Origin of the sequence: Marinifilum sp. D737 (assembly GCF_026672275.1) — a bacterium.
In the GTDB taxonomy this organism is placed as follows: domain Bacteria; phylum Bacteroidota; class Bacteroidia; order Bacteroidales; family Marinifilaceae; genus Marinifilum.
Genome location: NZ_JANQCD010000007.1, coordinates 1 through 115,343, shown reverse-complemented (window position 1 = coordinate 115,343; position 115,343 = coordinate 1). Strand labels below are relative to the sequence as shown.

The following is a 115,343-nucleotide window of genomic DNA, read 5'->3' as shown; positions in this document are numbered from 1 at the left end:
AGGTCGAGATCGAATTCACTTAAAGCAGAAAGTCAGCAATTATTTTGATGATTATCTGAAATAAAAGAACTAATTTTCGCCGGCTTCGAATTAAGGAGCCGGCTTTTTATTTTATAGAATTTTAGCGTGAGAATACAAACTGATTACAGAAACATTTGGAAGATTGCCTATCCCATTATTTTGGGGTCTGTGGCGCAGAACATCATTGCCTTAACCGATACTGCTTTTTTGGGACACCTAAGTGAAGTAGCATTAGGAGCTGCAGCCATTGCCACAATCTTTTATTTTGCTGTGGTGATGCTTGGTTGGGGATTCGGATTAGGAACCCAAATTGTAATTGCGCGTCGATTTGGTGAAGGCAATTATGAAAGAGTTGGAAAAACCTTTGATCATGCCTTGTATTTTCTATTGATTCTGGCTCTACTTTTATTAGGTTTTATGCAGATTCAAGCTCCTCCAATTCTGAAGGGGATCGTTCAATCGGATGCTATTTTTCAAGCAAGTACCGATTACATTTCTGTACGCGCATGGGGAATTTTATTCGCCTGTGTGAACCTGTTGTTTAGAGCATTTTATATAGGAATTGCCAAAACCAAAGTAATCAGCTGGAGTACCGCTTTTATGGCAATCGTGAATATCTTTCTTGATTATGCTTTAATATTTGGCGAGTTCGGTTTTCCAGAAATGGGTATTAAAGGAGCAGCCTTGGCATCGGTAATTGCAGAAGCTTGTGTATTAGTGTTTTTCCTGATTTATACTTTTAGAAAAACTCCAATAAGAAAATACCAGCTGTTTGCTTTTCCAAAGGTGGATAGGGAACTGTATTCTCGATTGTTAAAAGTATCTTTTCCAATGATGATACAAAATTTCCTGGCACTTTCATGCTGGTTTGTGTTCTTCTTATTGGTTGAGAAAATGGGAGAGAGGGAGCTAGCCATCTCCAATATTATCCGTAGTATTTATGTGTTGATAATGGTTCCGGTTTGGGCATTCGCTTCTGCGGCAAATACTTTGGTTAGTCAAGTGTTAGGCGAGGGAGAACCTAAAGAGGTAATGCCGGTTATTTTTAGAACCGTAAAATTGTCGTTTTTAGCTGTTTTGGCTTTGGTTGGCATTAGTTTAATTAGTCCGGAATTGGTGATATCCATTTATACAGAAGAACCTGGTTTGATTATACAAACCAAACCTGTATTGTATGTGATTTTTGGTGCCGCTTTATTATTTCCCATTGCCATCACATTGTTCCAGGGCGTTTCAGGAACAGGCAATACTTTTCATGCCATGCTTATCGAAATTGTGGTGCTCGCATGTTACCTGGGAGGAGTTTATTTGCTGATTGAAGTCTTTCAATTATCCATTTCAGGAGTTTGGGTGTCGGAGTATTTTTATGCTGGCTTTTTGGCTTTCGGATCGTGGTTGTATTTGAGATTTGCCAACTGGAAAGAGAGTAAGATTTAGGTTTTAAACATCTATTCATAGGGAACAACATCAGGCTGACCAACTTTAAAATCATTAAATCGAGGACGTTCTTCGCCTGATAAACGAAAGGCCGCAGACTGAAAATCGCTTGGAGCTTTTGGATAAAATGCCAAACGTAACTGTATGGTTTTGAATACAAGGTTTTCATTGTGTAATCGCACACCAAAACCTAATCCATAGTAATAATCACCTTTAAAAATGTGTTTCTGATTACTGCCTATAATTCCGACATCGCCAAAAGTATAAAAAGCAAATTTAAAACCGCCAAGCATGTATGGCGTAAAGGCTACGGTCTCTAAATTTAAATTTAACTTTTGCTTTCCTGTAACCTCTTCGCTTTTAAATCCACGAATGCCATGTTTGTTATTGATCGTGATAAATTCTTCAGGAAATCTTCGGATACCCAAAGTGTATTTTAAATCTCCAAAATTACGGAATCTTAATGCTCCTAATTTTCGAATTCGGCTAAAGAATTTCGATTGGACGATTAAGGTGCCCTGTTCAAAACGTTTTGAATTGAAAAATCCACCAATGGCTAAGCGATTAAAAAGATAACTTCTTGTTTTACGAACATAGCTTGCTTTCTGAAAATCAAAACCCAGATACATTCGGTGTGAGTACTCTCGATCTTCGTAACCAAAATTCATTTGAGCCAAAAATCCATAAGGAATATCCTCGGTTCTACCAAAATTATAGATCAGGTTACTTTTGTAATATTGCGTTTGACTGATACTGATCCCGCCAAGGTACAAGGTGTTATTGTGGAAAAATTGATTTAGTTCCGGACCAGTTTCCGGTCTTTCAAAAAACTTTCTACTAGATATCCTTCCGGTAAAAAACATCTTTCGCCTGGCAAATAAATTTTTAGAGTCCAGCTTTACAGAAGTTCCATACCATAGATTCCCATAATTAAAATCCAAAGGTATTTCGTTCCGAATCGGATCGTCCTTCATGATTTTATCTGATCGCATTGTTTTCGATAAGCTAAACCCACCTGCCCTCTTGGTGTTATAGGTATCAAAATTTCTTTCAAAATCAATTCCTATTACTGATTTTTCATATGTGTTTTCGTAAATTAAACTGGCGTCAATAAAGCTTTTTTTGATATTGCGAACCTTGTATCTCCCTGAATAACCAAACTTTTGATCTTCATCTCTATCGTAATGAAATTTGTTGCTGAACTCATGGCCAATGCCGTATAGGTTTCGGCTGTAAATTTCGAACTCAGTAGATAAGTTTGAACCAAGATCCACATCAATCCCCCAGGAAAATTGATCTTTTACCCACAGTTGTAAATCAACAAACTTATTTGAGCCTTTTACAGGTATAACCCTAAAAAATGCATCTTTAATATAGTTTAGTTGTCTAATCAACCTTTCATTGTCAGCAAGTGTATAAGCATCCAGTTTATCTCCTTCGTTTAGATGTAACATTTTTCTTAAATGTCCACGTCTACTGGTATGATGTAGGTCGTTCCCAGCTCTTTCAATCCAGCTGTTGGCAACTTTAGTGGTATCGTGCAGGCTAGAACCGAAAGGCTCAAGAACTCTTACCTCAATATTTCTGATTGTTTTCCCCTGGTAAATAACAAAGGCGGTTTCACTACGTTCTGTTTTTATGGTATCGGTAGGCGAAATTTTATCGGGAGCTACAAAAAATAATTTGTAAAGCTCTTTGGTAAATTTGCGTTTATAAGCTCCACGTTGTATGGCATGGTAGAATTTGCTTCCACTTTTATGAGAATCCTTTTTTCGTTCGCTTACTGTATCCATTAAAAATACGATAGTATCGCGCGAAATAATTATTGTACTATCGGGTAAATCTATTTTTTTAGTGGGGTTTAAAAGGCTGTCTTTTGGAATGTTCTGCTGTGCATTTGCAGAATAAAAATAGCTCAATAGGATGACTATTAATAAACAATATGTAGCTGAACTTCGAATAGTATTTTATTTTTATGGTTATACACTATTCTCAAAGATAAATAAATTGAGATTCTATCGAAGGATCTATCAAGAATTATACCTCAAAAGAAATTAATCCTTGTTTATTTATGAATGCCTGATAGCTTATTGCAAATCGTATTCGTTTTTTCTTCGGGCCAAGTCCATTTTCCATCTTTTCTGAGTTCAGCAGATAGAATTTTTCCTTTAAATATTTCCAGAGTTTGAGTTGCAGCACCAAAACCAAATCGTTTCATACTCAATTTATGATTTAGTTTGGAGTATGGAATCCTTTCTTTTCCTCTGACGAAAATGAAATAGTAATACTGTATAAGTAACTCTTGTTTTTGGTCATCGAAAGATATGGAAGTAACAATTCTATTACGTTTGAGCAATAACAAGAGTGAGTACATTACAATTATAGCAGTGAAGTATACAAATTTAAATCCTACAAAAAATAAAAGTATAGCCACTAGTAGAACCAAAAGTGACAATTCTTTTCTAATTCGATCCCAAAGGGTATATGATTCTTTAGATAATTCAAAGGTTTCCATGCTCAATTTTTTTTTGCATAGTTAGCAAAATCGTATGCATTTATCAACATTTAAAATTTAAAAATAAGTTGATCTACTAAGTTTTTAGTAAATAATTTTGCCTACTAAAAATTTAGTACTAAGTTTGTAGTAGATTAATCTAAAAGTAAATGTTAAGATGAAGGAGTTGACCAAAGCTGAAGAGCAAGTGATGCAAATATTGTGGGAATTAAATGAAGCCAATGTTAGGGAAGTGGTTTCTAACTTTCCTGATCCAAAGCCAGCATATACAACTGTTGCAACAGTAATGAATGCATTGGAGAAGAAGGGCTTTGCAGATAAAATTCCTGCAGGAAAGTCACATTTGTTTGCAGTTAAAATTTCGAAAGAAGATTATTCCGGTTTTAAAGCAGGTACTTTGGTGAAAAACTATTTTAATGGCTCATTTTCTCGAATGGCATCCTTTTTTGCAAAGGATAATAAGCTAAGCATTCAGGAGTTGGAAGAAATGATAAAGATTGCGAAAGAACAAATTGAGAAGGAGAAATAGATATGATTGAATTCTTCCATTATTTAATGCAGTCCTCGGGAATTTTGGCAGCTTTTTATGTCTTGTATTTCCTGTTTTTAAGAAACGAAAGGTTCTTTATTGAAATCAGATGGTTTTTAATGATGAGTATTGTTTTGGCAGTTTTTTTACCTCTTGTAAAAATTCCATATACAGTACTCGTTGAAACATCACAGGCAAATGTCTCTACAGACCTATCAGTTGGAGAATGGATAGCAGGAACTTTACCAGATGCAATATCAGAAAAGAGAAGTTTATTTAGTATTCCTCAGTTTTTATTGGGAATCTATTTAAGTGTTTCCTTGGTGTTGTTGATAAGAAGCGGCATAAAGGTTTGGCAGATATGGAGTATGATTGTAGGGAAGGAGTTTGTAGAGAAGGATAAGTGTAAAGTAATACTCCTTGATGAGAAAATACCTGCCTTTAGCTTTTTTGGATATGTTGTGATCAACAGAGGTGAGTTCGAAAATGAAGCATTAAGAAACATATTTATACACGAAAAAGTTCATGCACTTCAAAAGCACTGGATCGATCTGCTTTTGGTGGAAATATTAAGCATCGTTTTTTGGTTTAATCCATTTGTATGGCTTTTTCAAATCGCAATAAAACAAACGCATGAATTATTGGCTGATGACGGGGTAATAGCGCGCGGTTTCGGTATCGGACAATATCAGGCAATTTTAATTAACCAATTAATGGGAGCCGAAGTGGTTGGATTGGCCAACAACTTTAATCACTCCATAAACAAAAAAAGAATGATTATGATGTCAAAAGAAAAAGGTCCAAAAATAAGGCGCTATAAATTACTGTTCATGATTCCGGTTGTAGCTGCTGTATTGGTTTTTAATATGAAAGCTATTAAAGTACATGCTCAAGAGGTTGAAATCGTGGAAATTCAAAATAGCGAAAAGGTCAAAATATCAGGTTTAATTTTGGCAGAAAACAACAAACCTACTGCAGGTGCTGCGATACTGGTTGAGGATAGCACAGTGGGAACTGTGAGTGATTCTGAGGGTAAGTTTGAACTAGAGGTAGCCAAAGATGCCAATATTAGAATCTCTTTTATTGGTTTTCAGACCAGAAAAATGGCTGTTGAAGATTTTATTTTAAATGGCAATAAAGAGAACAATTACTTTTTAAAGATAAAAATGAAGTCTCAAAAAGGAGCAACATTACCTTCAGAAGGGAATGATTGGAGTTCTGCAGAAAAAGCAAAAAAGAATAATTTTGATGAGAATGAGATTTTTGTGGTGGTTGAAGATATGCCTCAGTTCCCAGGAGGAAATAAAGCCAAACTAGATCATATTGCCAAAGCCATTAAATATCCTAAAGAAGCCATTGATAAAGGAATAAAGGGTGTTGTTTTTGTAAGATTTATTGTATCAAAGAGTGGAAGTATAAAAGATGTAAAAGTAATACGAGGTGTTCATCCTCTTTTGGATAAAGAAGCATTACGAGTAATAGAAGAAATGCCAAATTGGATTCCAGGGAAACAAAATGGCAAAAATGTGAATGTATCTTATACTTTGCCAATTAGATTTGGAACAAAAGACAAAGTTGATATTGAGAAAGTGTCAGTTACCAAGAAGGATAATGTTGTCTTCATCAATGGCAAGAAAGCTTACAATATGGTTGATGACATGCCTAAGTTCCCGGGAGGTCATTTAGAGATTCAAAAGTTTCTTGCAAGAAATACCGTTTATCCTAAAGAAGCTCAAGAAAAAGGGGAACAAGGAAGAGTGTATGTTTCTTTTCTTGTAGATAAAGAAGGAATGATAAGTGATCCTAAAATTGTAAGAGGTGTTGCTTCTTCGCTTGATAAAGAGGCAATTCGAGTTGTGAATTCAATGCCTCAGTGGGAGCCGGGAAAAAAAGATGGCAAGCCTGTTAATGTTATTTATACAGTTCCAATCAACTTTAAATTAGGAAAGAGCAATGATGCTTCAATTCAAATAGAAAAAGTGAAGAGTGAATAGCATATCAAACTTAAGTTTGAATCTTTAATTCAGCATTGAATGCCTTTGTAAAATCAAAGGCATTTTTTATTTCGCATTGTATCTAAAGCAGTCGGTGGTGTGATCATTAACCATGCCTGTTGCCTGCATAAAAGCATAACAAATGGTTGGCCCCACAAAATTGAAACCTCGTTTTTTTAAATCCTTACTCATGGCAGTAGCTTCATCGGTAAGAGCAGGTACTTCAGACAGGTTTTTCCATGCATTCTTAATGGTTTTTCCATCTGTAAAGCTCCAAATGTACTTGTCGAAACTGCCAAACTCAGCTTGAACTTTAAGAAAAGCCTTGGCATTTTTAATGGCCGAGTTTATTTTCAATTTATTCCGGATGATGCCTTCATTTAGAAGCAGTTCTTCTACCTTTTTTTGATCGTATTTGGCCACAATATTCGGATCGAAATTATCAAAAGCCTTGCGGTAGTTTTCTCTTTTTCGAAGTACAGTAATCCAACTTAAACCCGCCTGAGCACCTTCCAAAATCAAAAACTCGAATAACATCTGATCATCATGGAGTGGTACACCCCATTCATTGTCGTGGTAGTCGCAATATAGCGGATCGTTGCCTGCCCACTCGCATCTTACTTTTCCCATTTCTGTTGTTTTTAAGAATCTTTCTAAAGATAGAAAGAGATTTTAAGGATCAAATTAAGCATAAGGGAAAAATTGACAAGCCTTCGGGAATAATTAACAATGAACGAAGCGTAAAGTTTTGGCATATTTGTACACAGACTTACAGGGTTAGTAATATTTAAGATTGAAATGATGAAAGCAATAGAAAATGCAAAGGAATTAGAGAATTTACTCAAAAAGGATCATGCTATATTATTAGATTTTTATGCCGATACTTGTCCTCCATGCCAGGCACTAATGCCAATTGTAGATAAGTTAGCAGGAGATTACGAAGGAAGGGTTGAGTTTCACAAGGTAGATGTGCATAAGTTTCCCGATTTAAGAACCAAGTATCAAATTGGTAGTATTCCTGCATTACTTTTTGTAAAGAATTCCAAAATTCTGGATAAATCGGTTGGCGTAGTGCCCGAATCAGCATTGGTAGATAAGTTGGAGAGCTTAATAAAGGCATAATATAAATGCAATTGGAATGATATAAAAAGTGCTGTTAACACTATGCAAATCGTGTATAACAGCACTTTTTTAGAATAATATCGAAATTGTTTTTTGTTTAGAACTCTAGTGACATTGCAAAATCAACAGCTACTTTTTTACCACGTTGAGAACCAGGTTTCCAATCCTTCATTTTGGAAGCAATAATTTGTGCAGCTTCGGCAGCCACTTTATTTGATTTTTTTAAAATCTGAATATTGCTCACGTTTCCCTTAGGAGTTACAGTAAAGCCAACAGTAGCATTACCTTCTAACTTTTTACCTTCGAAGAAAAAGCTCTCCTTGATATTCGCAGATTGTTTTTTTACATGTTGTGCCAATCCGTAAAATCCTTGTGGATATTGCGGCATTTCCTCTACAATATAGAATACGGGTTCATCCGATTTTTTCATTTCTAGAGCTGGTGGTGGCGGTGGAGGAGGAAGTATTTCTCCTGCTTTTTTCAACTCTTTGGCATTAATTTCAATCACTTCTCGTTTCATAATGAAATTCACCTCCATTGGCTTATTGGTTTCTGGAAGGATTGCCCTGGTAGCATCTGTTTGGTATCCAACAAAAGAAGCTACAAATGCAACTTTAGATCCTGCAGGTATTTCAATTTCATACTTTCCTTGTCTGTCTGTAACCGTGCCTAAAGTACTGCCTTTTAATATCACAGAAGTTCCCGGCATAGGATTTCCATTCACATCTTTTACGGTACCAGAGACTTTAATTGCTTTTTGTTTTGCTTTCGAGCTAACAGCTTTCAGAATAAAATCATGTTTCCAATTGGCTCCATTTGCTGGTTTTAAATTAATGGTATTACTTACCATTTCATAAGCCGGATGCATCGCAATCAATCCAAATTCACCTCCCTTAGGTAATTCCAACTTATAGTTACCTTCCTGGTCAGTAATTGTTCCGGTTTTAGAGCCTTTTAAGATAATGGATACACCTTGAATTGCATTCCCTTTGTTATCTTTAACATTACCTTTTAGTATCACATGAGAATTTGTTGTGTTAGCAAGCATCTCTTCTTCTTGTACTTTGTACTCAGGCTGAGCAAATGAGTACATCAATAATGCCAATACAGGCAGAAGCCAAATCATTCGGTACAATTTTCGCTTCGAACATTTTTCTTTCGTCATCATTTTAAATCGGGTTGGGCCGAGGGCAAAATTCAAGTGATTGGCCAGGCCAATTACTTTTGTGCCCATTAGCTGGTTAATTAATAAAGCCTGATACCTGACAGGTGATTGGCCCCGGGATAATACACCTTTGTCGGCCAGGTATTCATGGTTTTGTTTAATTGCACGTTCAAACAGCCAAATAAATGGGTTGAACCAAAAAAACACTGTTAACAGCTCTATAATGAACAAATCGATCCAATGACGCTCTTGAATGTGCACCTTTTCATGAGTTAAAATGTCATTTATCTCGTTTTGTTTAAAATATTCGGGATGAATTAAAATCCTGTTAAAGAATGAGAAAGGCATTTTATAAGCCGTATTCTCATGCAACAGGTAATCGTCGATCTTTTTTGGATTGGTTTGCAAAATAATTTGCACGGGTTTCCACGATTGAATCAGCAATCGAAGAAGAACCAAGGCAAAACCTATACTGTATACTGCCAATAGAATTCCCCAAATACTGATTGAGGAATCTTCAGGCTGCTGAACGAAGGTGTTTGCAACATCACGTTGAAACTGATCTGCAAATTCAGAACTTTTTACTGCAGCAGGAGCTTGCATTAACACTTCATACTTAAGGGGAAATGCAGCACAGATTATGGCCAGAACTACACTTGCCAGCAGAAAATATCGATTGGCCTTAAAGTGGGTTAAATTGCGTAACAACAACCAGTACAGAACATACATGATGCCTATGCTGACCGATGCTTTTATCAGAAAGTCAAAATAAACATTCATACTATTCGTTTTTGTTGTTGTCTTGTTTCATTTCCTCTTCGGCTTGTTTCATGATATTTTCCAAGTCGGAGATGTCCAAGTCGTTTTCGCGGGCAAAAAAGCTTGCCATTTTCGGAAACGAACCATTAAAGTAATTTCGTAAGAGCGACGAGAATTGTACTTTGGTATAATCAGTTTTACTTACCATGGGGGTAAACAATTTTGTGTTTCCCACTTTGCGGTGTTTTACAAATCCTTTCTTTTCCAACACACTTAATACGGTTGCCACAGTGGTATATGCAGGTTTCGAATCTTTAAAATTTTCGATTACTTCTTTCACAGTTCCATCGTGTAACTGCCATAAAATCTGCATGATTTGCTCTTCTGCTTTGGTAAGTGATTTGATATCCATATACAATTTCGATTATAATTCTACTACAAATATAGTAGAACGATTTTTAAATCCTACTATATTTGTAGTAAAAGTTCTATTTTAATAGTAATAAAAAGTCAAACACTTTAATAGTCGAACAGTCAAAACGTCCAATTAGCTACTTTCTTTTCCTGTGTAACTTGGCTTTAGCCAGTGATTTGAAAGGTGGAAAAGTAGAATGGTGGAAAAGTAGAAAAGTAGAATGGTAGAAAAGTAGAAAGGTTTAATGGTGTATAGGGGGATTAGAGAATTTTGCTCTGTAGGAGCAATGTCTTTGTAATCCAGGGTGAATGAGTGAAACGAATTCCACTCCAGGTAATGATTAGTTTAATTGTCGCGACTTTGTACTTTATTATATTTTTGACTTCCTCGCGACGGGTAAAGTCCAACAGTTGAATAGTCGAAGTATGTGTGTTGAATGGAAGGGGGAGAGGCGATTCAAATCAAAACAATTATTCATTACACATTGTTAATTGTTAATTGTTAATTGAGAAAGGGACACCAATTGGTATCCCTTTCATCAATATCTATAATCGTAAATCTTATTTTTTCTTTTCAAGCACCTCTACCAGGTTGATATCGAAAATTAAGGTTTCGTTCGGACCAATTTTTTGTTTTCCTCTTTCTCCGTAAGCCAGGTTGGAAGGTACGAATAATTTCCATTCCGATCCTTCAGGCATTAGCTGTAATGCTTCGGTCCAACCTTTAATTACACGATTTACACCAAAAGCAGTAGTGTCGCCACGCTCTTTCGAGCTATCGAAAACAGTACCATCAATAAAAGTTCCGTGGTAAACACATTTAACACGATCGGTTAATTGGGCAACTTTACCAGTACCTTTTTTAATAATTTCGTATTGCAATCCGCTTTCGGTTTCGATTACTCCTTCGCGAGTTTTATTTTCTTCTAAAAACTTTTTCCCTTTGGCCAGGTTGGCTAATCCTTCCTCTTTTTTAAGAGAGTCTTTTTTTGCCTTTTGCTTTTCAAAAATCTTTCTTAAATAGATATCGGCACTCGTCTTTGTGAAATACGATTTACCATAAGCCAACTCGTTCAGAAATCCTTTGTAAAAGACATCTTCTTTAAAGTCTTCGAACTGATTTTTTCTGAACTCTACATATCTTTCCGACAGTTTTGTTTTGGCAACAGCTTTGGCAAACGCTACCATAGCGGCAGTATCCATTTGGAAAGGCACGCGCTCGAAACTTTGCTTGTAGTTATTCGCTTCGATATAACCCAATGCATAGCTTATACTATCTACACTGTTCTTAAACTTTAATTTACCCGATCGAGGTACTTTATTACATGCACTAAAAATTACAATAACAGCTAAAAAAGCAAGAATAATACTACTTCTTTTCATGTGTTTAAATTTTATTTAGGGATTAAAACTTGAATTTTTATGCCTGTTATTTGCTAAGTGAATTCATTTAAATGCTCACTTTATTACAGGCGTAGCGAATTTACAATTTTGAGCGAATATTTAAAAATTCATTTACAAAGCTCTTTATTGATCTTTCTTATTTTAAGGTTTTTTATTATTATCTGGTTAATTTAAGTGCTTAGTTAGGAGTACTTTATCGTTAAGTGAAAATTGTGTAAATTGAAATCACCTTCCAGGCTTTAAACGCTTAAATTGCATTTCTCAAGGATAATGTATAATCAAAGACTAAACTCTTTTAACTTCTCATATTACATTCTGGAAATACTTGGGTGTCTGAGTAGGAAGATACCTTTTTGAGTAGCTCAAATCCTCATCTTGGTTAACTCAAATGAGAAAAGCGATTACTTAGATATTAAAATATGGTTTAAACAAAGCATAAACCATAACTCATTAAGCAAGAATATTAACATGACAATAATTGTATTGGAATAAGATACTCCTTATTTATAATAATTCTAGTAAAAGTTTCATAAAATGATGAAGGAAGGATGAATGGGAATTGTTAAATTTAGTGCTTGGGTGTTTAACAAATAAAATTGGGAAGGATGAGAAAGCTATTACTTTTTATAATTCTGACACTAAATTATACAATTGGATTTAGTCAAAACCAGAATGAAAGAGTGTTATATATTGTTGATTCAATTCCTGTAATCGAAGAACCTGCGGAAGGTTTTGGTACATTATCGGAAAATGAAATAGATCGAATTGATGTTGTGAAAAACAGGGAGGTAATCAACTCAACTGGCCATATTGAATTTGATGCATTGATCTATGTGTTTACGAAGGAGTATGTTAACAGACCTGACAGTATAAAGACAATTCCTACGACCAAACAAATGATTCGGAAAAATGGACAATGGTATTTGAAGAATAGTACTTCAGCTTACACAGGGAAATTCATTGACTATTATTTGATAGGAAAAATTCAAGGTGAGGGAGTAATGTTGAATGGTAAGTTAGAAGGAAAAAGGTTGCGTTACCATCCGAATGGTAATGTATCAGACATTAACGAATATGAGAATGGCATTTCAAATGGAATGGAAGAAAGGTTTTATGAGGATGGTACATTAATGCAAAAAGGAAGACTTATTAATGGAAAGGAAATTGGCGTTTGGGAAATGTATCATCCTAATGGGAAGCTAAAGCAACGAACTACTTTCAATGAAAATGGTAAAATGGATGGAGAATCAATTTCTTACTATTCAACCGGAGAGTTGAGAGGTAAAATTACCTATAAGAATGGCATTTACCAGAAAGACAAGGATACCAATAAGACTTACGATTTATACAATCAAGCCCAGGTATTTTATAAACAAGGCAATTTTAAATCAGCAATTAAGAAATACTCAAAATGCCTTGAAATTAAACCCAATTGGGTAGATGGATATTTTGCAAGAGCCACAGCCAAGTTAAACAATATGGAGTTTGAAGAGGCAATAGCAGACTTTGACAAAACCCTTGATATAGAACCATATTTTGTAAAAGCATATGCAAACAAAGCTTTCGCAAGAATTCGCAAATATGAACTTGGTAATGGTAGAACTTTATCTCAAAATAAAAATATTCAAGTTGTTGCATCTAAAACAACTGTTATTCCCGAATCGGAATTAAAGAAAATATGTGAAGACTTAAGCAAGGCTATTTCATTAGGGGATAATAATTGGATGGTTTTGGAGGCAGTTAAAAAGTATTGTGCGAAATAATAACTGACCAAATTGATTGCTATTATAAGAAAAGCGACAATAATGAAAATAAGGCTTTATATCATATTAACATTTTTACCATTGCTATCCATTGGACAAGAATACCCAATAGTTGATACCTTAAATTATGGAAGTAATGTTAGCCATGTTAAGTATTACATTCAAAATGAAGGGGAAGATGAAGTTTTAATAAAAACATACTGGTTTAATGAGTTGGGAAAACATACAACTACATATACAGGCTATGGTGGATTCAAAATTTACAAACAGTCTAAAATTACCTATAACTATAGTATCAATGGGAATTTAGACAATATAAAACATCAAGATTACATTAGTCCTCAAAATGATAGTATCGGCAATTTTATTACTACAGAAATAAAAAAAGTTATCAGTAATGGCTCCTATAAAAAGGGAAACAATGTGATTGAAAATATATTGGCAAAATATGAGTCAAGTTATATAAGCGTAGTACCAGAGGATATTAATTGGCATTCCAGTGAAAATTTACATCCAGCTATGATTTTTAAACGAAATCAATTAGGTCAGGATTCATTGATTTTACTGTTTGATACCATAAGCAAGAATGAAATGTGTTTGGATGAAATTGTTTCATTCATTTATGATGATGAGAATAGACTTGTCAAAAAAAAGTGGATAAATATGCCCATAAGGTATGGGTTTGAATTTCAAGTATTCAAACCAAGTAGTGTAAACTTTGAAGATTCAACTTTAAACCTTAATAATATCTATCAAGAAAAGATTTATAAATATTTAGAGGATACCATTGAAATAAAGTACTTTGAAGAGAAACATTTGACAGGTACTGAAATAAAGGTGTTAAATGATAAGAACCTAGTGCAATCAGAACTGGTAATAAATGCTAGACAGGACACTTTATCACATTATCAATACAAATGGAATTCAATGAACAAATTGGAAAGTAGTAAGCGAATAAAGCATACTGGTTATGATGGATTTGGTTGGGCTTTGGATTTGACTTATGGCAATATAAAGAAGTACAAGTATGATGATAAAAACAGACTTGTAAGAATTGAAATATTTCAAGATGATAAGCTTGTTTGCACCGAGCGCTATGAAATCATTGAACGAAAATAAGAGAGGAAAATGTTGATGAAACCAGAATACCACCTAACTAAATATAAAATCCATATGAAATATTCAATTCTATACATTCTTCTTGTTGCTGTATTAGTTTCTTGTGATTCAAAAAACAGGACTGTAATTGAATTTGAGGAATTACGAGGATTGGAAGAAAAGGCAGGTGTATATTTTAAAGGATATGAAGTAGGAGAAGTTCAAAAAATAGAATTGAGCAAGTCGAACAATTTACAGGTTACCATTGGTACAGGTATAAACTTTGATATACCGCATAATGCACAGTTTATCTTATATTCCACTGACATTTTGGGAACAAAAGCAATTGGAATTATTGAAAATGATAGTATCAATAAGTTTAATTTGAACGAAATACAAAGGGGTATTATCGAAAATAAAGATTTGGAAGATAAGTTCACTGAGATTGCAAATGAAATATTGGATGTTACAAAAGGCAATGTGAAAAACAAGGACTCATTGCTAAATAAATTAGATAGTCTTGAGTCGAATATTTCAATTGTAATAGATAGCATTGAAATAATGGATAATGAGCTTTCATCAGAACTAAAGGGAGATTGGATATCTACAATATTTACAGATTCGATTTTTGATAAAAGAGAAATAGCTATATGGAAGCATGCTTTTTATGGAGATTTGTTCATATCAATTAATGATAGTGATACCCTTTTAGCTGGGGGAAATATGGATTTTGGAGAAATTCTTTTTTACTCTGAAGATGAGAATACATTTGTTACTGTATCGGATTGGGGTGAAACTAAATACACTTACTCAAAAGGGATAGGTGTTATTTATATTGGAGATCGTCCGAGTTCAAGTGTTTTCAAAAGAGATGCTGATAGTACACAAATGAGTATTATCAAAGATGAGAATGCGTTAATGAGCTATGTGATAAAGAGACTTTTTACTGGCGATTATTTACCTCAAAAAACAATTTCAAAAATAAATTATATATCCTTAGGACTTGAAACCTACACACCATTTTCTTTTGATGCAATTGGCATAGAAAATGAAAAAGGAGAAACTGAATACTTTGGTTGGAAGTTTATTGATGATACACTAGAACTTTATAAAACTACTTCTTTATACGATGACGATTCGGGTTTTACGAGTTATCAGCTTGGTAAACTTCATCGAAAATTCATTAAGAAAGAGAATCTAAAATGCAATGTAAAAATTGTTCTCAAAATGAATGAATCTATTGATTCTGCTTCTGATGAATTAGTACTTAGCTTTTTTAAGACTTTCGGAGAGGAATGCAAAAATAATGTGGAGTATAGCGAATTTAGTAATGAGACTTTATTCAAACTGATACAAAATCAAACTGTATTATTCTGCAAGGTGCTAGAAAAATATAGAAATGAAATTGAATTAAATGAGATTCTAAAAGAGCTGGAAAACCCTTTGCATGAACTGATTGACCTAAATAAAATAAAAGAAGGAATTATGAAGAGCGAGCTCAATAAGGAATTAAAAGCAAAACTTCTAGATGCGATAGACAAAGCGATTGAGAAAATGAATTAAAGATTATTTACACTGGTATAGTGCTGATATAGCCACAAGGCACAGGCTTACGACAGTTAAGGTAATCGCAAAGAAAGAATAAAACACATAACTACTGATTAATGAGAAACCTATTACTACTAATTGCCCTATTAACCACTTGCAATGTTTTTGCGCAGAATAAACAAGCAACACTTTATCTTAGAAATGGTGAAGTGTTGAAAGGTTTGGCCAGAATGAAGGCAGATCAAACCGTAAAGTTCAGAAAGGATAAGGAAAGCGAACCAGTGATTTATAATTTTCGAACTCTGAAGGGCTTGAAAATAAACACCACTCTGTCCAAAAGGGAGGATGTAATTTTACTTGGGAGTTTTACCACTTACAACAAGGATTTTTACACTTTTCATTACAAAATGATTAAAAAGAAAAGGTATACGACAAAACCCAAGTTGTTGCGATTACTTGTTGATGGCAAAATGGCATTGTATAGCGAAGTTTCTGCAGGAGCACCGCGGATGAGTTCATCAGGAATGCCTATGGGGGGAACTGCAGGTCCACCAGTTGAACGATTTTACATCTGTAATGAGAACCAAGACTTTGTTACTTACTTTTTGAGTGATGGCGGAGGAATTGGAAAAAGCTTTAAGAAGGCAGCTTTGGCCGTATTTAAAGATTATCCGAAAATAGCTGATCGGATTAAAGACAAAACCTACAAGAGACGCGATATTGTTGAGATGTTTGAGGATTTTAATCGAATTTATGGAAGCAGGAAATAAAAGTGCTTATAACCTCTTAATTGCTGCAAGTCTGTAACTTGTGCTTATAACGAGATGGATAGAACAAAAATTATAGAAAATTTAATTGTTGCCCTTGTATTAATTCTAATGTTAATGAAATTGGGAGTGGGAATTTACGAACAGGTAGATTATGTGCGAGCTTTTTATTCGGTAAATTATTTAATTGAACACCCAATGATCATTTTGAGATCAAATTTACTTTTCGATCCCATTATTTGCATGCTTGCCATAACAGGTGTATTCATACGCAAACCTATTGGTTTTGTGTTGATGCTAATACTGCCATCATTGATATTGTTTTACAGAACAATCCCGCTTTTATCTCCCAATTCTCAGTTTAGTTTTTGGGTATTAGTACTGCCTGTAATACTATTTGTGTTGATAAATTTGGGTGTAATGCAAAAAAGATATCATATAGCATCCACAACCAAACAGGTGAAACTGAATGGAATTGCTTTGGTTATTGGATTCTCCCTTACATTGTTGATGTTCTATTTTAAAGGGAATTTAATGTGGATGATTGAGAATATTTTAAATTAAAAACAGAACAAATAATTAAATGAAAAAACTTTTAACTCTACTAATTGTGTTGAGCATGGCTATAGGGGTGTCTGCTCAGAAATCGGAAAGAATATGGAAACTTTACAGAGATGGTAAAAAGCTAAAAGCATTGGAGTTGGCTTTAGCTTTGCAGGAAAAATTCCCTAATGATGGTGACTTAAATTTAACCTTGGGAGAATTGTATATTAGTAAGAAGGAGTATGCAAAAGCAGCTCCATTTTTACAAAAAGCAATTCATAAAAATAATTCCAAATGGGTGAGAGCATGGGGGATATACAATATTGGATATTGCATGATGGTAGATGGAGAAATGGAAAAGGCAAAATCTTGCTGGGAACAGTGTTTGAAAGTTAAGTCGATGAATCGCTTGAATGAAAAAGCTAAAATGGCTCTTGATATTTTTCAAATGGATGATTACTTCTCTGATTGGGAAATCATAGAAAGCAAACATATCCGTTTTCATTTTCAGGATAAAAGTAAGTTGAATTACAAGTGGTTTATGGAGAGTCGTGAGAATGCCTTTATTGAATTGAATCAGTTTTTTGTAGCCATGCCTTACAAGAAAATAGACTTTTTTGTATGGGCAAAGCCTGATGATGCTCAGAAAAAATACAACAGATCATTAGGCTGGGCCCACGGAAAAGCTTGTGTAATCAATTCAAGATCCAACCAAACCAAGGGGCATGAATTGTGCCATGTCTTGTGTCAGCAGGCTTTTAGAACAAGAATAAAAAGGACATTAATTAACGAAGGAGTGGCTGTGTATTTTGATTTAAATAAAACTGATAAAATAAAAGTGGCACAGCAAAGCTTAAAAGGCAAGAAGGTTAATATTGAAGAATTGTGGGAAGATCCTGAAAAATACCCCAAGTCTTACAATTATGAAATAGGTGGTGCGTTGATCGATTTCTTACTGCAAAAAGGAAGTGAGAAGCAATTGAAAGCTTTGCTGAAAAACCAGAGTATTGAATCGGCACAGAAAATTTATCCAAACCTGAAAAGCTTATTGGCTGAGTTTGAAGAATTGCTTGCGAAAGAGGTGAAAAGTTAAAATAACCCATGAATAAAGCCCATAAAAAATGTTAAAAAACCAAGTGAAATTATCTAAAGAGTTCAAATCCCAAACTACCAAAGCAATTCTTTCAATTGCCTTTTTTACAATCACCTATCTCATATTATTGGTGCTTGCTTTGGGCATTACCGCTTTGTGTGTGTTTGGGGGTGTAATGTTAATCATTACAATACCAAAGTTTATCACACTGGCATTAGGTGTAGGATTGGCTAGTTTAGGTTTTTTGATTCTGATTTTTCTTTTAAAATTCATGTTTAAGTCGCATAAGGTTGACATGACTCATTTGAAAGAAATCAAGAAAAGTGATGAACCGGAATTATTTAAATTGATTGAGGAAATAGTTTCAGAGGTAGATACAAAATTTCCCAAAAGAGTATTTTTATCTGCAGATGTAAATGCATCAGTGTTTTATAATTCAAGTTTTTGGAGCATGTTTTTACCAGTCCGAAAGAATTTACAAATTGGGATGGGTTTAATGAATACTGTGACAAGGCAAGAATTAAAGGCAATTCTTTCACACGAATTTGGTCATTTTTCTCAGAGAACCATGAAGGTTGGGAGCTATGTTTACAATGTGAACCAGGTTATTTTTAATATGTTGTTCGATAATGAATCGTATGATCGATTAATTGAAACCTGGGCCAATGTAAGTGGTTATTTTTCCGTTTTTGTAGTAATAGCAGCCACAATAAATCGAGGGATTCAATGGGTGCTTCGAAAGTTATACAATGTGGTTAATAAAAGTTATATGGGCCTTTCGAGGGAAATGGAGTTTCATGCCGATGAAATTGCTGCAAATATTACGGGTTATGAACCGTTAAAAAGTTCTTTGTTGCGCTTTTCTCTTGCCGATCATTCGTTAAATGTGGTAATGAATTTCTATCAACAAAAATATGATGATAATTTAAGGAGTCCGAATATTTTTAAGGAACAGTTTTTTGTAATGAATTTTATTGCAAAAGATGATAATATTAAGATTATTGAGGAGTTTCCGGAGATTGAAGTAGAAGATTTAAATAAATTTAATAAATCGAAATTGGTAATAAAGGACCAGTGGGCTTCTCATCCTAGTGTAGAAGACAGAGTTGAATGCTTAAGGCTTACCAAGCTTAGTATAAAAGATTCTGATAGAACTCCTGCTGTTGATATTTTACGAGATTACGAAAATACACAAAGAGCAATAACAGAAAAGATATTCTCGGAGATTCAATTTAAAGATACTCCTACTGCTTTATCGCTTTCCGATTTTAGTGATGCATTCGTAGAAGGTTTTTCTAAAAATACTTTTGCAGAGATATACAATGGATACTATGACTCTAAAAATCCTGAATGTTTTGATGTAGAGTGTATTGAAGAGGAAGAGGCTGTTTTGTTCGAGGCGCTGTTTAATGCTGAAAAACGAGATTTAATTTACAGATTTTATGCCCTTGAAAATGATATAGAAGTGATTAAGCAAATCATAAATAAAACCATTCCTAATAAATCATTCGATTATGATGGCATAAAGTATACTCGTAAAAAAGGGAAGGAATTAGTTGAAAAGTTAGAGCAGGAAAAACAAAATTTGCACAAACAAATAAAAGCAAACGATATTGAAATTTATAAATACTTCTTCAATTTGGAGAAATCCTTAGATCTTCCAACTGCAATTAAAAATCTTTATATCAATTATTTTAAGTTTGATAAAGAACACAATAGGAAGTATGATGTATATGCCAGAATAACAGAAGCGGTTCAATTTATGAATGTTGTAACCCCTTTCGATCAGATAAGAGAGAATTTTAGAAGAATGTACAGGTTAGAGCTTGATTTTAAGGCTGAAATCCAAGATTTACTTAATGATCCATTATATAAGGAAGAAATAAACTCAGAAATGAGGGAAAATTTCGAAAGGTATATTTCAAAGGATTGGCAGTATTTTAGAGAAGAGAGTTATATCGATGACAATTTGGATATGCTCTTTAATGCAATTCATGCTTATGTATATTTGATTACCAGGGGATATTTTTTAACAAAGAAAGAACTACTCGATCACCAGGCAAATTTATTGCAAGTAAGTAGGGTTATGCTATAAGAAATCTATTGAAAAATCGAATTGGTTTTTGAATTAACAAAAGCTCTTTTTTATAGTGTAGATTTTCCTAATTGAAATAGAGATCCAAATAGCGCGATTTTGTAATTCGTGCCTTAACAATGTAAAAGAGCTTTGTGTTACCATACTACAAGTCAGAATAAAATGAAAAAACATATACTTATAATAGGATTCATACTAATTGCATCATCTTGCTTTGCACAAAGCAATACGGATTGTGAAGAAATATTACAAAAAGAGATCACAATAAACCATTTTCAGGAACATATTGATGAGTTTATGAAGGATTTTCAAATGCTTGTTTATTGTGAGTTTGATAGCATAGATTATCAGATTTTTATGGGACCTCAGGGCAATATGCCAATGATTGCCAAATCTATTTTAGATTATGGACCTAAACCCAATGAAAATGATGAGAAATTCACATTTGCTGATTTAAAAGAGGTTTTGATAAAACTAAAACAGGATGCAATGTATCCCAAAATTAGGAGAATTGTTGAGGCAAGAAACTTAATAGTTCAGCGTAATGCGTTTTTGAAGAATTGGAGTCAGGATAAGAAGTTATTGGTTGACATGGGATTTACAGAAAATCAGATGAAAGATATTTATGCAATTGTTAAGGATAATGAATCAAAACCTTATCCGGAAATATTTTTGATCTATTCGGATTTTTTATCTGATCAACAAGTAAGTAACGAGGGTACAGAGGTAATAAATGATTCAAATCTGGAAAATGAAAATCCTGAAATGATTGAGTGGGTAAAAGGATTATATGCCTACCAGGATTATCAATTGGGATTAAAAAAGTCAAAAGAGTTTGATAAACCTGGTTTGCTATATTTTAATGCTTATGGTTGTATTAATTCTCGAATGATGGATGGTGAGATATTGCTTAATAAGGATATTCAAGAATATATCAATCAGAATCTGGTTTTTGTAAGTTTAATTGTTGATGAAAGAACAAAGCTAGAGAAGAGTGAGTGTTACTATTCAGAAGCCTTAAAGAAGAAAGTAATATACACTGGGCAAATAAATGCTGAATTACAGATTGAAAAGTTTAATGCAAACAGTCAACCTTTGTTCATTTTGCTAGATGTAAATGGGGAAGAAATCGCTAGAACTGGTTATGTGAAAGATATTGAAAAGTTTAAAGTATTTATAAAAAAGACTAAGAAATAAGATCTCAAGAGTATTTCTGCTTTTACACTCATCGCATACAACTATGGTACATCCCCAGGTAAAATATGTATTGGAGATTTATAAGCACAATGCTTTTTATTCTATTGAATAGTGTTTTGTATCTGGCCATTGATGAGTATACAAAAGGGAAAGAACGAAAAGTTGAAACTTATTCGATTGGTATAAAAGAATTAGAAGGTTTAAATTAGTAGAATCAACAAAACCTATTAGCATGATATTAAAAGAATATACCACAAAAAATCCTTTTGCACCTGTAATGATCCTTATTGGTATACTTTACCTAACGATTGCCTGTACCGATGAAAAGCCGGAAGATGATTCTTTAGCTAAGGCTTACAAATCGCTGCAGGGAGAATGGCAGTGGATAAAAACCGAAAGTCCACGCACGCGTAGCGAATTTACGCCCGAATCAGAAGGATACCAGGAAAAGATTGTGTTCAAAACCAAGGATACGGTGGAGTATTATAGGGATGAGGTTTTGAGTCACCAGTATCCATATCAACTAAAGTACAGAATCGATAACTCGATGGATGCCAATAGTGATTCTACATTGGTTTTGGTCATCAATAATGGAACAGAGTCTTACTTTTCTACCGAAAATGATACCTTAATCATCAACCAATCTTATGTGGATGGACCTGTTACTTATTATGAACGAAAAAAATAAATATGGCTTTTAAAAAAAAGCAAGTAAAACCTATAGATACTATGCAAAAAAGTAATATTCCAGTAATCACAGAACAAAGTGTTCATGCAAGCAAGGAACAAGTTTGGAAAGCCATAACCAACCCAAATGAAATGCGAAAATGGTTCTTCTCTGAAATGCCGGATCATAAGGCGGAGGTTGGCTTTACTACCCAGTTTAATGTGGATGCTGGTGAAAGAGAGTTCATGCATTTGTGGAAAATTACAGAAGTTGTTCCATTCGAGAAGCTGGTTTGCCAATGGGAATATGAAGGGTACAAGGGTGTGGCCATGGTAAGTTACGAACTGTTCGAAGAAAATGAAGGTTGCAAAATAAGAGTAAGTGCAAGTGGAATTGAAACCTTCCCAGATGATATCCCCGAATTCAGAAGAGAAAGTTGTGAAGGTGGCTGGAAATATTTTATCAACCAGAGGTTAAAGGAGTATTTGGAGGAGTAATGAAGGTATTGATACAAAATCTTGGTAGATTAATATTATTTGTTCTTCTAACCATTATAACGCAAATAGGAGGAGTTGTCTACTTAATTAGCATCGTTTTAAGCAGCAGAATTAAGTTTGTCTTTTGGGGTAAAAGACTGGTTGTCTTTATAGTCTTATATGCTACTGCTTGTTTTCTGATCGTTCCTTTTGTTGCTCCATGGTTTGGAAGGGAAAAGATTGGAAATAACAATAATCTACAAGAAGCAACTTTTGCAACAGTTTTATTGAATCGTAACTATGTTACTCCCGAAACCCATGAGTTTTTGCAAAATATTTCCCGCAACCTGGCTGAAAAGAAACCAGAAGTAATAGCTCGGTACTTGGATGCTTGTTTTCCTTTCTATGATGGTTTCCCTTTGTTGCCACATTTGAGTCATAATGATGGTTGTAAAATTGATTTTAGTTTGGTGTATGAAGATTCCAATGGACAAATCGTAAATAAAAGCAAATCACTAAGTGGATATGGAGTATTTGAGAATGCTCGAAATAATGAGTTGGATCAGTGTGAAGATTGTTTGCAAAAAGGATATTTTCAGTATGATTATCCAAAATATTTGACCTTTGGAAAGATTAATGAAGGTTTAAAGTTTTCTAAAAGTGGAACCAAGGCTTTAATTGATGCAATTTTAAGTCAAAGAAAACTTACTAAAATGTTTTTTGAGCCGCATTTGAAACAAAGGCTCAAATTAAAGGATAAAAGAGTTAGGTTTCATGGCTGCAGATCGGTAAGACATGACGATCATATTCATGTTCAGATAAATTAAAAAATCCGGGTCCCCACCCGGATTTCAAATCTAACCACTAAATTTAACCTAAATCTAATCTATGAAAAAAACTTTTAGGGCTTTTTACAATACAAATATATGATCGCTTGCAGCGAACTGGATTAAGCTGATGTTAAGGAATTGTAATCTTATCGTTTGATACCATTATAGCAAAGAAAAATCCCGAACGGGCGTCCGGGATTCTCTCTAACCACTAATTACTAACCTAAATCTTTAATCTATGAAAATACTATCTTTTGTAGTACAATACAAAGGTATGGCAAGATTCGGTTAAGACCTGAGAATAAGTGTTAAAAAACCTTAAAGGAGTTTGATCTTCAGAGATATAGTAATCAATAAGGGAGTTGAAAGTCTTTATTTTTGCGGCCTTCAAGAAAATATTAAATAAAAAATTTTTTTCATTGAAAATTAGAGTTTTAAATGATTGCTTAGGACAAAGCTAAATTTCTCTTTAAAACAGGAGTTTCCATAGCTCATTTTATTTATCTAAATTAGGCCTTGTCAAAACCAAATCAATTCCAAACCTAGACTATGAATGAATCGTTACTGAAAGCCTTAATGAGACTTTTTGCCATTATTGTGGATGAGCAAAAGTTGGGATTCGAAACAGCAGCACGAGATGTTGTTGAAGTATGGCTTCAGAAACAGTTTAGTAAGGAGTGGACCGAGAAATATCTACAGGATTTTGAGCGATACTTAAGAGACTCACATTGTGATGAAACGGGTGAGCTTTGCTCTGTAAACAAGCATCCACAGGTAAAGGATGTTTGTGAAAAATTAGTAGAGGAAGTAGAGCAGGAACAGAAGGTTTGGATCATGCTTCAATTGCTTGAGTTTATTGATGAAACGGAATACACGGGCCATGACGAATTGGACTTGGTAAAAACCGTTTCAAAAACCTTTAATATTCCCAAAAAAGAATTTGAATTGGGGCGTCAATTTCTGATTGGGGATGAATTTTCTATACCGTATAACGAACATCTTCTTTTAATTGATAATAATGAGGAGTGGTCGCATGAGGTGGTGAAACATATCCAGAGTGAGAAGCTTCGAGGAAGGATTTTTGTTCTGCATTTGGAAAGTACCAATACCTTCCTGATGAAATATTTTGGAGAGTATAACCTTTTCTTGAACGGACACAATATTAAAGTTGATAGGGCTTACATTCTATCCTATGGCTCGGTTATTCGAAGTCATAGAATTGATCCGATTTACTACTCTCAGATTTCTTCCATTTTTATCGAGAAGAAAAATCTATCCGATCTTCAGTTTATTGCAAAAAATATAGAATTCAAGTTTCCGGGTTCCAATAATGGGATTCATCCGGTTAGTCTGGAAATGAATTCAGGACAATTGGTAGGCGTGATGGGCGGTAGTGGCACAGGAAAATCAACTTTGCTAAATGTATTAAATGGGAACTTATCCCTGCGTCAGGGAAATATCTATATCAATGGTTATGATCTTCATTTGGATAAAGATAAACTCGAAGGGGTTATTGGATATGTTCCTCAGGATGACTTATTGGTTGAGGAGCTAACGGTTTACGAGAACTTGTATTTTAATGCCAAGCTTTGTTTCGATGGCACTTCGGATGAGAAAATAGAGGAAATTATTGACAAAACCATTGAGGATTTTGATTTGGTTGAAGCCCGGGATTTAAAGGTTGGTGATCCGATTAATAAGGTTCTAAGTGGAGGACAAAGAAAGCGATTAAATATCGCATTGGAGTTAATGCGTGAACCTTCGGTGCTTTTTGTTGATGAACCTACTTCAGGTTTATCGAGCATGGATTCCGAGAAAGTAATGCTTCTTCTGAAACGTCAGGTTTTAAAAGGCAAATTGGTGATTTGTAACATTCATCAACCTTCGTCCGATATTTTTAAGCTTTTGGATAAGCTAATCATGATGGACCAGGGAGGAAAGGTAATTTACTTTGGAAACCCTATCGATGCCGTTGTTTACTTTAAAACTCAATCGCATTACGTAAAAGCAGATGAAAGTGAGTGCTTGACCTGTGGTAACGTAAACTCTGAACAGATTTTGCGGATTGTTGAAGCCAGGATGATGAATGAATATGGCAAGCAAATTCGAAAGCGTAAAAGAAATTCTGATGATTGGTATGAGCTCTATAAAGAGAATATTGAGAAGAAAAACAGCGTACATAAGCCAGGTAGAAAAAAACTGATTCCCAAGAACTTTTTTAACATTCCAAAGCGTTGGGAACAATTGAAAATTTATCTTTCAAGAGATTTTAAGGCCAAACTGAGTAACAGGCAGTACATGCTGATTACTTTGTTGGAGGCACCTCTTTTAGCTATTATTTTGGGATACTTTACCAAGTACATTAGTGGTTCTGAATCTCATCATTTGGACTATGTATTTGCCAAGAATGAAAATATTCCCTCTTTTATTTTTATGGCAGTGGTTGTTGCCTTGTTCCTCGGTTTGATTATTTCTGCAGAAGAAATCCTTCACGACCGAAGAATGATGAAGCGTGAGAAGTTTTTGAATTTGAGTCGATTGAGTTATCTAAACTCCAAGGTCATCATCTTGTTGATTATTTCGGCCATACAGAGCTTTCTTTTTGTTATTCTCGCTACCTATATTTTGGAAATTAAAGGCTTAACCTGGGAGTATTGGTTAATTTTGTATACAGCTTCGGCATGTGCCAATTTAATCGGTTTAAACCTGTCAGCAGGATTAAATTCAGTAGTGGCTGTTTATGTATCCATACCTTTTATTTTGGTTCCACAATTGTTGTTCTCAGGTGTTATTGTAAGCTTTAATAAACTGCATCCTGCCATTACAACGCAAAAGTATGTTCCAATTGTTGGCGATTTAATGACTTCTCGTTGGGCTTACGAGGCTTTGGTAGTTGAGCAATTTAAAAATAATCAATTTGAGAAGCAGTTTTTTCCATACGAGAAGGCGATGAGTGAATCGTCGTTTCGTTCATCTTTTCTGATTCCTGCCATGCAGCAAAGTTATAAGACATGGTTAAAGGAAAACAACGATAAACACTATCGGGTATTTAAAAACGAACTGATAAAACTTTCCGATATCTATACCTTTCCAACTGAATTGGAAATATCGAAACAAGTTTTACGAGATTCTTCGGCAAGAGTGCAAATTTGGCTTGAGCATGTAAAGCAAGCGGGTTGGAAGGAATACAAAGAACAATCGATGCATAGAGACCAGGTTTATGAAGAGATTATTGATGAACTTGGTGACGCACAGAAAATTGTTGAATACAAAAATACCCATCATAACGAGGCGATTGAACAAATTGTGACCAACAGAAGAGAGATAAATAAGTTGATTAGGTATGAGGACGAATTGATTCAGCTAAAAGATCCTGTTTTTCAAACTCCGATAAGTCAGAATGGACGAGCACATTTATTTGCCTCGCAAAAGCGACTAGGCAATTATTTGGTTGATACATTTTGGTTCAATGTGACAATAATTTGGTTAACAAGCATCATTTTCTATTTCTCATTGTACTTTGATGTGCTACGTAGATTCCTACTGCTGATTGAAATTTTATGGGTGACCATATTGCCTGAAGGAGATATCAGAATCAGAAGAAAACGCCAGAAATAATGAAATTTATAGCGGATTAATCATGAATTAATCAAAATCTTAACCAAGCAGGATTTTATTTGCAGGATACATATAGGTATTGTATCCTAAAGCAATTTATTCATGAAGAAATTAATTCAAATATTCCTATTGTTGTTGATTACATCTAGCCTTTTTGCGGATAACAAACAACTCATTCAGTATGTCGATCCCATGATCGGAACCGATGGTCACGCCCATACATTTCCGGGAGCAACCTTACCTTTTGGTATGGTGCAGCTAAGTCCCAGTAATGATTTTAAAGCCTGGGATTGGTGTTCGGGTTATCACTATAGCGATTCCATTTTAAAAGGATTTGCACATACCCATATTAGTGGAGCTGGTTTGGCAGGATTGGGTGATATTTTACTGATGCCAACTTTAGGAGAAATAAAGGTAAAAGCGGGTACAGAAGAAAATCCGGACAGTGGATTTCGCTCCAGATTTTCACACGATAGAGAAGAAGCCTCGGCAGGATATTATGCTGTTGTTTTAGATGATTACAATGTAAAAGTGGAGTTGACTTGTACGCCGAGAGTTGGATTTCACAGGTATACTTTCAATACTGCCGGGCAAGGAAATGTAATTTTTGATCCTACCCACAATATCATGGAGAATGTTCAGGAAACAGAAATTGAAATCTTATCGGATAAGGAAGTTAGAGGTTGGAAGCATTGTAATGGAGAAGGAGGAGATCGAAAAGTGTATTTCTATGCGAAATTTTCCAAATCATTCGAACAAAGTGGTGTTGCGATAGATGATAAAATTCAGGCTGATACAAAAAAAGCAAGTGCTAAACGAGTGAAAGCTTTCGTTAGTTTTGATGTGAGTTCGGGTGAAACAGTTGATGTTAAAGTAGCACTTTCGCATGTGAGTTATGAAGGAGCCAAAGCCAATTTCGATGCTGAAGCAAAAGGAGTATCATTTAAAAAGGTGCTTAGAAAAGCTCAGCATCTTTGGGAAGAAAAAATGAACAAGTTTCATATCGAAACGCATCAACTATCAGACAAAAGAAACTTCTATACGGCCCTTTATCATTCCATGATATCACCAAATTTGATTTCGGATGTTAGCGGAGAATATATGGTAGAAGGGAAAAAATATCATTCCGATTTCGATCAGTACAGTAACTTTTCTACTTGGGATACCTATCGTGCTGTTCATCCTTTAATGGCAATTGTAGAGCAGGAGAAAACAGTTGATTTTGTGAACTCACTTTCATCAAGATATACCGAGTCAAAAGTTGGTTTGCCAGTATGGGAATGTTTGGGACACGATAATGTTTGTATGATTGGATACAGCACCGTTTCGGTAATGACTGATGCCATTTTGAAAGATATTGAAGGAATTGACAATCAGGCTACCTATGATGCGATGAAAGCGGCAGCTTTTAACCTGGAAAAGCATAGCAATAGTTACGATGTAAATGGAATGAATTTTTATATCGATATGGATTTTGTTCCGGGTGAAATTGGCAGTTCTGTTTCGAAAACAACCGAGTACAATTACTACGATTGGTGCTTGAGTCAGGTGGCACATAAACTTGGAAAAACCGATGATGCCTCCCTATTCCTGCAAAGATCGAAAGGATACCGCAATTTATTTGATGAAGAATCGGGATACTTATTGCCTAAACTGCAAAATGGTAAGCTGGTGAACGTGGACAAAAGCAAGTGGGATGGATTGGTGAAGAATTATGTGTCGGGTAACATTTGGGGATACTCTTCTTATGTGCCTCACGATATGGCTTATCTAATGCAATTACACGGAGGGAAGAAGAAATTTGCTTCCTGGTTGGATACAATTTTTGCCGATGATTCAGAAATTGGAGGCTCACAGCATGTGGATATTTCCGGTTTTATTGGAAAATATGGTCATGGCGATGAACCATCTCACCAAATGCCTTACTTGTATGTTTATGCCGGTCAGCCATGGAAAACTCAGAAGTTGGTAAGGGAAATTCTTCCTCGTTTTTATCATGATCATCCTGCAGGATTGGATAATAATGATGATTTGGGTCAAATGTCATCCTGGTATATTTTTGGTTCATTGGGTTTTTATCCGGTTTGTCCTGGTAGCAACCAGTATCAAATTGGATCTCCTGCCTATCAAAAAGCAAGTATCAATCTTGAAAATGGTAAGGTGTTTTCGGTTGTGGCTAATAACAATTCCAAGAAGAACATTTACATCCAATCTGCAAAACTAAACGGTAAAGAATTTACCAAACCATTTATTACTTACGATCAAATTAAACATGGAGGTAAGCTGGTTTTCGAAATGGGCAGTAAACCAAATAAAAAGTGGGGTAATGCTAAGGCTGATTTGGCAGACTTAAATGGCATAAAGCCATCAGAAGCTTACAAACTGCATGAGGAAAAACAGGTGCTAATGCCTTACGTCAATGATATTACTTTTAGTTTTGAGAAGCGAAAAACGGTGGAATTGCTTTGTGGCACAAAAGGAGCAGAAATCAGATATACAATAGATGGTTCTGAACCTGAAGTGAATTCTAAAAAATATCAGAATCCAATCGTGATCAACGAGGATGCTACCATTAAGGCCAAAGCATTTAAGCCAGGACTAAAAGAGAGTGGAAGTTTGCTTTTACATTATTTAAAAGGAATTCCATTTAATCCCCAAACTGGTTATCCAAAAGTTAAGGTGGAAGGCAATGATATTGGTTATGGTGAAAAATCTGGAGCTCAACTAATAGATGGTGGCTTTGGCTCAACAACCTTTAATGATGGTTTTTGGACAGGTATAGACTTAAAGGATTTACATGTTGATATTGATTTGGGTGAATCCAAAAGCATTTGTGAGGTGAAACCTGGAATTCTAATTTATCCCGGAGCATGGATCTTTAACCCAGATGAAATTGAGGTGTATATTTCAAATGATCAGGAGAACTATCAACTGGTAAAAACCATAAGTATGGAATCTCCAAAAGATGAACGCAGATATGTAACAAGACCTGCAATTGAATTCCCATCGGTTAATTGTCGATACCTAAGAGTAACATTTAAGAATGGACCAATACCAGATTGGCACATGGCTGGAGGCAGAAAGCACTGGATTTTTGTTGATGAAATTCTGATTAATTAGATTTTAAAAAGGGGCTGTCTTGGAAATGCAGCCCCTTTTTTGTTTACAAATGCTGTAATATATCTTTGGCATTCGATCTGCTTTTGTAATCAGGATCATATTGAACATACTTTACCTTACCATCTTTTCCTATGATATAGGTAGCCGGAACAGGCAATAGTTGATCATTATTACCATTGGCAACACTAAGATCTACACCATAGTTCTTGTATTTTTTTTGTAAGTGTTCCGGTAGCATAAATTCAACTCCAAATTTTTTCATGATTTTGCTGTTTTCATCAAATAATACAGGATAATCTGCATTTGTCTTTTCAATGGTTTTATTCACATTAACCGGAATTTCTGGTGAAACCGCAACCAATTGAGCTCCCGCTTTCTTGAATTTACCAAGGTTTTCCTGTAAGTGAGAAAGGTGTTTGTTGCAGTATGGACACCACTCTCCACGGTAAAATACAACGATCAGTTGTTCATTTTTCAAGATGTCGGAACTTTTAACAAGATTCCCATTCTGATCTTTGGCTTCAAACACAGGCGCTTTATCACCAACTTTAATGGTACTTGTTTCCCTTTGAGCATAGCTTGTAAGGCTAATTAGTAATATTAATAATCCAAATATTCTTTTCATGATTTAGAATTTAAAAATAAAATACAAAATAGTCTTTTATTTTCGTTCTATTTAAATATTACTAATCATATAGGAGTTAAAGATTTGTTAATGACAAAAAAATCCCTCACCAAAGGCGAGGGATTTAAGTATTGTGTTGCAGCTTGCTTAAGCTTTCTGCATTTTTTCAATCTTATAAGTAGTGTTTACACCTGCTTGGTGGAATAGAACTCCTACAGGACACATTTTTAAAGTTTGCTGAAGGCATTTTTCGATTTTTTCATCACTAGCTTCAGAATCAATTTTTAATTCAACTTCAACATCAGTGAAAGTTGGAGCTCCATCTTTTTGAGATCCTACAGTATCAACAACCAATGCTTCGAACTCAATACGCATTTTCTTTGCTACAATGTTAAAAATTGTGTTTACACAACCAGAGTAGCTCATTAAACACACTTCGAATGCTGTTGCACCAAGATCTTCTCCACCTTTTGCTTCTGGTAAATCAATTGTGATTTCATGACCTCTGTTGTCTGTAATTACCGATGACATTCCTTTTGTCCAGGTAGTTGTTGCTTTCATATAATAATATTTTCGAATTGTTTTTAGAATTTCAGTTGGCAAATATATATAAATATCCAGATATATCAGGTTTAGCTAGTGTTAAATTGAGTTAATCGGAAAATGTTTCAGAAAAGGTTTTAATAATATGTCAAATTGACTGTGTGATTGTATAATATGCAGACATTATTACAGCTTTTGAGCAATGGCAAGTTATTTGAAATCCAATTGACGGATTTTAAACAGAGAAAAGAATAAAATAATATAGAATATGAACTTTAATAATTTCACAATTAAATCACAGCAGGCAATCGAGAAAGCATTTCAGATTGCTCAAGGAAATCAGCAACAGGCTATCGAAACAGCTCACTTGTTGAAAGGGATTTTTTCGGAGGGAGAGAATGTTGCTGGTTTCTTGATGAATAAACTTGGAGTGAATGTCCAAAACTTAAATATGGTATTGGATAAAATTCTTGAATCATTGCCTAAGGTAAGTGGCGGAGAACCATTCTTGTCGAGAGAGGCAAGTGTTGTTTTGCAGGAAGCAGTTAGCGTATCTGGTAAGATGGGCGATCAATTTGTTAGTGTAGAGCATATGTTACTGGCGCTGGTAAAGGGCAAAGATCAAATTGCACAGTTATTTAAGGATAATGGTGTGTCGGAAAAAGATCTTACAACAGCCATTCACGACTTAAGAAAAGGAGCTAAGGTTGATTCGCAAACGGCTGAGGATACTTTTAATTCCTTGAGTAGATTTGCTCTTGACTTGAACGAGAGGGCCAGAAATGGAAAACTTGATCCGGTAATTGGAAGAGATGAAGAGATAAGAAGGATTTTACAGATCCTATCGCGAAGAACCAAGAATAATCCTATACTTATTGGAGAGCCAGGGGTTGGAAAGACTGCTATTGCTGAAGGTTTAGCACATAGAATTATAAAAGGCGATGTGCCGGATAATTTAAAGAGCAAGAAAGTCTTTTCACTTGACATGGGTGCTTTGGTGGCTGGTGCCAAATACAAAGGTGAATTTGAGGAGCGCTTAAAATCAGTAGTGAAAGAAGTAGTTGAATCGGATGGCGAAATTGTACTCTTTATTGATGAAATTCACACTTTGGTAGGAGCAGGTAAAAGCGATGGAGCCATGGATGCTGCCAATATTTTAAAACCTGCTTTGGCCCGTGGAGATTTACGTGCCATTGGCGCAACAACTCTAAATGAGTATCAAAAATATTTCGAGAAAGATAAGGCTTTGGAACGCCGTTTCCAGAAGGTGATGGTGGAGGAACCCGATACACTTAGCGCAATTTCCATTCTTCGTGGATTAAAGGAGCGTTACGAGAATCACCATAAAGTTCAAATTCGTGATGAGGCCATTATTTCGGCTGTTGAGTTATCGCAGCGTTACATTTCTGATCGTTTTCTTCCGGATAAAGCCATTGACTTAATAGATGAGGCAGCTGCCAAGCTTCGTTTGGAAATGAATTCACTGCCCGAGGAGTTGGATGAGATAGAAAGAAAGATAAAGCAGTTGGAAATTGAGAAACTTGCTATTCAACGTGAGGGAGATTCGAAAAAGCAGGATGAATTGGCGCGTGAAATTGCAGAACTTAATGATGAAAGACTGAAGTACCGTGCCAAGTGGGAAGCAGAACGTGAGGTGATTGATGGCATTCAGAAGAACAAGGAGTTATTGGAATCTTTAAAGTATGATGCTGAAAAAGCAGAGCGGGAAGGTGATTATGGTAGAGTTGCAGAAATCCGTTACGGTAAACTTAAAGAGGTTGAGGAAGAAATAGAAGCTTTGAACGAAAAGTTAAAACAAAACCAGAACTCTGATGCTTTAATTAAGGAAGAAGTGAGGAATGATGATATTGCTGAGGTAGTTTCTCGTTGGACAGGAATTCCTGTGAACAGAATGTTGAAGAGTGAACGCCAAAAATTGTTGTCATTAGAAGAGGAGCTGCACAAAAGAGTTGTTGGGCAAGAAGAAGGAATTTCTGCTGTGGCTGATGCGGTAAGAAGAAGTCGCGCAGGTTTACAGGATGCAAAAAGGCCAATTGGTTCATTCATTTTTCTGGGAACAACAGGTGTTGGAAAGACCGAGTTGGCCAAAGCATTGGCAGAATTCTTATTCGATGATGAGAATCAGATGACTCGTATTGATATGTCGGAATACCAGGAAAGACATTCGGTTTCACGTTTAATTGGAGCCCCTCCTGGATATGTTGGTTATGATGAGGGTGGTCAGCTAACTGAAGCTGTGCGCAGAAAACCATACTCGGTTGTTCTTTTAGATGAAATTGAAAAGGCTCATCCGGATGTTTTCAACATACTGCTTCAAGTTTTAGATGATGGTAGGTTAACAGACAATAAAGGTAGAGTGGTCGATTTTAAGAATACCATTGTGATCATGACCTCTAATGTTGGTTCTCATCTGATTCAGGAGAAAATTGAAAAGATGAATGCCAGCAATAAAGGGGAGATGCTATGGCAAGCTAGGAATGAAGTTTTAGAGCTTTTGAAAAAGACCATTCGACCAGAGTTTTTAAATAGAATAGATGAAACCATTGTGTTTACTCCTTTGGACAGAGAAGAAGTGAAACGAATTGTTGGTTTGCAGTTTAAAGCAGTTCAGCAAATGCTTTCTAAGAATGATATCAGCATTGATTTAAGTGAATCGGCTTTAGAATATCTTGGAAATCTGGGCTTTGATCCTCAGTTTGGTGCCAGACCAATTAAAAGAGTGTTGCAAAAACAGGTACTAAATGAACTGTCAAAGCAAATACTGTCCGAAAACATTATAGCCAATCAAAAAATAATGGTGGATGTAGAAGGTGAAAGCCTCGTGTTTAAGAATGTTTAGAGGATTTGTCAATTGAAAAACTTTATAGAACAAGAAGCTCACTGTTAAGGTGAGCTTTTTTGTTTTTAGTATAACATGTAAAAAAACAGGTTTCACGGTGTAGAAATCGTCTTAATCGAAAACGAACATAAAAATAGGAGAGCTTTCAATTATATATTATACTTTGGTCCTTGAATTAGAAAATCAATTAAACCAAATTAATTTATGATTGTATTAGGAGTTATTATTGTGTTGGCAGGATTGGCAATGCTATTGTTAAAGCCATTGTTGGTTAGTAAGGCGCAAGCTTTTTCAAAACTTACTTCCAGATTTTCTCTTGGCGTAATAGGTTCGGGAGTTGTTATGATTATTTTGCCATTTATGTTTTTCTGGGCAGAACCAGGGTATCAGTATTTTGTTGTTTATCCTAATGGTGGAAAAGATGCTGTGATGACAGAAGGTATTAAATGGAGAGGTTTCGCTAAAATTATCCCTTGGCAGAAATATATTGATGTTAAAGTAGTTAGTAAGGGAGAGAATAATGACGACATAGAAGGTGTTATGAATCCAATTCCTATTCGTTTTATCGATCAGGTAACTGCTTCGGCAAAATTATCTACTCGTTTCCAATTGCCTACAGATAAAGAATCATTCATAGAAATGGCAATTGAGTTTAGGTCACTGCAAAACTTAGCGCAAAATACTTTGATTCCAACAGTTCGTGAGGTTGTGTCAAATACTGGTTACATGTTTGCTGCACAAGATTACATTTCAGGGTCAGCATCAGACTTTAGGGTTGCTATTGAAGATCAGTTAAAGGATGGAGCTTATAGTGTAGAGAAATTGGAGTATCGTGATACCATAATTTCTTCAATTGAAGATAGTAGTCGTGAGATCAAGGAAATCCAAACACGTTATGAGGTGAAGAAACGAAAAGATGAAAATGGAAAATTCATTCGTATCCCTCATGATATTAACGAGAATAATATTATTGTAGCTCAGGTGATTGTAGATGATGTTATCTTGGAAGCAGTATTTAAAAAGCGATTGGAAGCACAGCGTGATGAATCTGCAAAAAGACAGTTAGAGCAACAGAAGATTAAAACAGCAAAAGATGCTCAGGCACGTATCGTAGCAGAGGGGGAAAGAGATAAAGCTGCAGAACGTGTTGCTCAGGAAAAGGAACAGGTAAAGGCTTTGATTTCCATCGAAACAAAATTGAAGCAAGAGGAAACAAACAAAAGACTTGCAGCAATTGCATTAGAAACTGAAAAGCTTAAATCAGCTGCAAAAAAAGTAGCTGCTGATGCAGAATCTTATCAAAATGCGAAGTTGGTTTCGGCTGGTTTAACGCCTCAGGAAAGAGCTCAAATTGAAAAAGAAATTGCAATTGGTGTTGCCAAAGAGATTGCCAAAATTAAATTCCCGGATGTAATGATTACTGGTAGTGATGGCAAAAATGGAAAAACACCACTTGAATCATTAATTGGTGCTGCTATGGCAAATCAGTTAATGGATACGAAATTGAAAAAATAGTCCTTTTAATTTTCGAAATTCAGTTATGGCCTTTGCAAAGAAATTTGCGAAGGCTTTTTTTTGTGATTGTTCTGCAAACCATTGCAGTAAAATTTTGAATAAAAATCACTTCGATATTAAGTTTTTGATCGATAATTGCATTAATTTGCTAGTTAAACTTGTGGTTATAATTGAATAATAAAATAAAACATCTCAAATGTCAAAAAGTGAATTAAAAGCTGCCTGGCTTAAGAATTATAGTACAGCGCCTGAGCAATTGGAGAAAATGGGAGAGATTAAAGGTTTAATTAGTGCCTTTAATGCAAATGTAGATGCTGTAATCAAGGTGAGTGGAAAAGATGTAGAGAAGTTGATTGAAAACAATAAGCTTGACACAAATTTAATTATATCTGAAGAAGAGAAAGCAATTAGAAAAAACGAGGATGCAATTAGAGGCATTCTTCACTGCTTTAAAGGTGGTATTGCTGAGGAATGGTTAATTGAAGATGTTGAAGTTTTTTATTGGTTGAATAAGAATGTTGGCTACGATAAGTTACAAATGGGAGGCCAGGGAGGAATCGTTGCTAATGCAATGGCTGTATGCGGTGTGCAAAATGTTTATGTGCATTGTGCATCTTCTCCTAAAGAGCAATCTCAATTGTTTTTGGATTTACCAAACTTATTAACAACTGATGAGAATGGTGAGCTGCAACAAGCCTTTAATGTAGATCGTAAAGATGATAATGCATTAATTCACTGGATTATCGAGTTTGATAAAGGAGATTCGTTAACCATTGGAGGTGAAACTTACACTTGTCCTAAAGCAAATCGATTTATTGCTACTTATGATCCATTGAACTTCAAGCTTCATATTGATGATAACTTTAATAGAAGAATGGCAAAGGATGATGTTAATCCTGAATACATTATTTTATCTGGATATCAGATGTTGCATGAAACTTTAGCCGATGGAACTAAAGGAGCTGAACGAATTGAGCTTTCAAAAGAGATGATTGCCGAATGGAGAAAATCTTGTCCGGATAACCTTCTTCATCTTGAAGTTGCTTCAACTCAGGATAAAGTGGTAAGAAAACATTTGATTGATAGCCTGGTTCACGATGTTGATAGCCTTGGATTTAATGAGCGTGAATTAATCGATATTCTTGAAGTTATTGGTGAAGAAGACTTGGCTCAAGAGTGTGATCAGAATACCAATGCATCAAATCTATTTAAAGGGATGTTAAAGGTGTATGATTATACCAAATGTCCAAGAATGCAGTTACACATGTTTGGTTTGTATGTAACTCTTCAGCAAAAAGGGTTTAAGGTTACTCCATTGCAAAACAGAAACGGAATGCAGTTGGCAGCAACGGTTGCTGCGGCAAAAGCTGGAACTGGTGCAATTAATAGTAAAGATGTTTTAATGTGGGCAAAAGACCATAAGGTATCGGATGTTGGTTTGAACGAACTTGAGGGCTTAAGCAATACTGTTAAAAATATTCTTGGCGAAAATGAATTATTAACTTCAGGTATTTATTCTAATGAAGAAATTGAAGTAATTGCTGTTCCAACTATTTTAATTGAAAAACCTGTTACTCTCGTAGGAATGGGTGATACCATTTCATCAGTATCATTGGTTGGCGCTGTTTAAATAAAAATATAATTGTCAATAAAAAGGAGTTTTTGGGTTGATACCTAATTGCTCCTTTTTTTTTGTAAATAACTTCCTGTGGATGGAATTTTACGTCGAATTCACGTTCAATAAAAATAGCCCATGTTGTGGTACAGGGCTATTCTCACTTTCAATCGAAACTGTTTGTGTGGAACAGTTTAAGCTAACTCTAAACTAATTATACTAACCTAATCTTTAAACGATCAATTCATTTATTCTTACAATACAAAATTAGTTTGAGCTTCTTAATTTTTGGCTTAATTGTAGATTAATGATATGCTAAAAGAATTAATCGCTGGTTAAATTTTATGGATTGAATGAAGCGAGCATGATTAAACACATACGTCAATGATTATTTTGACCTTGCAGCTTCTACCTGACCTTAACAAGAAAAATATACAGATGAAGAATATGATGTGCAGTTTTTTCTGAAAATGTTAGAATAGGAAGTGTTAACGGAAATATTTCTTTAATAGATACTTAAAAACTGACGACTAATTTTTGGAGATAAAGAATAAATAAAAATAAAAAATGCAGTGAATAATTTTTTAGAAAACGTTTGCGGAAATAGAAAAATTAAACTTATATTGTGGCGTATTTAAAAAGTAAACACAATTACCATTTGTAACTTTACTAATCACACAATTGATTTTCTTGTTGTTAGACAAGTAAAATCTAACCACTAACTAATCACTAACAATTAAGGCTTCGCATTCGCGAAGCCTTTGTTGTTTTGTTCGGATGTATAATATTTCCAGCTTAAATTGATAAGTAACATACATTTATGAAGGATAAATAATGATTTTTCATGTTTAATCGAAAAAATAATTACCTGTTTAATTATGCGAATAGTAAGAAATGTAAATACTTACAAAGAATAGCCTGTTAATAACAGGCTGATATGCAATCGTTTCCTGATTGTGTTTTATAACAGTAAGTAATTAACTACAAAAATCTTTAAAAGTGCTTTGATTTCTATCGAAAGACATTAAAATTTGCAAAATCAATTATTATAATTCTTACGGAATAATTAAACTAATATCATTAACAATGACACCTAAGTTTAAAGCGCAAGCCGGAACTTTCGAATCAAGCGATATCATGGTCTTGATCGAACCTGTATCAGAGGAAGCCGGTCGCCAAATTGATATCTCATCTACTGTGATGTTGCAGTTCGAAGATGATATCAAAAATACAATTAATCAGGTTTTGGATGATTTGGATATCCAGAATGTACACCTGATTGCAAAAGATAAGGGAGCTCTAACGCCAACAATTAAGGCTAGAGTTGAAGCTGCTGTTAAACGTTCTTTAGGTATTCAGGAGGGTACAATGTAATGGCTAGAAAGAAAAGAAGATCAATGTTGTACATTCCGGGAAATAATCCTGCAATGATTCAACAAGCCGGAGTTTATGGTTGCGATGCAGTATTGTTAGATTTGGAAGATGCCGTGGCATTGAACCAAAAAGATGCTGCAAGAATCTTGGTTCGTAACATGTTACAAACCGTTGAATTTTACGATACAGAAGTTTGCGTGCGTGTAAACAACATGCATACTCCTTTTGGATTGGCAGACTTGGAAGAAATTGTACCATTGCAGCCTGATAATATCAGATTCCCAAAAACTGAGTCGGTTCAGGATGTGAAAGATTTCATGAAAGAGGTTCGTAGAATCGAAAAAGAACATGGAATTAAGAAGCCGACCATGACAATCCATGTAATGATCGAAACAGCTAAAGGTGTTGCAAATGTATACGAAATTGCAGGTGCTGATCCGCGAATTGATGCAATTACAATTGGAGGTCAGGATTTAACTGCAGATATGGGTATCGTAAAAACTCCTGATGGAGTAGGTATTGATTATGCTCGTAAGCGTATTGTAATGGCAGGTAAAGCACACGGTTTAGATGTTTTGGATACCGTTTTTGCTGATGTTAACGATGAGGAAGGTCTTCGTGAAGAAACTGAGTACATTAAAAAGATTGGTTTCGCAGGAAAAGCATTGATCAATCCTCGTCAGGTAGATGGTGTACACGAAGTGTTTAACCCAACCGAAAATGAGGTAAGAAAAGCTTACCGTGTTTATTCAGAATTTATTCGAAATAAAAACGCTGGTATTGGAGTATTTGCAATTGACGGAAAAATGGTTGATGCTCCTGTTGTTCAGAGAGCAATTACTGTTCTTGAATATGCCAATATCGATTTAAAAGAAATCGAAGAGTCGGTTGCAAGTTAACAGTTATTCCTGTTTACAAAATTGATACTAATAAAGAAACAAAATGAAGAACGCATTAGGAGTTGAAATTCCTGAATATATAGAAGGTCTTGGTGAGTTAAAACCTTTCCAGGGCGTATGGGAAAGCATTATTGGTGATGAGATTCCATCAACTAATATTGTTCGAACATTAAAAGCAAAAAAAGCTCATACTTCAAAATTGTGTGGCGATTTAAAAGAAGCAGTTCAAAAATGTAATCCTTTCGATGGAATGACTGTTACATTTCATCACCACCTACGTGGAGGAGATGGAGTTTTGATGCAAACCATCGAAATTTTAGATGAAATGGGAATCAAAGACATTACTTTGGCTTCTTCTTCATTAACATCTGCTCACGATGGATTGGTTCCTTATGTTGAGAAAGGAATGATTACCAGAATTTTCTCTTCAGGTATTCGTGGTCGTTTGGGTGAAATTATCTCAATGGGTAAATTAAAGCATCCTGCAATTATTCACTCTCATGGTGGTCGTGTTAGAGATATCTTGACCGGACGTATCAAACCAGATTTGTCTGTTTTGGCTGCTTCTGCTGCCGATGAGGAAGGTAATGCTACCGGAGCTCACGGACCATCTGCTTTTGGTTCTATGGGATATGCCGATATTGATGCTCGTTACTCTAAAAATGTAATTATTGTAACTGATAACCTCGTAGATTATCCATGTGTTCCTGGTTCAATTCGTCAGCACTTTGTTGACCACGTTGTAAAGGTTGATAGCATTGGTGATGCTACTAAGATTGCATCAGGTACTACTCGTATTACAAAATCTCCAATGGATTTACGTATTGCTCGTATTGCTGCAACGGTTATTGAGCATTCTGGCTTGTTCAAAGATGGCATGTCGTTCCAGGTGGGAGCGGGTGGTGCTTCTTTGGCTGTAGCCAAATTCCTTCGAGAAGATATGAAACGCAAAGACATCAAAGGTAGCTTCATGATTGGTGGTGTTACTTCTTACGGTGTTGACATGTTAAACGAAGGATTGTTTCAGGCAATTTTTGATGTACAGTCTTTTGATGCAGCAGTAAGTACTTCTGTATTGAACAACCCACAGCATATCGAAATTACATGTGATCAATATGCGAACCCTAACAACTGTGGTGCAATGACAAACAAATTGGATGTAGTTGTGCTTGGTGCTTTGGAAGTTGATGTTGATTTTAATGTAAATGTAATCACTGGTTCATCAGGTGAAATTCGTGGAGCTTCCGGAGGTCACTCTGATACAGCTTCAGGTGCAAACCTAAGTGTGATTGTTTGTCCTTCTTTCCGTGGTCGTTTGCCAATCGTGAAAGATCGTGTTCACACAATTGTTACTCCAGGTGAAAGTGTTGACGTGATTGTTACAGAACGTGGAGTTTGTGTAAATCCTTCCAAACCAAATCTTGCAGCTGCATTGAAGAAAGCAGGTGTTAAAGTTGTTGACATTAATGATTTGAAGAAAGAAGTAGATGCAATGACTGGTGTTCCAGCGGAAAAACAATTGGGCGATAAAATTGTTGCTTTGGTTGAATATCGCGATGGTACCATTATTGATGTGATTCACAATGTTGAAAATCTATCTTAACAGATAGTTGATATAAAGAAAAGTACACCCTAATTGTAATTTTACTTTTAGGGTGTAATTTTATAAATCTTTAAAGAGATTTACAGGAATGAGTGATGTGTTGGGGAAAATATTAAAAGCAAGAGACCTAAGATCTGTTTTGCGAAAAGGAGTTTCAGAGTCTGGACAGGCATCTTTAAGCTTGAACTTGAATATTCCAGGATTTCCAAAGTCTGATGATAGAATTCATTCTTGTTTTAAACAGGTATTGGCTGAACTAAAACGCCACCTGTTATCGCATAGGGTATTGATTGATTCAAAGCAAGAATACTGTGCTGTAGATGCAGCTGGTGATTTTTATTTGGTTCCTCTTTTTGAGAGCACCTATTCAATCAATGAAATAAAAGAAATCTCCGAAAAGTTCGAGGAAACACATTCTTTGGGTCGTTTGCTGGATGTGGATATTACCAATTCCAAAGGAGGTCCGGTATCTTCGGGTAAGGCAAAGTTGTGTTATTTCTGCAACGAAAAGCCCGCTTTGGTATGTATGCGAGAACAGAATCATTCTTATGCCGATATTCGTCAAAAGATTGATAAGGATATCGACCGATATCTATCCGAGATAAGGAAAGCTGAGGTTTGCAAAAGTTTAGCATCGAGTGCTTTAAAATCTTTATTGCACGAGGTGGCATTGTCGCCTAAACCAGGTTTGGTGGATCGGAATTCCAATGGTTCGCATGATGATATGGACTTTTCTACTTTTATTGATTCCGCATCGGTTTTATCGGTTTACTTTAAGGAGATCGCTGAGTATGGTTTTTCCTATACAAATGATGATTTAAAAAAAGCTCTTCCTGAATTGCGCCGAATTGGTTTGCTCATGGAAGAAGATATGTTTCATGAAACCAATGGGATAAACACACACAAAGGAGCAATCTTTTTATTGGGATTTTCTTTGTTTGTGAGTGCGTATCTAATCGCAAAAAGAAGTTTTTCCTATCAAACTTTTGTCGATCTGATTAAAGATTTAAATGGCAATTTGGTGGAGCGAGAGTTGGGCAGAAAATTGTATAATGAAAGCCTCACGCATGGTGAAGTTTGTTTCGAGAAATATGGAACGAAGGGACAAGGCATTCGTGGTGAAATACAGGCGGGTTTACCAAGTGTATTTCAGCATGCAATTCCGGTTTTGGAATCCCATTTACAGAACAAGCAGCGCACCGATGATAAAATCCTGCACAAATCTTTAACCCATGCCTTGTTGGCTTTGATTGCCAATAACGACGATAGTAATATTCTGTATCGAAAAGGTGTTGAAGTATTAGATGGATTAAAGCAAAAAGCCAACGAAGCATTTTTGAATTTCGAGAATGAAAAATTCGAAATTTTATACAAGGATTTAATTCATTACTGTGAAAAGAATCACATATCTCCGGGAGGTTCGGCTGATTTGTTAGCGGTTTCTTATTTTATCTTTACCGCAAATAAACAACATGCCTAATTTTCATTTATAACAAAACATTAAGATAAAACAAATAACATATATCATGATTTTGGATTCTTCTTATATCTCTGAAACATATTAAAAAAGCATTGATATTTGACAAAATCCAATAATATTGACTGTTGATTTAAAAACTAATACCAATTGAAATTCTAAATGATTGAAATAGAAATTTTCTTTTGTAGCGAAAACTAAAAAATTAAAACATAGCAGAGTTACGTTGTATTTTTTAGTACAGCTACAGATGAAAAGTGGAGATTTATATTAATCATTTGGTGTTTTAGTTGGTATAATACACACACCTAACAAAACTAAACTAACGGAAAATATGGGAGTTGAAAATACTGATTACAGAGAAGAGTCTTTGGATCTGAGGAACCCCTTCGATATAAAACTGGTTTCTGAGTTTTTGGAACCATTGGGATTTGATTTCAATAAACACGACGTTGATTATTCCATGATTCTGTATAATCTAAACGATGAGGTTATCGGAACAGGATCGTATAAAGGGAGAGTTTTAAAGTATGTTGCCGTAGCGCCAAAATTTAGAGAAGGAGCTGCTTTTGCACAAATTGTAACTCATCTTATCGATATTGTAATTCAAGAACACAAGCATATTTTTGTATACACAAAGCCTAGAAACCTTGAGGTTTTTAAAGGACTTGGTTTTACTGAGATTGCAACTGCAGAACCATTGTTTTCTGTTTTAGAATTTGGTTACGAAAACATCAAAACTTACCAGGATTATTTGCGTTCGGTAAAGAAGGATGTGAGCGTTGGCGATATTGCAGCTGTTGTTGTGAACTGTAATCCATTTACCAATGGACACAAGTATTTAATCGAGAAAGCATGTAAAGAGAATAGGTTGGTTTATCTTTTTGTTGTTGAGGAAGATCGATCTTCGTTTACTTTCGATATTAGATGGAGGTTAATAAAGGAAGAATTAGGACATGTAGATAATCTTGTGATGGTAAAAGGTGGAAATTATGTGGTATCAGGAACCATTTTTCCATGTTATTTCTTAAAACAAGAAAAAGAATGTGATATTTCTGCAAAACAAGCTGAGTTAGATGTAATCACCTTCTTACGTTATATTGTTCCGGTTTTGAATATCAACAAGCGTTATGTTGGTACCGAGATGTACTCTCCGGTAACTGCAGCTTACAACGAAGCGATGATAAAATACCTTCCGACCAATGGTGTTGATTTATTGGAAATACCAAGAATTACTTGTGGAGGAGAAGATAATTACATATCAGCTTCTAAAGTTAGACAAGCAATACGAGAAGATAGATTGGAGGATGTTCTGGAATTCCTTCCTAATTCTACAAAGAACTTCTTGCTTTCCGATGAGTCATTAGAAGTAAGAACAAAAATTAAAAATACAATCTCAAGGCATTAATAAACGCTCTTTTATAGAATTTAAAAGTATAGAAGCCTGGTATTATTAAAAATACCAGGCTTTTTTATGTGCAGAATATTTTTTTTACATTAAACCTTCTTATTTTCAGAACAATAAATTAGCTAAATAAAATGAAATATTATAGATGGATGTATTGTAGTGTAATGGTTTTATTAGTTGCTTGCAATAACAATAAGTTTAGACGTGATCAAGTGCAAAGTGAACAGGTTCAAAGTAGTCAGATTAGGTTGTTATCACATAGTGATTTAGATTCTATGATCATAGAGTATAGAAAACATGCCAATATTGATATTCGAATTGCGAATAGTCTTTATGCCACAATTAATGAACAACCAAGTTGGAATGCAGATCAATATCGAACCTATTGTATTGAACCAATAATGTATTTAAATATTATTGATTCCATTTTCTATTTCGATGATGATTTGAATAGTAAAAAAGGAAAAATTCAAATGAATGCTGAAGAATATATTGAGCATGTTAGAAATTCTGTAAAGCAGGAGTTTGAAGAATATGGATATGCTGATGGACAAGATTATGGCTTTCTGTTAAATATTAAGGATCATTTTTTAAAAGAACTAATTCTGCAGTATCTTATTAATGAGAAGTTGTCCACGGAGCAAAAAGATAAGCTTAAAAGGGATCTTAATTTGATAGAGTCTTTAGATTAATACCCTCTGTAATGCTAGCGTTAGGTGGGAGGTGTTTAGGTGTACATATTTAAAAGTAGCTAAAAGGAACCAGTAAGTAGCAAAATGGAATGTGTAAGTAAGAAGAAGGAGCGAGAAAGTAGAAAGAAGTAATGTGAAAGTAAGCGATGGGAATGTTTATGTCGATGAAACGACCGATATAAAAACAAAAAGGAATCGATATGTAACAAGAATGAATGTTTTTATAGGCGTTGGGAATGATATTATAGGAAGAATGAATGATTTTATAGAAGAAGGGAATAGATTTATAATAAGAACGAATGGGTAAGTAATAGGAGTGAACGCTTAAGTAGCAAAAAGGAAAGGGTGAAAAAGAAAAAATAATGCTTTTATAACCAATGGGAATGAGTTTGTAGCCAGAAGTATTATAAAAGCATTGTAATTAGTCCTAATGTTTGTGATGAACACAAACTCAAGGTATTATTTTCTAATTTTTTGAAAGAGTAATGCCAAGCCAGTAGGTTTACTGTTGTATGTATATTTGGCATATATCAGGTAAAATAAAAGTACCAGATTAAATAAATAATTAAAATAGAGGGGAATGTGGTAATTTTTGCTGTCAATATCATCCACTAAAATGTAGGTAAATGTAAATACCTCACCCCAAAACCAAAGCCAAAGAAATATTTCGCTTACATCATCTGTTTTTCTGGTTTTAAAAGTGTGTATTACCTGTGGTAAAGCACAAATAGCAAATAATAAGCTTCCAATCCAGCCAACTACTTCATTCATTTTAATCAGTTTTTGAAATTTAGGGCAAATGTGCTAAAAAAAACTTGAATTTTGGATAAGAGAAAACTAATAACCTGAGTTCGATTTAAAATATCCGACACAGAAAATCAAATTTATTCAAGATCTGTTTTAAAAAATCTGAAAGAATATCGTGATATTTTGAAGAGTTTTTAAAGTAAAGATTGGATGAAGATGATTTTTTCAAAGAATTTACCTGCTTTTGGCATAAATTTCCTCAAATTACCCCGAAATATCCCGATATTCCTACGGAAATTTGAGAATATTTCTACTCAAAACCAGTGTAAACTGTGACAATGTTTTAAATTGAACTCAGGTTAATTTCTTTGAACCAAAAGAAGCGTGCGGTCATCGTCGAATTTTGAGACATTGTAAGCTTTGGTAAGTTCTTCTTCTATGGCTTGAGGTTGTAGGTCGTTATCCAGTTTAAACTTGTTTAATGAATGGAATAAAGCGTCATCTCCAATCATTTCATTGTTCTTGTCGTTAACCGCTTCGGTATAGCCATCGGTATAGAATAAAACTTTGTCTCCTATATTAAAATCATAAACCAGACTCTGATATTTGGTCGTTTTTATAACGCCTAACAATGTTCCTACAATGTTTAATTGCGACATGGTATCTTCCGATTTGTTGTAGTAATATGGACGTAAAGCACCGGCCGAAGCAACACTAATTTTGTTTTGCTTGGTGCAAATGGAGATCACACTTAAAGTGGTGAACACCTCGGTAAGCTGCATGTCTTTAAATATATATTGATTGATGATATCCAGAAATTTTCCTGGCGACTCTACAAAATCAAATTCCTGACGGTTCAGGAAAAAGTTGATCGTACTCCTGATATATGCAATATATGCGGGAACGAAGAACCAAGCGTCCCATTTCTTTCCCATTACATCACCTAGTACGAAAATTTTTCGGTGCTCATCCACATTAATGATTTCATAATAATCGCCACCCGGCAATTTGTCGTATGGTTCATGCAATATGCGGATCTGGAAATCATTTAATTGATCAGAAAATTCATTTTCAAATCGGATAGGCGATCTTTTGGCTGCCGTGTTTAAGGCATTAAGATATTTGTTCTTAAGTTCATGCTCCCTCTGGATATTCGAATTGATTTGATGGACAATGAGTTTAGCATCCAGGTTTTTGTACAAAAAGGTGCTGATTTTTAACTTTAAAAACTCATCCATCTTTGCAGAATCTTTCGGATCTGAAATAAGCAAACTTAAAGGCACATGAGCCGATGTGATTTCAATAATTTTATCGAGTATGGACATAGCCCATGTAGCGGCATCGTCGATAATTATTCCCCAGTTATTTGTTCCTTGGAGAGCCATGAAAAAATCGGAATCGGTATAAACAACCTTAATGTTTGTTTTTACAAGTTTACGAGAGATTGGAAAAGGTCTGGTTCTGTTAGCACAATAAATTATTGTTCCTTTTTCGTAGCTGATGTCCGACTTTTCTTTTCCTGCAATAATTTCCTTTCTGAGAAATGCCTTTTTTAAATGTGAATTGATTTTTGAAATAAAAACCTTTTGCTTGATTGGTTTTGTTATGAAATCATCAGCACCATCATTTAGATTTTTTATCCAGGTTTCTTCTTCGTTGTTACCTGATAAAAAGATGAAAGGTGTATGCTTGTATTCGGGAGTGTTTCTAAAATGACGCACCAGTTCATTGCCATCCATAAGAGGCATGTAAAGGTCCGAAATGATTAGATCAAAATGCTCTGTTTTTGCTTTGTCGATGGCCTCAATACCATTTTTTGCCAATGTTGTTTTGTAGCTTAAGGCTTTTAGTGTAAACTCTATAAACTTAAGCACAACAACATCGTCATCTACAACGAGTATATGCGGTGAGGCCTTGGCCATATTGGCTAATTATTCTGCCGAGAAGCTGTTTACACAAGCGGTAGGATCCTGTAATATTTCAAAAATAGAATCCAATTGCATTAATTCAATCAATTCCATTACATCTTTATTGATATTACAAAGCTTTATTTTACTTTGATGTTCCTTGGAGGTTTTTAAAGCAGAAATAAGTGCTCCAAATCCAGAACTGTCAATAAAATTAATGTCTTCAAAATCAACAACAAGTCTTGATTGTGGTTGGGTTAAAACTTCGTTCATCTTATCTTTTGCAATGCTAGCATTTAAAGCATACAAACGATTGGTTTCGCAAAGTTTCATTATTGTAACAGAGTCAATGTTTTTGGTTTCAATATTCATGGCTCAAAGTATGGTTTAAAGTTTTTTCAGGTTTGATTTAAGTTCGTCAACGGCTAGCGGACACTTTGAAAGAAAACACTCAACCAAGTCAGGAATGTGTTTCATTTCAACATCATTAGTCGTTTCGTGCATCACATTACTCCAATTCTTTTCATCTTCAGGACTTAACTCAATACCCTTTTCTTTTTTTATCTGTAACTCAAATTTAAGATTTCCTTTTGAAAAATGCTCTAATTGTTCCAAACAATCTCCAATACGATCCATTCCCATTGTTCGAACTGATGATTTTGCTTTGTGGGCAACAGCTCCTAATCCTTCCCAGTTTTGTGTCTCAAAATAGTTTGTAACCTCTTCTGTAAATTCCGGAATCTGCTCGATAAATATTTCGATCATTTCTTCGATAATGCTAATGTCGTTTCCAGACATTTCCTTTAAATAGGATAAATCGGTGAGTTGTTCTCCTTGAGTCATTCTGCAGGATAAAATAATAATCACAAATTGGCAGGAGTATTTTAAAAGTCCTGTAAATCTGTGTGGTTTTACTTCATATAATATTGCAATGATACTAATTTATTTTCAAATTACCTATCTGTTTTTGGTTTCAGTAGAGGCATAAAATTCTGCTGTTTAAAGGATGTTTTTATTCGACTTTTCTCTTTTTAGGAAACATTTTGTTTTATTATCAGTATTAGTGTATAGAAAATTTAAATTTGCAACCATTACCTATAACACACGAATCGTTTTAAAAAAACTACTAATCTCTATGAATTGGAAATTTACTATCCTATCTATTTTTCTGCTTACTTTTTATGTCTCTATTCAGGCTCAGGATTTATTAAATGTTAAAAAATCGGAGTACCTCGAAGGAGATAAGGAAAGAAAAACTGCCTACAAGAATATTCTACATGCCATCGAATTGGGAAAGAGAGGTGAAGATTTTGTAAATCAAGCTGTCCCATTGCTAAAAGAAGCATATCAATTGAATTCAAAAAATGCAGAATTGAATTATAATTTAGGCGTTTGTTATTTGATTGCAGGACCAAGAAACAAGGCTTTGACTTATTTAAAATCTGCACAAAAATTAAACGCAGACATTAGTGAAGATATTCACTTCTTACTGGGAATAGCATATCAATATTGTAATGATTTTGATAAGGCAATTGTACAATTTAAAATCAATATAGAATTGATTCAGCAGAACAATTACAAAGACAAAAAAGAGTTAATAGCATTAAGCGAAAAGCGAATTAGTGAGTGTAAAAATGGGAAGCAACTTTTGAAGAACACTTCTGATTTGGAAATTGAGTTGATGAAAGATGTAAATTCAGCATTTGATGAATATAAGCCTGTTTGGGATGGGAGTGATTTCTATTTTAGTTCTAGAAGGGGAGGTGTGAAGAAATCCAGATCATTGGAAGACCAAAAGTTTTATGAGAAAATTTTTGCACAAGATCCCACTGGAAAAATTTACAATGTATCGGTAAATACTCCAAGTAAATCCAACCTTGCTTTAATGTCTTTTACAAATGAAGTTCCGATAATTTACCTTGGAGGAGAAGGGAATGGAGATGTGTATTTTGTAAAAACTTCAAATGAAAAATGGGGGAAAGGCAAAGCTTTAAAGTTTATAAATGAGAGTAAATCCAGAGAAAGTTCTGTGTGTATAGGCAGTAAGGGAAAGGAAATTTACTTTATCAGTGATAGAAAAGGTGGATTTGGAGATTGTGATGTTTATTACTGCATAAAAGAGGAGAATGGAAAATGGTCGGAACCAATGAATATTGGAGGAGATATTAATACCGAATTCGATGAGAGTGATGTTTTCGTTACGAAGGATGGGAAAAGCTTGTATTTTAGTTCTAAAGGACATAATTCCATTGGAGGTTATGATATTTTTAAGTGTGAAAGAAAGGAGTCTGGACAGTGGGGAAGACCTCAAAATTTAGGATTTCCGATAAACAGTACCGATAACGATATTACCTATTTTGAAGATGAAACAGGTCGGTTCTTTTTTGCTTCGCAAAGATCAGGGGGAGTAGGAGGTTTTGATATCTACAGGGAAAAGGAAATCCTCGAAAAAATTGAAGCGCCTGTTATCCTTCCAGAGCAAGCAAGTATTAAAGAGCTTCCAAATGAACTGAAGAACGAAAAAATGAGTGCACCTGTATTGGCTAAAACTGTAGTGGTTCCGGATATTCCAGTAAAGAATCAGCCTGAAGTAATTGAAGAGATAAAAATGAAAGAAGAACTGGTGCAAGAAGATTTTGTTTATAGAGTTCAAATTGCTGCCTGTAAAAAGGAAATGGGACCAAAAGATTTATTTAAGAGGTATAAAGGTGGAGATGTTATAGAACACTTATATGTTGAAGGTTGGCACAAATATACAATTGGTGGTTTTCCAACTTTCGAAGATGCCGCCAAGTATCGTGATTCTTGTGGTGTTACAGATGCATTTGTTGTGATTTTTAAAGGAGGTTATCGATTGGGAATAGCAAAGAAAACAGGAGGGGTAAAGTAATGTAAGGATTCGGCTGTTATCTAAGAAAATTTTCTACATTTGCACTAACAATAACACATACATAATTCACATTTTTTCTTAGGTATTCGATTTACTAATAAAATTAGTACCGATTGCCCTAAATACAAAATACAATGAAAAGAACAGCTTTCACTAGTTTTCATGAAGAACTAGGTGCAAAAATGGCACCATTTGCAGGCTATAACATGCCAATTGAATACACTGGAGTTAAAGATGAGCACGTTTGTGTTCGTGAAAAACTTGGTGTTTTTGATGTATCTCACATGGGAGAGTTTTGGGTAAAAGGACCAAAAGCTTTCAGTTTTGTTCAAAAGCTTACAACAAATGATGTTGCTGCTTTATCTGATGGAAAAGTACAGTACAGTTGTTTTCCAAATGGTGATGGTGGTATCGTAGATGATTTGTTGGTATACAGAATTGATGAAGAAACTTACCTTTTGGTAGTTAATGCTGCAAATATCGAGAAAGATTGGAACTGGTGTTGTAAGAATGCAGAAGAAATGGGCTTAGAAGTTGGCAAAGAATTGTACAATGCTTCTGATGAAATTTGTCAGCTTGCAGTTCAAGGTCCATTGGCTCTTAAAGCAATGCAGAAAATTGTTGATGTTCCTGTTGAAGACATGGAATATTACACTTTCAAGAAAGCTACTGTAGCTGGAATCGAAAATGCGATTTTCTCTACAACCGGTTATACTGGTTCTGGTGGATGTGAAATCTATGTAGCAAACGAAGATGGTGAGAAACTTTGGAATGCTGTTATGGAAGCAGGAAAAGAGTTCGGTATTCAGCCAATTGGTTTAGCTGCTCGCGATACTTTAAGACTTGAAGTTGGTTTCTGCCTATATGGAAATGATATCGATGACAATCACACACCAATTGAAGCAGGTTTAGGTTGGATTACCAAATTTGTTGAGGGTAACGATTTTATCGATCGTGAATTCTTTGAAAAACAAAAAGAAGAAAAACCTAAGCGTAGACTAAAAGGTTTTGAAATGATTGACAGAGGTATTCCTCGTCAAGGATACAAGATTGAAGATGCTGAAGGAAACGAAATTGGAGAAGTTACTTCTGGTACAATGGCTCCAATGGTAAACAAAGCAATTGGTATGGGATATGTAAAAGAAGGATTTTACAAAGCAGATACTGAAATCTTCATCCGTGTACGTAAAAAAGCACTTAAAGCAAAAATTGTTAAAATCCCTTTCTATAAAGGATAATTTTCAATTTCGAGATATATTAAAAGCAGGTACTTATATAAGTATCTGCTTTTTTTTGTGAAAATAGAAAGAGAGTTATAACATAAATTCTTACATTTGTTCCTCTCTTTGGAGTAAGTGAAGAGGTAAAATTGACAGTTTATGAGCTTTCTTGGGGTGATAAATCTCATGTTGTCCTATCAGAAAGTATCAAGAATTCGAAATATTGCCATCAACTTGACAAAAAAGAGAACAAAAACAAAATATTTTCTGTGGGTTAAAATGCTGTTTTTCAGACTGTAAATATTAATCTATATGAAGGGGGTGGAAATGATTATTTTTTTGTTGAAAAACATAGAAATTAAGAACTAAAATCATTTCTAAATAAATTTTTATTTGCAAATTTGCCTCAGGATATGGAATAATACAAAAATTTAAAACGTTTGAAAAAATGAAAGTACACAACTTTTCTGCAGGCCCTTCAATCCTTCCAGATTTTACAGTAAAAAAAACTGCTGAAGCTATCAAAAATTTTGCTGGTACAGGTCTTTCTGTTATGGAAGTATCTCACCGTAGCAAAGAATTCGTAGCTGTTATGGATGAAGCTATCGCATTGTTTAAAGAATTATTGAACATTCCTGAAGGATATTCAGTATTGTTCGTTGGTGGTGGTGCATCTACTCAGTTCTGCATGATTCCTTACAACTTGATGGGAAAAAAAGCAGCTTACCTTAACACAGGTGCATGGGCTAACAAAGCTCAAAAAGAAGCTAACCTTTTTGGTGAGGTTGTAGAAGTAGCATCTTCGAAAGAAGCTATTTACAATTACATTCCAAAAGGATACGAAATTCCTGCTGATGCAGATTATTTCCACATTACTACTAACAATACCATTTATGGTACTGAGATTAAAGAAGACATGGATATCAATGTTCCATTGGTAGCTGATATGTCATCAGATATCTTCTCTCGTCCGGTTGATGTATCTAAGTATGCATTGATTTATGGTGGTGCTCAAAAGAACCTTGCTCCTGCAGGTGTTACTTTTGTGATTGTTAAAGATGAAATCTTAGGTAAAGTTGACCGTCAGATTCCTACAATGTTAGATTACAGAACTCACATTAAAGGAGAATCAATGTTCAATACTCCCCCTGTAGTTCCTGTATTTGCTGCTCTTCAAACTTTGAAGTGGATCAAAGAAATGGGTGGTGTTGCTGCAATGCAGAAAATGAATGAAGAAAAAGCAGCAGTTCTTTACGATGAAATCGATCGTAACCCAATGTTCAAAGGTACTGTTGTAAACAAAGAAGATCGTTCATTGATGAACATCTGTTTTGTTATGGCTGATGAGTACAAAGAACTTGAAAAAGAATTCTTTACATTCGCTACTGAAAGAGGTATGTCTGGTATTAAAGGACACCGTTCGGTTGGTGGATTCCGTGCTTCTACTTACAATGCATTACCAAAAGCAAGTGTACAAGCTTTGGTTGACTGCATGAAAGAATTTGAAGCGTTACACGTAAAATAATTAAATCTTGATGAGCAGGATTTATTTCCTGCTTTTCGTCATTCAGATGCATGAGGAACGACTAAAGTAATTCTACCGAATTACTTCGATTTGGCTGGCAATGACATTTTATTTTTTTAATTCTAATTTTCAAATAAAATGACAAAAGTATTAATTGCAACCGAAAAGCCTTTTGCTCCTGCCGCCGTTAATGGTATCAGAGAAGTTGTGGAAGGCGCAGGTTACGAGTTGGCTTTGTTGGAATCTTATACTGATAAGGCTGATCTATTGGCTGCTGTAGCTGACGTAGATGCTATGATTATCCGAAGTGATAAAGCTACACGTGAAGTTATTGAAGCTGCTAAAAATCTTAAAGTTATCGTTCGTGCTGGTGCAGGGTACGATAACATTGACCTGGAAGCTTGTACCGAAAAAGGAATTGTAGCTATGAATACTCCAGGACAGAATTCAAACGCTGTTGCTGAGTTGGTGTTAGGAATGATGGTGTTCTTGGCAAGAAATGGTTACAACGGAAAAGCTGGTGTTGAGCTTAGAGGTAAGAAAATTGGTATCCATGCTTATGGTAACGTTGGTCGTTATGTTGGCGAAATTGCGAAAGGTTTTGGAATGGAAGTTTATGCTTTCGATCCATTTGTAGCCAAAGAAGCAATCGAAGCTGATGGTGTTAAAGTTGTTGAGTCTGTAGAAGAATTGTATGGCACTTGTAACTACATCTCTTTGCATATTCCTGCTAACGACAAGACTAAAAAATCAATTAACTACGACTTGTTGAACAAGATGCCAGAAGGGGGAATCTTGGTAAATACTGCTCGTAAAGAAGTAATTGATGAAGAAGGATTAATGAAATTGATGGAAGATCGTAAAGACTTCGCATACATTTCTGATATCGCTCCTGATTGTAAAGATGAAATTGCTGCTAAATTTGAAGGCCGCTTCTTCTTTACTCCTAAAAAGATGGGTGCACAAACTGCTGAAGCAAATATCAATGCAGGTATTGCTGGTGCAAATCAAATTGTGAACTGTATCGAAAAAGGAGATACTACTTTTAAAGTAAACTAGATCGTGATTTTGTGATTTAGCGAATTTGTATTTTTGGAAATTTTACAGCGAAGCTATAAATGTTTGACTTTGAAAAATTAGATCTCTATCAGAAGTCATTGGAAATGATTAAAATAGTTTACAATCAAACTAAACAATTTCCAATTGATGAGAGATTTGGTTTAACGAATCAATATCGAAGAGCTGCAAATTCTGTTGCATTAAATATTGGAGAGGGATATGGAGAAACAATTCCGTTGTCTTTAAAATATATCAAAACATCAAAAGGTTCTATTCGCGAATGTTTGGTGTGTTCTGAAATAGCATTGCAACAAAATTATATTGATCAATATCAGTATGATGAAATTCGAAAAATATTGACTGAATTATCAAAAATGGCATCTGGATATAAGAAATATCTGGAAAGAAAACTTGATTCTAAATAACAATATTACAAATTCACTAAATCACGAATTTACAATTAAACAAAATTAACAACACAACAAAAATACATAAACGATGGCTATAGTAAAACCATTCAGAGGCTTGCGCCCTACTCAAGATATCGCTAAGGATTTGGCATGTCTTCCATATGACGTAATGAATTCAGAAGAGGCTGCTCAAATGGCTGAAGGTAAAGAGTGTTCTTTACTACATATTACAAGAGCAGAGATTGATTGTCCTGCAGGAACTGATGTTCACTCTGAAGAAGTATATGAAAAATCAGTATCTAACTTTAACTTGTGGCAAGAAAAAGGTTGGTTGAAGCAAGATGAAGAAGCTAAATTCTATATCTATGCTCAAACAATGGACGGACGTACTCAGTATGGTATCGTTGCGAATGCTGCATGTGAAGATTACAAAACTGGTGTAATTAAAAAGCACGAGTTAACTCGTCCGGATAAAGAGGAAGATCGTATGATTTTAACTCGTTATGTTGAGGCTAACCTTGAACCTGTATTTTTCTCATACAAAGCTGTACCTGAAATCGATGCTATCGTAGAAAATATCGTTAAAAACGAAGAAGCTACTTACGATTTCGTTGCTGAAGATGGTTTCGGTCACCATTTCTGGCCAGTAAACGATCCTGCTACTAACAAAGAGTTGGAAGAGTTGTTCGCAACTAAAGTTCCTGCAACTTACGTAGCTGATGGTCACCACAGAACAGCTGCTGCTGCTCGTATTGGTGATGAGTTTGCTGCTAAGAATCCAAACCACACAGGTGATGAGGAGTACAACTACTTCATGGCAGTACACTTCCCAGATAACCAATTGAAGATTATTGACTACAACCGTGTAGTTAAGGATTTAAATGGTATGACTGCTGAAGAGTTCTTGGCTAAATTGGAAGCTACTTTCGAAGTAGAGTGCATGGGTGAAGAAATCTACAAGCCAGCTAAATTACACGAATTCTCTATGTATTTAGAAGGCAAGTGGTACAAAATGAACGCTAAGGAAGGTACTTACGATGATAAGGATCCGATTGGTGTTCTTGATGTAACGATCTTATCTAACCATGTTCTTGATAACCTGCTTGATATCAAAGATCTTCGTACGACTACACGTGCAGAATTTGTTGGTGGTATCCGTGGATTAGGTGAGTTGAAGAAACGTGTAGATAGCGGTAATATGAAAGCTGCTTTCGCATTGTACGCAGTATCTATGCAGCAATTAATTGATATTGCTGATACTGGTAACATCATGCCTCCTAAAACAACTTGGTTCGAACCTAAGCTTCGTTCAGGTTTATTGATTCACAAATTAGACTAATTTGAATCACATTATATTAGAAGAAGGAATGCATTTGCATTCCTTCTTTTTTTGTCCATAATCGAAAATTAAATGTGCGTATGCGAACACAATGCGGAATGAGAGGTTGGAATCATTGGTCAGTAAATAAGTTTGTTACATAAGGTGGCATGTTGATTGATAATCGAAAGACATAACCTTAATCTACGTGTGATGATTTTGAATTTTTTTAAGGTTGCATTTCGCAATATGAAGAAATATAAGGGATATTCCTTTATAAATGTTGTTGGTTTAGCCATTGGACTAGCTTGTGTGTTTTTGATTTACCTGTTTGTTCAGGATGAGTTGAGTTATGATAAGTTTTACTCTCAATCGGAGAATATATATCGTGTTGCAACCAGGGCTAAAATGGGTGAAAGAAAAACAGATTTTAACACTATATGTGCTCCTTTTTCGCCTGCAGCACAGTCCGATTTTCCAGAAGTAAAGTATGCGGTTAGAACACATTTTAGGAGTAATGTTCTTTTTTCATATGAAGATAAGCAGTTTGTAGAAAATAAATTGTTAAGGACAGATTCCACCTTTTTCGAAGTGTTCGATCGACCGTTTATTTATGGTGACCCTAAGACTGCATTGTATGGTACCGGGAATATTGTCATTACAGAAACTACAGCTAAAAAATATTTTGGCAATTCCAATCCATTAGGTAAACTGATTCGGATGGGAGAAAAGACCCTTTACACGGTGACAGGTGTAGTAGAGGATGTACCTGAAAATTCTCACTTTCATTACAATTTGGTTTGCAATTTGAACTTAAGTGCTAAAGAAGAAGATAGTTGGTTTAGTGATTATATGCAAGCTTATTTTTTATTGGAACCAGGAACACATTATAATGAGCTGGAATCAAAATTTAGGGATTTTACCTTAAAATATATGGGGCCAAGGCTAAAGAGCATTCTGGGTATTGATGTTTATGAATGGGAAAAATCAGGAAATGAATTTAACTATTACCTGGAGCCTCTTGAAAAGATTTACCTTCATTCTACGACAGATGGTCAAATAGAACCAATTAGTGATATCAAATACATATATATATTTTCGGCAATTGCATTTTTTATATTGTTATTGGCTTGTGTAAACTTTTTAAACCTGACTACAGCCAGGTCATTTACAAGGGCAAATGAAGTTGGTGTTCGAAAGGTTTTTGGTAGCAGCAGAGAGATGTTAATGTTGCAGTTTTATGCTGAAACATTGATTATGACTTTTTTTGCAGGCATATTGTCCTATTTTCTAATTGAACTGATGTTGCCATCCTTTAATATGATTGCCAAGAAAAATATTTCCTCTTCTTTATTGTGGCAACCTGAGTACTTGTTATTTGTATTGGGAGTAATCGTATTTGTAGTCATTTTTGCTGGAACCTATACGGCGCTTTCCTTATCGGGATTTAGAGTGATGAGTGTGCTGAGAGGAGAAGTCAGGAAAGGGAAGATTGGACAGAGAATTAGAGCTTCCTTGGTGGTGTTTCAATTTACAGTTGCCATTGGAATACTAATTTCTGCCTTTGTAATGAAAGAACAGGTTGATTTCATGCAAAACAAGAAGTTGGGATTTGAGAAGGAAAGGATTATGGTGGTTGATCGTGCTTATACCTTTAATGCAGAAGAAAAGGTAACCATAAAGGAAATGCTCTTTAAATATTCAGGAGTTGAAAATGTTTCTTTTTCAGGAATGGTGCCTGGACGTGGAACAAATGGATGGTCGATGTATAGAGAGGGAGCCAGTAATGAGGAGATGATCAATTTCCGCTTGATGCATGTAGATGAAAACTTTCTTGATTTGTTGGATTTAAAACTGAAGGACGGAAGAAAATTTGATAAAGACAGGTTGGCCGACACTTCTGCTTTTATTGCTAATGAGGCGGCAATACATGCCTTAGGCTATACCGATTGTCCTGTAGGAAGGAATGTGTATCGACCTAACATCTCTGATGCCGGACGTACACCAATCGAAATAATTGGGGTGGTGAAAAATTTCCATTTTGAATCGATGAGAGATAAGATTCTGCCTATGTTTTTGACATATACACCCCAATATCATCAAAGATACATGTTGGTGAAACTGAAGCAGGATAATATTATGGGAGGCATGAAAATGGTGAAGAAAATTTGGATGAAAATGACCAAAGGAGAACCATTTGAGTATTTCTTTTTAGATGCTGATTTCAATACGTTATTCAAAGGGGAGGTTAGAGTCGCCAATATCTTAACATCCTTTACCATTTTGGCATTCATTATTGCCTTATTGGGCTTATTGGGATTGGTTTCTTTTGAAATGCAACAACGTGTAAAGGAAATAGGAATTAGGAAAGTACTTGGTGGTACCGAGATGAATCTGATTGTATTGTTGAGTAAAAATTTATGTGTAAGTGTAATTATTGCAAATGTGATTGCTTGGCCATTAAGTTATTATGCAATGCAAAAGTGGTTGTCGAACTTTGTGTATAGAATAGATTTTCCTTGGTATTATTTCTTGATTGCACTAAGTATTTCCTTGCTGTTGGCAATTTTAACAGTAAGTGGACATTCGGTAAAAGTAGCCAATGCAAATCCCATAAAATCACTTCGATACGAATAATATAGAACTATAATTAAGAAAGGACTCTAAGCAAATTGAGTTCTTTCTTTTTTTTTTAACTATTTGGTTAAAAAAGAGGAAAATGTTTTGATCTTTATTTAAATGTCCTACATTTGCATTAACCAAACGGTTAAACCGGATGGTTTATTTTTGATAGTTGAATTAACCAAATGGTTAAAAAGTATGAAAGAGAATAAAAAGTCAGAAGAAACACAGGAGTTAATATTGAAAACGGCAAAGGATATTTTTGCCCAAAAAGGTTATGCCGGTGCTCGTATGCAGGAAATTGCTGATGCCGCTGGTATTAATAAAGCACTTTTGCATTATTATTACCGAAATAAGGAAAAGTTGTTTGAGCAGGTTTTTGAAGGGGCAATTCGCAAATTGTTGGGGCCTATGGCTTCTTTCTTAGCTGACGATTCGGAGTTATTTGCAAAAATCAGGAATCTGTGTCACCATTACTATGGAGTCTTAATTGAATACCCATTTATTCCAATTTTTGTTTTGAATGAGGCCAGTGCCAATCCTGATCGCTTTTTACGTTTGATGAAGTTCGAAGGAGTGGTGGAAGCCAAGGAAAAAACCAGGATGCAAATCCAGCAATATATTAGAGAAGGCAAAATAAGACCAATCGACCCCAGGGAGTTGTTATGGAATATCATGAGTTTGTGCATATTTCCAATTGTCAGCCGACCAGTTGCCGGGGAAATTCTGTACCCTGATGAGGATGTGACAGAAGTCTTAAAGAAAAGGGCCGATCATGTTGCTGATTTTGTGATTCAATCCATTAAAATCCAATCAGTATGAAAATGATATCGTATAAAAAATGTGCTTTATTCCTGATGTGCTTTGCATATATGAATATAGGATTTGGGCAGAATAGCATTTTAAGTTTGGAGCAAATTCAGGAAATAGTGCAGCAAAATTATCCTTTGGTAAAAGGAAAAGATTTGTTGCGTGAACAATCGGGATTAAGTGTTGAGAATTTAAAAACTGCCTTTTTGCCCCAATTGTATGCCAATGGAAGAATGAGTTACCAGTCTGATGTAACCAGCAGTCCGCTTGCAGGACCAAATTCTTTTGGTGCACCCAAGGAACAAATTTCCCTGAATCTGGATGTTGAGCAGTTGATTTACAATGGTGGTAGGATCAAAAGTCAGGTGAAACTGGAGCAATTGTCTGCAGATCTTGAAGTGATTGATCTGGAAGTCAGAATGTATGAGCTTAGAGAGCGTGTGAACGATGCATACTTTAGCATTCTGCTGCTAAGGCAAAGCAGACAGGTTTTAGAGGTGAAAAGAAAAAGTATTGCAGCACGTTTGCAACAGGTGCAATCGGCTGTGAAAAATGGTGTAATGGCTGCTTTTAATTCCAAAGTGCTGGAATCGGAACTGCTTCTCATTCAACAGCAAGAAAAAGAAATAGAATTTGCCGAAAGAACAAGCCTGGAAAGCCTGGCCGAGTTGATGAATAGGATTGAAAAGTTCGATATTGAAGCCATTGGTGTGAAAGAAGAGATCGGACAATTTAAACTGGGTAATGAATTTTCAGAAGAGAGGCCAGAGTACAAATTGTTCGAAGGGCAAAACTTATTGCTGGATGAGAAGATGGAAATCACCAGGAAAGACAGGCTTCCTGTAATCAGCGCTTTTGGTCAGTTGGGATATGGTCAGCCAGGCTACAATCAATTAAATGATGATTTTGACAGCTACTATATGCTTGGCGCAAAATTGAGCTGGAACATTTTTGACTGGAAATCGAGCAAACGAAATCAAAGAAAGTATCAATTGCAAAAGGAAATTGTGGCAACTCAACGATCAAGTTTTCAGAAGAATCAAATGGTTGAATTGCGCACGGAGGTCAATAACATATCTAAGTTCAAGATATTACTGGAACAGGATGATGCAATTGTGTGCCTTCAGGAAGAGGTGACCAAAACTTCTTCTTCTCAACTTGACAATGGTGTGATCACATCCAGTGATTACCTGGAAGATTTAAACAAGGAAATACAGGCCAAACTAAACAGGGAATATCATCAAATTCAACTGTGCCAGTCCATTGCTGAATACAAAAGAATATTAGGGAAAACAGAAATTAGGTAGAAAATGAGACAAATAAAATTATATATCGGATTGATAATTGCGATGTTGGTTAGCGCATGTAATAATGGAGATCAGCTATCGGATGCATATGGTAATTTCGAAGCTGTAGATTACACGATCTCTGCAGAAAATTCAGGGAAAATATTGGGCTTGAATCTTAAAGAAGGAGATGTATTCAATGAACCTACTTTGGTTGGATATATCGATACCTCTCAACTGTTTCTGAAAAAAGAGCAGTTAAAGGCACAGCGCAAGTCAATAGCATCTGGAATTCAAAATATCATATCCAGAATTGATGTTTACAAGGAGCAGCTGGTTTTATTGCAAAAAGACAAGCAGCGAATTGATCAAATGTATGCCGATGAAGCAGTTTCAGTTAAAAAAGTAGATGATATTAATGGAAACATTCAGGTTGTTGAAAAGCAAATAAAATCGGTGCAAACTGAGAATGCCAAAGTGCTGGGAAATATTGAAAGCTTAGACAGACAAATAGAGTCCATTAATGATCTGATTGCGAAGAGTAAGATAATGGTCCCAAAGGCTGCTACTGTACTTGAGAAATATAAGGAGCAGTTCGAAATGGTGAATGCAGGAACTCCACTGTTCAAATTGGCAGATCTAAGATCCTTGGATTTGAGAGCCTACATTTCGGGAGATCAGCTTTCAAGCGTGAGAATCGGTCAAAAAGTGAAGGTGATCATTGATAAAAATGCTGATGAGAATGAAAGTTTGGAAGGAGAAATTACCTGGATATCATCTCAATCGGAATTTACACCTAAAATTATTCAAACAAAACAAGAGCGGGTAAAGTTGGTTTATGCATTAAAAGTAAGAGTTGTAAACGATGGGCGACTAAAGATTGGTATGCCAGGTGAAATTAGATTCTAATTGATTATGAATGCAGGTATTAGCATAGAAAACCTATCCAAAACATACGGAAGTGTTCAGGCACTTAAGCATATTAATTTGGATATAAATTCAGGGGAACTATTCGGTTTAATTGGGCCTGATGGTGCGGGGAAAACAACTCTTTTTAGGCTGCTTGCTACCCTATTATTGCCAGATATTGGAAGTGCTCGCATGTGTGATATTGATATGGTTGGGGGATATAAGCAAATCAGAAACCTATTGGGGTATATGCCTGGGAAATTCTCTTTGTATCAGGATTTAAGTGTAATCGAAAACCTTGAGTTCTTTGCCACGGTATTTGATACGCGAATCGAGGACAATATGGACATGATTCATGATATATGGGTGCAAATAGAGCCATTCAAAGATCGCCTGGCAGGGAATCTTTCGGGAGGAATGAAACAGAAACTCGCCTTGTGTTGTGCACTAATTCATCAGCCCAAAGTGCTCTTGTTGGATGAACCAACCACTGGGGTTGATGCGGTATCGAGAAGTGAATTCTGGCAGATGCTAAAGAGCTTAAAATCAAAAGGAATTACCATTGTAGTTGCAACCCCATATATGGATGAAGCAAACTTGTGTGAAAGAGTTGCCTTGATTAAAGATGGCGAAATTCTACAAGTGAATACGCCACAGGAAATTGTAGATCAGTTCGAAAGAAAGCTGTATGCAATTAAAAGTAATGATAACTACCAATGCTTACTGGATTTAAGAGAATTTGAATTTACAAACTCTGTTTTTCTATTCGGTCAAGCTTTGCATTACACCGATGCACGAAAAGAGTTTTCATTGGAAGAAGTCAACTCCTACCTAAAAAGTAAAGGGCATTTGCATTTGGAAATAGAGCAAGTGAAGCCGGGAATTGAAGATTGTTTTATGGCATTGAGCACAAAAACGGACGGATATGAATAGGGATGTTAAGGTAATAAAGGTTAAAAATCTGTGTAAGAAATTTGGCGATTTTAATGCAAACAACAATTTGTCGTTCGAGGTTTCTAAAGGTGAGATTTTTGGTTTTCTAGGAGCAAACGGAGCAGGTAAAACCACAGCCATTAAGATATTATGCGGATTGTCTTATCCTACCTCAGGTGAAATTAGTGTTGCTGGCTTTGATGTATACAAACAGCGTGAGCAATTGAAGAGAAATATTGGTTACATGAGCCAAAAGTTTTCCTTGTACGAAGACTTAACAGTGTTCGAAAATATCAGGTTCTATGGGGGTATTTATGGATTATCAAAGGAGGTGATTCATGGTAAAGCTGCTGATTTATTAAAGAAACTGGATTTGCAGCATGCAAGAAATAAGCGCATCAGTTCTTTGCCTCTTGGATGGAAGCAAAAGTTAGCATTTTCGGTTGCCATTTTTCACAATCCCGAAATTGTATTTCTGGATGAACCAACAGGAGGAGTTGATCCGGTTACAAGAAGACAGTTTTGGGATTTAATTTATGAGGCTTCGCGAGAGGGAATTACAATTTTTGTGACCACCCATTATATGGATGAAGCGGAATATTGCGATAGGGTATCGATAATGGTGGATGGAAAAATAGAAGCATTGGATACACCAACCAAATTGAAGGAAGATTTTAATGCTGAGGATATGGATCAGGTGTTTTTGGCCTTGGCTCGAAAGGCAACAAATGTAGAGTAGATTAAAAATTAGAAGTAATGAATCGATTTATCGGATTTTTAAAGAAAGAATTCTATCATATTTTCCGCGATAAGCGGTCTATGCTTATTTTGTTTGGAATGCCTATCGTGCAGATCATGCTTTTTGGATATGTGATTAATACAGACTTAAAGGATGTAAGAATGGCGGTTCTCGATCATTCCAAGGATGAATATACAGCTGAAATAATTAACAAAATTACATCCTCGGGCTATTTTCAGCTAAGCAATAATTTAAAGAGTATTGAGCAGGTTGATGCTATTTTTAGAAAAGGAGATGTAAAGCTAATTTTAGTCTTCGAGCCCGATTTTGGAAAGAAGCTAGTTAAGAATTCCAAAGCTAACGTACAAATACTAACCGATGCTTCTGATCCGAATACAGCAAATTTAGAGGTAAGTTATTTGCAAGGGATTTTGCAAAATTACAATGTGGAAATCAATAAAGACAAACAATTGCCAAGTTCGATTCAAGCCAATTTCAGAATGTATTTTAATGCCAATCTCGAAAGTGTTTTCATGTTTATTCCTGGTATAATGGCTACCATTTTAATGTTGGTATCTGCCATGATGACTTCCATTTCCATTGCTCGGGAAAAAGAGCTAGGTACAATGGAAATATTATTGGTTTCCCCTTTGAATCCATTACAAATTATACTCGGAAAAGTAACTCCTTACCTGGCTTTGTCATTTATTAATGCCCTGGTGATTGTGGGTATGGGGTACTTTGTGTTTGGAGTACCAGTTCTGGGTAGTTTTACCTTATTAATGGCCGAAAGTGTGCTGTTTATATTTTTAGCCTTGTCAATTGGGATATTTATATCCACAGTCGCCAAAAGTCAACAGGTTGCAATGATGCTTTCAATGTTTGTGCTCATGTTGCCAACCATAATCCTTTCTGGTTTTATATTCCCAATTAGAAATATGCCAGTTCCCCTGCAAGTAATCAGCTATATCATTCCACCCAAATACTTTATCGTGATTTTAAAAAATATCATGCTAAAAGGAGTAGGATTTGAATATGTATGGAAGGAAACCTTGATACTACTTGCAATGACCTTTGGTTTTATTGGTTTAAGTCTAAGGAAGTTTAAAATCAGATTACAGTAATGGTGAAATAAAAAGTTATGCGAGTATTAAAATATCTATTACAGAAAGAGTTTTTACAGATTTTTCGCAACAAAAGCATGTTGCCAATCATCTTTGTGATGCCAATATTACAGCTTTGTGTTTTGTCTTTTGCTGCAACCTACGACATGAAAAATACGAATCTTTATATTGTCGATAAAGACCTTTCAAGTCATTCCCGTGAGTTGATATCCAAGTTTAATGGATCTCCTTTTTTCTCGGTAAAGGAAATTGGGTTTTCGGTTGAAGAAGCCGAAAAGGAGATCTATAAAGATAAAATCGATGCCATTCTGGTTTTTAATAATGATTTTGGGAAATCGGTTGATTTGAAAAAGGGAGCGTCTGTTCAGGTACTGATCAATGCGATTAATGCAAGCTCCGCTGGTTTGTACAATGCTTATATTTCTTCGGTAATTCAGGACTATAATCGTAAAGTAAGCGCAAGCATTAGAGAAGTAGGCACAGGAGTACCTGTACATTTTGTGCAATCAAGCTACCTGCATCAGTTTAACCCTGAAATGAAATATATTCCATACATGTTGCCTGGGTTACTTGTGTTATTGGTTACAGTTATTGGTTTGTTCTTATCGGCAATGAATGTGGTAAGAGAGAAAGAAATAGGAACAATCGAACAAATCAATGTAACTCCAATTCGAAAGTCACAATTTCTACTGGCCAAATTGATACCATTTTTGGTAATTGGATTTTTTGAATTGGGAATTGGTTTAAGCATAGCTGCTTTCCTGTTTAAGATTCCTTTTTTAGGATCGGTATGGCTAATTTATTTGGTTGCTTTTGTTTATTTGATTGCCATTTTGGGCTTTGGACTGCTGATATCTACACAGACCAATACGCAGCAGCAGGCAATGTTTATTGCATGGTTTTTTATGGTGATATTCTTATTGATGAGCGGTTTGTTTACGCCGGTGGAAAGTATGCCGGAATGGGGGCAGACCTTAAACATCTTAAATCCGATTGCCTATTTTATTAAGGTAATTCGAATGATACTCTTGAAAGGATCCGGATTTTTTGACATTGTTAATGAAATTGCAATTTTAACGGTATTTGCGGTATCAGTTGTAAGTATTGCGGTGAATATGCATCGAAAAGTTGCCTGACTTCAAATAGAAACTCAATGCCATTTACCGATTAATAGTTCTCTTTTATCTATTTTTACTGGAGCAATCCATAAGATTCAATTTATTTTGAAGAACTCTAATCCAAATATCTGTGAACTACTTTAAGTCAATTTATAATTCTGCCTGGAGAATCTTGATCATTGTAGCCGTTTTGCTGCAAGTGAGTTTAATGCCTTTAGATTTCCTTTTTAATTTGAGAGGATTAGAATGGTACAAGACTCTCGATTTGATTATATCTGTGCTCTATTTTCTTGACTTATTCGTAAACATTTTGAGATATCGAGGAATAAAAAATCATGCCTTTTTAAAAGATGTTTATTGGGATACCTATTCTTCAAGTAAATTCTTTATTACTGATTTGCTGGCAATATTGCCATATGCAGTATTGTTCTCGAATCCGGTATTTCAGTTGTTCAGATTGTTCAAGTGGGTTAGGGTAATTCGAACAACTCGCTATTTTCAAATCAGGAATTTAAGATACAGTACCGGAATTTCTATTGGCTTGCTTTGGATTGGAGCTTTTTTATTTTCACACTGGTTTGCTTGTATTTGGATTCAGATACATGGAATGGAAGCTAGTCTGACTAAAGTGGACAATTATGTGAGGGCACTTTATTATACGGTAACCACTTTAACTTCTGTTGGTTATGGTGATGTGGTTCCGCATGGAAATGTCGAGATGCTCTATAATATCTTTCTTCAGTTTATAGGAGTTGGTTTTTTGGCTCTTCTTGTGGGGAATGTGGTTCGTATTTTTACCAGGAAAGATCCTGCCGAACAGCGCTTTTTAGAAAATATGGAAAAGCTGAGAGCACTAATTCACTATCAACACATTTCAAAAGATTTAGAGCACAGAATTAGCGATTACTTTACCTATGAAAGGAAACAAAAATTGGGTTACGATGAAACCGAATTGATGGAAGCACTTCCTTTTGGACTTAGAAATGAGTTGCAGTTAGAGTTTAAAAAGAACATCATAAAAGATATTCCCTTGTTTGAATCTGTGGATGATCATTTCGTTAGAGATATCGCTCAATATCTTAGTCCAAAAATCCTAACTCCTGGAGATTATTTGTTTCGAATAGGAGATTCTGCAAGTTCAATGTTTTTTGTGCAAAAAGGAAGTTTGAAAGTTTTGTCGGCGGATGAATCAAAACAGTTGACACTTTTAAAGAAAGGTGATTTTATGGGAGAGATCGCCTTGTTTAAAAAGACAACAAGAACCGCAACCGTAAAATCGGTAGGATATTCAGATTTGTATGAGCTTCAAAAGAAAGAGTTCGATAAGGTATTGAAAATATACCCTGAAATCGCTGAGAAAATAAGACTAAAATCAAAGTCAAGAGAAGAGAGGTATATGTAATGAATAAATTATAGCACCATGTTTCATCATCATGATCATTTTAATGAGTTGTTGCATCCCGAATTTTTAAGGATAGAGCGAAAAAGAGTAGGAATCATTTTAGGCCTTTTTATTATTGGTACTTTGATTCTTCCGGTTCTTCATTATTTGGCTCCAAGCCTGTTGCGTAATTTCTTAAATCAAGAACAATTCATTGGAGGCTTGGTGTTTTGGTGGGTGTTGTTTTGTGTATTCGAATTGGGGGTTTATTTCCGATTGGGTTACGCCATTAAGAATAACATTCAGATTCCTAAAAGAATATTGATTCTCAATATATTGGTGGAGTTTGGTTTGCCTGCTATTGTGTTGTATCACGCAGTAAAGTTCGATTACTCTCTTTTAATATTGGAATATGACGGGCTACTGTTTTATTTCTTGTTACTCATGCTTTCGGCAATGCATCTTGATTTTAAAGTTTCGGTAGGAGCTGGTTTTCTTGCTGGGATAGGATATTTTTCAGTTGCATTTTGGGGGATAAATTATCTTCAAACCGAACAGGATGTGGCTCAACTAAAGGAGATTTATACAATGAGAAGTGTTGGCCTGGTTGTGGGAGGGCTGGTGGCAGGAGTAGTGGCACATGAAATTAAAAAGAGGGTTAACAATTACCTGAACAGCATGGAAGAGCAGAAAGAAATTGAGTCCTTGCTCGGTCAGCAGTTGTCGAAAGGGGTTGCCAATGAGTTGATTGTTCACAGAAATGAAACCATCGGGCACAAAGTGGTTGGCTCAATCATGTTCCTGGATATTCGAAACTTTACAGTTATGGCCGATCATCAAAGTCCTGAAGAAACCATAGAATTTCAGAATGCCATATTCGATCCTCTTATTCGAATTATAGAAAAGAACAATGGGATCATTCACCAGATTTTGGGTGATGGATTTATGGCATCATTTGGAATCGCTGTGAAAAATGAAAATCATGCCAAAGACTCTTTGAATGCAGGATTGGAGATTATGGAAGCCATTAATCACCTAAGAACAGACCAGAATGGTAGTACCACAAAGGTGGGAATTGGTTTGCATTCGGGCGAGGTGATTACAGGAAATATTGGGAACGAGATCAGAAAGCAATTTTCCATTGCTGGTAAAAATGTGATTCTGGCTTCCAGAATAGAGCAATTGAATAAAACTTTTAAAACACAATTCCTGGTAAGTCGTCAGTTTGTGGATATGCTGAATTGCAAAGGTTGCTTTATCGATTTGGGTGAGGTTCAGGTAAAAGGATTCGACGATCAGGTCCATATCTACCAGGTAGGAGAGAACTGTTCCTGCAAGGAAAATTAAAAAATGCTATTGGAGGTAAAATAATATATAAAGGCCATCGTTATTACATTTTTGATGGCCTTTGTTTTGATATTAATATCAATAGATTGCCAATATTGATTCTAAATTAAGTAATAGCGATATAGGCTCTTAGTATAAAAAGAAACTTTTTGATGATTAAATGAGTTATTTTTAGGATAAATGAAGAAATTATTGCTATTTTTAAAATGGTTCTAATTTAGAATTGAATTTCGAAAAAATATAAACATTTTTGTAGCGAATTGAGTAGAAAAGAACATGTTAACTTGTTGTTGGAATGAGTTGTGATGTTGGAAGTGCATGTTGAACGAATATTTATTGAATGGTAATAAGAAGAATATTTTCTTTCCTTATAGTATTGTTTCTGGTCTTTTGTAACCGGAATTTTAGTTTCTCAAAACAAGGAACAAATGTCCTGGCCTTCGATAGTAGCATCGAGGCAGTATCTCACAGAATCTCAAATAATCTTTCAGAAAGTGTAGAAACAGCACGTGCTGACCGCCTAATTAAGCGATTTCTAAGAAAATGGGAAGTAGCTGGTGCAACGGTAGCAGTGGTGAAAGATCAGAAGCTTTTGTTTGCCAAAGGTTATGGATACGCTGATATTGAAAATGAAGTAAAAGTTGAACCTTCTCATATTTTTAGAATTGCCAGTGTATCAAAACTGATTACCGCCACCGCAATTATGAAATTGCAGGAAGAGGGAAAGCTAAAATTGGATGATTATGTGTTTGGAGAGCATGGAATTTTAAATGACTCTATCTATTCCAATATTAGAGACAAGAGAACCAAGCGAATTACAGTAGAACACTTGTTGAGACATTCGGCAGGTTATTCAAGTAGGTATGGCGACCCGATGTTCTTGCCATTGTCTATTGCTAAAAAAATGAAGGTGAAGCCGCCTGTCTCGGCTGAAACAACCATCCAGTTTGCCCTGTCAAGAAGATTGCATTTTACACCAGGAAGTAGAGGTGGTTATTCCAACCTGGGATATGTAATGCTTGAAAAGGTGGTGGAAAAAGCATCAGGTGAAAATTACGAAGATTATGTAAAAGCTCATGTATTGAATCCAGCAGGAGTTTTCGATATGCATTTGGGTAAAAACCTCGAAAAGGATCATTATCCGAATGAGGTGAAATATTACGAACAATCCAATGCCATTAAGATTTCAGCATTCGATGGATCAGGAAAAACAGTTTTCAGATCGAATGGAGGAAACAATATTGAAGAGCTTGGTGGCGCAGGAGGCTGGGTTGCATCAGCAGCCGAGTTGATGAAGTTCCTATTGGCTATCGATGGGGACGACGCTCATCCGGATATTCTTTCAAGCAAAAGCATTGCTTACATGACCACACCGAATAAAAATGGACAAAGTCCGATTGGTTGGAAGGGCACAAGATCCAAAACATGGTGGAGAACCGGTACATTGGCAGGATCTTCGGCATTGATGAAACATCAGGTTGGTGGATATAGCTTTGTGATCGTTACCAACTCATCTACCTGGCGTGGATCTGATTTTACAAGAGATTTGAGCGTTCTAATGAGCAGAGTGTTGAGATCAGTAAAAGAGTGGCCCAATCAAGATCTGTTCAATCACTTTGAAGCAAGGCCGGAACGAATGGCATTAGATAACTTACCAAAACATCAAGGGTGGAGCTGATTTTTATAATCAGCTTTTTTTAGCACCACATTCTATCTTTCTTCACGATTTATCGGGACAGGCACTAAAGGAGAAGAATTCCGCTTTGCAAATAAAAACAAAAGCTTTACTTTATTGCTGACTACTTCCTCTTCTCAAGGAGAGGATTGAGGTGAGGTGATTAAAAAGATCAACCACAAAGGTCCTTTTGCACTAAAGCTTCAGCCGACTAAGTCAAAAAAAAGAGCCTGTAGGGCTCAAATCTTAATAGCCTGGGGCAACGCCCCAGGTATGGTTAGATGCTGTAATTTGTCGCAACTGCCATGTTGATATGAAATGATTTGCTTATTTGCGACGGAATATGCTACTCTATTTGTTTTATGGGATTTGTTGACTGACTTTCAGATTAAAACTACCAATTATACTTCATCTGCTGACAGCTTCCTCTCCTGAAGATGAGGATTGAGGTGAGGTAATCAACTAATCAGTTATGATTCCAGTTTATTGTGTGTTTTCCCTAATGGATATTAAACGATTTTCTCAAAATGGTATTAAATTGTAACTTAAAATCAATTTTAATTGTAAATTTGCATGTAAATACTGTGTAAATCCTATTAAATTCTAATTTGGTTTGATATTTTTGCACTCAATAATTACAACTTAAACACAAACATACTTTTATAACTAATGGAAACTCGTAGAATCTTAGCAATTAATCCCGGATCAACATCTACTAAAATTGCTGTATTTCAAGGCGATAAATCAGTTTTCTTGAAAAACATCAAGCATACCGCGGAAGAATTAGCAGAATTCAATCAAATAACAGAGCAGTTCGAATTTCGTAAGAACATCATCATGAAAGAAATGGTGGATGCTGAAATTCAAATTGACCTAATTGAAGCTGTAGTTGGTCGTGGAGGATTGGTTAAGCCAATCGAATCTGGAATTTATGAAGTGAACGATCGTTTGAAGGAAGACCTAAGAGTAGGTATTCTTGGAGAACACGCAAGTAACTTAGGTGGATTGATTGCAGACAATATTGCACAATCATTGCCTAAAGCAAAGGCTTACATCGCCGATCCTGTAGTGGTTGACGAAATGATTGATGTTGCCAGAGTTTCAGGTCACCCTGAATTCCAAAGAGTATCTATTTTCCATGCTTTGAACCAAAAAGCAATCGGACGTGCATTTGCTCAATCTATCGATAAAAAATACGAAGACATCAACGTAATTGTAGCACACTTGGGTGGTGGTATCTCTGTTGGTGCTCACTTGAAAGGAAAAGTAGTTGACGTAAACAATGCATTGGACGGAGAAGGACCTTTCTCACCAGAACGTTCAGGTTCTTTGCCAACAGGAGCTTTGGCCAAGATGTGTTTTAGCGGAAAATACACCCTTGAAGAGATCAAGAAGATGATCAAAGGAGAAGGTGGATTGGTTGCGCACATGGGAACTAACGATGCTTACGAGATTGAGTTGAAAGCCAAAGATGGTGATGCAAAAGCAAAATTAATTCAGGATGCAATGTCATACCAGGTAGCCAAGTCAATTGGTGAAATGGCTGCTGTATTGAAAGGTGAAGTAGAAGGAATCCTATTGACAGGTGGTATTGCTCACAACCCTGATTTGGTAAACTACATCAAAGAGATGGTTTCATTTATTGCACCAGTAGTGGTTTATCCTGGAGAGGATGAAATGAAAGCTCTTGCAATGAACGGTTACATGGTTCTTAGAAACGAAATTGAGCCTAAAGTATACGTATAATCGAAAAGATATACCTTCATATAAAAAGCCTTCGGTAATCCCGAGGGCTTTTTTGTTTGTTAAAAAGGCAAACGAAGGGATTTCACAAAGACACAAAGGAAGAGCCTGTAGCAAGATATTGCTATGCTGAGGATGTGACAATGGTCCTGATCCCTTCTGTGAAGGTTGTGTAAGGGTATTGCGCAATGGGAAAATAGGATACGCGAATGAGTATGTACAGTTGTTATTCCTTGTATTTATACTTTTGCCAAGCAGTTTTCAAATGGAGAGGCTGAGGTTACTTTCCACGCGAAGGAATATCTCGATGTAGATGAACATAGGCGCGTTGAAAGTGATGAGTGGTTTATGATTGATCGAAAAGGAAATAGGATTGAAAAGTAATCGGTATAATTTTATCCAGTAAAATACAAGTGGAATGGTTGCATCAACTTGTATTTAATAGCAAAACAAATTAGAACCATATTTTAGAAACTGAAAACTTTAAAGTATTCATAAAGAAAGCCTTCGGATAATTACCGAAGGCTTTCTTTATGACTTTTGTCATGTTTATCATAGTTTAAAAGGAGTCTAAATACAAATTACGTATGTTCTGTGGCATTTTATGTTGAACGTATTGAAAAATTATTATAGGGGCAAACCTGCCAGAGGCCTTTTGTTTGCTGATGTTGGGGAGTTGTGGATTTCTTAAGTTAAGTTTTATTATTGTTTGTTTAGGTAATGAATTGACTGTTAAGGTTTTTAAAATAAATAGAGAAATATTTCTTTAATTTTTTTATATTCATAGTGTTATGCCATTTGTACTAAGAAGTTGGTGGTGGTATAATGCCGATATATTAATGAATCGCTTTTAGGAGTTGGTGAACTAAAAGCTAAAGCCATTAAATAATCGGTAATACTCTATTAATATTAACCCTAAAACCTACAGTGTATGGATTTTCAAGAAAAATTAGTGCATGATTTAGTTGCCAAGCATGGTACTGATCGCGAAAATTTGCTTCCAATTCTTCAAGGAGTAATTGATCAGGAAAGATACCTATCGGAGGAGGCAATTTTGAAGATTGCCAAAGAAATGAGCATACCTGCTGCTGATGTTTACGGAACGGCTACCTTCTATTCCTTCCTCGACACAGATCCAAGAGGCAAGTATGTAATTCGAGTATGCAAAACAATTACCTGTGCCATGAAAGGTAAAAACCAAATCATCCAGGCAATTGAGAACTTTTTAAAGATTAAAGTTGGTGAAACCACGATAGATAAAAAGTTTACCATTCTTCAGACCAACTGTTTGGGATGGTGTCATAAGGCGCCTGCCATGCTGGTGAACGACGATGTTTATACGGAGCTTACGCCAGAATCGGTGGTGGATATTTTAAGAGAATATCGCGAAGAAAACTAAGCAAGTATTAGATAAAGCAAAACTAACAATCTAAATACCCTTTGGTATGACAACAACTAAAAAACAACTTCATAGAATCGATCTTATCTTTAAAAATGAGCAGGATTGTAAAGAGATTCTTAGAAATGCATTGGCAAGGTCCAATCAGGAAGTAATCAATGAGATGGTGAATTCCGGTCTCAAGGGTAGAGGGGGAGCAGGATTTCCAACCGGATTGAAATGGAAATTGACTGCTGAGCAAAAAGTAGATGAGAAATTTGTGATTTGTAATGCCGACGAAGGTGAACCGGGAACCTTTAAGGACAGGGAAATATTAACCCGAGTTCCTCATAAAGTTCTATCCGGTATGGCGGTTTGTGCCAAAATTATTGGTGCAAGAAAAGGCTACATTTATTTAAGAGGAGAATATAAATTCTTGGTTCCAAATCTGAAAAAGGAGTTGAGAAGATTTCACGATATATTAGACGAATTGGGATTGGATTTCCGTGTTGAAATTTTCATGGGAAGTGGAGCATACATCTGTGGTGAGGAGAGCGCCCTGTTTGAATCAATGGAAGGCAAACGTGGGGAACCAAGGAATAAACCTCCTTTCCCAACCGAGATTGGTTATTTGAACAAACCAACGGTTATCAACAATGTGGAGACATTGGCTCATTCCTATACCATTTTAAAATATGGTGCAAAGAAATTCCGCGAACTGGGTGTGAAAGATTCTCGCGGATCAAAAGTGTTCTCAGTTTCGGGTGATACGCCAATTCCAGGTATTTATGAATTGGAGCTGGGAATGTCGGTTCAGGATTTCGTCGACGATTTTGGTGATGGTGACACCAAAGCAGTTCAGGTGGGTGGAGCCTCTGGTTTCCTTGTTCCACGTAAACGATTTGGAAAGACTTCAATTGGTTATCAAGGAAAATTAACGGGTATTTCATTACCTACGGGAGGATCGATGATGATCTTCAACTCTTCTCGTTCCATGTACAATGTATTGAACAACTACCTGGATTTCTTCGAGGAGGAATCATGCGGACAATGTACTCCATGTAGAGTGGGTTGTCAGCAACTACTAAAAGGCATTAAAGCCGTGAAACGCGGCGAGAAGCCAGCCTCTTATTTGGACCAATTGCTTAAACTTACCGATACGATGAAGTTGACAGCAAAATGCGGTTTGGGCCAGTCTGTAGCTAATTCATTCTCTTCTATTGTGGAAAATTTCCGAGAGGAAATGATTTACTAAGAAAGAGCTAATTCCAATTTATTTTAAACCATTAAAAAGAAATTTGATATGTCAAACATGGTAAATTTAACAATCAATGGAATAGCTGTAAGTGTAGAAGAGGGACAAACCATTCTCGAAGCAGCTGAAAAACTCCATATCAAAATACCAACTTTATGCTATCACAAAGACCTTTGCGTTGCAGGAAACTGTCGTGTGTGTGTGGTGGAACAGGTTGGAAACAATAAACTTGTAGCTTCATGTGCCATGCCTGTTTCGGAAGGTATGGAAATCAATACCAATACTTTAAAAGTTCGCAATTGTCGCAAGCACATCATCGAATTGTTGCTTACCGAGCACAACGAGGAATGTACCAAGTGTTATCGCAACGGGCATTGTGAATTGCAGGAATTGGCGGCTGAATACCAGATTACCAACCAGGATTTTATTGATTTGGTTCCTGATAAGAACTATACGGTTGACAGAATCTCTCCTGCATTGGAGAAGGATGATTCAAAATGTATTCGTTGTCAGCGCTGTGTTCGTACCTGTGCCGAAATTCAGAGTGTTGGTGCCATTGCAGTAGCTCACAAAGGTTCGGATATGAAGATCTCAACCGTATTCGATCGTGCTTTGGACGAGGTGGTTTGTACCAACTGTGGACAGTGTATTGTTCACTGTCCTACGGGTGCTTTAACCGAAAAATCGTATGTAGAGAAAGTTTGGGATGCCATTGCTGATCCTGATACTCATGTTGTAGTTCAAACGGCTCCTGCGGTTCGAATTGGTTTGGGTGAGGAACTGGGATTTGAACCAGGTACTCGTGTAACGGGTAAAATGGTTTCAGCTCTTCGTCGTTTGGGTTTCGATTCGGTATTGGATACCGATTTTACTGCCGACCTTACCATTATGGAGGAAGGAACCGAGTTGTTGACCAGATTGAAACGAGCATTGGTAGAGGATGATCCTGATGTTGCATTACCTATGGCAACCTCTTGTTCTCCGGGATGGGTGAAGTATATCGAGCACAAATATCCGGAATACCTACCTAACCTATCTACTTGTAAATCGCCTCAGCAAATGTTTGGTGCTTTGGCAAAAACCTATTATGCGAAAAACATTGGAGTTGATCCTCAAAATATTGTTTCTGTTTCTATCATGCCTTGTACGGCGAAGAAATATGAGGCCAATCGTCCTGAAATGAAGGATAGCGGTTACAAGGATGTTGATTTTGTATTGACTACCCGAGAGCTTGCTGTAATGATTCGTCAGGCTGGTATTGAGTTCGAAAAACTCAACGATGAATCCTTTGATTCCATGATGGGAACAGGTTCTGGTGCTGCAGTCATATTTGGTGCTACAGGAGGTGTAATGGAAGCGGCGCTTCGTACAGCCTACGAAATTGTAACCGGACGTGAGGTACCATTTGAGAACCTTGAAATTCTTCCTGTACGTGGTCTGGATGGCGTGAAAGAAGCGACCATTAAGATTGAAGGAACTGTTGATGATTGGAAGTTCCTGGAAGGTGTTGAGCTGAAGTGCGCAATTACCAATGGCCTCGAAAATGCACATCAATTAATGGACAACATCAAGAAAGGAGAAAGCTTTTATCACTTCATAGAAATTATGGCATGTCCAGGTGGTTGTCTGGGAGGTGGTGGTCAACCATATCCTGTAGATGATGAAGTTCGTTTAAAGCGAATGCAAGCAATTTACAATGAGGATAGTGATCTTCCAATCAGAAAGTCACACGAAAACCCTGAAATCGTTCAGGTTTATAAAGACTTCCTGGAAGAACCTTTAAGCCATAAATCTCACAAATTACTTCACACCACATATGTGAAGCGTGAGCAGTACTAGTAATTGGTAACTATGTGAATGAGAAAAGATCCGGCTAAAGCCGGATCTTTTGTTTTGTATGTTTTTTAGTGCTCAAAATGCTTGTAACTTGAGGCTTGAAACTGTATTAGAATTGATTGATCGTTTTTCTGATTGCAACCAATTTGGTCAACAAGTCTTCCAAATAATCAAGGTGTAGCATGTTCGCACCATCCGACTTTGCATTTGCAGGATCAGGATGTGTTTCGATAAAGATACCATCAGCACCAACTGCGATACCAGCTTTTGCTACCGTCTCGATTAGTTCAGGACGTCCACCGGTTACACCGCCAGCCTGGTTTGGTTGTTGCAAAGAGTGAGTAATGTCCAAAACAACAGGACAGTTGTTCTCTTGCATTACCGGAATACCTCTGTAATCGACAATCATATCCTGGTATCCAAACATGTTTCCTCTGTCGGTAAGAACCACTTGATCGTTACCTGATTCACGAACTTTGTTTACAGCAAATTTCATAGATTCAGCAGCTAAAAATTGGCCTTTCTTGATGTTGACAACTTTACCGGTTTTTGCAGCAGCCACCAACAAATCAGTTTGACGACAAAGGAATGCTGGAATTTGCAATACATCTACATATTCAGCAGCAATGGCAGCTTCTTCAGGATTGTGGATGTCTGTAACGGTTGGAACTCCGAAAGTATCGCTTACTTTCTTAAGGATTTTTAGTGCTTTTTCGTCACCAATACCAGCAAAAGAATCCAATCTTGAACGGTTGGCTTTGCGGTACGATCCTTTAAAGATGTAAGGAATTTCAAGTTTGTTGGTAATTTCAACAACTCTTTCGGCAATTCTCATGGCAATTTCTTCGCCCTCAATGGCACAAGGACCAGCTAAAAGAAAGAAGTTACCACTATCGGTGTGTTTAATATTTGGAATATTTTCAATCATGATATTCGGTTTTATTCATGGCAAAAGTAAGCAATTTTAGAATCTATTCTTCCACCAATTTTTTAATCTCTCCCAAATTTTTGCTTCTTGAGCATTTTGTTGTGGGATATACAAGCGTTGATTTTTAATTTCTTTTGGTAAATAATCCTGTTCTACAAAGTTACCAGGATAGTCGTGTGAGTATTTGTAGTTCTTGCCGTAATCCAAATTCTTCATCAATTTGGTAGGCGCATTTCTCAAGTGTAGCGGCACAGCCAAATTACCTGTTTCTCTCACCAATGCTTGTGCCTTGCCTATTGCAAGATAGGAAGCATTACTTTTGGGTGATGTAGCAAGGTAAATGGCAGTTTCAGACAAAATGATTCTGGATTCGGGCATTCCAACCAAATTCACGGCCTGAAAGCATGCATTGGCAAGCAATAAGGCATTGGGATTGGCCAATCCAATGTCTTCGCTGGATGAAATAACCAGTCGGCGTGCAATAAATTTTGGATCCTCACCACCTTCCAACATTCGGGCCAACCAGTATACAGCTGCATCCGGATCGCTCCCCCTGATGGATTTGATCATTGCCGAAGCAATGTCGTAATGCTGCTCCCCATCTTTATCGTACATCGATGGGTTTTCCTGAAGCTCCTTGGTCACCAACTCATTGGTGATGATGATGTCATCACTGGTTTGTGAGTTGATTACCAGTTCAAGGATGTTTAAGAGTTTTCGAGCATCACCACCCGAAAATTTTAGCAGAGCATCCTTTTCTTTGATGCTGATATTTCTTTCCTTTAGGTAACTATCGTTCTCAATGGCATGATCGATCAGGTGCTCCAATTCTTCTTTTTCCTGCGCTTTAAGCACGTAAACCTGGCATCTTGAAAGCAGTGGAGAAATCACCTCGAAAGAAGGGTTTTCAGTAGTAGCACCAATTAAGGTTACGGTTCCATTCTCAACGGCTCCCAACAATGAATCTTGCTGCGATTTGCTAAATCGGTGAATCTCATCGATAAACAGTATTGGGTTGGGAGAAGAGAAAAACCTTTGGCTCTCGGCTTTGGCAATCACTTCTCGAACATCCTTAACACCTGAGTTAACAGCCGATAAAGTATAAAATGGACGATTTAGCTGATTCGCAATGATTTTTGCCAGAGTGGTTTTGCCAACTCCGGGAGGTCCCCACAAAATGAAAGAGGAAATGTTTCCTGATTCTATCATTTTGCGTAGTACGGCTTTCTCGCCAACCAAATGTTTTTGTCCAAGATAATTGCTTAAATCTTTTGGACGCAGGCGTTCAGCTAAAGGTTGATTTGCTGTCATTTATTTTATCGTTCTATCCTGATATCAGGACAATTTTTTAATCTTGTTTGTTACAATATCGCTTGATCACATTGTATGCATCAATTAATCCAAGCTCACCAGCCTTACTTAAATCTTCGTATGCCAATGTTTTATCGTTAAGGAACAGATAAATTAGCCCACGATTGTAGTATGCTTCTTTAAAGTTAGGATCCAATTGTAAAGCCCAATCATAATCGGCAATGGCTTTTTTGAATTGTTTTGACTTGGCGTAGGCGTTAGCCCTGTTGAAAATTGCAAAACCAAAGGATGGATCCAATTGAATTACCCTGGTGTAATCTTTAATTGCGCTGGAGTAATCAACAATCACTTCGTTTTTATCCTTTTTATCATCAGGCCTTAAGCTAACCACCGATTCATTTCCTGTTCCAATGGATTGGATGTAATCGGTCATGGCTACCAATGCGTTGGCCCGATTGAAATAGGCAAAAATCTGGTTCTTATCTTTCGCCAAAGCTTTGTTAAAGTCATCAATGGCATTGTTGTATTTCTTGTCCATCAGCTGATAGGTTCCTCTATGGAAATAAGCTTTGGCCGGATCGGATTGAATTTGATTTTGTGTAGCGGCAATCTGCTTTTCAACCAATGATTTTGGATACCTTCTTAAGTGATTGGAAATGGTAAATGCAGGACTGTAATTCTGCTGCTGATTGTATTTCATGATTGTTTGATCGTAATACTGAATCTTTCCTGCACGCAAGCTATCCATGCTCAAGTGTGTAATATGAAAGTTGTCTTCCAATTCGATGTTTACACGTTTATCCTGAACTCGTCCTTTAATAATCTCTTCGGTAAATGATTCTCTGGAATTTAAGTCAATCAAACGTTGAAAGTTTTCTGTTGTATCAACAAACGCAGACATTTTGCCTTCGTTTTTCATTTTCTTGTATCTGTCGATAATCTGTAATGCATGGTGTCTATCTTTCATGGCACCTTGTTCATCATTTAAATCACGCTTTACCGATGCCCTGGCAAGGTATGCTTTGGCAAAATCAGGATAGATTCGAATGGCAGTACTAAAATCGGCCATGGCACCATACAGGTCTCCAATGTCGGTTTTTACAAATCCTCTGTTAAAATAGATTAACATGTTGTCAGGATTCATTTCCAATACATTGTTGAAATCATCAATTGCTGAATTGTAGTCTCCAATTTCGGATTTTAACAAGGCTCTGTTGTAGTAACAGTGAGCATTGTTAGGGTCAATTTCAAGCACTTTGTTGTAATCGTCCATGGTGCCCTTTAAATCTTTTAAGCGGTAATTTGCGAAAGCTCTTGCCATAAGAACCCTTGTATTCTCTGGTTCAAGTTTTAAAGCACGGTTGTAATCCTTTATGGCTTCGTCGTAATCTTCTTTTTTGAATTTCAGATACCCTCTGTTTCCAAAGGCATGGGCCGAGAAGTTATTCAATTGAATGGCTTTGTTACAATCTTTTATTGCACCATCAATATCATCCAGATTTTCACGTGCAATGGATCGATTTAAATAAACGCCCAATATTTCCGGATCAATTTGAATGGCTTTGGAATAATTTTCTTCGGCACTTTTGTATTGTTTTAAGGACAGCAAGCTATTGCCCTTGCTAAAATAGATATCTGCCATATTGGGTTTTAGCAACATGGCCTTATTAAAATCAATGATCGCATCCTGAAATCGTTTAAGTGCATTTTTGGCAATTCCCCTGTACAGAAAAGCAAAAGTGTAATTGGGATTCATTTCAATGGCTTTGGTATAATCAACAATTGCACCATTGTAATCCTCAAGGTGAGATTTTGCCAGTCCCCGAAAGAAATAAGGTTCAGGTAAATATGGTTTTACCCTGATGATGTCGTTGAATTTATTGATTGCCTCGGTGTAATCATCAAAATAAATTGCACTTCTACCTTTATCGAAAATATTGTTGGTGTTTAATTGTGCCTTTAAAACTATAGGACAGGATAATATAATCAGAGTGATAATAAGCTGAACAAATCTATTGCGCATTGTATTCTTTTTTGGTGAGCTTGAGTTATGAATTACAAATTTATAAAAATAAAAAAACCTTCTTTTAAATAATCACTCTATATAACAAGAACCGAGCCATTTCATTTTTATATGTTCTTAAAATATCTTAAATTATAAAGAGATAAACTAACTAATTTGGAGGTGGATATGGACAATATTTTGTTAAAATACATGGAAAAAAGGTATGAATCAAAAATTATCGATCCTAAAAAGGAGATGTTTTGTGAAGGACCTGTTGTTACCATCTCTCGTGAGTGCGGATGTACAGCAATTAACATTGCAAATAGCTTGGCGGCAAAGCTAAGTGTAAAGACCGGAAAGAGATGGACTGTTTTGACCAAGGAAATTCTTGAGCGATCGGCAAAGGAATTAAATTTGGATCCCGCTAAAATTGAATATGTTTTTAATTCTATGGAAAAATCAACATGGGATGAAATTCTGGCAGCTCTGTCGAGTAAGTATTATCAAAGCGATAGAAAAATTAAAAAGACAATTGCCGAAGTGGTAAGGTCGTTTGCATGCAAAGGCAACTGTATTATTATCGGTAGAGGAGGCGTGGTGCTAACCAATGATATCGAAAGATCTTTTCATGTAAAACTGCATGCTCCTTTGGAATGGAGGGCTTCCCAGTTGCAGAAAATTTACAAGCTAAGCATGGAAGAAATGCGTAAATATGCAGAAGAAATTGATAAGAAAAGAGAAATTCTGAGAAATTACTTTAACAAAGAGCCATTGCCAGCAACTGTTTTTGATGTCATATACAATTCAAAGAATCTACGTGAAGAGGATATTGTAGATTCTTGTATGGACCTGATGGCAAAAAAAGGAGTGTTGGGAAAGCAAATTGTAATGGGGTAAATCAGCTTATTAATTCAAGAAATAAAATGAGAGTACTGCTTGGGCATGCTCTCTTTTTTTATAGGGAAAACCAGAAAAATAAAGGGTTTGTCTAAAACATGTGTTAAACTGACAATAGTTCTTGTTTAAGGATTTGCTTTTGCTAATTTTGCAAGCGTTTGAATACATTATAACAAAATACATAAATGTTTGTTACCGATTGATAAATAGTATAATAGGGAGTTGATCGGTGTTGGAATCTTATTCCAAATGAACACAATAAAATTATTGACACATGAAACTAAAATTCTTAAGCGTTGGACTTTTAGCAGCAGGATTGGCTTTTTCGGCTTCTGCTGGAGTGAAAAAAGATGAGAAGAAAAAAGAAGCATATCAGTTTTCTGATATCAAAAGATTACCTGCAACATCTGTAAAAGATCAGCACAGATCAGGAACATGTTGGTCATTCTCCGGATTGTCATTTATCGAGTCGGAAATGATTAGAATGGGGAAGCCAGAGGTAGATTTGTCTGAAATGTTCGTAGTATACAACTGCTATTCAGATAAAGCGAAAAGACATGTTAGAATGCATGGTAATTTCAACTTTGGTGGCGGTGGAGCCTTCCACGATGTCACTTATGTGTTGAAAAACTACGGTATCGTTCCTGAAGGAGTTTACGAAGGATTAAATTATGGCGAAGAAGGACATACTCATGGTGAGTTGGATGCTGTTTTGAATGACTACGTTACTGCTGTAATCAAGAACAGAAACAAAAAATTAACTCCAGTTTGGCACAAAGGTTTCGATGGTATTCTGGATTCTTATTTGGGAGAGAAGCCAGAGAAATTTGAGTACGAAGGAGAAGAGTATACTCCAAAGTCATTTGCTAAGGATTTTGTAGGTGTGAATGCTGATGATTATATCGAAATTTCATCATACACTCACCACCCATTCTATGAAAAATTCATTATCGAAGTTCCGGATAACTGGTTGTGGGATGAGGTTTACAACGTGCCATTGAATGAAATGATGGAAATCATGGAGAAAGCAATCATGGATGGTTATACCATTGGTTGGGCTTCTGATGTAAGTGAAAAAGGTTTCATGTACAGAAAAGGTATTGCTATTGTTCCTGAAACTGAAACTAAAAACATGACAGATTCTGAAATTTCAAAATGGGAATCTCTTTCAAAAACTGAAAAAGCTGCTAAATTAAGCGGTGATGCAGGTCCTGTTAAAGAGAAAGAAATCACTCAGGAATTGCGTCAGATTGCATACGATAACTACACAACTACTGATGACCACGGTATGCACATCGTAGGTATTGCTAAAGATCAGAAAGATAACAAATACTTTATCGTGAAGAACTCATGGGCTGATGATAGCAACAAGTACAACGGATACTTTTATGCTTCATTCCCATTCGTAGCATACAAAACCATGTCTTTCATGATTCACAAAGATGCTTTGTCGAAAGAAATGAAAAAGAAATTGGGATTGTAATTCCATCATAAAAAAAATAAACCCGGCTTTGAGTCGGGTTTTTTTGTATCCATTCGGTTTATTTAGTAGTATATATTATATTTTATAACATTTATCATTTTAAATTAACGATTAATGTTAAAAAAACTATTAAATTAGTATTTCTAAAAATTGAAAATTATTTAACTATGAAGAAATTAATCTTATTAGCAGTGATCTGTTTGTTCAGTTCTGCATTATTTGCACAATTGTCGTCTCCTGTAAATTTTGGTTTACATGCTGGTTTGGTAAATACCAAAGCTAATGCCGATTTAGGAGGATTATCGGGAATTAAAGAAAAAGCTGATAATGGAATGATGATAGGTGCTTTTTTAAGAGTTAACTTAAACAAGTGGTATTTACAACCAGAATTAAATTATGTGACTAGAAATTCTAAGGTTGATGTTGTTAATGAATCTTTTGATTTTAAGACTAAAAGTCTTGATGTGCCTATTTTGTTAGGATATAAAATTATTAAGTTACCAGCTTTTAAACTAAGAGCTTTTGCGGGGCCTGTAGCTTCTTTTACGATTGATGATAATGTTAAGAGTACTGTGGAAGGTGCTATTGATAGTGATTTCAAAGGAGCTGTATGGAATGGTAAATTCGGAGCTGGTATTGATGTTTGGAAATTGACTTTAGATGTAGATTACGAAGTTGGATTTTCTGATGTTGCAGAGCAATTAAAGCAAAATATGGTAAATGTTACTGTTGGATTTAAATTGTTCTAAACAGATCATATAAAAGAATTGAAACTGCTGAAATTATCAGCAGTTTTTTTTGTCTTTATTTTTTAGATTTTATTTATTTGAATGATAAAGAGATAAATTTGTAGTCGACCAAACCACGACCTAAAATGATTTTACCTTCTGACACCAAAATTTCATTGTTAAGGAAATTAGATTTCCTGGCAGAACAGGATGAAAAAGTTTTTGCTTACCTGTCTGAAATTGTAGAAATTAAGAATGTACCTGCTGGTGATTGCATTTTTACCATAGGTGATCCTGGAGGAGCAGTGTATGTAATTGCAGAAGGTTGTGTTCAAATTCACGATGAGGATCATATTTTTATTGAATTGGACAAGAAAAGAAGTTTTGGAGAGTATGCCTTAATTGATACGGATACTCGGTCGGCCTCGGCTAAAGCCAAAGTAGATAGTGTTTTGTTGCAATGTACACAAGCGAATTTGAAAGAGGTTGAGCTTAAATTCAATATTAAAATTATTGATACGGTTCTGATTCCATTGCAGAATATTAGAAAGCGTATGATGGTGAAGGATCAGTTGGAGGAAGAGTTGACTCGCCAGAAGGTGATGATCGAAAGGCAAAGAAAAGAACTGGAAAGATTAAATGCAACCAAGGATAAATTTTTTTCCATTATTGCACATGATTTAAAAAATCCTTTTGCATCATTAATTGGAGCTTCTGATTTTTTGGTAAACAGCTCCAGCGAGCTAAGTAAAGAGCAACTTCATAATTTTCATGAAATCATTAATCAATCAGCCAGAAGGGGATACAAATTGTTGGAAAACCTTTTGGAATGGGCCCGAATGCAAACCGGTAATATCAAATTTAAACCTAAAGAGGTTGATTTATGGAATTTGGTAAACGAAGTAGTTAATTTACTAACCGGAAGTGCAGAGCACAAAGAAATTTGTTTGTCCGCAGAGATTGATGAAAACCTTAAGGCTTTTGTTGATGAGAACATGATTGATACTGTATTGCGAAACCTGGTGAGCAATGCAATAAAATTCACACCTCGAGGAGGTGTAATTAAAGTCAGTTCGCAGGTGCTAGATCAATTTATTGAAATTACAGTAGCTGATAACGGAATAGGAATTACACCAGAAAATATTAGCAAATTGTTTAAGATTGATGAGAAGGTAAGCAAGAATGGCACAGAAAATGAATCAGGAACCGGACTTGGCTTAATTCTTTGTAAAGAGTTTGTGGAGAGGCATGGTGGAGAGATGAGAGTTGAAAGTGAATTGGGCAAGGGAAGTAAATTTATTTTTACGATTGCTGTTTGATAACCTCTTTAAAACTTCTGCGTAACATCTTAGCATCGGCCTAAAATGTTCATATTTCACTTATATTGGGCAAGTGTTTCTTATCAATTCAAATACGATATGAGGTGTTTACGCAATTTATTAATCATTTTTTTTCTGTTTAGTTCAATTATTGCTTATTCAAATGGCAGGAAAAAAATACTCGTTCTTCATTCCTATCATCAAGGTTTGCGTTGGACCGATAATGTAAATCTGGGTATTCAATCAGTTATGGATTCCGTTGGGAATAAATACGAGCTTGATTACGAGTATCTTGATACCAAAAGAAATCCATCTCCCGAATACCTTGAGAAGCTAATTGAATTGTATGATTTGAAGCTGATGAAGGAAAATTATGATGCAATTATTGTGTCCGACAATAATGCACTCTCCTTTGTTCGCAATCATGGGGACAAATACTTTAAGAATACTCCTGTTATTTTTTGTGGAATCAATCATTTTAAAGATGAAATGATTGAAGGAATGCAAAATATAACTGGTGTTGCCGAAGAGGTTGACTGGGATGGAGTAATTGACCTGATTCTAACAACAAGACCCAATACCAAACAACTTGTTGTAATCAATGATAATATAACTACAACGGGAAAACTCAACAAGTTATCCATGGTTGATATACAAAAAAAGTATAAAGATCAATTGGAGTTTATCTATTACGAAGATAAAACCATAGATGAATTGGTGACCGATGTAAAGAAAGTAAAAGGTGATACATCTATTTTGTTGCTTACTTTTAACAAAGATAAACAAGGCAAGTTTATCAGCTTTCAGGATAATTTGGATCTGTTGATTCCTGCCAGTAAAGTTCCGGTTTATATTGTATGGTCATTCTATGTTAACGATGGTGTAATTGGAGGGAAAATTGTAAAAGGAAGTTTTCATGGCGAGATGGCTGCAAAAATGGTAGATAATATTCTAAGTGGAACTCCTATTGATTCTATTCCCATTTACAGAGAACCACTGGATCAATATGTTGTAAACTACAATGAAATAAAACGATTTAATATTGATGATGGCGTTTTGCCAAAGGGAACATTTCTTCGAAACTCGCCTCGATCTTTTTATAGTGAACACAAGGAGTGGGTTCATATTGTTCTGGGAATTTTATCAATTTCTACCATTATTATTGTAGTTCTATCGAGAGCAATTATCAGGAGAATAAGAGCAGAACGCGCTTTAATCAAAGAAAAAGAAAGGTTAAAAATATCTGTCAAGCATGAACGATTACTTGGTATAATTGGGCGTTTGCTGAATGCTTCTTCGGATTTTAAACATGTTTTGGACGATGTGTTAAAATTGATGACAGAGGAATTGAATGTGGCTAGAATTAGTCTTTTTTCGATTCAATCCTCCGATGATTCTGCGGTGAAAATTAAAAGTAGAATCTCTACCAAAGGGAAAAATATAAAGGATGTTGATCAGTTCTATTTTTCAGAACTAGAGGATGTTATTACACGTTTGCAAAAGCATAGAAGTATCGTTTCGAATGATCTTTCTAACCTTGGGGATAAGGAGAGAGAATACTATCGAAAAAGAAATATCAAGTCGGTAGTAATTTTACCAGTGGTTGTTGAGAAAAAAGTGCTTGGCCTTATGGGATTTTCTCAAAATCAACAATATAAGTGGTCAAGAGATGAAATATCTATCTTTCTAAGTACTGTCAATATGATTGCCAATGCATGGGAGCGAAATTCGTTGATGGAAGCAAGAATTAAGGCAGAACAAAAAAATTTGGATGCCATTCGATTATTGGAAGAATCATCACGTTTGGCCTCAATTGGAGTTATGGCAGCAGGGATTACCCATGAAATTAATCAGCCATTAAATGCCATAAAAATTACCGCAGATAGTGTATTGTTCTGGCAAAAAAGAAATCCAGGGGAGCTGCCTGAGATGTTTACCCGAAAAATTAAAACAATATCTGAAGGAACCGAGCGAATTGATTCCATTATTAAACATATGCGTAAATTTTGGGAGAAACCAAGAGATATTGGAAGCGAAACGGTGGACATGTTAAGTGCGGTTAATAGTGCTTTATCATTAGTGGAAAGACAAGTTTATGACCACAGTATTGAGTTACAAAGTGATTTGCCTACAGAGGAGATTTTAGTGCATTCCAATTTTATACAGTTTGAGCAAATTGTTGTTAATTTGATTGTAAATTCGATTCATTCGCTGGATAAGGTGAAAAAGGAATCCAAACGAATTTTAATCAGGTTGAGTAAGGACAAGCAATATGGAATTTTTGAAATCCATGACAATGGAACAGGAATAGATGAAGAAATTCAAGAAAAAATCTACGATCCCTTGTTTACAACCAAAGGACCTGAATCAGGAAGTGGCTTAGGAATGGCCATCGTAAAATCTTTTATCGATCGATTTCAAGGAGACATTTCCAACTATAACAATGCCGATGGAGGAGCTAGCTTTATCGTTAAATTTAAATTACAAGAGTAAGTTTTCTATATAAAACCTATTAATCATGAGGATATTAATTGTTGATGATGATATTTCCAGTGGTGCTGCAGTTGCCGAATTCATTGAGGAGCAATTGGGACATCAGATTAGTTTATGCCATAATGGAGAGGAAGCGTTAAGATTAATGCAAACGGAAGATTATCGAATGGTAATATCCGATATGAGAATGCCTGGAATTTCGGGTTTGGAATTGTTGAAGAGAATAAAAAGTACACAAGAAGGCAAAGCAATTGAGGTTGTTATTATGACTGGCTTTGGCGATATGGAAACTTCCATTGAAGCTTTACGGGGAGGGGCTTATGATTATTTACTTAAGCCTGTAAATATTGAGGAATTGGCAATACTTATTGAAAGGGTTGCCGAGAATATTCGATTGAAGACTGAAAATCGGGATTTAAAGGAAAATTTCGAAAGAGAGATTACTTCCGTTAAAAAAGATGAGGCAGAGAGAATTAATTATTACGAAACTACCATTAGAGAAATTACTTCGGTAGGTAAAATTGGTGTGTTTTCGGATGCCATGCGTGGAGTAGTTCGTATGGCAGAGCAATTTCATGAAGATCGATCGGTTCCTGTATTGATTGAAGGCGAAACAGGTACTGGTAAGGAGGTAATGGCAAGATTGGTTCATTTCGGTCAGGAGTCAGATACCTTGAAACCTTTCATCTCGATAAACTGTTCGGCAATTTCGCCAACCTTATTCGAGAGTGAGTTATTTGGTTATGCCGACGGAGCTTTTACTGGTGCAAAAAAGGAAGGTAAACCAGGTAAATTGGAATTGGCACAAGGAGGAACATTATTCCTCGACGAAATTGGAGAAATGCCTCTGGACATGCAACCAAAATTGTTGAGAGTACTGCAGCAAAAAGAGATGTATCGTGTTGGTGGTAGTCAGGCCATTGATTTGGATGTACGTATTATTTGTGCAACCAATCGGAATTTAAAGGAAATGGTTTCGGAGAAGACCTTCCGAAGCGATTTGTATTACCGATTGAATACTGGCCGTTTATATATTCCATCTTTAAAGGAACGAAAAGAAGCTATTCTGTCGTTTTCACAGATATTTTTGGATCAATATGCAAAGAAGAGAGGACGTAAATTTAAGTTCATCAGCAAAGAAGCTCAATCGATATTGAAGGATTACGATTGGCCAGGAAATATTCGAGAACTAAAAAATACTATCGAAAGAGCGACTCTCCTGTATAATGATATCGAATTAAAACCCGAACACATTAGATTTCTTCAGGCAGAAGATGAGGAGATTGCAGCAGGTGATCAGCCACTTATTCCAGGACGAATTATACTGCCGGAAAATGAACTTCATATTGAGCAATTGGAATTGGAAATTGTAAGGAAGGCTCTAAAAAAATTCGATAACAACAAATCTAAAACTGCGGAATATTTAGGAATAACCCGAAGTGCACTTCGTAGCAGAATGAATAAATTGTAGCGTTTTTAAACTTTCTTAAAATGTGAAAAAAATCCACAGTCGTGGAGAAAATTCACACTTTTAAATCAGCAACAAATGTGCAATTTGGCCCGAATGTGCAAATTTGCCACAAGCTTAGAGTTATGTGTGCAGAATTGAACACTTTTGATGTGAAAAGACAGAAGGGGTCTTGGTTGTTAATATGCAGTATATCAGCGGTGTAACAAAACTTTAGTTTTCTTAACTTTTAGAATCATTCTTTGGCATTCCTTTTGCCTTTTAGATGGTAGTTTTAATTAAAATCTAAAAGGTATGGAAGTCAGAACATTTACACAGAAGCAAAATTTATTTTCGACAGAAAACAGGAGAGACCTTTTGGATTCATTTTTAGCGAATTCAAACCAATTGGGAAATGACTCTCTTAAAGTAGATCAGGAATTATTTATTGAAGCGGCAAGCAAGGAAAACGTTCAGTTTGAATTTATTCGCTTGAATAGTATTGACCTGCACAAAAAGTCATTTGAGATTAGTAATGCTAAAAATGCAATAATTGAAGCAGAATATGCTATTGCTGATTCGGGAAAATTGATTATTGATACTCAGGATTCAGATCAATTGTTGACCATATTCTTGGCAGAAACCTTACACATTATTGTTCCTTCAAGTAAAATCTTACTCTCAATGGATGATTTGGAATTAATTAAAGGGAAAAAAGCCATTGATGTTGGCAGAGGCATTGCTAGTTTAACAAGTTCTGGCAGCAATAAAGGCTTAAGTTTTTCATCCAAATTAATTAAGACTTTGGTTTATGTAATAGAAGATTTATAAAATATGGGGCGAATGATTATTCGTCCTTTTTTTAATTTTATATCTTCTCTTTTTCCATCTGCGTGCGCCCCCAAGCACCAATATGCTCTATAAATGGAATCAATTCTTTTCCCGTTTCGGTAAGCGAATACTCTACTTTGGGTGGAACAACAGGATATACTTTACGATTAAGCAGGTTATCTTCCTCCAACTCGCGCAAAGTTTGGGTTAACATCTTTGATGTAATATTCTGAACCATTTTTTTTAGTTCTCCATACCTCAATACATTATTTTGCTGATAGATGTACCAAAGAATACGAGCTTTGTGTTTACCACCTATTCTTCTAAACGCATAATCTAAAGCACAAATTGGAGCATCTGATTTTTTTTTAGTCATATTTAAATTTCTTGTGGTTGATAATAGCTTGATATTCAATAAAAGTATCTAAAAGTATACTATGTATGGAAAAAGTATGTACTTGATGCGAAGGTATATATAAGATATTTTTGAAGCAAGAAAAATTAATGCCGTATGAAAGAAAAAAAAGAAGAAATATTGAAAGCGCATGCATATCGTCGCGCAATAAAAGTTTTTGAAGAGGATCAGAAAATCTCAGATGATGATTTCGAATTTATTCTTGAGGTCGGAAGACGTTCTCCAAGTTCATTTGGATGGGAGCCTTGGAAATTTATTGTAGTACAAAATAAAGAACTACGTGAGAAATTGTCAGAACCTAGTTGGGGAGCACAAAAGCAATTGGCTTCGGCAAGTCACTTTGTTATTCTTTTGGCTCGTAAAGGAGATGAAATGCGTGTTGGATCGGAATATCTAAAATACAAATCGCAAGAGGTGGATAAACTTCCAGCTGATATTGAAGAGATGAAGTTAAAATTCTTTGGCAACTTTATGGATAATGAGTTCGACTTAACAGATGATCGTAAAATTTTTGACTGGGCTTGTAAACAGGTGTATTTGCCATTTGCAAATATGATGACAGCTGCGGCTCAAATTGGAATTGATTCTTGTCCAATTGAAGGTTTCGACAGGAGCAGGGTTGAAGAAATTTTAGTTGACGAAGGAATTGTTGATACCACCAGGCTTGGTGTGGCAGCAATGGTAGCCTTTGGCTATAGAAAAGAGGATTCTCCCTTTCCTCAATCACGTTTTCCGATGGAAGAAATTGTTGAGTGGGTGAAGTAAAGCATTAAAAGGGAGATGTTTTTAACATCTCCTTTCTATAATCATTTTTTTTCTGGTGGATTATATGTTCCAGTTTTGAATTATCTGATCAATTTCTTGCTTTGCATTTGCGAATTCAGATTCGATGTTGTCAGGATTTCCGCTACTGGCATGAACAAAGCCGTAATCTTTAATGCCCATAAAGTCGAGTTCTATTTTTAGAAGGGTTTTTACATTGTCTAAAAATTCATAATCCCCCAGGTATTTACCTGCACTGGTGTAAAGTGTTACAAATTTCATTTTATCCATTAATCCAAGGGGAGTTCCATTTTCATATTTGAATACTTTACCGCTTTGCATGATCGCATCTAAATATACTTTTACGATTCCGGGCAATGAAAAATTGTGCATAGGAAGAGCTAGTACTACCAAATCAGCATTTATAAATTGTGCATTTAGGTCATCCAGTGGTTTTATAGCTTCTGATTCTTTTGAATCAAGTACCATTCCACCAAAGTTTCTTTTGGCATAAGCACCTAAAGTAAGCTCATCGAAATATTTTGGAGGCGATTTAAGCAAGTCAACTTCCCTAATATTGTGTTTTGTACTTAAATTTTCCAGAAAGTGGTTTAATAAACCAAGAGTATTTGATTTACTACCTGATGGTAGGTATTTTACGATTAAAATATTCATGATATTTTGCTTTTTTATTAGAATCGCATGGGATAAATCCCATGCTTGCCGTGATGAGGAATTAAATGATAAGTGTAATGTCAAGAGTGAAAATATCGCCAATTGCCTTATCGCCTAAGTTGTCGAAGAATGAATTGGAACCATAACGAACATCAAATTTTGAACGGTCAACCTTAATTTGTGCGGTATAGCTGTTTCCACCTTTAAAAACATCAAAGCTTAAGCTTTCCGTTTTGCCTTTAATGGTAAGTTGTCCGGTAACTTTAGCCTTGCCATTTGTAAATTTTGTTGCTTTGTTGATCACAAACTTCGAGTTAGAATATTTTTCAACACCAAAGAAATCATCTGACTTTAAATGGCCAACTAATTTTTGATTGTATCCCTGGTCTTCAATATCAGTAACGGTAATGCTGTTCATGTCCATTACGATTTCACCGCCAACAATTTGATCACTCTTTAAAGAAAGGAATCCATGTTCAATTTTGATTTCTCCCTTATGAGATCCACCAATTTTGGTTCCGGTCCATTTAACTTGAGATTCATTAATCTTAACTTGGTTTTTTTGTGCAAAAACCGAGATGCCAGTTACAAACAATAGCACCAATAATAAACTTAACTTTTTCATGACTTTTAATTTATTTGTTGTATTAAAATTGTATTCTTCTGATTTGAATATCTTTTAATACAAAGGTAAAAGCATGAAAACTTGAAGTACTTGACCTGTGTTAAGAAATAAAATTGACCTATGTCAAGTGAAGTTTAAAAAAAAATAGATAATAGGGTATTGTAAAATCTGGAAGTTTACTGATTATTTTTCTTTCTGATTCGACTAAGGCTTTCTGGTGTTATACCAAGATATGAAGCAATATAGGTAAGAGGAACCCTTTGAAACATATCGGGATGCTCCTTTAGCATGTCCTTGTATCTGTCGATAGCCGGTTCCCACATATTAGCATTTAAACGCTTTAGGGTGTTTACATAGGCCTTTTGAAAAAGAATTCTAAAGTAACGATCAAAAGCAGGAACTTCATCATACAATTGATCCAATCGATCTTTCGAAATGCGAATGTATTGAGTGTCCTCGAGTGCTTCTATATAGTATTTAGAAGGTTTCTGACTGAAAAAACTTTCCAAATCACCAGCCCAATTGTTATCAAATCGAATGTGATAAATATGTTCTACTCCCTTGTCATCTATATAGTAGGTGCGTATACATCCTTTTACAATAAAATAATTGTATTTGCAAATTTCTCCCGGAACTAAAAGGTCTTTTTTCTTTCTGATACTGGCTTGTTCGAATGCAGATAAAATAGCGGATTCATCATCCTTAGTGATGTTCACCCATTTCTTAACGTAGTAGATCAGTTTGTTTTCTTCAGGAGTAGTCATTGCAATTGATTTCTTTCTTGAACTTTAAAAATATATGTGAGAGTTGAATTATGCAAGAAGGCAACTTCCATAATTGGAAATTGCCTTCTTATTTATTCTTTTATTTGGAGTTTACTCTTTGTTTTCGAAAACATGCTTGGCGTAATTAAAACCCAATTCGTCATACTTTTTTCTGAAAGTGGATAATCTCACTTTAAAATCATCCCAGTTTTTCATTTTTTTCTGCGACCACAATGATTCCGAAAGGGCTGTTAGTCGTGGTAAAAGCATATACTCGGCGTACTCTTCAGTTCCGATGTATTCTGTCCATAAATTTGCTTGTCCTCCCAAAATGTATTTGTGTTTACTTGCTTCCAGTTCATCCGGAGTAGGATCGAAAGAATATACCTTTTCGACAGGAAGAAAACCACCAATTGCAATGGGTTCATTTGTTCTGTCTTTGGCCTGATAATGATCAAAGTAGCAATGGGAATTTGGCGACATGATCACATTGTGATCTGCATTAGCTGCTTCAATTCCTCCTTTATTGCCTCTCCACGACATTACCGTAGCATTTGGAGCCAAACCTCCTTCCAGAATTTCATCCCATCCAATGATATTTTTTCCTTTGCTGTTTACAAACCTCTCTATTCGTTGGATGAAATAACTTTGTAATTCATGCTCATCCTTTAAGCCGTGCTCTTTTTTTCTTTTCTGACAAAGAGGACACCTTTTCCAGTTTCCTTTTGGACATTCATCGCCACCAATGTGGATGTATTTCGAAGGGAACAATTCAATTACTTCACTTAAGATATTCTCCAGAACTTCAAAGGTTTCTTCTTTTCCTGCGCAATAAACATCATCATATACACCCCATGATTCCTGTACAATTTTAGGTTTGCCATTTCTTTGAGCTTCTTTTGCTCCTTTGGAAATCATGCCTTTTGGAACAATGCTTTTTTCTTTCGGGAAACAGCTAAGGAATGGATAGGCTGCAATCGCAGCACTACTGTGACCCGGAAGTTCAATTTCAGGAATTACAGTAATGTGATTTTTTGCTGCATAAGCAATAACTTCCTTCACTTCTTCCTGAGTATAATAGCCACCATATTTTAGGTTGTCATTTTCGCTTCCTGGATAATTGCCCACAATGGTTCCGTTTCTCCAGGCACCTACTTCAGTTAGCTTTGGATATTTCTTGATTTCGATTCGCCAGCCTTGATCTTCGGTCAAATGCCAATGAAATGAATTCATTTTGTGCATTGCCAAAATATCAATATATCGTTTGATAAAATTTACCGGAAAGAAATGACGGGCTACATCCAAGTGCATGCCTCTGTATGCATATCTGGGAGCATCAGTAATAAGAGTAGCGGGAATACTGGCAATTTCAGATTCACTTTCGCACAACGCTTTTTTTTGAATAAGTTGACGTAAACTTTGTATGCCGTAGAATACACCTTTTGCAGTTTTACCACTAATTTTAACTTTATTGTAATCAACCGATAACATATAAGCTTCGTCGGATTCCAATGAAGAATCGATGATCAAATTGATATTGCCTTTAGTATTCTTATCTGTAAATTGGATTTCCTTTCCTGTTGAAAGAGATAAAATCTCGGCAAGATATTGTGCTTCGACTTCCAGATCTTTATCAGCTGTTACTTTTGTGTTTTGATCGATAATAAACCGACCATTTTTAACTTGTATATCAATTGGCTTCGGAATAATGGCATAATCCTGATCAGAATTTACGTAATCCTTCATTTTATTATTGCACGATGCTAGAGTAAAAATACATGCCAATGTTAATAGTAGATTCTTCATGCTTATCATCTATAAGATTGAATGGTAAAATATCATCCTTTTAAAACTTCCTTCCCCAAATTTTAACAGCACCACCCATACCAATATTCATTAATCGTTTGCCGGCATGTCCAAGTACAATACCACAGATTAATGCAATAGTACCACATATCAATAACAAAATCTTCGATTGTAAATCATCAATTCCTTTCCATGCCAAAAATGGAGTGAAAAAAGAAGCAACAAGCATAATGCTACTGTAAATGATTTTCTTTTTAAGAATGGGAGTGGTTACCGACTTAAAACGCAATTTACCATCGATCATTCCACTTAAAAAGGCACCGAAAACAGTAAATGGAAAGATTACTGCCGAGAATTTTGCTGTGCCCAATAAAATTTCAGGATAGAAGTTTGGGAAGAATAGATTGATTAGCAATGCCTGCAGTGCAAAAACCAATGTAGTTTGGGGGAAATGAACTGCAATAGGATGCAAATCGAGGTGTAAAATTCTACTTCGCCCCGGAGACATTCTTTCTTTGTATTGTTCGAATACTTTTTTGGGTAAACCACAGGCAGGGCATACATCCTGTAGTTCGCTTTCTTTCATTACATAGCCACAAGGTTTACAGATATACAGTTTGTCCTCTTGTTTTTCTTTCATAGTTGGTTATTTTTTTAGGTTATAGAACGCATAAATTTACCAAATCATGCAAAACAATATGTCAAAATAGGTATTGGACTAAATATAAATTAACTACTAATAAAATTATCATTTTTGCTATTACACAGATTTTAGAGGCTTGAATAATGAGTTTTACCTGAATATTTTGGACTTATTACCCACAAAAAAGATAAAAATATCCAAATGGAAGTTTCCATTTCTGGAGTTACAAGTTCCATAGTTTTAATTTTTAAATCTTCTTTCAACTTGCTGCCCTAAAAAATAGGCTCCTAAAACAGGAATTAATGCATAGCCAATATAATTCTCCAGTAATTCAAAGTAATCCAATCCTGTTAGAATAATTGCTGTCAGAACAATAAACAGCACATCAATTACGATCTTATTTCTTTTCATGTTTCTATAATTTAAACTTGCAAACTCAATTGCTTTTTGGTTTTACCAATTCCATATGCGATAAACCCAAGCCCAACAACAATATGTAGGGAATACTCAACAGTTGACCCATGTTGAATTGCATACCCGATTCGAATGCTACCTGATTTTCTTTAACAAACTCAATAAAAAAACGAGCTGTAAATATAAGAAACAGTACAGTTCCAAAGAATACTCCATTTTTGAATTGCGCTCTCTTGGTTTTATACAAAAACAGCATCAAACCAAAAATCAGGAAGTAACAGATGGCTTCGTACAATTGAGCTGGATGACGGGGAATGGTATCGATTCTCTCGAATACAAAAGCCCATGCTTTGTTGCTTGGCATACCAACAATCTCCGAGTTCATTAAATTGGCCAGGCGGATAAAACCAGCTCCCAAGCCGGTAACCACGGCAATTAAATCGATGGTATCGAGCATGGAATGTTTGGTCTTGCGTGAATAAAGAAACAGGGCAATGATTAAACCAAGCGCACCTCCATGACTGGCCAATCCTCTATAACCTGTAAACTCAATTCCACCACCAGATGAAAACTGAATTGGCAATAATATTTCCAAAGGATGATTAAAGTAATAGCCAGGCTCGTAAAACAAACAATGTCCTAGCCGGGCACCAAGCAGAATACCAATTATTCCATACATGGATAGTTTCTCTAAATTGGCTTCAGGAAGTTTTTCCTGTTTAAAGATCCATTTCAAAACAACAATCGACAAGATAATGCCGCTAAGAAATAGTAAGCTGTAATATCGTATGGATAATCCTAAAATATTGACAATTTCAGGATCTGGATTCCAGTTGATTTGAGTTAAAATCATTTTTCGTTAAAGTGTTTTTCTTGGATTTTATTTATTGACAGATTTTTGAAATCAAGCTTTTGAAAATTTCAAGTATGATTTCAAATTCTTCAGTCTCATCTATATGGCGATCTCCTAAAATAAAAAGCTCACCATTAGCCAGATGAAAGTTGGAAACATTATTCTTTAGTAAAAGATTTTTCAAATTGCCATCAGACAAGATACTCTTCATCTTTCTCTCATTGTTTGTAGTAATCAGGTATCTGTCATCAAATTCTTTGTCACCAATTTCAATTTCCTGGTTATAGATCGATTTTATAATCTTTTCAATTACATCTTCGAATGTGATATAGAAACGAAAATCCGTTATTCCCAAATTGCAGGTAACTCTTAAGAGGTTTATATCTGATTCCTCAAACCGAACCATGTAATTTTTAATAGGAACCTCCATAATTAAACGACTAAAAGTATTGCTGCCAGTTCTTTTTAGCTGCAGTGTTCCATTATTTTCATCGGAAAACTTTTCCCAGGTTTTAAGCTTTTTCTCAACATCTATGTATGGTGTTGCAGAAGGAATAAAAGCACGCATCACTTTTTCTATTTTCTTAATCAAATCAGGCATATCTATGTTTAGTCATTTAATTTTCTAAATTACAAATTCAACTAAACATTAAAAATGATTTGGTAAAATTATTTATAAATAAAAAACACCCCACGGCTTAGTGTGGAGTGTTTAAACAATATTTATTAATTACTGCTTCATATATAATAAATATGAAAGCTTCTCTACTTCAATAATTCGTCTAGTTTATTATAGAAATCTTCAGTCTCACCTTTATAAACATCAACAATCTTTTTGTCTTTATCCAATATGATTTTGGTTGGATATCCTTTAATGGCATACATCACAGAAGCATCTTTCTCTATGCTTTCTGCATTAATTACCTGTGTCCATTCTAATCCATTATCTGCTACCGAAGTTTTCCATTTTTCTTCAGTTTCATTGCAATCAATGCCAATAAATTCTACTTTGCTTTGATATTTGCTGTAGTATTCTTTCATTTTTGGAAATCCTTTGATGCACCATCCGCACCAGCTGCCCCAAAAGTCGAGTACAACATATTTGTCTTTAACTGAATTTAATTCAAAATCATCACCTTTAATCGATTTTAAAACAAAGTTTGGAGCCGTTTTGCCTTTCGCAATTTTTTTTTCAGCATCTTGAATTAGGGTGTATTTTTTAAATCTTAAAACCTGACCATCTAAAATTTTTTTAAAGCTTCCATTCGCAATTTTGTCGTTCAAGTTAGCATGGTATTTCATCAAAGTATCTAGGTTTTGCTGGCATAAATAGTAGGCAGATAGTTCTTTGTCAAAATTAGACTTTATGTATTTGAGTTCCTCTTTGTCGGCTAGTTTGTCAAATGCTCTTCTTTTTTCAAAAAGCTCATTGATGATTGCATTATCTTCATTGCTGTTTCTTAAACTATCTATGCGTAATTCTATCTGCACAGCATTGGATGAATTCTTTATGTGCTTATTTCTAATTTTACAAAAATCTTTGTTAAAGTCACTACCGTTTGTATCGTATTCAAGGTAGTAGTCATGCAAACTTCCTTTAACAGACAACTTATCATCAGGTTTTAATTGCAGCACTAAGTGTTTTTGCTGAGGATGAAAAGGGTGTCCATTTAGCCTTTTAAAAGCTGCATTTTTTGGGAAGAAATAGGCCATGATTGGCTCGGTAATGGAAGGGTTGTATTCGAACTTATTGTATTTCGCAATAATTGTATCAGTAAAAGGCTCATCTATACTGTGCATTTGTGATATTGGAGCGTACTCAACTAAAATGGTGTCGTTTCCTAGGCCTTCAATTTCTGCTATCAACATGTTTTTCTGTTCGCATGAGCTGAAGATGACAATACTCATAAATAAAATACTGAGTTTTTGTAATGTTTTCATTTTAATCATTCATTAGTGTTTTTTATATGTATGCCTACTAGGCACACGTATAGGATCATATTTTATAAGCTGAATTCAAGTAGAATCACTTTCTGCTGTCGTACATATAGAAACCAACCACATTTTTGTCCTTGTCAATTCTGATCTTTTTAAATACTCTCTGAAAATGATGTTCAGAAGTCAAAGCTGCAGATGGAATGGTGTTTTTATTGGTATCCTCAACCAAATAGGAAACAACAATCTCCCAAATGTCTTCCTCTTTTAGTAATTCTGCTTGCTCTAACCTAAAATCAGGAGTGTCCAGCTTGGTTAAATCCTGAAGTTGCAACTTTGCAATGTTGAATAATTCTTTTAGTGTCATGTTGTGGTGTTTTATGGGTATTTATTATCAAATTAAAGAGGCCTAGCCCTTTGTCTTTTGTAGTACAAAAGATATGAATTAATTGGGGCGTTAGCCCTAAAATCTTCGTAGAAAAATAAGATACCATATTAATCTGGAGGCGTAGCCCTGATTTCTGATTAGTTCTTGCTTATTCCCCAGTTGTAAAATCCAATTCAAAACTTTCTTGCAGAGGAAAGCCTTGTTTGTCCTCGTTAAAAACAGAACGAAAATCAAGCAAATACTTGGTGTTAGGTTCTAGTTCAACATGAATACACAGAATGGTTCTTTCTTTGTTTTGCCATTCCAAATCCATTTTGGGCTGTTTGCCTTTATCACTTATTCCGTAGCTAGCCATTGGTTTATCATACTCTACAATAATCTCCTTTAAAGAAGTGCTTACATTGTTAGTTCCCTGTTTCAATGATGTACGAATAATCTTTGGGCAATTGCTCCTAAATTCGCTTAACAAATCATCTGCTATTAAATTGTTCTGCACCTTTACAATTTCGGGCATAAAATCATTTAGGGTAGGGTATTTCGATCGGTTAGATGAATATCGCTCTAATGCTTTATACAATTCATCTATCCACAGAAAACCTTTAGCTTTTTCAGCATTAAGTAATTTCTCCACTACATTTTTACTAGCTCCATTGTCTTCAAAATACCTGATGGTCGAAGCTCTCACCAATATTTCATAAATCATGGTTTTGGCCGATCCATAGGCTTGTCTTCTCATTAAAGTTGAAACCGAAGCAAATAAATCCGTTGCTTTCGATTCCATATCCGAATAATATTTTTCACCTAATGGATTACAAAACGAGTGGCAGAATTCATGAACCAATGTGCTCTTTTGGTGCTTCTTAAAAACTGGATATCCAGTACTGTCAACCTTATATGCACTCAAAATGGAGTATATGTTTTCTTCACCCGATTTTGTTACATACTTTGGGCCATAGTTTCCACGGTGTAGCAAACCTACAACAATATGGTATTGACCTTTGGGTTTGTAGCCAAAAAACTTTTCGAACCATTCAATATGAATTTCATTGGAAACGATTTGAAAGCGCTCAGAGGCCAAATCATACATTTTTTGATTGGCTTTAAAGAATGTATTAAATTTACTTTCCTGGTAAAAATTTTGAACTGCCAGAACAAATTCATCGGCATAATTTCCCCAACGATCATCCAAACCATCTTTATTCAATTGTGGATTAAAATAGACCGAGTTGTTTTTAATTTCCAGGTGAATGGCCATCGACATAACAGCATCATAGCCAATACCTCGTTTCTTTTTAAGTTTTTGGGCTAGCTTTACCACTTCATGATTGCTATACTTGCCAAAGTATTTATCTGTAACATCAGCATGTAGCTTAACTGTATTGTTAATATATTCCTGCGATTTTGCCAATCGAAATACCACACTTAGCAATTCAACTCGCTCATCGTATTTCGGACTTAAATTGTTTTGCGCAAAAGAGCTGATTCCTGTGATCATCAGAAGCAATAGTGTTGTTTTGAGTCTCATGTTAGAGTGTTTGAAGTTTATCTTAGTTTGGATGATTGTTGTTGGTTTTATCCTAGTACATACTTCGCAAGTACTTTTTGCACATCGTAAACATTAACCGATTTGTTGAACTTCTTTACAATGCTTGGTTGCTGCTCGCTCGAAACCCATATTTTCAGTTCCGCATCCAAATCAAATGTTCCTGCGGTTTCGATACTAAAGCGTGCTATACTTTTATAGGTAACCGATAGGTATTCGGTTTTTCGGCCTGTTACACCTTGTTTGTCTACCAGAATCAACCTTTTGTTGGTGAAAATAAAGGTGTCCCTAACTAGTTTAAAACCAATTTCTACTTCTTCGTTGTCGGTAAACAATTGTCCATAATCGTTTCTTAATTTATCTTGGTCTACGGCTCCGGCATTGCCAATTAACGATGAAAATAATCCCATGTGTTTTATTGTTTTTTGTTGATGTTAAATTTCATTTAAACATTCAAATCCTTAATATGCTTCTTTAGTTTCTGTTCTAATAATCCTTTGCTGTAACCCATCCATTTGTCGATTATCTTACCTTCAGGATCAATTAAAATATAGGTTGGAAAGGCTGTTATGTCATATACCGAAGAAATTCCAGAGAAAGTAGATTTACCATCCGATAGGTTAACCCACGAAATGTTTTTCTTTATAGAGACATCTTTCCATGTTTCTTCGCTACTTGCCATATTAAGGCCGATAATGCATAGTTGATCTCTATTTAGCGAATCTAATTTTTTTGTTTCAGGCATGGCCATCATGCAAGGGCCACATCCCATACTCCAAAAATCAAGTAAAAGGTATTTTCCTTTGTACTCGCTTAGCGAGTGATTTTTTCCATCGGTATCATGGGCAACAAAATCAATCATGTTATCACCAATTTCAGGAGCTTTACGATCCTCTAAACATGTTAAAATTCCTTGAGCATGTAATGTGTTTTTATATTCTTCATCAATTCTATTGTAAATCTTTCGAACTTCTTCTTTTGGTGTGCTCTTATCGAATTTAATTTTGTAGTACAATTTGTTTAAAGCAGTTCGACTGTTTGGATTCTCCTTGATCAGATCATACTCAATATTTTGTTTTCTCTTGTATAACGAATCTATCTCATGCATCATCTCCGATGCAATTTCTCTATTATTTATGCTTTTAATTCGTGCAATACTCAAACTATCTATTGTTGAATCCATAGCTTTTGTAGCCTCAACAAACTTATTCAACACAATTTGTTCTTTGATATTGCTGACAACCTGCCATGTAGCTAAAAATTTTCCATCTCCATTTATCGTAATTTTTTCATGTTCAACCCATAGATCGCATTGTCCATAAAAATTTTGCCAATCTTTCATTCTTAGGTTCATCTTACTTGGTTGTTTTACCAGGGAATCCGAGAATTCGAAATATCCATTAATAATGGTGTCAGTAGCAATACGTTTTCCCATATCACCATAGTCAATGTATAGGTTTATTATGGAACTATCGGGAATGTTTGTAAGATTACCCGTTATAAGATAAGTGTCACGTTTTTGCTGACATGACATTAATAGTGCAACGAAAGCAATTAATAGAATTTGTTTCATGTTTTTGGTTCTTTATAATTAGGGATATAAAAATTCCTTTTGTAATTGTAGGTGAATTAGATCTCAGGGCTAACGCCCCTCAGCTTGCTTCAAAACTTTTTTTCTACTATGATTTTAGCGCTAACGCGCCTATGTTTTTATTTTAAGTTTGATGTTCCAATTTTTTCAATCAAGGGACGTTAGTCCTGTACTCTTCGTAGAGTATGAAATAAGAATTGTGTATTAGGGGCGTAGCCCTGATATCTATACATTATCATACCATTCAAATAGATATTTTGAATTATAATCGACCTCAAACTTTTTCAAAAACGATAAATATTCATCTTTAAATGTCTGTTTTTTATGATGTTCTTTTTGATTTAAAACATACTTAACCACCATGTCTATATGCGATTTTGAATAAGTAAAAGCACCATAACCATCTTGCCAAGAAAACTTTCCAGGGATATATTTTTTGTCATTCAACCAATTTGAAGAACCAGATTTTACCTGTTCCATCAATTTAGCAGGAGAGAGGCTAGGATGCATTCCCACAAAAACATGTGTATGATCGGGATTGCAATAGATAACGTAGGTTTTACAATTGTGATTATTAATAATGCCACACATCATTTTTTCCAGCTCATTCTTAAAATGATTTTTGATTAGGTTTTCTCGACCTTTTACAGAAAAAATGTATTGAATGTACAATTGTGTGTATGTGTTTGCCATGGTTTTTCTTAATTATATCAGGGCTAACGCCCCTCAGCTTGCTTCAAAGTTTTTCTTCTACTATGATTTTAGCACTAACGCGCCTATGTTTTTATTTTAAGTTTGATGTTCCAATTTTTTCAATCAAGGGACGTTAGTCCTGTACTCTTCGTAGAATAAAAAATGCGAATTGTGCTTTAGGGGCGTAGCTAGAAATATTATTTTATCCATAAGGTTTGATTTAGATATCAGGCTTATGTCCTTTTGTTTTTTGCATGAACTGTAGTTGTTACAAAGATTTTGGGGGTAATTCCCTAAAGCCGTTTGTATGGGACGTAATCCTTATATCTTGTTACCTTCCTTTGCTGATATATCTACACCCCAAATATCCTTTTAAGAGCTTCCTCTAGTTTTTCGCCTTTTAAATCTTTAGCTATAATTCTTCCTGAAGGAGCAATTAAAATACTTGTAGGGATTAATGTAACACCATATCTAATTCCTACATTGCCTTCTTTTGAACCATTGTCTAGTAGGGAAGGCCATGAAATAGAATCTTCTTTGGTGGCTCTTTTCCAATGATTTTCATTTTTGTCAGATGATATGTTGAGGATTATAAAATCTTTGTTTTTGTACTTTTCGTATTCGCTTACCAGAGTTTTGTTGGCAGTTCTACAGCCAGGACAACCTGCTTTCCAGAATTCCAGTAGTATAAATTTGCCTTCGAAATCTTTTAAGCTTACCTTATTTCCTTTTGTGTCTTTCAATTCAAAATTTTCAGCCATATCGCCAACTTTAACTTGCTTGTTTAACTCCAACCATTTAGCGGTTGATTTTGCATATTCCGATTGCTTTATATTCGGAGATAAGTTTTCATATAAGGATCTTATTTCTGATTTTGGAAGTCCGCCAGTAAAGCCTTTCAGCATAAAAGCACTGTAAAGTTTATTTGGATTATTTTCAATATACCTTGCTCCAAATGCGATTCTTTTTTTGATGATTTTAGTTTGCTGCTTCGAGATAGATTTCGCTTTTTCCATATCTCCAGCCTCCATAGTACTCCTTAATTCCTTTTGTATACTATCCATCTGAAGCTCTAGAGGGAGAACTGTTTTTAGATAATCGCTATTTTGTTTTTGCAATTCACCACCTTCAACCTTGGCGTATTTAATTTCCCCTTTTTTACCTTCAATTACTATGTCAACATCCTCCAAAAAAAGGAATAAATATTCCGACTTTCGTCCTTCTCCTATGAAAATACCTCCAGGAACAGTTTTGCTGTTGATGGCAGAACAATGAAATTTGTTGTCTACAATATAAGTGGTATCAATGCCCTTGTTGATTTCAAAATTCATTAAAACTACCATAGTACTGTCAGGATAACCTGTAATGTTTCCCGTGATTTTAATTCTATCCTCTTTATTTTTAAAAGCACTTAATGTCAACAAAATAATACAGGAGTAAATAATCACTTTTCTCATAATAGTTCATTTAAATTGTTCGATATTGGGAATTTTCTTCATAAATAAAACACCCCATACCAAAGCATGGGATGTTTCGATCGTTAGTTATTTATAGAGTACTAATGAGAAGCTTAGCTTCTCATGGAGTAAAATGCAGTGCTATCGGTGTTTTACATATGCCTATCGTACATATTAATAGTCCTATCGCTAATTTAAGAGACCTATCGGGTAATTTACCCTGTCTATCGCTATTAAGAGGTGCCTATCGCGAAAATTACTCACCTATCGGTTCACAGACCCACCTATCGCAAAATAGCGTAACTATCGTAAGGGGTTCAGCTATTCTTCAATCTTATCTTTTGAGCTTTTCTCACGGTTGTTACGCAAATACTCACTCGCGTACCTTTTTTGTTTTTCTTCATTGTTCCAGAATGCATACTTTCCATAAGAGCGAATTTCATCAACCAAGAGTTTTAGGTATGTGTAAGCCCTGTCGCGCATCTCTTTTTCGGGACGTAAGCTACTGCTTTGAGCTCCATTCACAACTCTTAGCAGATTATTCAGCTCATCCGATAGTTCATTGGCTTTAACCAACTTATTGTTATCGAATTTAATTGCAGCCAATTCATCAGGATACTCAGCACCTAGTCCAGGATAATCACTCATGTCTTGGGCCAGGTCGTCATTGCCACGTCCATCTGTAACTTTTTTAAGTCTGCGCAGGGCCTCCTTGTTGTTTCTAAATGCAAACTGGAAATCGTGTTTCAATTCACGTTGAAGTAAACTAGCTTCTGCTACTTTCTCATCCCACGCCTTGGTATTGGTTATCCCAGTATCGTATTTTCGAGTCCAGATTGTTTCTTTATCCGATAAGAAATCCGCTCTTACACCAAGTTCTTCAATTTTTTCGGGAGCCAATCCTCTTGCAATTAAAGCTTCTTTGTCTTCGGTAGCATAACCTTGTAGTTTTCCTGCTTCTCTAATCGCTGTTTTTACGGGAATAGTAAGTTTCACAACTTCCTCTTTAGGAATTTCCATTACCAATTCTTCCATGCTTTTACTTGTATTCGTATCTGACATTTTTATGGCCGAATAATACGACCAGTTAGTATTAAAAATCATTTTTCGACATTTCAATTTATGAAATATATGTTAATATACCACAAGGTTTTTAAAATATTTTCTGTTAAAAAATGTAAAATGCCCCACTTTACGGAGTGTTCGGTATATTGATAAGTTAAATAAGACTTTTTGCTCTTAAATTATTTGGGGATTCTCTCTGGATTTTATCCATTCTGTCCATTTTGATCACTTTTTAAAAATAATATGGATGCAGGTGTGCAGAATTGCACGGTTGTTCAAAATTGCACAGCCTATAAATGATAGCTGTTCAATATTGAACACCTTCGAAATCGATTGAAATGAGACTTCTGAAAACCTTTTCGATTGACTAAAGTGCAGAAAATCAACATTAAATATTTTGAATGATTCTGAATAGTCTTGTGTTGGTTTTTTTGGCATTAGGCTTGGTTAGAGAGTTGGCAACAATATTTCGAACCTAACGATTTATTCAAACAATAACTTAATCCTATGAATGATTTAGAAAGATTTATAGAAAAGTCAGAACTAGTAGGTAGCGAGAATTTGGTTCTATCGAACGATGAGTTTTCAATGCTACTTAAGAAGGAGAGATTTGACTATGTTGATGTCCCAAGTTTTAATCTTAAAAAAGACATTAGAGCTGGTGAGGAAGGAATAGGAACTGCACTGGTAGAAGTTGATTATGGTATAGCAGAAACGGGAACAGTTGTACTTGATAGTTGCGAAGAAAATAAAAGGCTGGCTACCTGTCTTGCCGAAAAGCTTTTGGTGGTTATGCCACTAAGCAAACTGGTAAGCACATTAAACCATGTGGCCGATTTTCTTGAAGAAAGAACATCAGATAAAGGCGGATACGTTGCATTCATTACCGGGGCGAGTAGAACCGCCGATATTGAGCGTGTGCTAACAGTAGGAGTTCATGGGCCTAAGGAGATGACAGTTTATATTTTGAATGATTTATAAAGAGCAGCTATGAAGATACACGATCAGATAAACGAAAAATTGAAAGATGAGGTTTTGTATAAGAACCTAAAGAACTTTGCAACTGCTTATAAGGCATCAAAGGAAAATGCATATAAAGGACTGGATTTTGAATCGTTAAGAACTCGTGTTCACGATTTAAAGGATAGAGATTTAAATAAAGTAATGCAGCAATTCAACCTGTTTCGCGAGAATGTCGAGAAACATGGATGTAAGGTATTTCAGGCAAAAACAGGCGAGGATGCTTGTAAATACATTGCTGATGTAATGAAAAAACACAATACCAAATATATGGTGAAGTCAAAATCGATGACTTCGGAAGAGATTCTGTTGAACCATTATTTGGAAAAAGAGGGATTGCAACCCATCGAGACCGATTTGGGAGAGTGGATTCTACAGTTGGCCAACGAGCATCCTTCACATATGGTAATGCCAGCCATTCACAAAACTCGCCAGCAAGTGGCTAAAATCTTTGCCGATTACACAGGCGAAGAGGTTGATCCGGACGATATTAAGGCAATGGTAGAAATTGCTCGTCGTTTCTTACGTGATTCATATTTCAAATCAGGAGTTGGTATGACTGGGGCTAATGTTGCTGTAGCCAGTACAGGAACTATTGGTTTGGTTACCAACGAGGGTAACGCACGTTTGTCATCAACTGTTCCTCCGGTGCACATTGTATTGGTAGGTTACGAAAAATTATGTGATGATTTTAACCAGGCATTGGATATTGTACGCGTATTGCCAAAGAGTGCAACCGGACAAACCATTACTTCATACACTACATGGATTAAAGGACGTACTCCATCATATAAAAACGAAGAAGGCATTAAGGAAACGCACTATGTATTTTTAGATAACGGACGTTTGGCATTTTTCGAGCATCCAAAATTTAAAGAAGCATTAAAGTGTGTACGTTGTGGTAGTTGTGCCAACATTTGTCCGGCCTACGAAATGGTAGGGGGGCATGTTTATGGCGATCGTTATATCGGTTCTATTGGGTTGATTTTAACGGCTCTTTACCAGGGCGACGAAGCTGCAAAAGATATTCTGAAGATGTGTATTGGTTGTAGAGCTTGTTCTTTCAACTGTCCATCGGGTATCGATTTGCAAACCTTAATCTCCGATTTGAAATTGGTAGTAGGGAAGAAGTATGGAATTAATCCTATAAAGAAGAAAGTATTTAAAAACTTGGTAGCGAAGCCGGATAGAATGAAATCTGTTCTTTCGATGGGGGCAAATTTCCAATTTCCATTAACAAAGACTTGTAAAACCAATGATGAAAAAATTATTGGTACAGTTCCAATGTTACCGAAGGAAATGGATTTTAGAAAATTCCCGGCTTTGGCTTCTAAAACATTTAGCAAGCGATTCTATAAAGATGGTTTCGACCAATTTACCTCAGACCGAAAAGTATTCTTTTACCCAGGTTGTGCGGTAGAGTATTTCTATCCTGAAATGGGATTGGCCATGGTAAAACTACTGCAGAAGAGTGGTATTCAGGTCGATATTCCTAAAAAAGCAGCTTGCTGTGGTATTCCTGCAATTGCTTCGGGTGATCCGGATAATGCCAAAACAATGATTTACAATACGATTGATAATCTGCAGGAACCTAAGGATTACGAGGCATTGCTGGTACTTTGTCCTACTTGTGGTGGCGCTATTAAGCATGAGTTTTTAGATTTCACGAAAGAAGACCCAAATAGATATAAGAAAGCTTCGATGTTAGGCGATATGGTAACTCCAATTGGTAAGTTCCTGGAGGAAAATAACATCAAATTCAAAGTGAAAGGAAACAAAAAAGTGACTTACCATACACCTTGTCATGATTCTCGTTCATTAGGTTATTCGGCAGAATCATTCCTTTCAAATTTAATAGGAAAACAATTTGTCCCACTTACCGATAGCAATGTGTGTTGTGGATTTGGTGGTACTTATTCTCTTGATTTTGCAAGCATTTCCAACGGAATATTAAACAAGAAAATTGAGAACATTCAGGCTAGCCAGGCAGAATTATTGGTTACCGATTGTCCTGGTTGTGTGATGCAAATTAATGGTGGTTTGATGCACAAGAAAGTACCTGTAAAAGTACTTCACTTGACAGAGTTTATCGAGAACTACCTCGAAATTGTTTAAATGTTAAAAATATTCGAATTATGGATTTAAAAAGCAATAGAATACATCTGGAGGAGAGTTTGAAAGACTTGAAACAAAAGTTAGTGGCTCTTGATATGCTAATGCATAATACCACTATTGTAGGAGATCCGCTTCGAAATCGCAGTTCATTATTAAAAAACTATAGTAAATCTAACCCATTTGCTACAGATAATAAATCTAGTAACCTGATTTTGAATAAAAATATTTGACACAGAAAGTCAGGTTAGTACAAATCAATGTCATTGAAAAGATTATCGTTTTTATAACACCTTTGTTAGCAGTTATTAATATAACTATTGAGTTTTAAAAGGAGCCTGCCAAGGGCAGGCCCTTTTTTTAATCAAATGCTAAAAAAGGTTTACTGGAAATTTCTTATCAAGGCAAACTAAAACCTAAATTATTTTATTATGAATGCATTATTAGCTTTTTCGCCAATTCTTTTAACCATAGTGTTAATGGTTGGCTTTAACTGGGGAGCCAAGAAGGCTTTGCCTCTTTCTTTACTAGTGGCAATAGCAGTGGCGTTTGGAGTATGGAAAATTGATATTCACCACATTCTTGGATATTCGGTATTTGGCTTCCTAAAAGCTTTCGATATCCTGATTATTATTTTTGGAGCGATTTTAATTTTGAATACCATGAAACTGTCGGGTGCAATGACCACCATCAACAATGGTTTTAATGGGATTACAAACGATAGACGTATACAAGCAATTATTATCGGTTTTATGTTCGGTGCTTTTATCGAAGGTGCTGCCGGTTTTGGTACTCCAGCCGCTTTGGCGGGACCACTTTTGGTAGGATTAGGATTCCCGCCTTTGGCTGCTGCCATGGTTGCTCTTATTTTTAACTCGGTTCCTGTTCCTTACGGTGCAGTTGGTACACCAATTAGTGGTGGTGCCATGGTTACCCTGGAACAAAATCTTGCCGATGTAGCTGCTAATCCTGAGGTGTTTAAATTGGCCTTAACCAAGTGGATTGCTATCCCTAATGCTCTGGTTGGTATTTTTATTCCTCTATTGGGTATCATGATAATGACCAAGTTTTTTGGCAAAGAAAGATCGATTAAGCCAGCATTGGCTGCAGCTCCTTTCGCAATTTTTGCAGGTTTGGCTTTTGGTATTCCTTACGTATTGATTGCATCTACTTTAGGTCCTGATCTTCCTTCACTATTGGGAGCATTTATCGGATTGGGTATTGTTGTATTTGCCGCAAAACGTGGATTCTTAGTTCCTAAGAAAACTTGGGATTTCCCTCCAAAATCAGAGTGGGAAGCAAGCTGGAAATCGAATGATAATGGCGGTGATACAGGAGAGGCTAAAATGGGCTTGGTTAAAGCATGGATGCCATATGTACTAATTGCTGTTATTTTGGTTGTGACTCGTATCCCTTCTCTAGGCTTAAAAGGATGGTTGGCAGCGCAAACGATTACTTTGTCAAACGTATTGGGTATTGAAGGATTAACCTACGTATTAAAGTGGGCTTATCTTCCAGGTACCATTCCATTCATATTGGTTGCATTAATTACGAATGTAATGCACGGAATGAATAAGAAACAAATTGTAACATCCTGGAAAACTACTTTCAAGCAATTAAGTGGTGCTGCTATAGCCTTACTAGCGGGTGTTGCAATGGTTCAGTTAATGTTAAAATCAGGTTCAAACGGAGCAGGGTTAGACAGTATGCTAACTACCATGGCAACTGCCATTGCCGATTTATCAGGTAATGCGTATCCGGTTATTTCACCAATTGTAGGGGTATTAGGTTCTTTTATGTCAGGTTCAGCGACTGTATCCAATTTGTTGTTTGCTTCCCTTCAATTCGAAACAGCTACTATTCTGGGAATTCCTCAGGTATTGATTGTAGCGGTTCAAACGATTGGTGCTGCATTGGGTAATATGATTTGTGTAAATAATGTTGTGGCAGTGTGTGCTACCGTAGGATGTATAGGTGCAGAAGGAACAATTATCAGACGTAACGCAATTCCTGCATTTGTATATTATTTAATGGTAATGATTGTAGTGGTAGTACTAATTTCTACTGGATTTAATCCATTGCCATTATAATAATTTAGAGCTTATCCAGAAAGTAATGTTAGGGTGTGATTATCGCGTTGAAGAAGCCTTGAAGTGTTTGTTGTTTTGTGGTTAGGGTTCAAAAGGTTTCACCAGCAAGAGTGAGAGGAAGGTCAAACTTTTTGGATAAGCTCAATTATTAAATTAAGAAAAAACGTACATTTGTCATACCAGTTACCAATTAAGGTTGTATGACTTGAATTGAAAAATATAAAGGCTATGTTGGAAGAAAATTATAAAAAGTTTTACGAGGAGATTCAATCAGACATTGAAAAATCAAGGCTATATACGGATGAAATTAGAAATTTGGCCTATGGTACAGATGCTGGTTTCTATCGTTTGACTCCTAAAATTATTGTTAGGGCTCAGAATGAGAAAGAGGTTACAAAAGCTCTTACTTTAGCCAATAAATATAGTTTACCTGTTACTTTTAGAGCAGCAGGAACCAGTTTAGCGGGGCAGGCAATTACTGATTCTATTTTAATTATTGCTGGGAAACACTGGGAAGGATATGAAATCTTGAAAGGTGGCGAAGAGATACGTATGCAACCAGGCTTGGTAGGTGCTCGCATTAACCAGGTTTTGGCTCCTTATGGAAAGAAATTAGGGCCCGATCCTGCTTCAATCAATTCTGCAATGATTGGTGGTATTGTGATGAACAATGCTTCGGGGATGAATTGTGGTACACACGAAAATGCTTACAAAACAATTCGTTCAGCTCGTTTGGTTTTTGCCGATGGAACGGTTTTGGACACTGGTGATGAGACAAGTAGAAAAGACTTTATGAATTCTCATGGCGATTTTATTCGAAAAATAGAGGAAATTCGCGATCGTGTAAGAGCCAACAAAACATTGGCTGATAGAATCCGTCATAAATACAGCATTAAAAATACTACTGGTTTAAGTATTAATCCGTTTATCGATTATGATGATCCTTTCCAAATTATAGTGAATTTAATGGTAGGTTCGGAAGGAACATTGGCTTTCATGTCTGAATTGACCATGAAAACTGTAACAAATCATAAGCACAAAGCTAGTGCGATGATCTATTTTCCTGATATTGTTACAGCTTGTCAGTCGGTGGTTACAATGAAACCAGGACCGGTACATGGTGCCGAAATGCTTGATCGTGTTGCTTTACGTGCTGTTGAGGATTCTGATGGAATTCCAGCCTTTATAAAAGATTTTCCTGATGGTGTTACTGCAATTTTGGTGGAAACTTTGGCCAATAGTCAGGAAGAATTGGATAAGAATATAAAGGAAATTAAAAACCTTCTTTCTGCTTATGAAACGGTTAAGCCAATTGAGTTTACCGATAAGCCTGAGGAATATTCAAAATATTGGAACATTAGAAAAGGTGTTTTTCCTGCTGTAGGTGGTTTGCGCGAAACAGGTACAACTTGTATTATTGAAGATGTTGCTTTTCATATTGAGGATTTACCTAAGGCAACAGCTGAATTGCAAGAATTAATTGCAAAATATGGATATAAGGATGGTGTGATTTACGGTCATGCTTTGGAAGGTAATTTCCATTTTATTTTCAACCAAAATTTTGATAAACCAGAAGAATTGGAGCAGTATGTGAGCTTCATGAAGGAAGTTGACTATCTGGTCGTAGATAAGTATGATGGTTCGTTAAAGGCAGAACATGGTACTGGTCGTAATATGGCTCCTTTTGTAAAACATGAATGGGGTGAAGAGGCTTACGAACTGATGAAAGAGGTGAAGCAACTTTTTGATCCTAAGAGTTTATTGAATCCGGGAGTGATTATCAATGAAGATCCTGATTGCTATATTAAAGATTTTAAAACATTAAAGCCTGTTCACGATATTGTAGACAAATGTATTGAATGTGGTTTTTGTGAGGTAAATTGTTTGACCGCAGGTTTTTCTCTTTCTGCACGTCAGCGTACGGTTGTACAACGTGAAATAAAACGTTTGGAAAATACAGGTGAAAATCCTGATATGCTAAAGAAGCTGAAAAAAGGATTTGCTTACCTGGGCGAACAAACTTGTGCAGGAGATGGTTTGTGTGCTACTTCTTGTCCTGTAGGAATCGATACAGGTAAATATATTAAATACCTTCGCTCGTTGAATGTTGATACTGCCAGAGCTCAAAAAATTAGTGGAATGGTTGCCAATAACTTCTCGACTGTTGGTTCTACTATTCGTACTGGATTAAAATTCGTGAATGGTGTACATACTGTAATGGGGTCGACTTTGCTTGGTGGAATTGCCGGTGGATTCAGAAAGCTAAGTGGTAATAGTATTCCAGCGTGGACTCCTGCTATGCCTAAGGGTGTGAGTGGACCAAAACCAAAGGAAATTAATCAGGAAAACCCATTAAAAGTAGTTTATTTCCCATCTTGTATTGCTCAAACAATGGGGCCAGCTAAAGGTGATCCATACAAAGAGCCTTTACACAAGGTAACTCAAAAATTATTGGAAAAGGCTGGTTACGAAGTAATCTTCCCTGAAAAAATGAGTTCACTTTGTTGTGGTACTCCTTGGGAAAGTAAAGGCTTGATAGAGCATGCTAATCAGAAATCATCTGAATTGGAAGCTGCATTGTTAAAAGCTTCGGAAAATGGAAAATATCCTGTTTTATGTGATACTTCGCCTTGTTTGTATCGCATGAGAAATGTGATGGATAAATCATTGAAATTGTACGAACCTGTAGAATTTATTCATGAATTCATGATGGATAAGTTGAAGTTTAACAAGGTTGACGAAGTTGTAGCTGTTCATCCAACATGTACAACAACGAAAATGGGTTTAACTACTAAATTAAAAGCTGTTGCTGAAGCTTGTGCTTCCCATGTTGTTCTTCCTGAAGAAGTAGGATGCTGTGGTTTTGCAGGTGACAGAGGTTTTAATTATCCAGAAGTAAACAAGTATGCACTTCGTAAGCTTCATCCTGTTATTGAGAAAGAGAAAGTTGTAGCAGGTTATTCAAATAGCCGAACTTGTGAAATTGGATTAACTACCAATGCAGGGGTACCTTACATGTCTATTATTTATTTGGTTAATAGAGTAACCGAAGGAATCAAAGCAACTTCTAATTATAAGAAAAAGCCAGCTAAAAAGGAGAGAGTAGCCATTTAACTGGTGGCGATAAAACATAAATTGTCTAATACCTAAGTTATGATTGGCTAATTTATGTATTATGCCCATATAATAAATTTAAAAATATTGAAACAGGCGTATTCCACTGAAATATATTAACTTGCATGCCGAATCGGGGTGCGTCCTGTTTCAAATTTTAACCTATGAAAACACTATGAAAAAAATATTTGTAATGGTATTGAGTTTGTTGCCATTGGCATCTTTTGCTCAAAAAAAAGAAGATATCAAAGTTAAACTTAGTGGATTTGTATCTGCGGAAGCGATTTTTGATACAAGAAAAACAGTTAATGCTCGCGAAGGAGAAGTACTTCTTTATCCCGCAGCAAAAGATTACGATATCAATGGTGAGGATTTAAATGACCGTTCTGAACTGTTCATGACTTCTATTCACTCTCGATTAAACGTTGGAGTTACAGGATTCAATGCATTTGGAGCGAAAGGATCTGCTACTATACAGGGTGATTTTGTTGGAACATCAAACGATAAATCAGGTTTGTTCCGCCTAAGACACGCTTTTGTGAAACTTGATTGGGGAAAGGACGAATTATTGGTTGGTAAGTACTGGCATCCTATGTTTGTAACATCTTGCTTCCCTAAAGTGCAGCATTGGGGTGGAGGTATTCCATTTAATGTTTTGGGAAGAGCTCCTCAGTTTCGTTACACTCGTAAATTTGATAAGGGGTATGCACTTATTGCTGCCTTGTCGGAGTTGGATTTTAAATCTCCAGGACCTGATGGTGCAAATGTAAAGTATATACAGCAAGCTAGTATTCCAGAATTATCAGCTCAGGTGAAATACGATTTTGCAAAAGGATTTACTTTAGGAGCAACCGCTGGAGTTAAGTTCTTAAAACCAATGATTGAAAATCCATTGGGTGCAAAAACAGATGAAATGCTATCAAGTCTTCAAATGAATGCCTGGATGACTGTTAAATCTGATAAGGTAGTTTGGAATCTTCATACCATTTATGGTCAAAACATGTACAATTTTGTAATGTTAGGTGGTTATGGTGTGAAGAATGTGAAAGCAAATGGAGATTACGAATATACCAATATTACCACACAATCTATTTGGTCTGATGTTTATACAACTACTGGTAATGTTCGTTATGGCTTATTTGCAGGTTATACAAAGAATCTTGGTGCAAGCGACGACTTAGCTACAGATGAGAATGGTTTTGTTGGATTGTATAGCAGAGGTTCTAATATTGATTACGTATATCAGTTTGGTCCAAGAGTGGAGTGGTATTCTGGTAAGTTCATGATTGGTACACAAGCTTTATATACTGCAGCTGCTTACGGAACTACTCAAGTAAATGGTAAGGTTGCAGATTCTTCAGAAGTAGGAAGTGCTCGTTTTATGGTACACCTAAAATATTCTTTCTAAAAAATAGGAGACTAAGAAAGCCTGTTTTCAATTTTTGTACGTTTAGCTAGTATAAGTATATACTGGTGGTTTTTTACAAGGCCTCAAGCTTAATGCTTGAGGCTTTTATGTTGTGTATATTTTAATCATAGTAAAAAAACTAGTATTATAATAAGAAAAGATGTTGTATTAGATTGCTGTATTGGGTTGTTAGGAGAAGTAATTTATTTATTATGGTTTATATAGAATAAATTTAAAAGCTTAAATAATTGTTTAAAAATGTTAAAATTTGAAAAAATCTTATATCTTTAGAGTCTAATTCCTACCGAAAGGTAGTAATGAGTTAAAGGTTCAACCGTAAGGTTGGTTAGTAGGTTAATTAACCCTTTAGAATTGTTGCCCGTGATTCCCCTATGTCACGGGCTTTTTCTTTTTCCAGTCCAACAGTCCAACAGTCCAACAGTCCAACAGTCCAACAGTCCAACAGTCCAACAGTCCAACAGTCCAACAGTCCAACAGTCCAACAGTCCA

95 protein-coding genes (1 of these 95 running past the window's edge) are annotated in these 115,343 nt (G+C 35.7%); 63 read left to right on the top strand and 32 right to left on the bottom strand.

What is annotated here, in order from left to right:
• Positions 1-64: the end of a S9 family peptidase gene (locus NQ163_RS06660; RefSeq protein WP_268189508.1), read on the top strand. 2,093 nt of this gene lie to the left of the window's left edge; the window shows 64 of its 2,157 coding nt (coding positions 2,094-2,157); its start codon lies off the left edge, out of view; the stop codon is at positions 62-64.
• A gap of 62 nt (positions 65-126) precedes the next feature.
• Positions 127-1,458, top strand: a complete 1,332-nt coding sequence (locus NQ163_RS06655) for an MATE family efflux transporter (RefSeq protein WP_268189506.1) — start codon at positions 127-129, stop codon at positions 1,456-1,458.
• 11 nt (positions 1,459-1,469) lie between these two features.
• Here NQ163_RS06655 and NQ163_RS06650 read toward each other — a convergent pair whose 3' ends face one another.
• Complete coding sequence (locus NQ163_RS06650) at positions 1,470-3,377, bottom strand: hypothetical protein (protein ID WP_268189504.1); 1,908 nt, start codon at positions 3,375-3,377, stop codon at positions 1,470-1,472.
• Positions 3,378-3,523: 146 nt separating this feature from the next.
• Positions 3,524-3,973, bottom strand: coding sequence for a hypothetical protein (locus NQ163_RS06645; RefSeq protein WP_268189502.1), 450 nt, complete (start codon positions 3,971-3,973; stop codon positions 3,524-3,526).
• Between the two features lie 157 nt (positions 3,974-4,130).
• On the opposite strand from NQ163_RS06645, the gene NQ163_RS06640 reads away from it, so the two are divergent.
• Both NQ163_RS06640 and NQ163_RS06635 read left to right on the top strand, forming a co-directional pair.
• On the top strand, positions 4,131-4,502 hold the full coding sequence (locus NQ163_RS06640) for a BlaI/MecI/CopY family transcriptional regulator (RefSeq protein ID WP_268189501.1): 372 nt from the start codon (positions 4,131-4,133) through the stop codon (positions 4,500-4,502).
• 2 nt (positions 4,503-4,504) lie between these two features.
• The gene (locus NQ163_RS06635) at positions 4,505-6,496 is read left to right on the top strand and encodes a M56 family metallopeptidase (RefSeq protein WP_268189500.1); all 1,992 of its coding nucleotides are present in this window, start codon (positions 4,505-4,507) and stop codon (positions 6,494-6,496) included.
• Between the two features lie 66 nt (positions 6,497-6,562).
• Here NQ163_RS06635 and NQ163_RS06630 read toward each other — a convergent pair whose 3' ends face one another.
• A complete protein-coding gene (locus tag NQ163_RS06630) occupies positions 6,563-7,126 on the bottom strand; it encodes a DNA-3-methyladenine glycosylase I (RefSeq protein ID WP_268189498.1) in 564 nt (187 codons plus the stop codon).
• A gap of 171 nt (positions 7,127-7,297) precedes the next feature.
• Here NQ163_RS06630 and NQ163_RS06625 point away from each other — a divergent pair, with 171 nt between their 5' ends.
• Complete coding sequence (locus NQ163_RS06625) at positions 7,298-7,618, top strand: thioredoxin family protein (RefSeq protein WP_268189497.1); 321 nt, start codon at positions 7,298-7,300, stop codon at positions 7,616-7,618.
• 97 nt (positions 7,619-7,715) lie between these two features.
• On the opposite strand, the gene NQ163_RS06620 is transcribed toward NQ163_RS06625, so the two are convergent.
• From NQ163_RS06620 to NQ163_RS06610, 3 genes are all read right to left on the bottom strand, one after another.
• On the bottom strand, positions 7,716-9,563 hold the full coding sequence (locus tag NQ163_RS06620; RefSeq protein ID WP_268189496.1) for a carboxypeptidase-like regulatory domain-containing protein: 1,848 nt from the start codon (positions 9,561-9,563) through the stop codon (positions 7,716-7,718).
• Position 9,564: 1 nt separating this feature from the next.
• Positions 9,565-9,954 carry a BlaI/MecI/CopY family transcriptional regulator gene (locus tag NQ163_RS06615; protein ID WP_110360787.1) on the bottom strand — a complete coding sequence of 130 codons (390 nt, stop codon included), beginning with the start codon at positions 9,952-9,954 and terminating at the stop codon, positions 9,565-9,567.
• 563 nt (positions 9,955-10,517) lie between these two features.
• Positions 10,518-11,339, bottom strand: coding sequence for an FKBP-type peptidyl-prolyl cis-trans isomerase (locus NQ163_RS06610; RefSeq protein WP_268189495.1), 822 nt, complete (start codon positions 11,337-11,339; stop codon positions 10,518-10,520).
• Between the two features lie 626 nt (positions 11,340-11,965).
• Between NQ163_RS06610 and NQ163_RS06605 the strand changes: the two genes are divergently transcribed.
• The 14 genes from NQ163_RS06605 to NQ163_RS06540 all read left to right on the top strand — a co-directional run bounded on the left by NQ163_RS06605 (position 11,966) and on the right by NQ163_RS06540 (position 30,175).
• Complete coding sequence (locus tag NQ163_RS06605; RefSeq protein ID WP_268189494.1) at positions 11,966-13,123, top strand: tetratricopeptide repeat protein; 1,158 nt, start codon at positions 11,966-11,968, stop codon at positions 13,121-13,123.
• A 42-nt stretch (positions 13,124-13,165) separates the two neighbouring features.
• A complete protein-coding gene (locus NQ163_RS06600; RefSeq protein WP_268189492.1) occupies positions 13,166-14,242 on the top strand; it encodes a hypothetical protein in 1,077 nt (358 codons plus the stop codon).
• A gap of 9 nt (positions 14,243-14,251) precedes the next feature.
• Positions 14,252-15,784: an MCE family protein gene (locus NQ163_RS06595; RefSeq protein ID WP_326493318.1), complete on the top strand. Its 1,533-nt coding sequence runs from the start codon at positions 14,252-14,254 to the stop codon at positions 15,782-15,784.
• A gap of 101 nt (positions 15,785-15,885) precedes the next feature.
• Entirely contained in the window at positions 15,886-16,539 is a 654-nt protein-coding gene (locus NQ163_RS06590) for a hypothetical protein (RefSeq protein ID WP_268189489.1), read from the top strand.
• Between the two features lie 54 nt (positions 16,540-16,593).
• Complete coding sequence (locus NQ163_RS06585; RefSeq protein ID WP_268189488.1) at positions 16,594-17,100, top strand: hypothetical protein; 507 nt, start codon at positions 16,594-16,596, stop codon at positions 17,098-17,100.
• A gap of 19 nt (positions 17,101-17,119) precedes the next feature.
• Positions 17,120-18,172: a hypothetical protein gene (locus NQ163_RS06580; RefSeq protein ID WP_268189486.1), complete on the top strand. Its 1,053-nt coding sequence runs from the start codon at positions 17,120-17,122 to the stop codon at positions 18,170-18,172.
• A 28-nt stretch (positions 18,173-18,200) separates the two neighbouring features.
• Positions 18,201-20,267: a M48 family metallopeptidase gene (locus tag NQ163_RS06575; protein WP_268189485.1), complete on the top strand. Its 2,067-nt coding sequence runs from the start codon at positions 18,201-18,203 to the stop codon at positions 20,265-20,267.
• Between the two features lie 162 nt (positions 20,268-20,429).
• Positions 20,430-21,464 (top strand): hypothetical protein, encoded by a 1,035-nt coding sequence (locus NQ163_RS06570; protein WP_268189484.1) that lies wholly within the window; start codon positions 20,430-20,432, stop codon positions 21,462-21,464.
• 65 nt (positions 21,465-21,529) lie between these two features.
• Complete coding sequence (locus tag NQ163_RS06565; RefSeq protein ID WP_268189483.1) at positions 21,530-21,673, top strand: hypothetical protein; 144 nt, start codon at positions 21,530-21,532, stop codon at positions 21,671-21,673.
• Between the two features lie 23 nt (positions 21,674-21,696).
• Positions 21,697-22,152, top strand: a complete 456-nt coding sequence (locus NQ163_RS06560; protein ID WP_268189482.1) for a hypothetical protein — start codon at positions 21,697-21,699, stop codon at positions 22,150-22,152.
• Positions 22,153-22,193: 41 nt separating this feature from the next.
• Complete coding sequence (locus NQ163_RS06555; RefSeq protein ID WP_268189480.1) at positions 22,194-22,628, top strand: SRPBCC family protein; 435 nt, start codon at positions 22,194-22,196, stop codon at positions 22,626-22,628.
• A complete protein-coding gene (locus NQ163_RS06550) occupies positions 22,628-23,434 on the top strand; it encodes a hypothetical protein (protein ID WP_268189479.1) in 807 nt (268 codons plus the stop codon). Before NQ163_RS06555 ends, NQ163_RS06550 begins: the two co-directional genes overlap by 1 nt.
• 552 nt (positions 23,435-23,986) lie before the next feature.
• A complete protein-coding gene (locus NQ163_RS06545) occupies positions 23,987-27,055 on the top strand; it encodes an ATP-binding cassette domain-containing protein (protein WP_268189478.1) in 3,069 nt (1,022 codons plus the stop codon).
• Between the two features lie 102 nt (positions 27,056-27,157).
• Complete coding sequence (locus NQ163_RS06540; RefSeq protein WP_268189477.1) at positions 27,158-30,175, top strand: GH92 family glycosyl hydrolase; 3,018 nt, start codon at positions 27,158-27,160, stop codon at positions 30,173-30,175.
• A 43-nt stretch (positions 30,176-30,218) separates the two neighbouring features.
• Here the strand turns inward: NQ163_RS06540 and NQ163_RS06535 are convergent, their stop codons facing one another.
• Positions 30,219-30,800 carry a peroxiredoxin-like family protein gene (locus NQ163_RS06535; protein WP_268189476.1) on the bottom strand — a complete coding sequence of 194 codons (582 nt, stop codon included), beginning with the start codon at positions 30,798-30,800 and terminating at the stop codon, positions 30,219-30,221.
• A gap of 147 nt (positions 30,801-30,947) precedes the next feature.
• Positions 30,948-31,361 (bottom strand): OsmC family protein, encoded by a 414-nt coding sequence (locus NQ163_RS06530; RefSeq protein WP_268189475.1) that lies wholly within the window; start codon positions 31,359-31,361, stop codon positions 30,948-30,950.
• A 250-nt stretch (positions 31,362-31,611) separates the two neighbouring features.
• Here NQ163_RS06530 and clpB point away from each other — a divergent pair, with 250 nt between their 5' ends.
• The 9 genes from clpB to NQ163_RS06485 all read left to right on the top strand — a co-directional run bounded on the left by clpB (position 31,612) and on the right by NQ163_RS06485 (position 44,786).
• Positions 31,612-34,203 carry an ATP-dependent chaperone ClpB gene (gene clpB, locus NQ163_RS06525; protein WP_268189474.1) on the top strand — a complete coding sequence of 864 codons (2,592 nt, stop codon included), beginning with the start codon at positions 31,612-31,614 and terminating at the stop codon, positions 34,201-34,203.
• Between the two features lie 204 nt (positions 34,204-34,407).
• Positions 34,408-35,718 (top strand): SPFH domain-containing protein, encoded by a 1,311-nt coding sequence (locus NQ163_RS06520; protein ID WP_268189473.1) that lies wholly within the window; start codon positions 34,408-34,410, stop codon positions 35,716-35,718.
• A gap of 196 nt (positions 35,719-35,914) precedes the next feature.
• The gene (locus tag NQ163_RS06515; RefSeq protein ID WP_268189472.1) at positions 35,915-37,348 is read left to right on the top strand and encodes an ADP-dependent glucokinase/phosphofructokinase; all 1,434 of its coding nucleotides are present in this window, start codon (positions 35,915-35,917) and stop codon (positions 37,346-37,348) included.
• A 1,071-nt stretch (positions 37,349-38,419) separates the two neighbouring features.
• Positions 38,420-38,707 (top strand): citrate lyase acyl carrier protein, encoded by a 288-nt coding sequence (citD, locus tag NQ163_RS06510; RefSeq protein ID WP_110360769.1) that lies wholly within the window; start codon positions 38,420-38,422, stop codon positions 38,705-38,707.
• Positions 38,707-39,606, top strand: a complete 900-nt coding sequence (locus tag NQ163_RS06505) for an HpcH/HpaI aldolase/citrate lyase family protein (RefSeq protein WP_110360768.1) — start codon at positions 38,707-38,709, stop codon at positions 39,604-39,606. Before citD ends, NQ163_RS06505 begins: the two co-directional genes overlap by 1 nt.
• A 43-nt stretch (positions 39,607-39,649) precedes the next feature.
• On the top strand, positions 39,650-41,209 hold the full coding sequence (gene citF, locus NQ163_RS06500) for a citrate lyase subunit alpha (protein ID WP_268189469.1): 1,560 nt from the start codon (positions 39,650-39,652) through the stop codon (positions 41,207-41,209).
• 88 nt (positions 41,210-41,297) lie between these two features.
• Positions 41,298-42,689, top strand: coding sequence for a triphosphoribosyl-dephospho-CoA synthase (locus NQ163_RS06495; RefSeq protein ID WP_268189468.1), 1,392 nt, complete (start codon positions 41,298-41,300; stop codon positions 42,687-42,689).
• 331 nt (positions 42,690-43,020) lie between these two features.
• Complete coding sequence (locus NQ163_RS06490; protein WP_268189467.1) at positions 43,021-44,094, top strand: [citrate (pro-3S)-lyase] ligase; 1,074 nt, start codon at positions 43,021-43,023, stop codon at positions 44,092-44,094.
• A gap of 275 nt (positions 44,095-44,369) precedes the next feature.
• Positions 44,370-44,786: a hypothetical protein gene (locus NQ163_RS06485; protein WP_268189465.1), complete on the top strand. Its 417-nt coding sequence runs from the start codon at positions 44,370-44,372 to the stop codon at positions 44,784-44,786.
• A gap of 459 nt (positions 44,787-45,245) precedes the next feature.
• Here NQ163_RS06485 and NQ163_RS06480 read toward each other — a convergent pair whose 3' ends face one another.
• The 4 genes from NQ163_RS06480 to NQ163_RS06465 all read right to left on the bottom strand — a co-directional run bounded on the left by NQ163_RS06480 (position 45,246) and on the right by NQ163_RS06465 (position 48,283).
• The gene (locus NQ163_RS06480) at positions 45,246-45,557 is read right to left on the bottom strand and encodes a PQ-loop repeat-containing protein (RefSeq protein WP_268189463.1); all 312 of its coding nucleotides are present in this window, start codon (positions 45,555-45,557) and stop codon (positions 45,246-45,248) included.
• A gap of 335 nt (positions 45,558-45,892) precedes the next feature.
• On the bottom strand, positions 45,893-47,455 hold the full coding sequence (locus tag NQ163_RS06475; protein ID WP_268189461.1) for a response regulator: 1,563 nt from the start codon (positions 47,453-47,455) through the stop codon (positions 45,893-45,895).
• Between the two features lie 9 nt (positions 47,456-47,464).
• Positions 47,465-47,812 (bottom strand): STAS domain-containing protein, encoded by a 348-nt coding sequence (locus tag NQ163_RS06470; protein WP_054720551.1) that lies wholly within the window; start codon positions 47,810-47,812, stop codon positions 47,465-47,467.
• Positions 47,813-47,827: 15 nt separating this feature from the next.
• Complete coding sequence (locus NQ163_RS06465) at positions 47,828-48,283, bottom strand: Hpt domain-containing protein (RefSeq protein WP_268189460.1); 456 nt, start codon at positions 48,281-48,283, stop codon at positions 47,828-47,830.
• A 292-nt stretch (positions 48,284-48,575) separates the two neighbouring features.
• Here NQ163_RS06465 and NQ163_RS06460 point away from each other — a divergent pair, with 292 nt between their 5' ends.
• From NQ163_RS06460 to NQ163_RS06360, 21 genes are all read left to right on the top strand, one after another.
• Complete coding sequence (locus NQ163_RS06460; protein ID WP_268189458.1) at positions 48,576-50,330, top strand: tetratricopeptide repeat protein; 1,755 nt, start codon at positions 48,576-48,578, stop codon at positions 50,328-50,330.
• Between the two features lie 134 nt (positions 50,331-50,464).
• On the top strand, positions 50,465-51,568 hold the full coding sequence (gcvT, locus tag NQ163_RS06455) for a glycine cleavage system aminomethyltransferase GcvT (protein ID WP_268189457.1): 1,104 nt from the start codon (positions 50,465-50,467) through the stop codon (positions 51,566-51,568).
• A 430-nt stretch (positions 51,569-51,998) separates the two neighbouring features.
• Positions 51,999-53,075 (top strand): 3-phosphoserine/phosphohydroxythreonine transaminase, encoded by a 1,077-nt coding sequence (gene serC, locus NQ163_RS06450; protein ID WP_268189455.1) that lies wholly within the window; start codon positions 51,999-52,001, stop codon positions 53,073-53,075.
• Between the two features lie 138 nt (positions 53,076-53,213).
• Positions 53,214-54,134 carry a 3-phosphoglycerate dehydrogenase gene (locus tag NQ163_RS06445; RefSeq protein WP_268189454.1) on the top strand — a complete coding sequence of 307 codons (921 nt, stop codon included), beginning with the start codon at positions 53,214-53,216 and terminating at the stop codon, positions 54,132-54,134.
• A gap of 59 nt (positions 54,135-54,193) precedes the next feature.
• Complete coding sequence (locus NQ163_RS06440; RefSeq protein WP_268189453.1) at positions 54,194-54,559, top strand: four helix bundle protein; 366 nt, start codon at positions 54,194-54,196, stop codon at positions 54,557-54,559.
• A gap of 73 nt (positions 54,560-54,632) precedes the next feature.
• Positions 54,633-55,883, top strand: a complete 1,251-nt coding sequence (locus tag NQ163_RS06435; protein WP_120240330.1) for a DUF1015 domain-containing protein — start codon at positions 54,633-54,635, stop codon at positions 55,881-55,883.
• 228 nt (positions 55,884-56,111) lie between these two features.
• Positions 56,112-58,499 (top strand): ABC transporter permease, encoded by a 2,388-nt coding sequence (locus NQ163_RS06430; protein ID WP_268189452.1) that lies wholly within the window; start codon positions 56,112-56,114, stop codon positions 58,497-58,499.
• Between the two features lie 183 nt (positions 58,500-58,682).
• Positions 58,683-59,306, top strand: a complete 624-nt coding sequence (locus tag NQ163_RS06425) for a TetR/AcrR family transcriptional regulator (RefSeq protein WP_120240328.1) — start codon at positions 58,683-58,685, stop codon at positions 59,304-59,306.
• Positions 59,303-60,601 (top strand): TolC family protein, encoded by a 1,299-nt coding sequence (locus NQ163_RS06420; protein ID WP_268189451.1) that lies wholly within the window; start codon positions 59,303-59,305, stop codon positions 60,599-60,601. The genes NQ163_RS06425 and NQ163_RS06420 overlap by 4 nt, the downstream gene beginning before the upstream one ends.
• 3 nt (positions 60,602-60,604) lie before the next feature.
• Positions 60,605-61,489: an HlyD family secretion protein gene (locus NQ163_RS06415; RefSeq protein ID WP_268189450.1), complete on the top strand. Its 885-nt coding sequence runs from the start codon at positions 60,605-60,607 to the stop codon at positions 61,487-61,489.
• A gap of 6 nt (positions 61,490-61,495) precedes the next feature.
• Positions 61,496-62,422: an ABC transporter ATP-binding protein gene (locus NQ163_RS06410; protein ID WP_268189449.1), complete on the top strand. Its 927-nt coding sequence runs from the start codon at positions 61,496-61,498 to the stop codon at positions 62,420-62,422.
• Positions 62,415-63,161, top strand: a complete 747-nt coding sequence (locus tag NQ163_RS06405) for an ABC transporter ATP-binding protein (RefSeq protein ID WP_268189448.1) — start codon at positions 62,415-62,417, stop codon at positions 63,159-63,161. The genes NQ163_RS06410 and NQ163_RS06405 overlap by 8 nt, the downstream gene beginning before the upstream one ends.
• Before the next feature lie 17 nt (positions 63,162-63,178).
• Positions 63,179-64,285 (top strand): ABC transporter permease, encoded by a 1,107-nt coding sequence (locus tag NQ163_RS06400; protein ID WP_268189446.1) that lies wholly within the window; start codon positions 63,179-63,181, stop codon positions 64,283-64,285.
• A gap of 17 nt (positions 64,286-64,302) precedes the next feature.
• Positions 64,303-65,421: an ABC transporter permease gene (locus tag NQ163_RS06395; protein WP_268189445.1), complete on the top strand. Its 1,119-nt coding sequence runs from the start codon at positions 64,303-64,305 to the stop codon at positions 65,419-65,421.
• Between the two features lie 112 nt (positions 65,422-65,533).
• Positions 65,534-66,805: a cyclic nucleotide-gated ion channel gene (locus tag NQ163_RS06390; protein ID WP_268189444.1), complete on the top strand. Its 1,272-nt coding sequence runs from the start codon at positions 65,534-65,536 to the stop codon at positions 66,803-66,805.
• 18 nt (positions 66,806-66,823) lie between these two features.
• On the top strand, positions 66,824-68,131 hold the full coding sequence (locus NQ163_RS06385; protein ID WP_268189443.1) for an adenylate/guanylate cyclase domain-containing protein: 1,308 nt from the start codon (positions 66,824-66,826) through the stop codon (positions 68,129-68,131).
• 340 nt (positions 68,132-68,471) lie between these two features.
• Positions 68,472-69,809: a serine hydrolase domain-containing protein gene (locus NQ163_RS06380; protein WP_268189442.1), complete on the top strand. Its 1,338-nt coding sequence runs from the start codon at positions 68,472-68,474 to the stop codon at positions 69,807-69,809.
• Positions 69,810-70,475: 666 nt separating this feature from the next.
• Positions 70,476-71,552 (top strand): butyrate kinase, encoded by a 1,077-nt coding sequence (gene buk, locus NQ163_RS06375; protein WP_268189441.1) that lies wholly within the window; start codon positions 70,476-70,478, stop codon positions 71,550-71,552.
• 928 nt (positions 71,553-72,480) lie between these two features.
• Complete coding sequence (gene nuoE, locus NQ163_RS06370) at positions 72,481-72,948, top strand: NADH-quinone oxidoreductase subunit NuoE (RefSeq protein ID WP_120240307.1); 468 nt, start codon at positions 72,481-72,483, stop codon at positions 72,946-72,948.
• A 46-nt stretch (positions 72,949-72,994) separates the two neighbouring features.
• On the top strand, positions 72,995-74,182 hold the full coding sequence (locus tag NQ163_RS06365; protein ID WP_268189439.1) for an NADH-ubiquinone oxidoreductase-F iron-sulfur binding region domain-containing protein: 1,188 nt from the start codon (positions 72,995-72,997) through the stop codon (positions 74,180-74,182).
• A 48-nt stretch (positions 74,183-74,230) separates the two neighbouring features.
• Positions 74,231-76,021 carry an NADH-dependent [FeFe] hydrogenase, group A6 gene (locus tag NQ163_RS06360; protein ID WP_268189438.1) on the top strand — a complete coding sequence of 597 codons (1,791 nt, stop codon included), beginning with the start codon at positions 74,231-74,233 and terminating at the stop codon, positions 76,019-76,021.
• 106 nt (positions 76,022-76,127) lie between these two features.
• Here NQ163_RS06360 and kdsA read toward each other — a convergent pair whose 3' ends face one another.
• From kdsA to NQ163_RS06345, 3 genes are read right to left on the bottom strand one after another with little or no spacing between them, the layout of a single operon-like run.
• The gene (gene kdsA / locus NQ163_RS06355; protein WP_268189437.1) at positions 76,128-76,946 is read right to left on the bottom strand and encodes a 3-deoxy-8-phosphooctulonate synthase; all 819 of its coding nucleotides are present in this window, start codon (positions 76,944-76,946) and stop codon (positions 76,128-76,130) included.
• A 36-nt stretch (positions 76,947-76,982) separates the two neighbouring features.
• Positions 76,983-78,257, bottom strand: a complete 1,275-nt coding sequence (locus NQ163_RS06350) for a replication-associated recombination protein A (RefSeq protein ID WP_268189436.1) — start codon at positions 78,255-78,257, stop codon at positions 76,983-76,985.
• A gap of 37 nt (positions 78,258-78,294) precedes the next feature.
• Complete coding sequence (locus tag NQ163_RS06345) at positions 78,295-80,280, bottom strand: tetratricopeptide repeat protein (RefSeq protein WP_268189435.1); 1,986 nt, start codon at positions 80,278-80,280, stop codon at positions 78,295-78,297.
• 168 nt (positions 80,281-80,448) lie between these two features.
• On the opposite strand from NQ163_RS06345, the gene NQ163_RS06340 reads away from it, so the two are divergent.
• The 7 genes from NQ163_RS06340 to NQ163_RS06310 all read left to right on the top strand — a co-directional run bounded on the left by NQ163_RS06340 (position 80,449) and on the right by NQ163_RS06310 (position 89,460).
• Positions 80,449-81,159: a cytidylate kinase-like family protein gene (locus NQ163_RS06340; protein WP_268189434.1), complete on the top strand. Its 711-nt coding sequence runs from the start codon at positions 80,449-80,451 to the stop codon at positions 81,157-81,159.
• 274 nt (positions 81,160-81,433) lie between these two features.
• A complete protein-coding gene (locus NQ163_RS06335; protein ID WP_268189433.1) occupies positions 81,434-82,642 on the top strand; it encodes an aminopeptidase C in 1,209 nt (402 codons plus the stop codon).
• 167 nt (positions 82,643-82,809) lie between these two features.
• Positions 82,810-83,391 (top strand): porin family protein, encoded by a 582-nt coding sequence (locus NQ163_RS06330; protein ID WP_268189431.1) that lies wholly within the window; start codon positions 82,810-82,812, stop codon positions 83,389-83,391.
• Positions 83,392-83,516: 125 nt separating this feature from the next.
• Positions 83,517-84,689 carry an ATP-binding protein gene (locus NQ163_RS06325; protein WP_268189430.1) on the top strand — a complete coding sequence of 391 codons (1,173 nt, stop codon included), beginning with the start codon at positions 83,517-83,519 and terminating at the stop codon, positions 84,687-84,689.
• 99 nt (positions 84,690-84,788) lie between these two features.
• Positions 84,789-87,182, top strand: a complete 2,394-nt coding sequence (locus tag NQ163_RS06320) for an ABC transporter substrate binding protein (protein WP_268189429.1) — start codon at positions 84,789-84,791, stop codon at positions 87,180-87,182.
• Positions 87,183-87,207: 25 nt separating this feature from the next.
• On the top strand, positions 87,208-88,653 hold the full coding sequence (locus tag NQ163_RS06315) for a sigma-54-dependent transcriptional regulator (RefSeq protein WP_268189428.1): 1,446 nt from the start codon (positions 87,208-87,210) through the stop codon (positions 88,651-88,653).
• A 291-nt stretch (positions 88,654-88,944) separates the two neighbouring features.
• Positions 88,945-89,460 (top strand): LUD domain-containing protein, encoded by a 516-nt coding sequence (locus tag NQ163_RS06310; protein WP_268189427.1) that lies wholly within the window; start codon positions 88,945-88,947, stop codon positions 89,458-89,460.
• 37 nt (positions 89,461-89,497) lie between these two features.
• Here NQ163_RS06310 and NQ163_RS06305 read toward each other — a convergent pair whose 3' ends face one another.
• Positions 89,498-89,836: a winged helix-turn-helix transcriptional regulator gene (locus NQ163_RS06305; protein ID WP_268189426.1), complete on the bottom strand. Its 339-nt coding sequence runs from the start codon at positions 89,834-89,836 to the stop codon at positions 89,498-89,500.
• 135 nt (positions 89,837-89,971) lie between these two features.
• Between NQ163_RS06305 and NQ163_RS06300 the strand changes: the two genes are divergently transcribed.
• Entirely contained in the window at positions 89,972-90,640 is a 669-nt protein-coding gene (locus tag NQ163_RS06300) for an NAD(P)H-dependent oxidoreductase (protein ID WP_268189424.1), read from the top strand.
• Between the two features lie 60 nt (positions 90,641-90,700).
• On the opposite strand, the gene NQ163_RS06295 is transcribed toward NQ163_RS06300, so the two are convergent.
• The 16 genes from NQ163_RS06295 to NQ163_RS06220 form a co-directional block, all read right to left on the bottom strand.
• On the bottom strand, positions 90,701-91,312 hold the full coding sequence (locus NQ163_RS06295) for an NAD(P)H-dependent oxidoreductase (RefSeq protein WP_268189423.1): 612 nt from the start codon (positions 91,310-91,312) through the stop codon (positions 90,701-90,703).
• Positions 91,313-91,373: 61 nt separating this feature from the next.
• Entirely contained in the window at positions 91,374-91,937 is a 564-nt protein-coding gene (locus NQ163_RS06290) for a YceI family protein (protein WP_268189421.1), read from the bottom strand.
• Positions 91,938-92,113: 176 nt separating this feature from the next.
• Positions 92,114-92,701, bottom strand: coding sequence for a Crp/Fnr family transcriptional regulator (locus tag NQ163_RS06285; RefSeq protein ID WP_268189420.1), 588 nt, complete (start codon positions 92,699-92,701; stop codon positions 92,114-92,116).
• Between the two features lie 111 nt (positions 92,702-92,812).
• Positions 92,813-94,507: a beta-N-acetylhexosaminidase gene (locus NQ163_RS06280; RefSeq protein ID WP_268189419.1), complete on the bottom strand. Its 1,695-nt coding sequence runs from the start codon at positions 94,505-94,507 to the stop codon at positions 92,813-92,815.
• Between the two features lie 40 nt (positions 94,508-94,547).
• Positions 94,548-95,147 (bottom strand): rubredoxin-like domain-containing protein, encoded by a 600-nt coding sequence (locus NQ163_RS06275; protein WP_268189418.1) that lies wholly within the window; start codon positions 95,145-95,147, stop codon positions 94,548-94,550.
• Between the two features lie 243 nt (positions 95,148-95,390).
• Positions 95,391-95,561 (bottom strand): hypothetical protein, encoded by a 171-nt coding sequence (locus NQ163_RS06270; RefSeq protein WP_268189417.1) that lies wholly within the window; start codon positions 95,559-95,561, stop codon positions 95,391-95,393.
• A 25-nt stretch (positions 95,562-95,586) separates the two neighbouring features.
• Positions 95,587-96,417 (bottom strand): prolipoprotein diacylglyceryl transferase, encoded by an 831-nt coding sequence (lgt, locus tag NQ163_RS06265; protein ID WP_268189416.1) that lies wholly within the window; start codon positions 96,415-96,417, stop codon positions 95,587-95,589.
• A 31-nt stretch (positions 96,418-96,448) separates the two neighbouring features.
• Positions 96,449-97,018, bottom strand: coding sequence for a hypothetical protein (locus tag NQ163_RS06260; RefSeq protein WP_268189415.1), 570 nt, complete (start codon positions 97,016-97,018; stop codon positions 96,449-96,451).
• 164 nt (positions 97,019-97,182) lie between these two features.
• Positions 97,183-98,358, bottom strand: coding sequence for a TlpA family protein disulfide reductase (locus NQ163_RS06255; protein ID WP_268189414.1), 1,176 nt, complete (start codon positions 98,356-98,358; stop codon positions 97,183-97,185).
• An 85-nt stretch (positions 98,359-98,443) separates the two neighbouring features.
• Complete coding sequence (locus tag NQ163_RS06250) at positions 98,444-98,719, bottom strand: hypothetical protein (protein WP_268189413.1); 276 nt, start codon at positions 98,717-98,719, stop codon at positions 98,444-98,446.
• A 169-nt stretch (positions 98,720-98,888) separates the two neighbouring features.
• Positions 98,889-100,265 (bottom strand): DUF4932 domain-containing protein, encoded by a 1,377-nt coding sequence (locus tag NQ163_RS06245; RefSeq protein ID WP_268189412.1) that lies wholly within the window; start codon positions 100,263-100,265, stop codon positions 98,889-98,891.
• A 47-nt stretch (positions 100,266-100,312) separates the two neighbouring features.
• Positions 100,313-100,693, bottom strand: a complete 381-nt coding sequence (locus NQ163_RS06240; RefSeq protein WP_268189411.1) for a PH domain-containing protein — start codon at positions 100,691-100,693, stop codon at positions 100,313-100,315.
• A gap of 35 nt (positions 100,694-100,728) precedes the next feature.
• Complete coding sequence (locus NQ163_RS06235; protein ID WP_268189410.1) at positions 100,729-101,856, bottom strand: TlpA disulfide reductase family protein; 1,128 nt, start codon at positions 101,854-101,856, stop codon at positions 100,729-100,731.
• Between the two features lie 243 nt (positions 101,857-102,099).
• The gene (tnpA, locus tag NQ163_RS06230; protein ID WP_268189409.1) at positions 102,100-102,567 is read right to left on the bottom strand and encodes an IS200/IS605 family transposase; all 468 of its coding nucleotides are present in this window, start codon (positions 102,565-102,567) and stop codon (positions 102,100-102,102) included.
• 353 nt (positions 102,568-102,920) lie between these two features.
• A complete protein-coding gene (locus tag NQ163_RS06225) occupies positions 102,921-104,024 on the bottom strand; it encodes a TlpA disulfide reductase family protein (protein WP_268189408.1) in 1,104 nt (367 codons plus the stop codon).
• Between the two features lie 321 nt (positions 104,025-104,345).
• Positions 104,346-105,128 (bottom strand): hypothetical protein, encoded by a 783-nt coding sequence (locus NQ163_RS06220; protein ID WP_268189407.1) that lies wholly within the window; start codon positions 105,126-105,128, stop codon positions 104,346-104,348.
• Between the two features lie 468 nt (positions 105,129-105,596).
• On the opposite strand from NQ163_RS06220, the gene NQ163_RS06215 reads away from it, so the two are divergent.
• From NQ163_RS06215 to NQ163_RS06190, 6 genes are all read left to right on the top strand, one after another.
• On the top strand, positions 105,597-106,070 hold the full coding sequence (locus tag NQ163_RS06215) for a LutC/YkgG family protein (protein WP_268189406.1): 474 nt from the start codon (positions 105,597-105,599) through the stop codon (positions 106,068-106,070).
• A gap of 9 nt (positions 106,071-106,079) precedes the next feature.
• Positions 106,080-108,224 carry an L-lactate dehydrogenase (quinone) large subunit LdhH gene (gene ldhH / locus NQ163_RS06210; protein ID WP_268189405.1) on the top strand — a complete coding sequence of 715 codons (2,145 nt, stop codon included), beginning with the start codon at positions 106,080-106,082 and terminating at the stop codon, positions 108,222-108,224.
• A 20-nt stretch (positions 108,225-108,244) separates the two neighbouring features.
• Complete coding sequence (locus NQ163_RS06205; protein ID WP_268189404.1) at positions 108,245-108,454, top strand: hypothetical protein; 210 nt, start codon at positions 108,245-108,247, stop codon at positions 108,452-108,454.
• 198 nt (positions 108,455-108,652) lie between these two features.
• Complete coding sequence (locus NQ163_RS06200) at positions 108,653-110,311, top strand: L-lactate permease (protein ID WP_268189403.1); 1,659 nt, start codon at positions 108,653-108,655, stop codon at positions 110,309-110,311.
• A 228-nt stretch (positions 110,312-110,539) separates the two neighbouring features.
• Positions 110,540-113,425, top strand: coding sequence for an FAD-binding and (Fe-S)-binding domain-containing protein (locus NQ163_RS06195; protein WP_268189402.1), 2,886 nt, complete (start codon positions 110,540-110,542; stop codon positions 113,423-113,425).
• A 175-nt stretch (positions 113,426-113,600) separates the two neighbouring features.
• Positions 113,601-114,833 carry a hypothetical protein gene (locus NQ163_RS06190; RefSeq protein ID WP_268189401.1) on the top strand — a complete coding sequence of 411 codons (1,233 nt, stop codon included), beginning with the start codon at positions 113,601-113,603 and terminating at the stop codon, positions 114,831-114,833.
• The last annotated feature ends 510 nt before the right edge of the window (positions 114,834-115,343 follow it).

What these genes read in the sequence shown, in the direction of transcription:
- NQ163_RS06385 (WP_268189443.1), top strand. Translation starts at nt 66,824, where the DNA reads ATGTTTCATCATCATGATCATTTTAATGAGTTGTTGCATCCCGAATTT.
- NQ163_RS06235 (WP_268189410.1), bottom strand. Translation starts at nt 101,856, where the DNA reads ATGAAACAAATTCTATTAATTGCTTTCGTTGCACTATTAATGTCATGT.
- NQ163_RS06495 (WP_268189468.1), top strand. Translation starts at nt 41,298, where the DNA reads ATGAGTGATGTGTTGGGGAAAATATTAAAAGCAAGAGACCTAAGATCT.
- NQ163_RS06615 (WP_110360787.1), bottom strand. Translation starts at nt 9,954, where the DNA reads ATGGATATCAAATCACTTACCAAAGCAGAAGAGCAAATCATGCAGATT.
- NQ163_RS06530 (WP_268189475.1), bottom strand. Translation starts at nt 31,361, where the DNA reads ATGAAAGCAACAACTACCTGGACAAAAGGAATGTCATCGGTAATTACA.
- NQ163_RS06580 (WP_268189486.1), top strand. Translation starts at nt 17,120, where the DNA reads ATGAAAAAACTTTTAACTCTACTAATTGTGTTGAGCATGGCTATAGGG.
- NQ163_RS06315 (WP_268189428.1), top strand. Translation starts at nt 87,208, where the DNA reads ATGAGGATATTAATTGTTGATGATGATATTTCCAGTGGTGCTGCAGTT.
- NQ163_RS06205 (WP_268189404.1), top strand. Translation starts at nt 108,245, where the DNA reads ATGGATTTAAAAAGCAATAGAATACATCTGGAGGAGAGTTTGAAAGAC.
- NQ163_RS06365 (WP_268189439.1), top strand. Translation starts at nt 72,995, where the DNA reads ATGACAACAACTAAAAAACAACTTCATAGAATCGATCTTATCTTTAAA.
- NQ163_RS06245 (WP_268189412.1), bottom strand. Translation starts at nt 100,265, where the DNA reads ATGAGACTCAAAACAACACTATTGCTTCTGATGATCACAGGAATCAGC.
- NQ163_RS06645 (WP_268189502.1), bottom strand. Translation starts at nt 3,973, where the DNA reads ATGGAAACCTTTGAATTATCTAAAGAATCATATACCCTTTGGGATCGA.
- NQ163_RS06395 (WP_268189445.1), top strand. Translation starts at nt 64,303, where the DNA reads ATGCGAGTATTAAAATATCTATTACAGAAAGAGTTTTTACAGATTTTT.
- NQ163_RS06270 (WP_268189417.1), bottom strand. Translation starts at nt 95,561, where the DNA reads ATGAAAAGAAATAAGATCGTAATTGATGTGCTGTTTATTGTTCTGACA.
- NQ163_RS06220 (WP_268189407.1), bottom strand. Translation starts at nt 105,128, where the DNA reads ATGATTTTTAATACTAACTGGTCGTATTATTCGGCCATAAAAATGTCA.
- NQ163_RS06335 (WP_268189433.1), top strand. Translation starts at nt 81,434, where the DNA reads ATGAAACTAAAATTCTTAAGCGTTGGACTTTTAGCAGCAGGATTGGCT.
- citF (WP_268189469.1), top strand. Translation starts at nt 39,650, where the DNA reads ATGAAGAACGCATTAGGAGTTGAAATTCCTGAATATATAGAAGGTCTT.
- gcvT (WP_268189457.1), top strand. Translation starts at nt 50,465, where the DNA reads ATGAAAAGAACAGCTTTCACTAGTTTTCATGAAGAACTAGGTGCAAAA.
- NQ163_RS06300 (WP_268189424.1), top strand. Translation starts at nt 89,972, where the DNA reads ATGAAAGAAAAAAAAGAAGAAATATTGAAAGCGCATGCATATCGTCGC.
- NQ163_RS06585 (WP_268189488.1), top strand. Translation starts at nt 16,594, where the DNA reads ATGGATAGAACAAAAATTATAGAAAATTTAATTGTTGCCCTTGTATTA.
- NQ163_RS06225 (WP_268189408.1), bottom strand. Translation starts at nt 104,024, where the DNA reads ATGAGAAAAGTGATTATTTACTCCTGTATTATTTTGTTGACATTAAGT.
- NQ163_RS06360 (WP_268189438.1), top strand. Translation starts at nt 74,231, where the DNA reads ATGTCAAACATGGTAAATTTAACAATCAATGGAATAGCTGTAAGTGTA.
- NQ163_RS06565 (WP_268189483.1), top strand. Translation starts at nt 21,530, where the DNA reads ATGTATTGGAGATTTATAAGCACAATGCTTTTTATTCTATTGAATAGT.
- NQ163_RS06485 (WP_268189465.1), top strand. Translation starts at nt 44,370, where the DNA reads ATGATCATAGAGTATAGAAAACATGCCAATATTGATATTCGAATTGCG.
- NQ163_RS06325 (WP_268189430.1), top strand. Translation starts at nt 83,517, where the DNA reads ATGATTTTACCTTCTGACACCAAAATTTCATTGTTAAGGAAATTAGAT.
- NQ163_RS06640 (WP_268189501.1), top strand. Translation starts at nt 4,131, where the DNA reads ATGAAGGAGTTGACCAAAGCTGAAGAGCAAGTGATGCAAATATTGTGG.
- NQ163_RS06435 (WP_120240330.1), top strand. Translation starts at nt 54,633, where the DNA reads ATGGCTATAGTAAAACCATTCAGAGGCTTGCGCCCTACTCAAGATATC.
- NQ163_RS06200 (WP_268189403.1), top strand. Translation starts at nt 108,653, where the DNA reads ATGAATGCATTATTAGCTTTTTCGCCAATTCTTTTAACCATAGTGTTA.
- NQ163_RS06570 (WP_268189484.1), top strand. Translation starts at nt 20,430, where the DNA reads ATGAAAAAACATATACTTATAATAGGATTCATACTAATTGCATCATCT.
- NQ163_RS06320 (WP_268189429.1), top strand. Translation starts at nt 84,789, where the DNA reads ATGAGGTGTTTACGCAATTTATTAATCATTTTTTTTCTGTTTAGTTCA.
- lgt (WP_268189416.1), bottom strand. Translation starts at nt 96,417, where the DNA reads ATGATTTTAACTCAAATCAACTGGAATCCAGATCCTGAAATTGTCAAT.
- clpB (WP_268189474.1), top strand. Translation starts at nt 31,612, where the DNA reads ATGAACTTTAATAATTTCACAATTAAATCACAGCAGGCAATCGAGAAA.
- kdsA (WP_268189437.1), bottom strand. Translation starts at nt 76,946, where the DNA reads ATGATTGAAAATATTCCAAATATTAAACACACCGATAGTGGTAACTTC.
- NQ163_RS06290 (WP_268189421.1), bottom strand. Translation starts at nt 91,937, where the DNA reads ATGAAAAAGTTAAGTTTATTATTGGTGCTATTGTTTGTAACTGGCATC.
- NQ163_RS06340 (WP_268189434.1), top strand. Translation starts at nt 80,449, where the DNA reads ATGGACAATATTTTGTTAAAATACATGGAAAAAAGGTATGAATCAAAA.
- nuoE (WP_120240307.1), top strand. Translation starts at nt 72,481, where the DNA reads ATGGATTTTCAAGAAAAATTAGTGCATGATTTAGTTGCCAAGCATGGT.
- NQ163_RS06310 (WP_268189427.1), top strand. Translation starts at nt 88,945, where the DNA reads ATGGAAGTCAGAACATTTACACAGAAGCAAAATTTATTTTCGACAGAA.
- NQ163_RS06490 (WP_268189467.1), top strand. Translation starts at nt 43,021, where the DNA reads ATGGGAGTTGAAAATACTGATTACAGAGAAGAGTCTTTGGATCTGAGG.
- NQ163_RS06445 (WP_268189454.1), top strand. Translation starts at nt 53,214, where the DNA reads ATGACAAAAGTATTAATTGCAACCGAAAAGCCTTTTGCTCCTGCCGCC.
- NQ163_RS06275 (WP_268189418.1), bottom strand. Translation starts at nt 95,147, where the DNA reads ATGAAAGAAAAACAAGAGGACAAACTGTATATCTGTAAACCTTGTGGC.
- buk (WP_268189441.1), top strand. Translation starts at nt 70,476, where the DNA reads ATGGAAACTCGTAGAATCTTAGCAATTAATCCCGGATCAACATCTACT.
- NQ163_RS06190 (WP_268189401.1), top strand. Translation starts at nt 113,601, where the DNA reads ATGAAAAAAATATTTGTAATGGTATTGAGTTTGTTGCCATTGGCATCT.
- NQ163_RS06470 (WP_054720551.1), bottom strand. Translation starts at nt 47,812, where the DNA reads ATGAATATTGAAACCAAAAACATTGACTCTGTTACAATAATGAAACTT.
- NQ163_RS06590 (WP_268189489.1), top strand. Translation starts at nt 15,886, where the DNA reads ATGAGAAACCTATTACTACTAATTGCCCTATTAACCACTTGCAATGTT.
- NQ163_RS06350 (WP_268189436.1), bottom strand. Translation starts at nt 78,257, where the DNA reads ATGACAGCAAATCAACCTTTAGCTGAACGCCTGCGTCCAAAAGATTTA.
- NQ163_RS06305 (WP_268189426.1), bottom strand. Translation starts at nt 89,836, where the DNA reads ATGACTAAAAAAAAATCAGATGCTCCAATTTGTGCTTTAGATTATGCG.
- NQ163_RS06330 (WP_268189431.1), top strand. Translation starts at nt 82,810, where the DNA reads ATGAAGAAATTAATCTTATTAGCAGTGATCTGTTTGTTCAGTTCTGCA.
- NQ163_RS06405 (WP_268189448.1), top strand. Translation starts at nt 62,415, where the DNA reads ATGAATAGGGATGTTAAGGTAATAAAGGTTAAAAATCTGTGTAAGAAA.
- NQ163_RS06425 (WP_120240328.1), top strand. Translation starts at nt 58,683, where the DNA reads ATGAAAGAGAATAAAAAGTCAGAAGAAACACAGGAGTTAATATTGAAA.
- NQ163_RS06415 (WP_268189450.1), top strand. Translation starts at nt 60,605, where the DNA reads ATGAGACAAATAAAATTATATATCGGATTGATAATTGCGATGTTGGTT.
- NQ163_RS06535 (WP_268189476.1), bottom strand. Translation starts at nt 30,800, where the DNA reads ATGAAAAGAATATTTGGATTATTAATATTACTAATTAGCCTTACAAGC.
- NQ163_RS06420 (WP_268189451.1), top strand. Translation starts at nt 59,303, where the DNA reads ATGAAAATGATATCGTATAAAAAATGTGCTTTATTCCTGATGTGCTTT.
- NQ163_RS06550 (WP_268189479.1), top strand. Translation starts at nt 22,628, where the DNA reads ATGAAGGTATTGATACAAAATCTTGGTAGATTAATATTATTTGTTCTT.
- NQ163_RS06295 (WP_268189423.1), bottom strand. Translation starts at nt 91,312, where the DNA reads ATGAATATTTTAATCGTAAAATACCTACCATCAGGTAGTAAATCAAAT.
- NQ163_RS06280 (WP_268189419.1), bottom strand. Translation starts at nt 94,507, where the DNA reads ATGAAGAATCTACTATTAACATTGGCATGTATTTTTACTCTAGCATCG.
- NQ163_RS06465 (WP_268189460.1), bottom strand. Translation starts at nt 48,283, where the DNA reads ATGACTCAAGGAGAACAACTCACCGATTTATCCTATTTAAAGGAAATG.
- NQ163_RS06600 (WP_268189492.1), top strand. Translation starts at nt 13,166, where the DNA reads ATGAAAATAAGGCTTTATATCATATTAACATTTTTACCATTGCTATCC.
- tnpA (WP_268189409.1), bottom strand. Translation starts at nt 102,567, where the DNA reads ATGGCAAACACATACACACAATTGTACATTCAATACATTTTTTCTGTA.
- NQ163_RS06480 (WP_268189463.1), bottom strand. Translation starts at nt 45,557, where the DNA reads ATGAATGAAGTAGTTGGCTGGATTGGAAGCTTATTATTTGCTATTTGT.
- citD (WP_110360769.1), top strand. Translation starts at nt 38,420, where the DNA reads ATGACACCTAAGTTTAAAGCGCAAGCCGGAACTTTCGAATCAAGCGAT.
- NQ163_RS06215 (WP_268189406.1), top strand. Translation starts at nt 105,597, where the DNA reads ATGAATGATTTAGAAAGATTTATAGAAAAGTCAGAACTAGTAGGTAGC.
- NQ163_RS06520 (WP_268189473.1), top strand. Translation starts at nt 34,408, where the DNA reads ATGATTGTATTAGGAGTTATTATTGTGTTGGCAGGATTGGCAATGCTA.
- NQ163_RS06345 (WP_268189435.1), bottom strand. Translation starts at nt 80,280, where the DNA reads ATGCGCAATAGATTTGTTCAGCTTATTATCACTCTGATTATATTATCC.
- NQ163_RS06540 (WP_268189477.1), top strand. Translation starts at nt 27,158, where the DNA reads ATGAAGAAATTAATTCAAATATTCCTATTGTTGTTGATTACATCTAGC.
- NQ163_RS06475 (WP_268189461.1), bottom strand. Translation starts at nt 47,455, where the DNA reads ATGGCCAAGGCCTCACCGCATATACTCGTTGTAGATGACGATGTTGTT.
- NQ163_RS06555 (WP_268189480.1), top strand. Translation starts at nt 22,194, where the DNA reads ATGCAAAAAAGTAATATTCCAGTAATCACAGAACAAAGTGTTCATGCA.
- NQ163_RS06505 (WP_110360768.1), top strand. Translation starts at nt 38,707, where the DNA reads ATGGCTAGAAAGAAAAGAAGATCAATGTTGTACATTCCGGGAAATAAT.
- NQ163_RS06625 (WP_268189497.1), top strand. Translation starts at nt 7,298, where the DNA reads ATGAAAGCAATAGAAAATGCAAAGGAATTAGAGAATTTACTCAAAAAG.
- NQ163_RS06410 (WP_268189449.1), top strand. Translation starts at nt 61,496, where the DNA reads ATGAATGCAGGTATTAGCATAGAAAACCTATCCAAAACATACGGAAGT.
- NQ163_RS06605 (WP_268189494.1), top strand. Translation starts at nt 11,966, where the DNA reads ATGAGAAAGCTATTACTTTTTATAATTCTGACACTAAATTATACAATT.
- NQ163_RS06195 (WP_268189402.1), top strand. Translation starts at nt 110,540, where the DNA reads ATGTTGGAAGAAAATTATAAAAAGTTTTACGAGGAGATTCAATCAGAC.
- NQ163_RS06250 (WP_268189413.1), bottom strand. Translation starts at nt 98,719, where the DNA reads ATGACACTAAAAGAATTATTCAACATTGCAAAGTTGCAACTTCAGGAT.
- NQ163_RS06635 (WP_268189500.1), top strand. Translation starts at nt 4,505, where the DNA reads ATGATTGAATTCTTCCATTATTTAATGCAGTCCTCGGGAATTTTGGCA.
- NQ163_RS06610 (WP_268189495.1), bottom strand. Translation starts at nt 11,339, where the DNA reads ATGAAAAGAAGTAGTATTATTCTTGCTTTTTTAGCTGTTATTGTAATT.
- NQ163_RS06240 (WP_268189411.1), bottom strand. Translation starts at nt 100,693, where the DNA reads ATGGGATTATTTTCATCGTTAATTGGCAATGCCGGAGCCGTAGACCAA.
- NQ163_RS06430 (WP_268189452.1), top strand. Translation starts at nt 56,112, where the DNA reads ATGAAGAAATATAAGGGATATTCCTTTATAAATGTTGTTGGTTTAGCC.
- NQ163_RS06595 (WP_326493318.1), top strand. Translation starts at nt 14,252, where the DNA reads ATGTTGATGAAACCAGAATACCACCTAACTAAATATAAAATCCATATG.
- NQ163_RS06460 (WP_268189458.1), top strand. Translation starts at nt 48,576, where the DNA reads ATGAATTGGAAATTTACTATCCTATCTATTTTTCTGCTTACTTTTTAT.
- NQ163_RS06515 (WP_268189472.1), top strand. Translation starts at nt 35,915, where the DNA reads ATGTCAAAAAGTGAATTAAAAGCTGCCTGGCTTAAGAATTATAGTACA.
- NQ163_RS06440 (WP_268189453.1), top strand. Translation starts at nt 54,194, where the DNA reads ATGTTTGACTTTGAAAAATTAGATCTCTATCAGAAGTCATTGGAAATG.
- ldhH (WP_268189405.1), top strand. Translation starts at nt 106,080, where the DNA reads ATGAAGATACACGATCAGATAAACGAAAAATTGAAAGATGAGGTTTTG.
- NQ163_RS06400 (WP_268189446.1), top strand. Translation starts at nt 63,179, where the DNA reads ATGAATCGATTTATCGGATTTTTAAAGAAAGAATTCTATCATATTTTC.
- NQ163_RS06575 (WP_268189485.1), top strand. Translation starts at nt 18,201, where the DNA reads ATGTTAAAAAACCAAGTGAAATTATCTAAAGAGTTCAAATCCCAAACT.
- NQ163_RS06630 (WP_268189498.1), bottom strand. Translation starts at nt 7,126, where the DNA reads ATGGGAAAAGTAAGATGCGAGTGGGCAGGCAACGATCCGCTATATTGC.
- NQ163_RS06285 (WP_268189420.1), bottom strand. Translation starts at nt 92,701, where the DNA reads ATGACTACTCCTGAAGAAAACAAACTGATCTACTACGTTAAGAAATGG.
- NQ163_RS06255 (WP_268189414.1), bottom strand. Translation starts at nt 98,358, where the DNA reads ATGAAAACATTACAAAAACTCAGTATTTTATTTATGAGTATTGTCATC.
- NQ163_RS06260 (WP_268189415.1), bottom strand. Translation starts at nt 97,018, where the DNA reads ATGCCTGATTTGATTAAGAAAATAGAAAAAGTGATGCGTGCTTTTATT.
- serC (WP_268189455.1), top strand. Translation starts at nt 51,999, where the DNA reads ATGAAAGTACACAACTTTTCTGCAGGCCCTTCAATCCTTCCAGATTTT.
- NQ163_RS06620 (WP_268189496.1), bottom strand. Translation starts at nt 9,563, where the DNA reads ATGAATGTTTATTTTGACTTTCTGATAAAAGCATCGGTCAGCATAGGC.
- NQ163_RS06380 (WP_268189442.1), top strand. Translation starts at nt 68,472, where the DNA reads ATGGTAATAAGAAGAATATTTTCTTTCCTTATAGTATTGTTTCTGGTC.
- NQ163_RS06560 (WP_268189482.1), top strand. Translation starts at nt 21,697, where the DNA reads ATGATATTAAAAGAATATACCACAAAAAATCCTTTTGCACCTGTAATG.
- NQ163_RS06545 (WP_268189478.1), top strand. Translation starts at nt 23,987, where the DNA reads ATGAATGAATCGTTACTGAAAGCCTTAATGAGACTTTTTGCCATTATT.